The sequence below is a fragment of the Streptomyces sp. DF42 genome (genome assembly GCF_058267695.1).
Genome location: NZ_CM177859.1, coordinates 56,872 through 170,161, shown reverse-complemented (window position 1 = coordinate 170,161; position 113,290 = coordinate 56,872). Strand labels below are relative to the sequence as shown.

Sequence of the window (113,290 nt, the reverse complement as noted above, 5' to 3'; positions counted from 1 at the left end):
CGGCCGGCAGCAGACAGCGCAGCGTGCTGCCGACCAGGTTGCCGCCGACCGTCGCCGTGCGGCGCACGGCTCCCGTTCCGACCCCGGCGGCCGCACGGTGCAGCACCTCGGGCACGCGCTCGTCGATCCGGCTCAGCACCACCGCGGCGCCGAGCGCCCCGCGCGCGATGACATTGGCCTCCGGCACGTTGCGCAGCGACATGGCCCGCTCGGGGAATCCGTCACGTTGCCAGCCGGCCCAGATCAGCGTCGCCCCGCCGACGGCTACGGCTCCTTCGGCGATGCACTCCTGCGCTTCGGACACGGATTCGGGCAGACGTAGCAGCACAGGAGCCGACCTGCTTTCTTGACGAGTTGGAGCTGAGGCACAGGGCGTCCCGGTCAGGAGACCACCGACACGGCGCATTTTCCTCACCCGCCCGGCGGCGCGTACAGGGCTCACTGATCTCCTGCGTGCGCCCCTCGCGGCGACGCCCCGGGTCTTCGGGGGAGGATGAGGCCTTCGGAGTGGAGAGGTGCCGTACGCGTGAGGAATGGTGGGGTAGTGCAGCGGAACGAGTCCGCGCTGATCGTGCGCCACGCGCCGCCCGCGGCGGCGGCCGCGGCGATCATGACACTGCACGGAGGCCTGGAGCTGAGCCGCCGGACGGCGCGCCCCTGGCAACTCGCCGCGCTCCGCATGCGCCCGGTTCTGCGGGCCGCCGCCGCGGACTCACCCCCGGACACCCTGCTCGGGCAGGTCCGTTACCGGCACCGGGGCTGGAACACCGGTGACCCCGCTGACGACGCCCTGCGGGCGCTCGACGAACTGCGGCGGTTGGCGGGAGCCGTACCCACGGTCCTCGTCGGGCACTCGATGGGAGCCAGGGCGGCCCTGCGAGCCGCGGCCCACCCGCTCGTGCGCGGCGTGCTGGCGCTGGCGCCCTGGTGCCCGCCCGTGGACTCCGCCCGTCATCTCGGCGGCGTAGGGCTGGTGGTCGTGCACGGTGACCACGACCGTGTGACCCCTCCCGCCGAATCCGCCGACTACGTACGGCGGGCCCGGGAGGCCGGAGCCCAGGCGGGCATGGTGGTGGTCAGGGGCGGCGACCATGCGATGCTCCGCCGCAGCGCCGACTGGCACCGCGCGACGACCGCGATCGTCGCCCACCTGCTGCGGCCGGAACAGGGCGCCGAGGGGCTGGTCGCCCAGGCGTACGCCGCGGACGGCGCCGTCCACCTGTAGCAGGGCCGGCGCCGCGGGCGGGTCAGGGCAGGAGCGGCAGGCCGGAGCAGTTGGAGGTGGCGGGACGGGCGTTGAGCCGATCGGTGAGCCAGGAGATCGCGTCGCCCTGGTCGGTGAGCAGTGGGGCGAAGTGGTTGATCAGAGCGCGTCCCAGGTCGGGCAGGATCACGGGCTGGTAGGTGACGTCGGCGCCCTTCGCGCACCAGGCGACGGCGAGGCGGCGCGCCTGCGCGTGGGGCACGAGGTCGTCGCTGATGCCGGTGGCGACCCGCACCGGTGACGCGGGTTTCATCGTGCCGATCCGCTGCTCGTCCAGGAAGGCCTTCAGTGCCGGCTCGGACTGGATGATGTCGCTGACGGACCGCCCGTCCGTGGTCCAGCCGGTGCTGTGCACCGAGTTGTAGGCGAGCAGCGCGTCGCCCACGCACATCGTCGACAGGTCCTTGAGAGCAGCCCGCCCCGCCGCGTTGAGGTGGGCGTCCGCGATCGGCCGGAGGGCGGGGTCGGACTGCAGGAAACCGTTGACCGACCAGCCCAGCGCACCGGCCAGGTCGCTGCCGTCGATGGCCTTGGTGACCTCCGTCAGGTCGGCCGGCGGGGCGCCCGAGTACGTTCCGGCGAGGGTGACGTCGGGAGCGTAGGAGGGCTGCAGTTCGGCGGCCGCGGCGGTCGCGCCGCCGCCCTGGCTGTAGCCGAACAGAGCCACGCGCGAACCGGAGGTGATCGAGGTTCCTGGCAGGGAGCGTGCCGCACGGACGGCATCGAGGACGGCGTGGCCCTCGTCGACCCGGTTGACGTAGGTGTGCAGCCGGTCGGTCGCACCCAGGCCCGGGTAGTCGGTGACGACGACGGCGATTCCCTTGGCGAGCAGGCGGTAGACGGCCAGGTCCTCGTAACCGACCGAGACCGTCTGGCCGTTGAACCGGAGCGGGTGCTGCAGCCCGAGGGAGGCCGCGCACTGGTCGCCCTGACCCGTGGTGCCGGGCGCCACGGCGACCAGAGGCCGTGCTCCGCTGCCCTTCCACACGGCGGCCGGTTCGATGTAGGCGCCGGTGACCGCCACCGGACGGCCGCCCGAGTCGGTGGACTTGTACATCAGGCGGGTGGCCGTGCCGGGCAGCGGCCCGTCGATGCCCGGCAGGCTCAGCGCGAGGGGAAGGGGTTCGCTGCGCACCAGGGCGCCGTCGGCCGAGGGCAGGTCGGCGGGCGGGGTGTAGAACGCGGGGATCGTCACACCGCGGGAGACCACGGGACCGGCCGGCTGAGCTGCCGTGGCCGGCAGGGAGCTGACGCCGAGACACGCGGCGGTGCTGACGGCGACGGCCAGCAGACGGGTGGAGACAGGCACGGCGAACCCCCCGGACGGCACTCTTAGACGAAGTGTCAGGACCGTACCGACCGCGGTGTTACCCGCGGTAGTTCCCGGAAGGTTACGTTTCAGTAATATGGCGGCGCCGGCCATGGCCGGCGCCGCCCTGTGGCTGTCAGCAAGCCCCCTCGTCCTGCCAGGGCCCCCAGTCGGAGGCGGCCGGCGCCTCGTTCTGGGTCCACCACTTGGCCTTCCAGTTGTGCTTGTTGTACGAGGCCTCGTTTCCGGCGGTGTAGACCGCGCTCGAACTCCACGCCGTCCTGCACCCGTTGGGCGTCGGTGTGGGAGTGGGCGTGGGTGTGGGCGTCGAGGACGGCGGTGTGGCGCCCGCGAACTTCACCGAGTACTTGGCGAAGTCCCAGGAGTTCTGCGCCACGCTGGAGCAGGTGCCGGAGGTACGCCCGCCGTTGTCGACCGGAGAGCACTGGCGGTCACGGTTCAGGGACCAGAAGGTGAAGCGGTCCATGTGGTGACCGGTGGCGTAGTCCAGCACGGTCTGGAAGTCGGCCTGGCTGAACATCTCGCCGGTGTCACTGCGCCCGTTCATCCCGGAGAAGCCCTCATGGGCGTAGGCCGTGGCCTGGTCCCAGCCGAACGTCGACTGGAGGACGGAGTTGAAGTTGGTGAGCGCGCTCGTCTGCGACGCCGCGCCGTTGAAGCCGCCGTCGAAAGGCATGATGGAGAAGTTGTTCGGTGTGAAGCCCTGTGACTTCGCCTCCAGCAGCATCTGCTTGCCGAACCAGCCGGTTCCGTCGGCCGTGCCGGCCGTGGTCACGGAAACATACAGGCCGGGGTTGTTCTGCTGGAGTATCTTGGCCGCGCCGATCTCGTTCTTGATCGCCGCCGTGTTCTCGTACTCCGGTTCCTCCAGGTCGAAGTCGATCGCGTGGAGGCCGTACTTGGTGATGACCTGCTGGTACGCCGCTGCCGTCGCCGCCGCGTCCGAGCATGTCTGACCGAGCTTGGTGCCCCCGTATCCGCCGATGGAGACGGACACGTCACCGCCCCTGCCGCGGATGGTGTTGATGACGGACTGGACGGCGGTGTCCGAGGAGACCGGGGCGGTACCGCCCCAAGTGGGCGAGCATCCGCCGCCGTTGGGGGCGAGGACGAAGGCGAGCTGGAAGGCCTTGAGGCCCGTGGCGTCCATGATGGCGGCCGGGTCGGGCGGGTCGTTGTCGAGCGGCATCAGGTAGGGGGCCGCCGCGTACCAGCGGTTGTCGAGCGCGTTCGTCGCGCCCGAGGCGCTGCCTGCTACCAGGGCTGTGGTGCCCGCGGCGGTGAGTCCGACGGCGGCTGCTGCGCCCAGACATGCGCGAAGACGTGTCACGGTGTGCCTCCGGTGGGGTGGGGGAGTGCCTCAGCTTCCTGCGGTCCGGTGACGACGTCCATGCTTTGGACTAGACCAAATCCCTTCTTGGTCTAGACCATGCAATTCCTTTGCGTTGCGTCCGCTCGCGGCCGGGGGTGGGGTTGTGCGTTACGGTCGATGTGCGGTATTTCGTGATTGACGAACTACTACGACCTCGGCAGTCAGGGTCGGCGCGTGACGACATCGTCCTCCGAGGCGCAGCCGTGGTTCGACCGTGGACTGAACTGGACCTCCGCCTTCCGTCGCGAAGAGGCCGTTCGCTGTTTCGAGGCAGCCGCCGCGGCGGATCCTGACTGCGCCATGGCCGACTGGGGCGTGGCCTATGGAGACCGTCCCGAAGGTCGCCGCTCTCGACCCCTGCTACGACCGGGAGGAGTGAGCGCCGTGGAACACCTCCTGCGGGGCGCGTCCCGGTGCGCGGTGTGGGTGCCTGGGGGCTTTGTCGCGATGTGAGGGTGTTCGGTGTCGTGTGACTGATCCGCTCGCTCCGTGGCCCCGCAGCGCAGGACCCGCCGGGGGCGGCGGTGGGGGAGCTGCGGACACTGACGTCCGGGATCGGCACGACCGCTTCACCGGACCCCGCTGATCCCGACAGAGCGTTCAGCCCGCGTGCTGTGCCGTCACCGGGCCGGGGACGGGCCGTTTCGCCGTGAAACCGTCACCCGGCACATGGCCCCGCAGTCGCCGCCACAGCCAGGGGCCGACATGGTCCATGGCCCAGCGCACATCGGCCCCGAACGCCTGCCGGGCGGTGACGGGGGAGCGCGGAGGCAGCGGTTCGGTCCAGTCGTCGTAGCCGGGCAGGCCGAACGTGTGGGCCATGCCGGCGGCGATCCGTGCGTGCCCGATCGGGCCGGCGTGCAGCCGGTCGTCGCTCCACAGACGAGGGTCGGCGGTGAACGGGTGCGGGAAGACGTCCAGCACGGCGACGCCGTGTCGCGCCGCGATGACGCGCACCCGCTCGTTGAGGTCGAGGATCCGCGGCCGCACCCGTCGCGCGACCGGCGAGACCTTGCCCAGGTCCGGGAAGGTCATGGTGGCGACACGAGCACCCGCCGCGGTCAGCCGCGCGAACGTCTCCTCGATGTTGGCGGCGACCGACTCGGGGTCGTAGCGCGGCCGTACGACATCGTTCATGCCCGCCGTCACCGTCACCAGGTCCGGCCCCAGCGCGAGGGAGGGGCCGAGCTGATCGGTCCTGATCTGCGTGCTGGTCTTGCCGCGCACGGCGAGATTGCCGTAGCTGAGTCCCGGCTGCGCCTGCGCGAGGATCTCGGCGAACCGGTCGGCCCATCCGCGGTGCCCGCCCGCCGGGCCGGGGTCGCCTATGCCCTCCGTCAGACTGTCGCCGATCGCGACGTAGCGCAGATACGGGTGTGAGACGGTCATGCCGGGTGAGTCCATCTTCAGTTCAACCCGAGTTCAGAGCCGCACGGTCGACCCGCGCTCCCGCATGTGCGGTGCGCACAGCACCCGCTTCTTGCGCACCCGCTTGCCTTCGATCGCCGCGACGGTCAGCCGCGCCGCCTCCGCCGCGATCTCGCCGAGGCCCCAGTCCACCGTGGTCAGGGGAGGCGTGAGCACCCGCGACACCGGATGGTCGTCGAAGCCGACCACGGAGACGTCCCGGCCCACCTCCAGCGAGTCCTCGGCCGCGGCCGCGTACACCCCGTACGCCAGCGAGTCCGAGAAGCAGAAGACGGCCGTCGGCGAGTGCGCGCTCTGCAGGACGCGCCGCGCCACCGCCGTCGCCTCGCTCAACTCCTGTGGACAGGGCACCAGTTCGGCCCGCAGTCCGAGCCGGTCGGCCGCCTCGCCGACATAGACGTCGGCCGGCCGGTCCGGTGTGCTCGGCCGGGTCGGTGTCAGGACGGTCACCCGGCGGTGGCCGAGTCCGTGCAGATACTCCATCACGGCGTCGATGCCCGACCGGTTGTCGAAGATGACCTGGCCGGCCGTCCGGGCCCGGCTCAGCGAGTCGCCGACAGCCACCACCGGCAGTGCCTCGGCGATCGCCGCCCAGCCCTTCGCCGAGGGGTCCACGGGAGACACCAGCAGCGCGTCGACCCGCTGGTCGCGCAACTGCTTGGCGAGGACCAGCTCCCGGTCGGGGTCACCTCCCGCGTCCAGGATCAGCGCGTACCGGTCGCCGGCCAGCAACTCCCGGCCGATGGCCGCCATCAACTGCTGCTGCCACAGGTCCTGGAGGTCGCCCGCGAGGACGCCGACCATGCTGGTGCGGCCGCTGGCCAGCGCACGGGCGATGGGATCGGCCTCGTAACCGAGTTCGGCAGCGGCCCTGCGCACCCGCTCCTCCGTCTCCTTGGAGACGTGTGTGCCGCGCAGGGCATAGGAGACGGCTGCGGTGGAGAGGCCCGTGGCCTCGGCCACCTCCCGGAGGGTGGTGCGCTTGGTGGGCCTGGCCATGCCGCGAAGCCTACCGGGATGCGTGCGTGTCGGGGGCACACGGCCCGCCGCCCACGTCCCCGAGAGCCAGTCAGCAGCCGCGTGACGGCCTCGGACGCAGTATCCCCGCATCTCCGAACCCTTGACAGGCACTCTTGTTAAGCGGTTAAGTTAACCGCATAAGTGAAGCGCTTAACAAACCTTGACCAATCGTTCCACCCACGTGCCCGCCCAGAGGACCGCCCCGCGTGCCCACCGACGTTCACCAGCACATCTGGCCGCCTGCCCTCATCGAGCTGCTGCGCGCCCGCACGACACCCCCCTGCCTGGACGGCTGGACCCTGCACCTGACAGGCGAACCGCCGTACACCGTCGACCCGGCCGACCACGACATCGCGGCCCGTACCCGCCTCGCCGCCACCGACGGTCTCGACCTGGCCCTGGTGTCCCTCTCCAGCCCCCTCGGCATCGAACACCTGCCGGCCGCCGAAGCCGCCCCGCTGCTGGCCGCGTTCCACGACGGCGCCCTCGCCCTCCCCGCACCCTTCGCCGTGTGGGCCTCCTGCTGCCTGTCGGCACCGGACCACGGCACCGTGGAACGCGAACTGCGGCGCGGCTGCGTGGGCCTCCAACTACCCGCCACAGCACTCCTCGACGCCGAGGGCTGGGCCCGCTGCGCCCCCCTTCTCGACCTCCTCGCCCGCCACGACAAGCCCCTGTTCGTCCATCCCGGCGCGGCCCCGCCCGCCCCCGGGACCCCACCGTGGTGGCCCGCCCTGGTCCCGTACCTGCAGCAGATGCACGCCTCCTGGTACGCCTTCCGCGCCTTCGGCCGCGCTCGGCACCCGCGACTGCGCGTCTGCTTCGCCGCGCTCGCGGGCCTCGCACCCCTGCACGGCGAACGGCTCGCCGCCCGGGGCGGAGGACGCGGCGAGATCGACTTCGACGTGTTCTACGAGACCTCCTCCTACGGCACCCGGGCCGTCGACGCACTCGTCCGGACCGCCGGCATCGACGTGATCGTCAGCGGCAGCGACCGCCCCTACGCACCGCCCGCCCTCCCCGACCTCGGCGCGGACGCCGCCCTCCACGCGCTGCGCACCGCCAACCCCGCCCGCCTGCTGCACGGCCGCACCCGAATCCCGGCCCCCGTGCCCACGCAGCCCTGAAAGGAGCCACTCATGACGTACGAGTCCCTGCCCGAGCGAACCCTCCACAAGCGCGAACTCCAGGCGCTCGTGACGGACCTGGCGGCCCACCCGGACCTCTGGCGTGGGCACGTGGCCTTCTCCGACAGCCGGCGGCACTACGCGTCCCTGCACCGCGACGAATACGTCGACATCTGGCTGCTGTGCTGGACCCGCCAGAACGACACCGGCTGGCACGACCACGACACGTCCGGGGGCGCCGTCGCCGTCGTACAGGGCCAACTCAACGAGTCCACGCCACGTATCGGCGGCAGCCACCACCGCGTCACCTTCAAGACCGGCGAGTCCTTCTGCTTCGGCCCCGAACACATCCACCGGCTCACCGGCGCGACCGACGACGCCGTCTCGATCCACGCCTACTCGCCGCCACTGTGGCGCCTGGGCCAGTACGACATCTCCGAGGACGGCCTGATGCGCCGCCTCTCCGTCTCGTACGCGGACGAACTGCGGCCGCTGGACACCCCGGCCGCCTGACGGCGTGGCTAGCCGGAGAGAGCCAGGACCGCGCGCACCCGCTTGCCGCCCCCGGTGACCGACGTGACGTCCAGATGCTGTGCCAGGCACCGCACCATGGCCAGCCCCCGGCCGCTCTCACCGTCGGCGGTGAACGGCCGTACACGAGGCGGGAGCGGGCTTTCGTCGTAGACCTCGACGGTCACCCGCTCCTCGGACACCTGCAACCGCAGACGGCAGGCGCTGCGGCCGTGCCGGGTGGCGTTGGCGACCAGCTCCGAGACCACGAGTTTCACGTCGTCGATCTGCTCGGCCTCCACCTGCGCCGTCCGCAGCCGGGAGCACGCCAGAAACTTCGAAGCGAGCCCTCGTGCCCGACGTGCCGACGCAGCCTCGTCGAGCAGCAGGTACTCCACTCGCACGGAACGTCCATGGGTACGCCTGTGCGCACGCATGGCGGATCACTCCCCTCCTAGGACACCCGGCTTCCCCGCGGCCAGTCCGCCCACCGGGGCCGCGGCATCTCCTGCGCGGCCGGTCCTGCCCACTCGTGATGCCCGGTGCCCATGATCGGCAACCCTTGCGGCTCCACTCCGGGCGTGAACGGGTCCACCAGCCGCTCCAGTTCGGCGGCAGGTGCGGCCGAGTCCGGCACGACCGAGTAACTGATGCCGGTCGAGGCCCAGTTCTCCGTGTCGAACCCGCCGGCCGCACTGACGCGCACACCGTCGAGCACGATGCCCGAGCCGGCGGCCTCGCGGTACAGGTCGTTGCGCACACAGCCGGCGGCGGCCAGATGCAGCAGGTGCGCCCCGGTGAATTCGGCCTCGACGGTGACGCCCTCCGCGGTCCACGGATGAGGGAAGCGGACCGGGCGCCAGTCGTCGGAGCGCAGGCTGCGGGCACTGACCACGACGGCGAATCCGTCAGTCATCCCCGGTCCTTCCGTGGTGTTCGGGCGACGGCCGGATCGGCGCCCGCCGCCTGCGCAATTCAAGCAGAATCGGCTCGGCCCGTACCCGGCGGCGATGCGGCGATCGACCTGCTGAAGATCGAGGTCCACGGTGCGCTCCTGCGCCAAGTGGCCTCGGACCGCGAACTGAACGGTATTAACAACGGCACTAATGTCGTCCGCATGACCGAAGACTCCCTGCGCTCCGTCACCGTCGAGCGAACCAGCACCGGACACTTCGTCGCCACGAACGCCCGCGGCGGCACGATCGGCTTCGGGACCGCTTCCGATTCCGATCCGCAGGGGGAGAGCGAGTTCACCCCGGTCGAGCTGCTGCTGGCCGCGATCGGAGGCTGTACGGCGGTGGACGTGGACGTCGCCGTCAGTCGCCATGCCGAGCCCACCAGGTTCTCGCTCGGGGTGTCCGGCAACAAGATCAATGACGAGCTGGGCAACCGGATGACCGATCTGCACGTCACCTTCAGCGTCGTCCTCCCGGACGGCGAGGGCGCGGAGCGGGCGCGGGCGATCCTTCCCCGGGCGGTCAAGACGTCCCACGACCGCCTCTGCACGGTCAGCCGCACGGTTGAGATCGGCACACCGGTCACCGCGACGGTCGAGGACGCCTGACCTGACCTCGTCGCGCTCGACGACCGAGCAGGTCGTCGGTCATCCCTCCCGCATCCAGGCCCGGGTACCGAACGAGGTGCACGCCCGCGAGGCCACCGCCGCCGCGCCACGCAGCGCCTCGACGAAGCCCTCCGCCGTCAGCCGGCCCTGACCGGCGAGGTGATGAGCGAGTGCCCCGTGCAACACGTCACCCGCCCCCAGCGTGTCCGCCACACGGACCCCGGGCACCTCCACCGTGCCACCACCGTCGGGACCCGCCCACACGAGGGGCCGCCCTCCCCGGCTGACGGCCGACCAGGCGACGCCGTACTCCCGCAGGACCCGCAGGGTGTCCGCCGGGCTTCCCACGCCGGGCGGGTGGAAGTCGGCCGAGCAGACGGCCACGTCGACGAACGGCAGCAGCTTCTCGGTGCCGTCCTTCCAACTCCCCCCGTCCAGGACGGTCACCCGGCCGGCGGTACGGGCGGCTCGGGCTGCGGACAGCGCCAGTTCCATGTGGTGGCCGTCGAACTCGACGACGTCGCAGGCAGCCACCAACGCGTCGAGATCGTAGGGCGGGGTGAGCCGGTGGCCCGTGGCATTGGTGGAGGCGACGGCACGTTCTCCGCTGGAGGCGGTCACCAGAACGGAGGACACGGCGGGCGGCTCGACGGAGTCCGGCGCCAGGTCCGAAACGGTCACGCCCAGCCGGCTCAGGTCCGCGGTCGCCGCACGTCCCAGCGGATGGGACCCGACGGCGGTGAGCAGCCTCGCCGAGCCCCCCAGGTGGCTGAAGGCCGCTGCCGCGTTCGCCGCCGGGCCGCCCGCGGCGACGACCTGATCACGAGCCGTGAGTTTCTCGTCGGAGGCCGGCACATGGTCCACGAGCTGGATGACGTCCAGCGTGCACAGGCCGACGAACAGCCCTTCAGGACGTCCCCTCGTGGCCGCTTCCACCCACCAGCACCTCCTCCTGCCCGGGCCTGCGGTCAGTGTACGAACCGACGGAAACGACGCCACTCCCGTGCCGGAATGCCTTCGTTGGGCGGTACTTGACGTGCGGTCCGGCGCTCCTCGGGGTCAGATGGACTGCGTGCGAAGATCCATAATCTCCCAGTACGGCCGCTCGTGCCTGCGTCTCATCGCGGCACTGGCCGGCCTTTTCCTCACTCTGTCCGGACTGCAGGCCGCACCCGCGGCGGCCGAGCCCGTCCCCGTCCCCGGCCCTGTACGCGGCAGCGCCTACATGGGCATGGGCGTCAGAGCCCACGACACGGCCAGTGACCCGCCCGACGTCACGGCCCCGACCGTCACGGCCCCGTCCGTCATAGCGCCGACCGTCAAGGCCACTCAGACCGAGGGCGTGGACGTCGCCAGCTACCAGGGCGATGTCGCCTGGGCCACTCTGTGGAGCGGCGGCGTCAGATGGGCCTACAGCAAGGCCACGGAGGGCGCGTCCTACCGGAACCCCTACTTCGCCCAGCAGTACGACGGCGCCTACGACATCGGCATGATCCGCGGGGCGTACCACTTCGCGGCGCCGGACTCCGGCAGCGGCACCGCACAGGCCGACTACTTCGTCGACCACGGCGGGGGCTGGTCCGCCGACGGCCTGACACTGCCCGGCGTCCTCGACATCGAGTGGAACCCCTACGGTGACGCCTGCTACGGCAAGTCCACCAGCGCCATGGTCACCTGGATCCGCGACTTCCTGAAGCGCTACAAGGACCGCACGCATCGCGACGCCGTCATCTACACGGCCACGGCCTGGTGGGACAGTTGCACCGGCAGCTACAGCGGCTTCGGTGCCACCAACCCCCTCTGGGTCGCCCGGTACGCGTCGTCGGTGGGGGCGCTGCCGGCAGGCTGGAAGACGTACACGATGTGGCAGTACACCTCGTCCGGGGCGACTGTGGGCGACCGCGACAAGTTCAACGGCGCCTTGGACGTGTTGCGCAAGTTCGCCACCGGTTGAACCTTCCCGCCGCCGACCTGCGTGAACGCCGGTCCCGGCGTACTGGGATACTCCGGCTGTGGATGCTGAGTTGACGGGGAACGGCGGGGAGTCCGACGCGGCGTCGCCTGTACGGAGCGCGTCGGCACCCGCCGTGGGCTGGGCGCTGCGCCCTGCGGTGACGGCGGACATCGAGGTCGTCGCGGAGTTGCGGGCCACGGTCATGCGCGCCGACCTGGAACGCCTCGGGCGTTACGACGAGGACCGTGTACGGCAGCGGCTGCGGGACTCCTTCTCCCCGCGGCACACCTCGATCATCACGGTCGAGGGTGAACTCGCGGGATGCGTCACGGTCCGGCCTGCCCGAGGCCGCCGGTGGCTGGAGCACTTCTACCTCGCCCCGCACTGCCAGAACCGAGGCCTGGGTGCCGCCGTCCTGCGCACGGTGCTGGAGCGGACGGACGCGCAGGGCATGACCGTGGCCTTGAACGTCCTGCAGGGCAGCGCCGCCCGCCGCCTCTACGAGCGCCACGGCTTCGTCGTCGAAACCCAGGATCCGATCGACGTGTTCATGGTGCGCCCGCCGGACCGGTCGGACCGCGTGGCGTAGGACGACGCGGTCCGACCGGTCCGGCGGAGCGCGGGGCGGGTCAGAAGCAGTCCGGAAGATCAACAGCGCAGCGAACCTGGTGGCAGACCTGCCCATGCGCGTTTGAGTCGCGCTGAGGCGTGTACGCGTTATACATGGCCCACACGAAGATGGAGACAGAACGAAAGTACGAAGCCCCGCCGACCGGTGACACCTCGTGGCTGGCGGAGCTGACCGGTGTGGGCGGCATCGCGTCGGTTCAAGAAGAGGGCACTGACGAGCTGGACGCCGTCTACTACGACACCGAGGACCTGCGCCTGGCGGGCGCATCGGCCACACTGCGGCGAAGGACCGGCGGATCCGACGCCGGCTGGCACCTCAAACTTCCCGGGTCCGGTGACAGCCGGGAGGAGATCCAGGCCCCCCTGTCCGACACGATTCCGGACCCTCTGCGGGACCTGGCGCTTTCTCGTACCCGAGGGGCGGAGCTGAGGCCGGTCGTGCGGATCCACTCCACCCGCGGCACGCGGCACCTCGTCGATTCCGACGGCGCGGTCCTCGCGGAGCTGACCGTCGACAGGGTTCGAGCCGAGCCCTCGTCGGCCACGACCACCCTGGCCGAATGGACCGAGATGGAGGTCGAGCTCGCCGACGACGCCGACCCCTCACTCCTCGACGTCGTGGACAAGACCCTGAGCAAGAGCGGCATCGGCCGTGCGGCCGGCCCGTCCAAGCTGGCCCGCGCTCTGGAGGAGACGGGAGTCGGCGCGGCCCGCCTGCCGGACACACGCGCCGAGGCCGTCACCCCGGGTTCGGCCGGCGAGGAGTTCCTGACGTATGTGGACGAGCAGGTCCGCGCCCTCGTCGACCTCGATCCGGCGGTGCGCCGAGACCTGCCCGATGCCGTGCACAAGATGCGCGTCACGTGCCGTCGGCTGCGCAGCACGCTGCGGTCCTACCGCTCCGTACTGGACCGCGAGGTCACCGATCCGATCCGCGAGGAACTGAAGTGGCTCGGCGGCGAACTGGGCGCGGCGCGCGACCAGGAGGTCCTCATGGACCGGCTCGGCTCGCACATCGACGGCCTGCCTCCGGAACTGGTCCTGGGACCCGTCGACGCCCGCTTGCAGGTGTGGAACGTCGCCCGGACGGCGAAGGCCCGTGGGCGCACCCTCGATGCCCTGCACTCGCCCCGTCACCTGGCTCTCCTGGAGTCCCTGACGCTGCTCACCGAGCAGCCTCCGCTGCGTCGGAAGGCCGGCCGCGAGCCGCGCAAGGTGATGGCCAAGGCGGTCCTCAAGGAATACGAGCGGCTGTCCGGCCGGATCACGCACGCGCTGGAGCTGTCCCCGGGAACAGACCGCGACGCGGCCCTCCACCAGGCCCGCAAGGCCGCCAAGAAGACGCGGTACGCCACCGAACCGGCGCGCGCCTCACTCGGCAAGCCCGCCAAGCGGCTCGGCAAGCGGGTCAAGGGCGTTCAGAAGGTCCTCGGGGACCATCAGGACAGCGTCGTGGCACGGGACGCCCTGCGCGACCTGGCCGTTGCCGCGCACACGGCAGGAGAAGGAGGTTTCACCTGGGGCCTGCTGTACGGCCACGAGCAGGCCACGGCCGCCGGCCGCGAACGGGAACTGCCGAGCGCGTGGGCCGACGCGTCGAAGCCGAAGCTGCGCAAGAAGCTCGCCGACTGACCACGTGTTCCCGGACATGGCCGGCGTACGCGTTCGGGCTGAGCACCGTGCTGTCGTAGCGCGCCGTACGCCCGCGGCAACCGCAATACATCGGATGAGTCAAGTGCTGCGGTCCAGGTTGTTGATGTGGGCACGTTGTGCCAACTTGTGCGTCAAGTAGTCGAGTTCAGCTAGTTATGACTCGCTCTGGTAATTGTTGAGGTTGTTGACAGGTTCACGAAGCGTACCTACGTTCTTCAAGACACCCGATGTATCGGGGATCCATCAGGTCTGGAGGACGCCGATGACCTCGCAGCCGGGAAAGCACTCGCCGGTTCCGATCAGAGCCGCGGTCGCCGCGCTGTGCGCCGGACTGGCCGCCGCGCTCTGCACGACCGCGCCCGCCCGGGCCGACCAGGACGCCGGCGCCCAGCCGCACGTCTGGGCGGTGACGGGCCCCGCACACGCCGCGGCGGCGCACGAACCACGCGCGAAGGTGTCCCTGGACGCCACCACCGGCACGCTGAGCCTGTCCGTCTCCCGTGCCGGCAGGACGGTCATCGAGCCGTCGCCCGTGGGCATAGTCACCGAACAGACCGACTTCTCCCACGACTTGCACTTCCTGCACCGGGCGGACCGGCCGGTCAGCGAGCGGTACCGCACGAAGTCCGGCAAGCGGCTGGAACGCCGGGTCCTGATGAACGAGTCCCGCCTGTCCTTCGCCACCGCCACCGGCGCCCGCCTCGACCTCGTCGTCCGCGCCTCCGCCGACGGTGTCGCCTACCGCTACGTCCTGCCCGCCGCGCACGGCGACGTCCTCGGCGAGACGTCAGCTTTCCGCCTGCCACCGGACGCGAGCGCCTGGCTGAGCACCTACCGCGTGGACAACGAGGGCCCGTTCGCCCGGTACACCGCTGCGAGCGCCCCCACCGGCGACTACTCCGACCAGGCGCTCTTCGCGACCGACGGTGGCTACACCCTGCTCGCCGAATCCGACCTCACCGGCCGGTACTCCGGTGCCCGCCTCGCCCACGACCAGGGCACCGGCACCTACCGCATCAAGCTCGCCGACGACCGCGTCCACACCGACGGCCCCCTCACCACCCCCTGGCGGGCCATGGTCACCGGCGACCTCGCCACCGTCACCCGCTCCACCTTCACCGACGACCTCGCTCCCGCCTCCAACGTCGCCGACTCCTCCTGGATCAGGCCCGGCACGGTCCTGTGGACCTGGCTCGCCGGCGGCAAGGAGGCAGGCCAGAGCCTCGCCGCCCAGAAGGCCTACGTCGACTATGCCGCCGAGCGCCACTGGCCCTACGAGGCCGTCGACGCCGGCTGGTACTTCAAGACCGACGCGTGGGACACCACCGACCCGAACTGGCAGAGCGACAGCTGGATGCCCCAACTCGTCGACTACGCGCGGGCCAAGGGCGTCGGCATCGTCGTCTGGATCCACCAGCGCGACCTCGACACGCCCGAGGAACGCGCCCAGTGGCTGCCCACCCTGGAGCGCTGGGGCGTCAGGGGCGTCAAGATCGACTTCATGAACTCCGAGGCACAGTCCATGCTCCAGTGGTACGACGCCATCCTCCCGGAGACCGCCGCCCACCACCTGATGGTCGATTTCCACGGCTCCACGATCCCCAAGGGCATCCAGCGCACCTGGCCGCAGGTCATGAGCCTGGAGAGCGTCGGCGGCGAGGAGAAGCGCACCAACACCGCCGCCCACCTCACCACCCTGCCCTTCACCCGCAATGTCATCGGCTCGATGGACTTCACCCCCGGCGCCTTCCAGCGCGTCGGTCTGCGCCCCAACTCGGACGCGGCCGAGGTCGGGCTCACCGTCGCGTACGAATCGGGCCTGCAGATGTTCGCGGGCACCCCCGAGTCGTACGACGCGCGGCCGCTCGCCCGGGCCTACTTCGACCAGGTCCCCGCCGCCTGGGACGACACCCGGCTGCTCGCCGGACAACCGGGCCAGGAAGCGGTCCTTGCCCGCCGCAGCGGCGACCGCTGGTTCCTGGGCGGGGTGTATGCCGGCGCCGCCCGCACGGCCGAGGTACCGTTCGCCGTCGGATCCGGACGGTGGCTGGTCGAGACGATCCGGGACGGCGCGGACGGCCTCGTCCAGGTGCGGCAGGTGCTGCGCGGCGGCGACACGCTGGCCGTCGACGTCGTGGCCAACGGCGGTTTCGCAGGGATCGCCTGCCGCTGGCACCCGGGCGTGACGACCTGCTATCGGTGAGTCCTGCGCACGGACCGACGGTGATACAGGCGACGAGGGCGGTGGGCGCCACATCGGCCCACCGCCCTCGCTCCACAGAGACCTGCGCCGGGTACGACCCGCGTCGGTTCAGCTCCCGCCGTTGCGGGCGTGGAGCATGCGGCGGACCGAGTCCGAGCGTTCGAGGAGTGTGTTGCGGACCACCGGGGCCGCCTTGTCGGCCGTGAGCCGGGCGGTTTCGATGTAGGCAGGATCGATGGCGTACGGCGGGAAGAGATGGTTCGTGAAGACCATCGCCGGGATCATGCCGCCCTGGTGCAGGTGGGGGACCACGTCCAGGTAGTGCTGGGCGTAGGGGGCCAGGAGGACGTCCTGCGCGGGGCGCCAGAAGGCCTCCGCCACCTGGCCGACCGCGTGGAGCGGAACAGCGCGGTCGACAGCGAACCGCTGCCAGACCTCCGCCTTCGTGGCGGCATCGGGCAGAGCGGCTCGTACGGTGAGAGCGCGGACCCAGGCGTCCGGATCCGGGTCGCGTTCCAGCAGCAGGGCGGCCTCGGACGAGACGTCCCCTCCCAGTTCCGCCTCGCGGACCAGCGCACGCCAGTGCAGGTCCACGTCGTCGCCCGCCCGTTCACGCAGCCAGGCCAGGTCGTCCGCGGTCGTCGCGGTACGGGCCAGACCACGCAGCGCGACCTGACGGCGGCCGGGTTCCGACGCGAGGTCCCGACAGACTCGGGCCACCGCCGCTGTCAGGTCGCCGCGCTCGCCCGGCGCAGCCCACAGCTCGGCGACGGTCGCGGCGAGGGTCAGACACGGCTCGATCACGGCGTCGGACGTCTCGACCGCAAGGACCGCGGTGATGCACTGCCCGGCCTCCGCAGCCGTGGCCTCACCAGTCGTCAGCATGTCCCACACGGTGGCAACGGCCACGCCCCGGGAGATGGCCGTGGGCAGGCGCGGAGCCGCACGGAAGAAGGTGTCCCTCGCCGTGGGATCCGGGCGGGTCGTGGCGAAGGTGAGGTCGTCGTCGTTGATGAGCAGGAGGTCGGCCGCGGGCGGAAGTCCGGGAACGACGGTACGTGGCTGCGTCACCTCGACCCGCACCAGCTCCGTACGCTTCAGCGCCCCGCCCTCTTCGCCGTCCTTGCTGTACGCGCCCACCGCCAGCACCTGCGGGCGGGGGGCGCCGGCGGTGACCAGGGTGACGGTATCGCCGGCACGCTCCAGCGAGAATCGGTCGGTGCCGGCCGTTGCGAGCCAGGCCGTGCGCCAGGCGTCCAGGTCACGCCCGCAGGCCTCGGCCAGTGCGTCGATGAGGTCCTGCAGCGTGGTGTTGCCCCAGGCATGGCGGGCGAAGTAGCCGGCCATGCCCGCCCTGAAGTGCTCCTCACCGACGTAGGTCATGAGCTGCTGGAGGACGGAGGCGCCCTTGGGATAGGTGATGTTGTCGAAGATCGACGCGGCTTGGGCGACATCGTGGATGGGCTGGTGGATGGGGTGGGAGACCGGGCCCTGGTCGGCCACGTACGCCTTCAGTTTGTCGCCCACCAGGTGGCCGGCCCAGGCGTCGGTGTACCGCGTGGCGCGCTCCGCGGCCCAGTGGCAGGCGAACTCGGCGAACGCCTCGTTCAGCCACAGGTCGTCCCACCAGCGCATGGTGACGATGTTGCCGAACCACATGTGCGCCATCTCGTGCAGCAGCACCTTGGCGAACAACTCCCGCTCGGCGGGCGTCGGATCCGCCCGTCGCAGGAACCCGTCCGACCAGGACACACAGCCGTAGTTCTCCATCGCCCCGCCGAACTCGGGCATGAACACCTGGTCGTACTTGCGCTGCGGGAACGGCATCGCGAAGACCTCGCCGAAGAAGGCGAGACCCTGCCGGGTGAGGGTGAAGATCTCGTCGGCGTCGCGTTCGAGGACCTCGGCGAGGGAGCGACGGGCGAACAGCCCCAGGTCGTGGCCGTCGATCTCGTGGCGGATCTCGTGGAGTGGGCCCGCGTTGATGACGGTGTTGTACACGGACAGGGGAGGCGTGTCCGGGAAGACCCAGCGGCGGGCCTGCGCCAGTTCCTCGACCTTCGCCCCGCCCGAGTTGCTGGTGACGGTCCATGCGGCCGGGGCCGTGACGGTGAAGGCGTGCGGGGCCTTGAGGTCGGGCTGGTCGAAGCACGCCCACACGAACCGGGCCTCGTCCGGCTCGAAGCTCATCCACACGTACACCTCGCCGTCCGCGGGGTCGGTCGCCTTGTGCACGCCCTCACCCGTGGCCGTGTCGGCCTGGACGCTCTCCACGCGCAGCACATTATGCTCGGCCAGGCCGGACAGCGGGATACGGCCGTCATCGGTGGCAGCGACCGCGATGCCGTTCAGCGTGGCGGTGCGCACCTGCGCCGCGCAGTCCACGAAGGTCTGCGCGCCCGGCTCGCGGCAGGTGAAGGTCACAGTGGAGACGCAGCGGACCTCGGGCCCGTCCGGCAGGGCCGTGAGGTCGATGTCCACCTCGTACCGTTCGACGGTCAACAGCGCAGCCCGGCGCTCGGCTTCGATACGGGTCAGGCTCCGGATCCCCATGCATCCTCCCTCGGCAGACAGCGGACGCCAGCGTATGACGGGGTGCCGCGTCGAACGCAGTGGTTTTCGATCCCGAACGGGGGCGCCGGGCCTGGGAGTTGGCGCGAAGTCGGGCATACGCACACGTGGCGGGGCCCTGTTGGTCCGGCCCTGACGGCGCGCCCGCCTCCCACCGGACGCCTATGCTGCGGCGAGGCAACGGGAGGCAGGCATGCGTAAACCTGGTGCCCGGGCTCTGACTTGGGCTTGGGCGGGAATGCTGGCGTTTGTGACCATGGTGGCGTGCGGTCACCAGGACTCGGCGGCCCGAGCCCCCTCCGGAGGGGCCTCCCCGGGCTCCTCGGACTCCCCGAACTCCGGGGTGTACGCCTTCCCACTGCAGCAGAGCGACCTTCCCTGGAGCGGCAGTCCGAGCCCGTACAACGCCCAGGTCGAACTCGATGACGGCCGCCGGGTGGCCATGCACTACCGCCGGGGCAAGGGGCTCGTCGAGCAGCACTACAGTCCCCGGGCGAAGGCCTGGACGAAACCGACGGTCATCCGCCGCACCAGGACCGACGCGTGCCAGGGCATCGAACTGCGGACCAGCGCAGGAACCGTCGCGGCGATCGCGGACTTCGGCGCCTACTGCTACGACGGCGAGCCCCCGACCGAGTCCATCGCGGCCGTCGGCACCGGCAGCCTGACCACGTGGGACGTCAACATCAAGAAGGACTTCGACGGCTGGGAGCGGGTCTCCGTCTCCGACGACGGAAGTCGGGTCGTCTTCGCGCGGGACGCCACCCTCCACTGGAACCGGACCCGCGGGTTCGGGACGGAGTAGCCGGCTGCCGGTTTCATGACCTCAACGGCAGACTGGAACGGGCGATGCCGGGGAGACCCGCACAGACCTCCCGGCAAGGACGCTGCGGCGAGGATCCGGACATGACGGGCACTGCTCCGGGCATATGGATCACGCAGTGCGATGATGACTGTGCGATCCAGTGGTGACCGGGAAGTGACATTGAACGCGACCGGAACGACGAGTGAGACGGAGCCCGACGGCTCCGGCCGAGGTGTGGCTGCGGCGCGAGCGCTCGCGCGACTCGCCCTGCTCTGTGTTGCCGGAGCAGTCGCGGCGGTGGTGGCGGGCGCCGGCCAGTGGCTGATCCTTCTGCTCGGTCTCGCCGGACTCGCCGTGGCCGGCGCGGGCATCTGGTGGGCGCTGGCGCATCGCGGAACCGCCCGGCTCCTCGGCGCACTGCTCGCGATCGCCGCACCCGTCGGTGTCCTGGTGCTGTACGCGGCGTCGGGTCTGTGGGTGGTGGCCGTGACAGCGCTCGCGGCATGGACGACCGCGCTGGCCTGCGCCAGGAGTGCACTGCGCAGACTGCGTACGCCGCAGCACATGCGCTCCCACTCCGCCCGGCCGCCCCGCCACGCCGTACTGATCATGAATCCGCGATCGGGGGGCGGAAAGGTCGGCCGGTACGGGCTGGTGGAGCGGGCCGAGGAACTGGGCGCCCGGGTGATCCTGCTCGATCTGGACGCCCATCCCGACCCGGTGGCGCTGGCCCGGCAGGCCGTGGCCGAGGGCGCGGACCTGCTCGGTGTCGCCGGTGGCGACGGCACCCAGGCCCTGGTGGCGAAAGTGGCCGCCGAGCACGGACTGCCGTTCATGGTCGTGGCCGCCGGAACACGCAACCACTTCGCCATGGACCTCGGCCTCGACCGTGACGACCCGGCGAGCAGTCTCGACGCCCTCACGGACGGAGTGGAACTCCGCGTCGACCTGGGCGACGTGGGAGGCCTGCCCTTCGTCAACACGGCTTCGTTCGGGGCGTACGCGGAGATTGTGCAGAGCCCCGAATACCGCGACGCCAAAGCGGCAACGGCACTCGATCAGCTGCCGGGCCTGCTGGCGGGCGAGGCGGGCGCCCCCCTGAACGCACAGGCAGACGAGGAGCGTCTGGAGGCCCCGCAGACCCTGCTGGTGAGCAACAACCCCTACGCACGGGCCGATCCGCTGGGTGGCGGACGCAGGTCACGGCTCGACACGGGCACGCTCGGCGTGATCGCGGTCCGGGTCGTCGGCGCGGCACAGGCAGCCGAACTGGCACTGCTCGGGGAACGGGCGAGCGGCATCACCTCACTGACGTCCCGTCGCGTGGTGGTCGAGTCCGACGAGCAGCTCATTCCGGTGGCCGTCGACGGTGAGGCGCTCACCCTGCCCTCGCCCGTCGTCTGCACCGTGCGGCCGGGCGCCCTGCGGATGCGGGTCCCCAGACATCGTCCCGGCGCCCCGTACGTCGCACCGTCCGTCGACTGGCGGCGCATCGTCCGGCTCGCGTTCGCCCGCACCCCCGACCCACGCGAGAAGATCAGGGAGCAGAGCGATGACTGACCGCCCGCCACGGGAACAGCGGGAACTGCGGGGGCAGCAGGAACCGCGGGGACAGCGGCTTCCGCGGGGCCTGTTGCGTGATCTCGCCGCCCTCGACCAGGCGCTCTACGAGTCCGTGACGGTCACCAGCACACCCGCGCTGGATTCCGCCCTGCGTCGGCTGTCCGCGGCGGCGGACCACTCCAAGATCTCGTTCGCGGTCGCCGGAGCCCTCGCAGTGTGCCCCGGCCGATCACGCCGCGCCGCCGCTCTCGGCCTCGCGGCGATCGGCGTCGCCTCGGCGACGGCCAACCTGCTCGGCAAGCGCCTCGTCCGACGACGACGCCCGCACCGCGCCGAGGACTCGCCGTTCCCGGGACGGCACGTGCCCATGCCGAAATCCGCCTCGTTCCCCTCGGGCCACACGGCTTCGGCAGTCGCCTTCGCCGCGGCCGTGGGCCCCGCGTTCCCGGCCGCCACCGTGCCGCTCGGCCTGCTGGCCTGCGCCGTGGGCTACTCCCGCGTCCACACCGGGGTGCACTATCCGGGCGACGTGATCGCCGGCGCCGTACTCGGAACCGGCGCTGCGGCCGCGGTCCTCGCGGCAGCCCGCTGGGACGGCCTGAGCGGTACGGCATCTCGCATCTGCGGGCTGCCGGGTCGATGACGATGCGGTGACGACGTCCACGCAGGGCCGCCAGGCCCCGCCTCCCCGCGCTCAGCCACGGAGGCTGAGCCCGCAGCGTCGGCTCGCGCCGATGTGCGACCACCCGGTGCCCAGCCCTGGGCAGGCAGCACTCCCACGATGGCGTGTGATGCCCCTCGCCACGGGATGCGGTGACCATGGGGCCGAGCACGCCGACGCCACAGCCGGCGCCGTCGAGACCGCCTACCGGGCGGTGCGTCGGCACAACGTCGCCCGCCATCTGCTCACCCGCCTCAACCGTGAGGGCCGGGGGGACCCAGGGTCGAGTTCCACCCGCTCGACCAGTCCCAGGTCGACCGTCCCCGCCGGCGCGCAGTGGAGTACCGCACGCTCGACGTGCGCCACTGGGACCGCATCGTGCAGGCCTGGGCCGACGAGGACGAGCAGGCCCTGGACGATGCCTGGGTGAACGACGTCGCTGTCGACCTCGGCTCGCAGTGGGGCCAGTACGAGTACGTCACGAACATCGGTTTCGCCGCATAGGCCGCATAGGCCGCACAGGGAGTCGCGGGATCACCCCCACGGAACCGTGCGGGTGGCCGAACTGCCGACCTGCCGCGGTTGGGGGACCGCAGCCGTCGACGAAGGGTGATCAGGCGGACTGCTCGGGACTCTGCTCGTCCTGTGCGGCCGACTCGGCGTCGTCCGGGGTCGTGTAGAAGACGGACCTGCCCTGTTTGGTGCGCTGGGCATGGTTCTTGGCCACCAGGCCTTCGAGTGTGGTGCGCACGACGGTGGCCTTGATGGCGCGCTCGGGGTGCTGCTGTGCGAGCGCGGTGGTGATCTCGGCGGCGGAACGTGGCTCGGTCTGGCTCGCCAGGTGTTCGCCGACCAGCTCGACGAGCGTGGGGGCAGACCGTGCGGCCGTAGTCCTGGCGGCGCTCTTCTCCGCAGTTCGCTTCTTGGCGGGTGCCGTGGGCCTCTTGGCCTTGGTCTGCTTGCCCTCGCCCGTTGCGCGCGCAGCCTTCTTGCGGGGGGCGGGCACCGTTGCGACGGCTTCGGTGGCGGCGGGCGCCGCCGGGATGCCCAGAGCCTGCTGGATGTTCAGCAGAATGCTGTGATCGTGCTGAAGGGAGGCCAACTGCGCCTGCAGCGCCTGGATTTCAGCGTCAAGGCGTTCCTGCTCCTTGAGGTTGCGTTCAAGGTCGCCGGTGACCTGCGCACTGTACTGCGAAGTCAATCCGGTGATCCCGGTAGCGTTTTCGGACACGATGCTCACACCTCTTTCTGAATGCCGTGCTCGGTCGACAACGAGCCCACGGCGTATGCGAAATCTAACGTGTGTGTGCTGTTCCGCATGCTGCCGTGCGAGATGCAGACCTTGCTGCCACACATCCATGTCGTAGTGATGCTACGGAACACATGTCTGCGGGCCCGGAGCAATCCGTATGTCGGGGCTTCTGGGAAGTATGTGAACAGGCGACGAGGACTGGATTCGAACCTGAGTCTCCCCGGGACAAAAGCCGACCAGCTCTCCCTCGGGACGGCGACGGCATCGTCGCCCGGGGCCAGTACGTCGACGCGCGAGCAAGTGATGACCCACTCGTTCCAACCGCGGTCCCGTCCGCACAGCCTCTCCCCGTGCCCGCAGGGTGAGTCCCGCCCGGTGGTCTTCCGGCATCGCCCGCGCCACGCCGGGATTTCGCGTGGCCGCGCGCCACTCGGCGTAGTTCTCCTGCCCCATGCTCTGCGGATCGCCGTGGTACCAGCTGTCCGGGTCGGCGTTGATGACTCGTTCGGGTATCTCCGGCTGGGCGAAGAAGAACCAGTGCCGCCACTGCGCGGCGGGCCCTTGCAGCCGTAGCGGACGAACACCGGTGCCTCACCGACGTCGCTCTGCCTGGCCGCGAAGTTTCGAACAAGGGCGGGACCTCCTGCACTCACCTCGTGGTGGACATGGTTGCGGGCCGTGACGGCGCCATCACCCAGCGCACCGCGGACGTGACGGCGAGTCCCAGCGGCCTGACGCACCACTCGTCGACGACCGTCAGCCTGGGCAGGCCGAGTTCCCGGGCGGCCCAAGTGGGCAGAAGGGAGACGGCGTTGGCGGCCAGGACCCCGTAGGGAAGCCGAGCGGCCAGCGGGACGGGCGGATTCAGAAGCAGAAAGCGAGCGGCCTCCCGCGCCTGTGCGGTGGCCCGAAGCTCCGGGCGGTAGGCGGCGAGCAGCCGGGCGAGTTCCGCGCGGTCGCGCGGCGGATCGAGCACGCCCAACTCGCGGGCGATACGGGCGGTGTCGGCGATGTATCCGTCGCAACCTTCCTCGGACAGAGGATTCGTTCCGTAGAGCTGGTGCGCCCGGAGGAAGCTGTCGATCTCGGCGGCGTGCACCCAGCCGAGCAGATGCGGATCGGCGGCGTGGTACTCGTCGCCGTCGACGGTGAGCCCGCGAATGCGTTCGTGCACCGACCGGACCTGCTCACACGCCTGCTCCGCGTGCGCGGCGGTGCCGAAGGTGGTCGTGGCAAGGAACGTGCTCGTGCGGTGCAGCCGGCCCCAAGGATCTCCGCGGTAGCCGGAGTGCGCCGCAACGGCAGCCATGGCCTGCGGGTGCAGGGACTGCAGCAGCAACGCGGACAGTCCACCGATGAACATCGAGGCGTCCGCGTGTACCCGCCGGATGGGGCGCTCGGGCCCGAACCAACGCGGACCAGGGGTGCCATGGATACGGGCGCGATTGCGCCGTCCGTCCGGGCCGGCGACGCGGGCGAAAAGGCCACGGCTCAATTGCTCTCGCAGTCCGGACCCGCCGGATGGAATGAGTCTCACCACCGTGCGGCCCTCCTCCCGGTCGACTGCGGCGCGGCACGACACCGGCCGTAGAACTCCAGTGTCCCGTGGCGGTCGGAACAGGTGAACGGGCCAGGAGGCTTGGTGGTGGACGAGCGGGCCCCGCCGGCTCTGCGCCCGCGGGGCCCGCTCTCCTGTCGCCGCACCTACCAGCGATACCAGCGGCCCTTACGACCGCCGTGCCCCGCGGGCCGGACCAGGAATCCCAGCAGCCACAGCACCGAAACGATGACCGCGATCCACCAGAGCGCCTTGAGCGCGAAACCGGCACCGAAAAGAACCAGGGCGAGCAACAGAACCAGAAGCAAGGGAATCATTCTTTATGCACCTCCGCCGCTTCAAGTTCCCCGGGGAAAGCGCCTCACGCACCGAATTCCCCTTTGTTTGTCTCGGCCGCGACCGGGAATTCGGATTTGTTTCCGCGTGCCCGGCCGGACCGGGTCGGCCGGTTCGGGGCGATCGGTCCGGTGCAGTCGGCTCGGGCCCGCCCTCCACTTCCCAGGGGCAGGACTTCGCGGCCCTGGCCGCAGGGCGTCGGGTGCGTGTGCCGGTCGACGGGTGAACCGGTGGGTGGCAGGCTGCCGTGATCGGTGCGCCGGGACATGGAGTGCGAATGGCGAAGATCGTGACCGTATTCACGCTGGGCGGGACGATCTCCGCCGCTCAGGGAGGCGCCGGTCGGCTGACCGGTGCCCAGGTGCTGGCGGACCTGACCGTCGCCGCTGACGTCGACGTACGTCTGCGGGACTTCCGGCGGCTCCCCAGCTCGGCACTGACCGTGGACGACCTCGCGGAACTCGCCGAGCTGATCGACGCGGCCGGAGTCCTTGGATCAGGTGCAGTCGTCGTACAGGGCACGGACACGATCGAGGAATCCGCCTTCCTCCTCGACCTGTTGTGCACGCATCGCGAGCCCCTCGTGGTCACCGGTGCCATGCGGCGCCCCGACGCACCAGGGGCGGACGGTGCCGCGAACCTGGCCTCGGCCATCGCCGTGGCCGGCGATCCGAGGTTCCGTGACGCAGGTGCCGTCGTGGTGATGGCGGACGAGATCCACGCCGCACGATACGTCCGCAAGACACACACGACGTCGATCGCCACCTTCGCCTCGCCCGGCGCCGGTCCGCTCGGAACCGTGGTGGAGGGCCGACCCCGCATCCTGCTCCAACCCCCGGCGCCCACCGTCCCAAGCCCTCTGCGCATCAACCGGGCGGTGCGGGTCGCCCTGGTCACGCTGTCAATGGGCGATCAAGGAGAACTCCTCGACGCCGTGGACGACCGTTTCGACGGGCTTGTGGTGGCGGCCTTCGGGGCGGGACATGTGCCCGGGTGGCTCGTCCCGTCACTGGAGGACCTGGCCACGCGCATGCCGGTGGTCCTGGCCTCCCGCACCGGCGCCGGATCCATCCTGAGTACGACGTACCGAGGGCCTGGATCGGAGTTCGACCTTCTCGGTCGAGGCCTCATCTCGGCCGGTGCCCTCGACGCACCGAAGGCACGGTTGCTCCTGCATGCGCTGCTGGCCGACGGGGCGGATCGCGCACTCATCGGACTGACCTTTGCAGGTCTGACCGGGGAACGCTGAGGCCGCGGCCTTCCTGGAGCAGCCGTCTTTGTCGGGGCGTCTTCAGGGGCCCCTCCGCTCCCGGGACGCCGGACCGCTTCTTCGGTGCACCTTCCGGAGGCAGGCCTCGCGAACTGCGGAAATCGGGCAGGTGGCCGCCCACGGCAGCGTCGAGTTGCGGCTACCGCCGAACGCCGGTGCTCTCCCCGGAGTGACGCTGCCGACTGCGCGCGATGAGGTACTGGCGCCCCAGGAGCCGTACGGTCGCCGAAACGTCCGGACGCGCACCGTGCGCCAGCAGCGCGCTCCCTTTGCGCTCCACGTCCTGCAGGCGCAGGCGTTGCACCGCGACAAGGGTGTCGAGGAACGGCCGAAGCTCGGGCTCGACGAGATGCGGCAGGTCTCCGCAGGAATCCAGCGCCGTGCCGGCAAGGCGCGCCTGGGCGATGACCAGGCGGTCGACGGCCGGCAAGTGGTCGCCTGTGCCGCGCGCCAGGTCTTCGGTGCCAAGACCGAACCGGGCCAGTGCGTCACGGGGTATGCCGACACGTCCCTCAGCGGCGTCCTCGGCCAGGTCCGCCAGGAAATCGATGCGCTGCATCGCCTCGATCAAAGTCCGGCAGCCGTCCTGGAACTTCAACGCGTCCGCCTGGGACGGCGGTTCGAGCAGCGAAGCCGTGAGCATGAGGGCAGGCAACGAGTAACCGTCGACATACGCCTGGAAGTCGTTCTCCGTCTCGAAGCCGTTCCAGGCGACCTCAACCGACGCCCCGTCGAGGAAGTCCCGCACACGCGCCGCCATGAACGGATGCCGACGCGCGGTGTCCGCAAGGGCCCTCAGCATGGGCTGCTCCACGCTGCCGCGACACTCGACAGCGGCCGTGACCTTCCGATCCCAGGAGCGGAGAGCCGCCGGCCGAGCGTCGCTCTCCCCTGTGTCGATGCGGTTGTCCGTCTCGTGCATGAAGGCGACAGCCGCTACGACGGAGGGGTGGAGCCGTGCGGGGAGCAGCAGCCGAACCGCAAGGTACTCAGCCGGCGCGAACCGGCGAACCATCGTGCGTTGCGAGCTGTAGTCCCTGCGCAGAGACGGATCACTGATGCCGCACTGGTCCAGGGCGGCCGGCCACCTGCTCACGTGTCTCCTCGCTACGGGCACTGTCCGATGATCACGCAGACGTCAGCGTATCGGCACCACGTCGGCCGGAAGGCAGCCCGTGGCTTCACCGTGCGAGCTCGGCGAGAGCCTGTAGCGCTCGGCTCAGCACCAGCACACCCGTGACGATCGGCAGCGCACCCAGCATCATGGGCGCCAGCCACCAATCCGTGCGGATCTCCTCGTCGAGCAGGGCGATGCCCGGTGCCAGGCTCACCGTCGCCTCGCCGGTGGTCAGCGCGGGCTGAGATGCGGCCAGTGGGCCCACCTGGAGGGCGTTGCCCAGGAGGAGCACCGCGGTCACTCCGGCCAGGGCGAAGCCGTGGTTCTGCCAGGAGGCGAGGGAGGCCGCGAAGCCGTGGTCGGCGAACGTGCCGTCGCGGACTTCAGTGGGCGGCCGTCAGGGCGTTCCCGGCCGCGGCCGCGGCCCCGAGGAGAGCAGCCGCCGGGGACTTTCCGGGGCGGGCTGCCATACGTCAAGGACAGACGGGCGCTGGGCCGGCCGAAGCGCTCGGTCTGCAAGGCCATCGTCCTCCGTCAGGACGACACCGGGACGTCGGACAGGGCACCGATCGGGCCGTCCCACACCCCGCCGGGAATGGCGGTGCGGGCCGGACCGGTGGCCCACGCCGGCCCGCACCTCTGCTGTGTCTGATGTGTCAGTGGCTCAGCACTCGCCGCGCCAGACGACACGGGTGATGGTGAGTCCCGTCTCGGCGTCGGCCTTGTAGCGGCCGGGGCCGGGGTTGTAGTGGAAGCAGTCGGTCGACGGCTGCCCGCCGAGGTACGACGTCACGTCGACGTGGTCGGCGCCCGGAAAGGCGACACCGTTGTTGAAGATGGAGCCGACGCCCAGATTGCCGGACCAGTTGCCGGCGACCTTCAGGACGAGCCGGCCGCACTGGTGGTCGCCACAGCCGGCCGGCGGCGAGACCCGTACGACGCTCGAACAACTTCTCGGCCACGGGCGGGCCGCCGTACTCCGCGCCCTGGAGGACGGGTGCACCACCAGCGAGGCGGCCCGACGGGCCGGCGTGACCGCCGCGACAGCCAGTGAACACGTCAGGATCCTTCGGGAGGGGGAGCTGGCCGCTTCGGTCCGTGATCGGAACACCGTGCTGCACGTTCTCACTCCGCTGGGACTCACCCTGCTGAGGGCCAACCGGTCGGGGCAGCCCATCGCGTCGACCGACAGGATGAGGATGTGACACACACCGGAGGCTGACCGCCGCTGCGGGCGCCCACGGAGGACATGGCGACCGAGGCAGCCGGCGTTGCCGGTCGAGCGGCGAGTCGGGAGTCCAAGCTCCCACTGAGCGGGCCGGCGGCGGATCGCGGGGTGTGGAGCCGCTCCCGTGCCATCGGCCTTGTGGCAGGGCCCCGCGGAAGCTGTGACGATGACATACAGGCCGCAGGCCCGACGGCACCGTGGGAGATGACATGCCGATCAGCCGGTTGGGACTCGTCGTGCACGGAGGTCGTCCCGAGGCCGTCTCGGGAGCACAGACCGTGCGTGAGTGGTGCGCGCGGTACGGCATCGGCTGCGCGGACATCGACGTGTGGCAGGGCCAGGGAAGCCGGCGCAGCGGGCGAGACGAGGTGCGGGCCGCGGGCAGCCCCGACCTCATCGTGACCCTCGGCGGAGACGGCACCTTCCTTCGCGGCGCCCGCATCGCCGCGAAGGAGAACAGCAAGGTCCTCGGCGTCGACCTCGGCAAGGTCGGATTTCTGACGGAGACCGCGGTCACCGACGTCGAGCGGGCACTGGAGGCCGTGCACGCAGGGCAGTCCGAGTGCGAGGAACGCATGACCCTCACCGTGCGGGCGTCGAGACTGCTGGAGATGCCCACGGACCTGGAGCAGTTCCTCTGCTACGGCCGCGGGCCCGCCCTTCCGCCGCCACCACCGCAGTCGCACCCCGCGCTGGAGGAAGGCCGGGGCATCGCGCTGGACGTCACCGCCCTCAACGACGTCGTGGTGGAGAAACTGGCACGGGACCGCCAGGTCGGTCTGGGCGTCTACATCGCAGGCCGGCTGCTGGCTTCGTACTCGGCGGACGGCGTCATCATCGCGACCCCGACGGGTTCGACCGCCTACAGCTTCGCCGCCGGCGGACCGGTGCTGTCGCCCCGGATGCGAGCGGTGATCTTCACCCCCGTCGCCCCGCACATGACGTTCAACCGCACCGTGGTCGCGAGCGCCGACGAACCGGTCGTCCTTCGTGTGCTGCCCCACTCCGGGCGGGCCGCGATGAGTGTGGACGGGCAGCCGCGAGGCATCCTCGACCCCGGCGACTGGATCGGGGTGACGGCGGCGCCCGAGCCCTTGCGTCTGGTCAGGCTCAATCCCGCCAACTTCTACGGGCGCCTGCGGGAGCGCATGCGGTTGACCGACGCCCCCGCCACAGCCGCGGACGGTGAGGCGGCGCCGCAGTTCATGCCCAGCCGACCTGTTCGGGACGGCGGGCGCCCTCTCGACGCCCCACCGCTGCCCTGACGAGCCGGACTGCTCGGCCGGACCGGGCGACCTGCCGACAACCGATCCGCTCGAACCGGCCCCGCTGGTAAGCCACTTGTGCGAGAAGTGCGGCCTCCCGTACATGCCGGGCGCCGTCGATGATCCGTCGTCGGCGTGATCGCCGTGGCGTGCATGCGGGAGACGGCACGCCGGCCGCCGGCCTGCTCGCCGCCCTCCGTGGCCACCCCCGAGGAGGCCGCCCGCATGGTGGAGAGCCAGGCGCCGAGGTTCTGACGCGCACGCGTGGTGTGCCCTCCGCCGGGTGGGAACCCTGATGCAATCAGGTCCACGCACAGACGAAGGAGGAGCGGTGCCGACGCAGGCTGACGCCGACGGACCCGACCCACGGCGCTGGAAGGCGCTGTGGGTCACGCTGGTGGCCGGGTTCATGAGCCTGCTGGACGTGACGATCGTGGCGGTCGCGCTCCCGTCCATGCAGCGGGACCTGCACGCGTCGGCACCCGCCATCCAGTGGGTGGTCTCCGGCTACGCCCTCACCTTCGCCCTGGTCCTGGTGACCGCCGGCCGCGTCGGGGACGCGATCGGCAGGCGTCGCATCTTCCTGCTGGCCCTGGCGGCCTTCGTCCTGTGCAGCGCGGCGGCGGGCGCGGCACCCGGCATCACGTTCCTGATCGCCGCCCGCCTCGCCCAGGGCGTCGCAGCGGGCTGCCTCGCCCCGCAGAACTCCGCCCTCATCCAGCAGATGTTCCGCGGAGCCGAACGCGGGCGCGCCTTCGGTCTGTTCGGCGCCGTCGTGGGCGTTTCGAGCGCCGTGGGCCCCATCGTGGGCGGCCTCATCCTCGCACTCGCCGACGGTCCCCAGGGCTGGCGCTGGATCTTCTACGTCAACGTCCCGGTCGGCGCCGTCGCCCTGCTGCTGGGCATGCGGCTGCTGCCCAGGACTGCCCCAGGCCGCCGGGAACCACTCGACCTGGGCGGCGTCGCCCTCCTCGGGTGCGGAGTCCTGGCGCTGATGCTGCCGCTGGTCCTGGCCGAGGCGGGCGGCGTACGACGACTGTGGTGGCTCTTCCTGGTGGGTTCGGCCTTGCTGGCCGGCTTCGTGCGGTGGGAGCGGCGCGTCGCCGCCGGCCACGGCCAACCGCTGCTGGACCCCCGGCTGGTGACGACCACACGGGGCTATGCCGTCGGCGCGGCCATCGCCACGCTGTACTTCGTCGGCTTCAGCGGCGTGTGGCTGGTCTTCGCCCTCTACTTCCAGAACGGCCTGGACTACTCGCCCCTGCGCTCGGGACTCGCGGTGACGCCGTTCGCGATCGGATCGGCCTGCGCGGCGGCACTGGCAGGCCGCCTCGTGGACCGATGGGGCCGACTGCTGACCGTGTGCGGCCTGGTCGGCGTGACGCTGGGCCTGGGCGGCACCGCGCTGATCCTCCTCCTGGCACCCGCCCACGTGGCCGCCTGGCTCACCGTGCCCGTCCTGCTCGCCGGCGGCCTGGGCAGCGGCTGCGTCATCTCCCCGAACATCACCATGACCCTGCGTGACGTGCCGGTGCGCATGGCGGGCGCGGCCGGCGGCGCCCTGCAGACCGGGCAGCGGCTCGGCGGCTCGGTGGGCACGGCCGCGCTGCCCGGCCTCTTCTACGTCGTGCTGGGCGCCGGCGGCCACGACTACCGCACCGCCGTGGCGACGGCCGTCGGCGTCGGCATCCTCCCCGTCGTGTGCTCGCTCACCCTCGCAGTCCACGACTGGCGCCACGATCGCCGCGCCGACGGGCACCCGGGGCCACCGGACGTCTCGCACAGCCGCTCGCACGCGGGGCAGGGCTGAAGCCCGTATCGGCTGCGGGCGCCGTGTGCCGTGCGGCTGCCGGCGACGGCGAACATGGTGCGGCGAATGCCCAGGGCGTCCGCCGGCGACCGGCACATGTCGTCGCCGGCCGGGATCGCGGCTGACCGCACGTATCCAGGCCCGGCGCCGCCTCAGCCACCGGCGTGGCTCCGGTGAGACGTCTCTGTTCGTGGACGGTCCCACAGCCCTCGCGTGCGCGATCTACAGTGGATCCTCCGCCGGCGGAGAGGCCGGCTGCACAGGAAACGGTGTTGATCGGTGGTTACCGTCGCGTATCAGGGTGAGTTCGGCTCCAATTCGGCGGCGGCCACGCTGAGCTTGTTTCCCGACGGCACGCAGATGCCCTGCACGAGTTTCGAGCAGGCACTGGATGCGGTGACTCTCGGCAGCGCCGATCTGGCGGTGATCCCGGTGGACAACTCCGCCGCCGGCCGGGTGGCGGACGTGCACCACCTGCTGCCGGAGTCGGGTCTGTTCGTCATCGGCGAGTACTTCCTGGCCATCCACTTCGACCTGATGGGCGTACCGGGGACATCGTTGGCCGACGTCGAGTGCGTGCGCAGCCACGTGCATGCGTTGGGACAGTGCCGGAAGGTGCTGCGGGAGGGCGGCTGGCGCACGCTGGTTTCCGACGACACCGCGGGCGCCGCCCGCGAGGTGGCGGAGCTGGGCGACGTGCGGCACGCGGCACTCGCCCCGCCTGCCGCGGCCCGGCACCATGGCCTGACGGTGCTGCGCGAGGGCGTCGAGGACGATCCGGACAACACCACGCGGTTCGTGGTCCTGTCCCGCGAGGCGGCCTTCGCGCCGGTCACTGACGAGCCGACGATGACGAGCCTCTTCTTCGCCGTGCGCAACATTCCCAGCGCGCTCTACAAGGCCCTGGGCGGTTTCGCCAGCAGCGCGGTGAACCTCACGAAGATCGAGAGCTATCAGATGGCGGCCGGGTTCAACCCCAGTTGCTTCTACGTGGAGATCGAGGGTCACCCCGAACAGCCCCATGTCGCGCTGGCCCTGCAGGAGTTGCGCTTCTTCTCCAGCGAGGGCCGGATTCTGGGCGTGTATCCGGCACACCCTCACCGCGTACGGGAACGCATCGGCTGAGCGCGCCCCGCGGCTTGGGGCACGTCACTGCGCCTGCGCCGACTGCGAGTGACCATGCTCAGGCTGGCCTGCGTCCGCCGCAGGTGACGCGTTCGCGCTGCGGCGCCCTTGCCGGCCTGGCACCGTGGGTGCCGGGCCGTGCCGTTTCCCGGTCGTGCCCCGCCATCCCCGTCCGAGGAGCCGATGTCATGGGCAACGAACTGCAGGGCAGGACCGCCGTCGTCACCGGTGCGAGCAAGGGCATCGGGCTGGCGGTGACCGAGGCGCTGGCCGAGGCGGGAGCGGCCGTGGTCGCTGGGTCCCGCACCGCCTCGAAAGACCTGGACGCACTGGTCGAGCAGGGTTCGGTGACCTGGGTGCCCGTCGATCTGAGCGAGTCGGCCGCGGCCGAGCGGCTGATCGAGGCCGCCCAGGGACAGGTGGACATCCTCGTCAACAACGTCGGTACGGCGCCGCCCCGCATCGGCGGCTTCCTCACGGTGACCGACGAGGAGTGGCGACGCACGCTCGACTTGAACCTCCTCGCGGCCGTACGGGTCACGCGAGCGGCCCTGCCGGCGATGCTCGCGGCGGGCCGGGGCTCGGTCGTCACCATCGCCTCGGTCAACGCCACCCTGCCCGACCCGCTGGTGATCGACTACAGCGCGGGCAAGGCCGCCCTCGTCGTGTTCTCCAAGGCCCTGTCCAAGGAGTTCGGTCCCAAGGGCATCCGCCTCAACACCGTGAGCCCGGGGCCGGTGGAGACCGACCTGTGGCTCGGCGGGGGCGGCGTGGCCCACACCGTGTCGGCCGCGGTGGGAGGCACTCCCGAGGACATCGTGGCCGAGGCGAAGTCAGCCATGGTCACCGGTCGCTTCACCAAGCCCAGGGAAGTGGCCGAGCTGGCCGTGTTCCTGGCCGGGGACCGCTCGGCCAACATCACCGGCAGCGACTTCGTGATCGACGGCGGCATGATCCCCACCTGGTAGTCACTCGGCGAGATGTCGTGCCGCTCACAGGTTGGAGTTGTCCTTGAAGACGGTGCCGTAGGTGACAAGTGATGCTCCGTCAATTCCCGCACCCCAGCGGCATGGTCGGAGTCCCTCCCGCATCCCGCATCCCGTGTCACCTTCGTGATCATGTCATCGTTCTGCGACGGCGCTGTACTGGAACGAAGGCGCCGGGATCCCTTCGAGTCGCAACCCCCTCATAGTGATCAAGGAAGCACGAGAAGACCGAACCCGCTTCGGCCTCAACTACGCCACCATCAGGGGGATTTCATGTCCGGCCACCTTCGCAAGGCCATCCTCGTCTCCGCAGCCCTCGTGGGCGGCGCCATGCTGATGACCGCCTGCCAGGGCACGGACACGGCCACGGACACCGGCGCCACGCGGAGTCCCTCAGCCGTCGCTGGGACCGGTAACGCGGCCACCCCGTCCGGCACGTCGAGCACGGGGAGCGGCCAGAGCGCCGACAAGGGTTCCGGCACCACGGGCAAGGGAAGCAAGGACGGAGCCGGCTCGGGCGCCGACACCGGCAACGGCGAGCGGCAGCCGGTCGGGCAGAGCTGCGGCGCCAACGACATCTCCTGGAGCACCAAGCCCGAGACCCAGGCCGGCGGATACATCCTGATCATCGCGAAGGCGAAGTCGGGGATCACCTGCTACCTGCCCGCCGCGCTGCCGACCGTGGCGTTCGGATCCGACGGCACCCAGGCAGGTCCCGCGGAGCAGAGCGCCGCCAAGCAGATCAAGCTGGGCGGGAGCACCACCGCCTACGCCGGAGTGAACCCGAAGACCACCAACGGAGACGGCGGCAAGGAGCTGGACAGCATCATCGTCGGCGTCGGTGACAACGACCCCAACCCGGTCTCCCTGCCGGTCGGCGCCATCACCGTCGAGCACCCGATCGTCACGAACTGGCACACCGCCCCGGCGGACGCCGTTCCCTTCGGCTGAACAGAACCGTTGGACGTTCAGTGAACACGATGGCGCCGCCACGAGACCCGCACTCGTCGTCCCGGCTCAGCAGCCCGTGTGTTCCGTCCGGTTGGGGGCATTCGGAGGGCACACGGTATGCGCGCGACTCACCGAACGGACGGACATCATGCTGGCGATCTTCTCGGCGGTCCTGTTCTTCATCGCCTTCCTGATCAATGCTGCGGACATCTCCACCAACGACACCTTCACCTCGACGAATGTGATGCTTCTCGGCCTTGCCGCGTTGGCCCTGCATCTGGCGGGTATCGGCAGTGGATGGTCCTGGCGCAGACGCTGAAGACCGCGCGCCTGCTGTACCGGCGGCGAATCGACTCCTGATTCCTCACCCTTCTGTGTGCGGGGCTGTCGCGGGTAGTTCCACAGTGATGCGGAGGCCGCCGGTGGAGCGGGGGGCGAGGGTGAGTGTTCCGTCGTGTGCGTGGGTGATGGTCTTCACGATGGCCAGGCCGAGGCCGACGCCTGCGTGGTCGGTGTGTGTGCGCTCGGTGCCGCGCTGGAATGGTTCGGTGAGTGTCGAGACCAGCTCCGGGGTGAGTTTCTCGCCGGTGTTTTCGACAGTGAGCACCACGGTCTTGGGGCGAACGCTGGTATTGACCCAGACGGTGCCCTGTCGCGGCAGGTTGTGGATGATCGCGTTGTGCACGAGGTTCGTGGTCAGCTGCAGCAGGAGCGCTTGCGAGCCGAGCGCGGGGGCGATGTCGCCGGAGGTCTCGATGGTGACGCCGTGCTTTTCCGCGAGGGGGAGCAGCGTTTCGGTGGCTTCTTCCGCCATGAGAGACAGGTCGACTTGTTCTCGGGTGAAGGATCGCTGCTCAGCGCGACTGACGAGGAGCAGTGCCTCCGTAAGGCCGATGGCCCGTGTGTTGACGGAGCGGAGGCGGTCGATGAGTTCGTCGGTATCGCGGTTCGGATCGGTGCGGGCCACATCGAGAAGTGCCTTCGAGATCGCCAGCGGGGTGCGCAATTCGTGAGAGGCGTTGGCGGCGAATCTCTGCTGTTCGGCGACGTGTGCTTCGAGACGTGCGAGCATCGCGTCGAAGGCGTCGGCGAGTTCACGGAACTCGTCTCTGTGGCCCGGCAGCCGGATTCGGTGGGAGAGCGATCCGTTCGTGGCCATGCGTGTGGCGTCCGTGATGCGAGTCAGGGGTGCGAGCATCCGGCCGGCGAGCAACCACCCTCCCCCGAGACCGAATACCAGCAAGAACGCCAGCACGACGGCCGCGGTCGGAGCGAAGGCGCGCAGCACGGCGAGGCGGTAGCTGGGCACCATGACGAGCCCGACATGCGGCACACGGGTCAGGAACACCCACCCGGCCGCGAGCAGCACAACGCCCGCAAGCATGAGGAATCCGGCATAGCTGAGGGTGAGTTTGAGGCGAACGCTCAACCCGGGCGCCCTATCCACGGTCTCCTCCCTATCCACCCTGTCCACGGTCTCCGCCCTCACGTCCGGTGCCGGGCGCGGTGTCGATGCGGTAACCGACGCCCGGCACGGTGGCGATGATCCATGGTGCGCCGAGTCGCTTGCGCAGTGCCGAGACGGTGATGCGTACGGCGTTGGTGAGCGGGTCGGCGTTCTCGTCCCACGCGCCTTCCAGGAGTTCCTCCGCGCTGATGACACCGCCCTCGGCAGCGACGAGGACCTCGAGCACTGCGAACTGCTTCCTGGTCAGCGCGACGTAGCGGCCGTCCCTGTAGACCTCTCTGCGGAACGGGTCAAGGCGCAGACCTGCGATCTCTCGTACGGGAGGCCTGTTGTGGGCGCGTCTGCGGTCGAGTGCTCTCAGCCGGAGCGCGAGTTCCTGGAGTTCGAAGGGTTTCGTGAGGTAGTCGTCGGCTCCGAGTTCGAACCCGGAGGCCTTGTCGTCGAGACGGTCGGCCGCGGTGAGCATGAGGATCGGCATGCCGCTGCCTGAGTCGACGATGCGTTTGGCGACCTCGTCACCGGACGGTCCGGGGATGTCGCGGTCGAGTACGGCGATGTCGTACGTGTGGATGCTCAGCATTTCCAGAGCGGTGTGGCCGTCGCCTGCGATGTCCGCCGCGATCGCTTCCAGGCGTAGGCCGTCGCGGATGGCCTCTGCCATATAAAGTTCGTCCTCGACGATCAACACACGCATGCTCTCGATGCTACGAGCTGCCCCATATCGTCGGCGTATCGAAAACCACATACGGGCCGGCAACACGACGCTGCCTTGACTGGCAGCATGACTCCGATCCCACCGTCAGCACGAACAACGACGCGCCGGTTTCACCGGTCCCTTGTCGTCGGCCTGTCAGTGGTCATAGCAGCGATCACCGCAGCCCTCGGCCACCAGTTATGGAAGTCCCCGCCCCCTTCTTCCGCCTCGTCGTCCGCTGCCGCACCATCCTTGAATGCTCTTCCCAGTGAGCACTCCGGCGCCCTTGGCGAGGCTGACGGCGTCGTCCCCGACGGCGTGACGGTCTTCGATGACGGGATTCCGGCTGTGGCCAAGCTCGATCCCGATCTGCTCAAGGCCCTCCGCCAGGCTGCGACGAATGCCGCGGACGACGGAACGAAGTTCTACGTCAACAGCGGCTGGCGTTCCCCGGATTACCAGAACCAGCTTCTTCGCGAGGCGGTCTCCGAGTACGGGTCCGAAGACGAGGCCGCCCGATGGGTGGCCACCGCGGCGACGTCCCCCCATGTGTCGGGGGACGCGGTCGATCTCGGACGCTCCGATGCGACGGCGTGGCTGTCGAAGCACGGCGCCGAGTACGGGCTGTGCCAGATCTACCGGAACGAACCCTGGCACTACGAACTGCGCACCGATGCGATCGGTCGTGGTTGCCCGCGCATGTACGCCAACCCCACCCAGGACCCGAGGATGCAGCAGTGACCGGCAGTGAGCGAGGAGAGACGATGGCCCGGCTGGACACGGCGGAGACCGGACAGGGCGGCGCAGGCCGCCGGGACACCGGCGCCGGGGCCTGGCGCGCGGGTATCCGCCGGGCGATCCGTACCGGCTCCCGGCCGCAGCCCTGGAAGCGCGGCCCGGTGCTCGCGGCGCTGGCGCTGCTGCTCGGCCTGTTCATGCTGCTGCACGCGGAGATCCCGAACAGGATCGGGAACCTCGGCAGCCTGGTGGAGACCTTCCTACCGTGGTTCGGCGCGTTCATCCCGATGCTGCTGGCCGGGGCGCTGTGGCGCCGCTCAGCCTCCGCGGTGGCCGCGCTGCTGCTGCCGGTCACGGTGTGGCTGAACCTCTTCGGCGGGCTGCTCGGCGACAAGTCCCACCCGGGCAGTGACCTCACCGTGGTCAGCCACAACGTCGACGCCGACAACCCCGACCCGGCCGGCACCGCCCGTGAGCTTGCCGCTTCCGAGGCGGACGTGTTGGCACTGGAGGAGATCACCTCGCAGGCCCGGGGCACGTACGAGAAGGTGCTGGCGAAGGCATACCCGTACCACACGGTGCAGGGCACGGTCGGGCTGTGGAGCAAGCTGCCGCTGTCGCACACCCGGCCGGTCGACCTCGACGCGGACTACGGGCCGCTTGCGGACACCAAGCCGGTCGAGGTGAGGAGGGAGGACGACCGCGCGCTGCGCACGACGGTGGCCACGGAGCAGGGGCCGCTGGCGGTGTATGTGGCGCACCTCGGGTCTGTACGGGTGAATCCCAGCGCGGGCTTCTGGACGGGCTCGCGGGACAGAGGAGCGCAGGCGCTCGGCAAGGCCGTCGCCGCCGAGCGGAACGAGCGAGTGGTGCTGCTCGGCGACCTCAACGGCACCATGGACGACCGCGCGTTCGCCGGCATCACCTCGCAGCTGCGCTCGGCCCAGAACGCGGCCGGGGACGGCTTCGGGTTCAGCTGGCCGGCGAAGTTCCCGGTGGCCCGGATCGACCAGATCCTGGTGCGCGGTGTGAAGCCGCAGAGCTCTTGGTCGCTGCCGGCCACCGGCAGCGACCACCTGCCGGTGGCAGCCGGAATCAGCTGGTGAGCACGGCGTCATGGCCTGCCCCACCCGTGAACAACTCATGCTGTCGCTCGCCGCTCGGATCGAGCGAGCCTCAGAAGGGAAGTGGCACTGCCGGCACTGCTCACGGACGTCAGGCCCGATCGCAGAGGCATGTCAGTGACGCCTGTTATAACCGGGATGCGGGAGCTCAATTGGGGGTGTCCCGTACCAAGGAGGGGAATGTGACTGCGAACAGACGCGCAGGTTCACTGCGTTCGCTGCTGGGCGCGTTATTGAGTCTTGCCGTGGCGGCAGGTCTCAGCGTCGGCGTGGCCGGGGCGGCATCGGCGGCCACCGGCACACCAGTGGCCGTGACCAAGTACGGCTTCACCAGCCAGGCCGGTGACCACATCGGACAGGGCACCAGCGCCGCGTGCAGCATTGTGAGGGCGGTGGACCCGCACTGCACGGCACGATCCACTACTACGCCTGACGCTCCGGCGGCCCTGCCGGAGCGGGAGTTGGCCGGCGGGGCCGTACCAGGAGTCGGCTGATGCCGCCCACGGCGGCGACCGGAGGACGGCCCGCACTGTCACGCATCCGTATGCACCGGGTGCAGACCACGTCCGCGTCCGACCGCTCACGCTGACAGGGCACCAACAGGACACGTGTGGCCGATGGCCCTGGTAGGAAGGTCACTGTGGAAGATCACTTCGGTATGGCCGTCCGGCGGTTCCGGTCGCGTGCGGGGCTGACCCAGGAGGCGCTGGCCGAGCGTTCCGGCGTTTCGGTCAGCACGATCCGCGGCATGGAGACCGGTAAACGCCGCAATCCGCAGCTCGCGTCGGTGCGCCAACTGGCCGCCGCACTCGACCTGCAGCCGGCCGAACTGGACGGTCTGTTGGCCGCGGCGACGGGTTCAGTTGCGGGGACGGGGACGGGCGAGCATGTGGCGACGATCCCGGTACCGCGTCAACTGCCCGCGCCCCCGGCGCCGTTCGTGGGCCGAAACCACGAACTGGACCGCCTGGATGCTGCGTTGCGGTCCAGTTCGGGTGCGGCAAGCACCCTGGTCATCTCCACGATTGCGGGCGCCGGCGGGGTGGGCAAGTCGTGGCTTGCGTTGCATTGGGCTCACCGCAACGCCGACCGCTTCCCCGACGGGCAGCTCTTCGTCGACCTCCGGGGCTTCAGCCCCGACAGCGAGCCGATGGAACCTGCCGTGGCCGTTCGCGGATTCCTTGACGCGCTGGGTGTTGAGGCCGGCCAGATCCCGGTCGCGCCGCACGCGCAGGCGGCGTTGTTCCGCAGCCTGGTGGCGGACAAGCGGATGCTGCTGGTGCTCGACAACGCTGTCGACGCCGCCCAGGTGGCCCCCCTGCTGCCGGGCGGCGACACCTGCACGGTCGCGGTCACCAGCCGCAACCGATTGCTGGGCCTGATCACCGGCCACGGCGCCCACCACCTGTCCGTGGACACCCTCACCGACGCCGAGGCACGCAGACTCCTCGTCGCCCGACTCGGCTCCGCACGCATCGCGGCCGAACCCGCGGCGGTGGCCGACCTCGTCCGCCTGTGCGGTGGGTTCCCGCTCGCGCTGAGCATCATCGCCGGCCGCGCCCACGCCCACCTGCACCTCTCCCTGGCCGACCTCGCCGACGAACTGCGCGACGACGCACTCGACGTACTCGACGACGCCGACTCCGCAGCGAGCCTGCCCGCGGTGCTCTCGCTCTCCCGCCGTGCCTTGAGCGACGAAGAAGCCGAGGTGTTCGGACTGTTGGCGATCGCACCCGGACCCGACATCGGCCTCGCTGCCGCCGGCAGTCTCACCGGCCTCGGCCGCAGCCGGACCCGGAGCGTGCTGCGCAGGCTCGAACAGGCTTCGCTGATCGGGCAGGACGCCGCCGGCCGCTACCGCATGCACGACCTGATCCGCCGCTACGCCACCACCGCCCACGACCTGGCCGACAGCGCGCGAACGGCAGCGTTGCGGCGGGTGCTCGACTTCTACACCCACACCGCGTACGCCGCCGACCGCCTCCTCGACTCCCACCGCGACCCCATCGAGCTCGCCCCGCCGCCACCCGCCTGCCACCCCGAGGCACTGTCCGACATCCCGGCGGCGATGGACTGGTTCGACACCGAGCAGCGGAATCTGCTCGCCGCTCAGCGCACCGCCGCCGCACACGCCTTACACCGCACGGCATGGCAGCTGGCCTGGACGCTGTACAACTTCCACTACCGGCGAGGTCACCGCCACGATCAGCTCGCCGTGTGGCAGGTCGCCGTCGACTCCGCGCATCAGCTGCGCGACCCCGGTGCCCAGATCCTCACGCATCGGCTCCTGGGCCGCGCCCACGTCGTACTCGGGCACCATCAGGAGGCGATCACAGCTCTGAACGAGGCGCTCGCCCTGAGCGAGCAGCAAAACGACCGCGCCCTGCAGGCTCAGGCGCACTACACACTCGCGTCGATCTGGCCGGACGGCAGGCGGGCGCTGGAGCATGCCAGACGGGCACTCGATCTCTACCGCGGCCTCGACCAGCCGATCGCGGAAGCCAACGCGCTCAACGCCGTGGGCTGGTACGCCGCCCGCCTCGGCGACCACGACGACACAGCCCGAGAGCACTGCCAGGCCGCCCTCACCCTCTACCAGCACCACCACGATGTGAACGGCCAGGCGCAAACCCTGGACAGCCTCGGCTACATCGACCACCACAGTGGCCGCCACGACGACGCCATCGAGCACTACCGCCAGGCCATCAGCCTGTACCGCGACCTCGACAACACCTACGAAACCGCCGACACTCTCGACCGGCTCGGTCACTCCCATGCCGCACTCGGCCGCCACGACCACACCCGCGCGGCGTGGCGGGAAGCACGGGAGCTGTATCGACAGCAGGGACGGGACGAGGAAGCCGAGCAGGTGGAACGACAGCTCGACGAGCTCGACGGCCTCGGCGAACATCCCAACCCGGACGTCCGTGGGTCGTAGCGGCAGACAGCGCGAGCGCCACAGCGCCGCCCGTGACGACCCGCGGAACCGGTCGTACATGAACGGTTCGTGACCTGTTGGCCCGTCCGGCACGCCAGCACGATGGTGAGCGAACAGCACGTGTGCGGTTCAAGGCAGACCGATCCATTGCACGCGACACCGCCCCGACGCCGGTCGCGCCCCGTGCGACCTCCGCGTGCCCGGCACGTCCACACGGAGCGCAACCCGCACCCGTCGGCAGCAGGTCACCCCAAAACTCAAAGGTTGCCCCACCCACAGACCCGTCATCCACCCGTCCTCCGCCCCTCTTCCACCCGTCAACCGGCCGCCGCGACCTGTCGCGGGGAACGGAGCTTCATAGATGAGCACCACTGAGGGACGCGGCTCTGCCGAGTCCGAAGTTCGCTGGATGCTGGCCTTCGACGCGTCGTGCTCGACGTGCCGTGCCGTGTCCTCGATCGTGTTCAACGCCTGTGACGCACGCCTGGAGGTGGTCGCCCTCGGTCGTGCCGATGTCCGCGCCCGGCGCTCGCGAGCGTTGGGGCCCGACGCGCCCTGGGCACCGACGCTGCTGAAGGTCACCGCCGGCGAAGGGCACCATGCCGCCGCGCCGGACCGAACCGGTACCGATGGCGAGTCCGTTCGGGCCTGGACCGGGCCGTCGATGACGCTTCAGCTGGTGCGACGACTGGGCCCGCGAGCCACGGTTCGCGTCCTGCGGGCGCTGGGCGAGGCACGCGACGCGAACCGCTCCCAAGTCGGCACGGGATCGAGCCGCGCGCAGTTCCTGAGGGTCGCAGGAGGGCTCGCGGTCGCCTCGACCATCTTGTTCAAGGGGGGTACGCCCGCCTTCGCCGCGGGCCAGGACGCTGCGGCGGCCGGTGAGTGGGTCAAGGCGAACGCCGGGCGTCTGCCCACCACCTACTCCGATGTGACCGCCTTGCCACTGGCCCACCGCCGCGCCGTGCACGCGGCACTGCCGCCGGCCGCCCGCAGCCGCCTGTGGGTGGAGCACATCGACCGCTTCCGCGCCGAGCACCCCCATCTCACGCCTCGTCAGGGCACGGTCGTCGAACGGGCTCGCACGGCCGCGTCGGACCCCGCAACCTTCCAGCGACGCCCGCTCCCACGCCCCCAGCACAGCGACGACCTGACTGAGTCCGCGGTCGCCGCATTCGGCAAGGAGGGCGCGGCGCAACTGCTGGCCACGCTCGGACCGGTGGAAGCCCTGGCACAGGACTGCGCGTGCAGTTCGTTCTCGGACGCGTGCTTGTTCAGCGACTGCATCGGAGGCGGATGCACGATCTCCGACGGCGGGTGCGGCGAGTTCTGGATCTGGGACTGCGACGGGACGTGCCGCTGACGGGGGAGGGAGGGGGACAGTGACAGGCGCCATCGACTGACCCGGACCGGCTGCAGGGCCCCTCAGCCGGCATCGTGGGTCGCGGTCACCACGTCGGCGGTGACCGCGATCACTTACGATCCCGAGGAGTTGGCACCGGGCGAGGAGACCACAATTTCAGCCAATTTCCGGCCGGATGCGAAGTAGAGTGCTACAGCGGCGCCTTGACCACACTCTGCCGATTTGGGCAAGTTACGGCCACTTTGCGCCGTCAAGGTCCGCAGAGAAAGGGGCGTACTGTGGGCGCCTATCTGTGTCCTCCCGCCGTAGTACACGGCGAACAAGCTGTGAAAACCGGCGACATCCTGGCCGAAGTGCGTAGTCGACATCCGCAGGCCCCATGGCTGGCGCGGATTGACGGCATAGCCGAGAGCACGGGAATCGCCTCCCGTGGATGGATGCTGCCCTTGGAGGCAGCCGCCGCGCCCAGCAGGGAGAGCGGCTTGCGAACTCCGGGCCCCGGTCCGGCCCGTGAAGCTCTGGCCCGCGGTGGGTTCAGCGACCGGGAAGTGGACCGGGCGATCGCCGCGCTGGAGGGGATACCAGCGCCCCAGACCATCCAGGAGCGCACCGCGCCGGCCTGGGCGGCCGTGCAGACGTACGGAGAGCGCGCAGCCCGCGAAGCTCTCGAGATCGCCGGGCTGCACGCCGCAGACGTGGACTGTCTGATCACCAGTCACTCCACCACCCCCGCCCTGCCGGGGCTGGACCTCTCGTTGTTCAACCGCCTCCGGCTGCGTAACGACGTACTGCTGCTGCCGGCCAGCCAGTGGGCCTGCATCGCCGGAACCCGATCCTTGGCGCTGGCGGCCGACCTGGTCGCCGTGGACCCCGAGCGTGTGGTGCTGGTGGTGATATCGGAGGCGCTGAGCACCACCTACCAGCCCGCCGACGACACGCTGGAATCCCTCATTGTCCGGTTGCTGTTCGCGGACACCGCCGTTGCGGCAGTGGTCACCGGACGCCCCGGGCCGGAGTCGATCCTGCGTCTGGACGCGGCCTGGCACCACACCCTGCCCAACACCGCAGACCTGCACTGGCTGGACACTCGCGCCGACGGCACACATTTCGTCATGGACCGCCGGGGGCCGCGCGCCGTTCAGGAGACGGTCGCCGCGATGTGGAAGTGGCTGAGCGCGCGCCACCAGGACGACGGACACGCGTGGCATCCCGATCTGCTGCTCGCCCATCCCGGTGGGACCCGGGTGCTGGAGTACATGGAACAGACGATGCCCGACGGGTGGCCCGCGGGACTCCTGGCCTACAGCCGGGCCGGCTACACCACCGGCAACCGCGGTGGCGCGGCCGTACTCGACATACTGCGACGCGCGCACGACGCCGGCCAGAAAACAAGCAGCCGCACCGTGCTGTACGCGGCCGCGCCCGGGCTGACAGCCACGGCCCTGGAGGGGGAGTGGCTTTGACACCCGCTCCCTCAGCGGCGACGAGGACGAACGTTCTCCACATCCCCGGGCATCACAGGTCCAGTTCCGCCCAGACGGCTTTGCCGCCGTTGGTCCACCGCACCCCCCAGCGTGCGGTGAGTTTGTGGATGACCTGCAGGCCGCGTCCGCTGTCGTCGAGTACCTGGCTTCGGCGCAGGCGCGGTCGGCCATTGCCGGTGTCGCCGACCTCGCATATGAGGCGGCTCCCGGCCCTTACCAGCCGCACCGTGACCGGCCCGGAGCTGAACAGGACGGCGTTGGTGACCAGTTCGCTGATCACCAGCAGCGCACTGTCCCGGGCCTGATCGCTGGTGTGCCATCGCCGCAGGGCAGCAGAGACCAGGGTGCGGGCGCGGGCGGGGGCGTCGTCGCCGGCGGCCAGCTGCCAGGTCGCGGTGTCCCGGCCGCGACGGCCGGTCATACGGGCGAGCAGCAGGGTCACGTCGTCGCGCAGGCGTCCCTGCGGGGCCAGATCGGCGACCACGCGGCGCGCGGTCTGCTGCAGATCGTCCCAGGGATGCACCTCACGCACCACGTCTGTGAGCCTGCCGATGCCCTCGTCGAGGGAGGCCACCGGGTCTTCCACCAGGCCATCGGTGTAGAGGGCGAGGAGCGAGCCGGGTGGCGCGGCGAACTCCTGCACGTCGAACGGCTCCCGTACGGCGAACTCAGCTCCCAGGCCCGGGTGCGGCTGCCCGGTGATGGTTGTGGCGGACCCATCGGGACGGACGAGGACGGGAGGCAGGTGGCCGGCGTTGGACATCACGACCCGGTGGTCGACGGGATCGTAGACCGCGATGCAGCACGTCGAGCCCAGCGCGCTGTAGCCGGCCGCCAGGCCCGCGTCCGTGTCGTCCAGGAGCGTGACCGTCTCGTCCAGACGCTCCAGCACCTCTCCGGGGCCCAGCCCCGCTGACAACAGCGCGCGGGCCTCCATGCTCAGCTGGCCCATGGCCGCCGCGGCCCCCAGGCCATGCCCCACGACGTCGCCGACCACCAGCGCGGTCCGGTCGCCCGGCAGCGGAAAGCTGTTCACCCAGTCTCCGCCGACGCCCGCACTGTCAGGGGTGGTGGGGAGATAGACGCTGGCGACCTCGATGGTGTCGCTGCCGGCCCGCGGCAGCAGCCGGCGCTGGAGTGCCAGGACCTGGGCGTGCTCGCGCTGATGCTGGCGGGCCAGGTCCACGTGACGGGCGGTTTTGGCCACGAGTTCTTGCAGGTCGAGCAGTTCGCTGTCGCGGAAGGGACGCTCCGGCCGCCGCCAGACTTCCGTCACGCCCAGCACGATGGGCCCCGATGTGCCTTCGGGTCCCTCCACGACCAGCGGTATGCAGGCCACACTCGCCGGCAGGTTGCCGGGTACCAAAGCGCGCACCAGCCGGGGATCGCCGAGTACCCGCTCGATCGCCTCACGGTCGGGAATCACGATGGCCTGCGGCACGTCGTCGCGCGTGACCGCACCGACCAGCAGACGGCTCGCCTCGCGGGGAAGGTTGTCCCCGCACGTCAGATATCCCTCGGGCCAGGCCCGCTCCGGCACCAGGGCCGCCCGCCGCAGCCGGATGCGCTCGTGCGCCTGCTCGGTGACGGCTTCCCCCGTCCAGACGGCGAAGTCGAGGTCGACGGCCGCCACGTCCCCCCACGCCAGCAGGGACTGGGCCAGGGACTGCGCGGTCTCGCCGATGTCCAACGACGTCCCGATCGCGGTCGCGGAAGCGTACAGGTGCAGCCGTCTGGCCATGGCGATCAGGGAGACCGTCAGACCGTTCTGTGGAGCTGCGGCCGGCAGGATGCTCATCGAGACCACCAGCTCCGTGCCGTCGTCCCGCCGCAAGCGCTGGACCCGGGCGACGTGCGCCTCGCGCGTCTCGACAACGTTCCGCAGCCGCTGCGTGACCGTCGGCACGTCCCCGGGTGGCAGCAGTTCGGTGAAGGCGGCCCCCGGCTTGACGCTCACCCCGGTGAACGGAGCGGCGTCCAGATTGCAGCTGGTGATCCTCAGATCCCGGTCGAGGGTGACCGCCCCGAGGATCTGTTCCTGACCTCCGGCCTCCCGGCTGTCGCCTTCGGGCCGACCGGCAGGGTTGTCGCTCTGCGAAGCGACGGGACCCGTGGCGGCCGTGGTCCCGGCCCGGGGGATGTAGTCCGCCAGGGCACCGCTGACCATGTCGAACGGTGAAGCAGGCGAAGAGGAGGGTGTGGGGTCCATGCAGCTCACTCAGCTCGCTGACTCCGGCGCGCGCCGGAGAGGCATTCCCGAGTCCGTGCGATGGAGCCCCGAGATCCCTACCGCACACCTCCTGGATAGCACACACGCCGTCTTCCCCGAAGGGGCAAAGGTGAGCAAAGGATCAGGAACAGGAGCAGACAGTAACGGGCACACACCCTGCGTCGCGGAGTCCGCTGCGAGTTGTGTTCACCACCGCTACGGGCGATCGGGTGCGGATCGGGTTGTGGCTCCGGTGGCGTCAGCCGGGCGTCGGCGCCGGCCGGTGTGAGGGGCGAAAGTCTGTCATTCCCGCGGACGGCAAAAAGCCAAAAGGCAAGGAGACCTCTCCTTGCCTGTCTCAAGCTATAGCGCACCGGGGGGCTTGCGGCAAGGCCCCGGTCGGGGCGCAGAATCGTCGGCCGAGGCCACAACCTGCAGAAACGGGAGCACTACGTGCGTGTGATGTACGGGCCAGGCGGCGACGAACCAGTGGAGGGACTGGCAGTGCGGTTACGGGCGTTCGGGGCGGGGGAGCGCCCTGCCCGATCGTCGGAGGGAAGGCAGCCAGAGGTGAGGATGTGCACGGCAGGAGAGTCGGCAGAACCGGAGATGCCGGAGATTCGTTCGGCCCGTGCACTGCATCGGAGCACGACTGCCCGGGAGGTATCGCGATGATCGAGCAGTACGTGTTGGATCTCCAAGAGGTTGACGAGACGCAGGTTGCCGTCGTCGGCGGCAAGGGCGCGCACCTGGGCGGGCTGACGCGGATCGACGGCATCCGCGTGCCGGGTGGCTTCTGCGTGACCACGGACGCCTTCCGACGGGTCATGGCGCAAGCGCCGTCGATCGGGGATCTGCTCGATCAGCTGTCGCGTCTGAACCCGGACGACGGGGAGACGATCCGCATGCTCAGCGCGCAGATTCGCCGGGCCGTCGAGGAAACCGTCATCCCGGGCGATGTCGCGGCGGCGATCACCCGCGCACACGCCCGGTTCGGCGAGCAAGCCGCCTACGCCGTCCGGTCCAGCGCGACGGCAGAGGACCTGCCGACGGCCTCATTTGCCGGACAGCAGGACACGTACCTGAACGTCGTGGGGCCGGCGGCGGTTCTTCAGCACGTCAGCCGGTGCTGGGCCTCGCTGTTCACCGAGCGGGCCGTGACCTACCGCCGGCGGAACGGCATCGACCACCGTACGGTCCTCATGGCTGTGGTCGTGCAGCAGATGGTCTTCCCGCACGCGGCCGGCGTCCTGTTCACGGCCGACCCCGTCACGGGCAACCGAACGGTCGCCACCGTGGACGCCGGCTTCGGCCTCGGCGAGGCCCTGGTCTCCGGTCTGGTGAACCCGGACGTCTTCACGGTGCGACACGGCGAAGTCGTCGCGAAGACGATCGCCGCCAAACGGAGTGCCGTTCACGCCCTGCCGACAGGTGGCACACAGACAGTGGCCATCGACTCGCAGCAGCAGGAACAGGCGGCGCTGACGGATGCGCAGGCCGTTCAGCTCGTGCGGCTCGGGCGTCGGATCGAAGCGCACTTCGGCCGCCCGCAGGACATCGAATGGTGCCTGGTGGACGATGGCTTCCACGTCGTCCAGAGCCGGCCGATCACGACGCTGTTCCCCATCCCGGACAGCGGCGACCAGGAGAATCACGTCTACGTCTCCGTCGGCCACGGGCAGATGATGACCGACGCCATGAAGCCCCTGGGGCTCTCCGTGTGGCGGCTGACGGCCATGGTGCCGATGCACGAGGCCGGCGGGAGGTTGTTCGTCGACGTCACCCGGCGCCTGGCCTCGCCCGCGAGCCGCGCCGGCCTCCTGGACGTCATGGGGAAAGGCGATCCACTGATCAGGGACGCTCTGGAGACCGTCCTCGGCAGCGGCGATTTCGTCCCGTCGCTCCCGGACGCGGGTCCCGGCCGGCCGCCGGGCGGCAAGGCGCCTGCCCCGATCGAGACCGATCCGGCGATCGTCACCGAGCTGATCGAGCGCAGCCAGGTGTCCATCGCCTCGCTGGAGCGCGACATCCGGACCAAGAGGGGACCGGCGCTGTTCGACTTCCTGCTGGAGGCCGTCGAGGAGCACAAGCGGGTCCTCGGTGATCCGCTCAGCATTCAGGCGATCATGGCGGGGATGGACGCCACGTGGTGGCTCAACGACAAGCTGCAGGAGTGGCTGGGCGAGAAGAACGTGGCCGACACGCTCACGCTGTCGGCGCCCGACAACGTCACCTCGGAGATGGGACTGGCGCTGCTCGACGTCGCGGACGTGATCCGCCCGTATCCGGAGGTGGTCGAGTTCCTGCAGGGCGTCGAGGACGAGGGCTTCCTGGACGAGTTGGCCAAGCTCGCGGGCGGGGCGGAAGCGCGCGAAGCCATCGAGGCCTACCTCGACCGGTACGGCATGCGCTGTGTCGGCGAGATCGACATCACGCGACCGCGTTGGCGTGAGCGCCCCACCACCCTCGTGCCCGTGATCCTCGACAACGTCAGGAACTTCGAACCGGGCGCCGCCGAGCGGCGTTTCGAGCAGGGTCGGCAAAAGGCCCAGAAGAAGGAACAGGACGTGCTGTCGCGCTTGCGGGCCCTGCCGGACGGGGACCGGAAAGCGGACGGGACCAAGCGGATGATCGACCGGGTCCGAACCTTCATCGGGTACCGGGAGTACCCGAAGTACGGCATCATCAGCCGCTACTTCGTCTACAAGCAGGCCCTGCTGGAAGAGGCCGAGCGCCTCGTGCAGGACAACGTGCTTCCTGAGAAGGAGGACATCTTCTACCTCACGTTCCAGGAACTCCACGACGTCGTGCGCTCGAACCAGGTGGATGGCCGGCTCATCCAGCAGCGCAAGGACGAGTTCCGGTCGTACCGCGCGCTCACCCCGCCCCGGGTTCTCACCTCGGACGGTGAGGCCGTCACCGGGGCGTACCGGCGCGACGACGTGCCGGCCGGTGCCCTGATCGGGCTACCGGTTTCCGCCGGGACCATCGAGGGCAGGGCCCGCGTCATCCTTGACATGGCGGACGCCGATCTCGAAGCGGGCGACATCCTGGTCACCACCTTCACGGACCCCAGTTGGTCGCCGTTGTTCGTGGGAATCGCGGGCCTGGTGACGGAGGTGGGCGGCCTGATGACCCATGGCGCGGTGATCGCCCGTGAGTACGGCTTGCCGGCCGTCGTAGGGGTGGAGCAGGCCACCCGCCTGATCCGGGACGGGCAGCGGATCCGCGTGCACGGAACCGGCGGGTACGTCGAGATCCTGCCCTGACCGACCGCGCCAACGACGTCATCCGGCCCGGACAACAAGAGCAGCCTGTCCGGGCTGGTTGACCCGACCAGATCGGCGCAGGCCATCTGGTCGGCACGGTGGCCGACCAGATACCGGCCTCACCAGTAGTGTCGACGCCCGGCGACGGCGTGACCCATGGATCCCATGACCCACAGGAGTGCGCCGATCACCAGAAGAATGACCCCGATGGTCCACAGGATCGAAACGCCGGTGAGAAAGCCGACGATTAGAAGGATTACACCGAGAGCGATCATTGTGGCCTCCAACAGCTGGGACTGCTCGTGCCGTTCGGGTACCCGCAAAACGGTGTTCAACTACCGAGACGTCGGGCTCCCAGGAGGGGGCCCTGGCAGCCTTGCCGCAGACACTGGTCGATCATGGATCCTGAGGGCTGCTCGGTAGGTCTGCGCCAGGCAGGGCGCTCAAAGGGCCGGAAACATCGTCAGGTCTGCCGGTTCGACTTCTTCGGCGACGCCGTCACCCGGGCCGGATCGACCAGCCCGCGCGCGTGTGCCACCACCCCCGCCTGGAACCGGTCCGAGACTCCCAGGTCGTTGAACAGCCTGGTCAGATACCCCTGACACGTGCGCTCCGCGATGCCCAGCCGTTTGGAGATCGCCGCCACGGTGAGGCCGTCACCGAGCAGTTGCAGAAGCAGGTGCTGAGTCCCGTTCCATGTCTCCGTCTGGTCGGGCGCCTTCGCGGTGGTGAACGGAGACGCACCTTCCCAGGCGCGGCTGAACACCTCGTACAGGTAGCTGACGATCGAAGGTTCCTGCACGATCACGGCTGCGGCGTCGCCGGACCGATGAGTGAGCAACGCGGTGCGGCGGTCCACCATGATCATGCGAGGTGGCAGGGTGGTCGCCGTGCGGATCTCCGCGCCGGCGCGCATGGCCTTCGTCGCGTACTCGATCGTGGGGCCGTCGAACCGTGACGCGTGCTGGTACAGCGAATAGAGGCGAACGCCTCGTTCCAGCATCGCGATGTCCCTGGGCAGTGCGTCGTCGAGAACCTCCGGCGGACGGGGGCCGCCCGGCTGGCACGCGGCGACTTCCTCTCCGCATTCGCCGATCATGCGCTCCAGGAGAGCACGCACGGCAGCGCCGGACCGGACGACCTGGATACCGCACTCGCTGTGGGAGAGATGGGCCTCGTGGTAGGTCCCCGCCAGATCGTTGAACGTACCTCTGAGTGCCGTGATGTCCTGACGCCGCCTGTCGAGACCGGCCTGTTCCCGCAGTAGATCCCACTCCAGCGGGCGGACCAGCTTTTCGCCGGCGCTTGTCGGGTTCGCGACGACGAAGGTGTTCGTGGCGTCGTCCACGTACACGAGTCCCGCGCGAACGAGACGGTCCAGGCAGTCACCGAACTGATCGACCGTCATGTCCGCTGCCTCCGCGAGTACATGCCGGTCCAGGTGTATCGAGTCCCTCTGCGCCATCAGTCGGTAGACGTTGATCTCCTCGTCCGCCAGGCGCTCCGCCATTTGACCCTTCATGTCCCGATTCGCCCCCGTGCCGGATTCGGCATTGCCGTTCACGGCAGAGGTCAACTGCTGGCCCCGAGGTTGATCCGCGAAGAAGCTTGCACGTGACGGAGGGTGCTCGTTCATGCGGGAATCCTAACAACGGACTCGGGGACCGCCTTGTCTCAGTATTTCGTCGCGAGTTGCGCTGCCGTGCCGCCGATGCTCGCCATTTGTGACGCTGCGCCGCAAACGTCGGGCGGGCGGGGCGAATTCCGGCCAGGTTCCGTCGCAGTCGCCGATACCGGCTGGCCGCTCGGTCGGATCAACCGGAGTTGATATCCCGGGGTTCTGGGGCGCTTTCCAGCCATTCGGCTTTCCGTGCAACAGAGAGGAAGAATCATGCAGCAGTTCCGTGTGCAGCTCGACGGACGCAGCGACGTCTGCGCCCGTTCCAGCAAGAGCGGCTTCATCCCGGACGAGGGCACCACTGACCCCGAGTTCGCGTTCGAGGCCGAGCTGGCCGCAGCGCTCGCCGAGGTCCGCAGCGGGCTCGCGGCCGACGCCGAGCAGCAGCTCGAGGGTGCTGCGGCCTAAGCGTCTGCGGCGTCCTGTTCGACAGATGTTGTACGTGGGTGCCCGGCCAAGCGGGCGGGCACCCACCCCCTCGACTCGTAGAAACAGGATTTGAGTTGGAACTTCAGCGCAGCAGGTACGTGCACTTTCTTCCTGGTCGAAGCCAAGGAGTTTTGGCTTTCAACAGCCTTACTCTCAAGGCATTTCAGCTCACCCCCGAGGAGTACGACACGCTGGACGGCTTTGGGGCGCCGCGCGAGGTGCCCTTGCCGCTCACGTCATTTGTCCAGGACTTCGTCGACTCCCGATTGCTCGTCACTCCGGCCGAGGATGTCCCGGGTACCGCCGTGGCCCGTCTCAACCTGCGGCGACGTCGGCAGTACAAGCAAGGCGGCGGACATTACCGGACGCTGCGCATTGCACTGACCGAACGCTGCAATATGGCGTGTACCTATTGCTTCCAGCAGACGCTGTATCCCGATGACCAGCCACGTATGTCGACGGAACTCCTGCGCGAGACGATGCGCTGGTTCATCGACCAGGCCGAGGGCGACCAGGTGACGGTCCAGTACTTCGGCGGTGAGCCGCTGATGGAGTGGCCGCTCATCCTCAAGGCGAACGGCATGCTCGAAGCAGCGCAGGCGGACGGGACCATCTCCGGCTTCCGCCAGACCATCACGACCAACGGCACTCTGGTCACGCCGTCACGCGCACAGTGGATGGTGGAGCGCGACTTCGATCTCACGTTCAGCTTCGACGGTCCGCCCGAACAGAACGACTCCCAGCGGGTGTTCAAGAACGGCCGCGGCACTTACGACAAGGCCGCAGCCGGACTGCGCACCTGGGTCGAGGCCGGCGGGCAGAGCGCGATCCTCATGACCGCCACGGCCGAGAACATGAACTCGCTGCCCGCGACGGTGCGTTACTTCGTGGAGGAGTCGGGCCTCTCCCCGGAGGTGATCGGCCTGAACTCGCCGCAGCCGGTGATCGGCGGGTGGGAGACCGGCGGGTCCGAACTCGCCCGTATCGTGTTCGAGATCTGGACGTACTGCCTGGAAAAGGGCGTCGACTTCCACGGACCGGGCACCTATCTGCCGTCCCATCTCGCCTCCGGCAAGCCTCAGCACGACAACTGCGTCGACAGCCACGTCTTCGACGCGTCCGAAGGCCCGGGTGCCTGGCCGGTGTACGTCAGCGCCGACGGCCGCAGGTCGCGGTGTCTGGTGCATCACCGTGATCTGCGCGTCGAGATCCCCAGGGGCTCCGATCCGCAGGCATCCGGGCTGAAGTGGCATCGCGGCCATGACTCGATCCCCGACTGCGACGGATGCATCGCGAGCCAGATGTGCGGCGGCCCCTGCAGTCTTGAGCGAATCCTGTGGAAGGGACGCCTCAACCAGGATCGCTGCGGCTTCATGCGGGAGATGACGCGCCTGGTCCTGACGGAAGGGACCTGATGACGGCCACAGCCACCGCGGCCCAGGACCCACCCATGGAGGGACCGGGCGCGTCGCGCCCCGCCCCCGTGGTGATCGCCGCCCGCCACATAGCCGCTGCGGTGGCCGAACTGGCGGCGGGAACGGACGTACGAGATGTCGCCCTCGTCGCGCGAGGTACCGACGTGCTGTGGGATGAGGTGTCGGCACAGCTCGGCACGCTCGGCTTTCCGGTGAGCCGTCAGGCACTCGCGGACGACGACCAGCGCTGGGATCCGCCACGGGACGCGAAGGGCGTGCTCCTGTACCACGACCCCTTCAACGCGTCCGGCGTCGCGACCGGAGGCAGTGACGTCATCAGGGAACTGCTGGCCTTTGGCACGAGGCTCGTCTTCGTCGACTTTCCTCACGGGGTGCGGGACCGGACGCTGCGGCACGCGATCCGCGAGGTGTACCTGGGAGCCCTGAGCGAGGAGTTCCAGGCGATGCGTTCGAGAGCGGATCGCCTGATCTCCGCGCTGGAGAAGGCGCGTGCCGTGGAAGTCGTGGACACGGAGACCGGTTCGCCGGTGCTTCGGGCCGAGGTGCCGTGGCAGGTGCGGTCGGACTGGACCTCGGCACGACGTGACCACCCCGTGTTGCAGCTCCCGTTCGGTGAGGTCTGGCTCGCCTGCACCCCGGCCCTGGCCACCGCGGAGTGGTGCGTGGACGGAGCACCGCCGGTCGAGATCGGCATCGGCCTCAATTCCAGGGCGCCCTGGATCGAGCAGACAGCGCTCGCGGAGAAAGCCCTGGGATCGGTCCATCTGGGCTACGGCGACAACGAGCTACTGGGCGGGGAGATCCAGGCCGGCTGGCACACCGACAGGATGTTGCCGAGCCGGCTGCGACTGCGGTTGGAGGGACAGGATGGACGGCGTCTCAGCCTCGATCGAGTTCTCACCTGACGCTCCCGCATGGTCCGTGCTGGGGTCGGAGACATTCGGGGCCGCACGTCTGCGGCTGGACGGCACCGGAACCATCCTCGGCGGTGCGGGATTCGCACCGACGGCTCCGCCCACATTCGGGTCGGCCGAACCAGCGCGCGGGGCTGGTCCGGCGGCCGAACCGGGAGCAGGGCCCGCGGCCGGTCCGGCGGTCGAACCGCACGTGCCGCCGATGGACGCCGTCCTCTCCGTGCCCTGCGCGATGCGCGCCGAGCACTGGTCGTTCACCAATCTGCGCGGCCCTGCCGCCCTCCCGGACCTTCGCGTCGGCGAGTCGGTCGCGATCGCCACCGCGGACTCCCGGTTCGTCCCCTTCGGCACCGCCGGCTCCGACGGCGTAGTCCGGGTGGGCGGGTCCGTCGACACTCACCTCACCGCCATCTGGTCATGGCTCCTCGGCGAGTTCGGACCACTGCCGTGGGACCACGTGGACGTCATCGCCGTCGAAGGGCTGCGTCCCCTCGGTGTCTCCTTCCCGGGGATCGTCTGCCTCGAGAGCGACACGCTGGAGCGCTCGCTGACGGGCCGTTTCCTCTATGTGGTCCACGAACTCGTCCATCAGTGGTTCGGGAATGTCGTCCGCTTCACGGCCGGACCAGCGAGGTGGGAATCGTGGATCGATGCCCTCGCCTGGCACGCGGCACGCACCGTCCTGTCGCCCGCCGTCGATCCGGCCTTCGAACGCCTCAACGCGCGCTACGGCGCCAGCGGCTCGCCCGAACTGGTCGCCCGCGGTCTGGCCACCATCCGGTACCGGCGCGTCCTGGCCGACGACGCCGCCGCCCGAACGGCCTGGTCGCGGCTGTCGGCGTCCGGTGCGGCCGCGTTGCACGGCTTCGGCCGACGACTACAGGTCGGCCCCGACACCGCCACGACCGTACATGCCCTTCTGGAGCTTTAGGACACACCATGCTCGCGGAGCAAACGCTGATGATCGCCAACAGGTGCAATCTGAAATGCACTTATTGCTGGTACGAGACCGGTAGCGCGCACTATTCCGACGCCCGGGTGACGCCCGGCGAGTACGACACATGGCTCGACAGGTGCAACCGGCTGGCACCGGTCCGAAGCGTCAGCTTCACCGGCGGTGAGCCCCTGTTGCGCGACGACTTCCTCGACATTTTCGAAGTGGCCCACAAGCACGTCCAGAGCCTGGCGGTCTTCACCAACGGCCTGCGGCTCACCAGGTCGCTCGTGGACACCCTCGCGGCGGCCGACTGCGAGATCCACGTCAGCCTCGACCACGTCTCGGATCACATCGGTGACCGGGTGCGCGGCGGCACCGCCGCGACCCTGCGCGCGCTCGACACCCTGGCGGAGGCGGATCTGGGGGCACGCGCCCAGGTGTGCGTGGTGGTCACCAGCCACAACTGGCGGGATCTGGAGGCGGTCGTCGCACGCGTCACCGCCGGCGGGTTCCGCCTGGAACTGATCCCCGTCGCGGTGCCGGACGTCCACCCGCTGAGCCTGCTCTCGCTCTCGAAGGGCGAACGCGCGGAGCTCGGCGGGCTGCTGGCGAGTTGGCGCGGGCTGCTTGGCCGCCCGCTCTACTACCGGCGGCTGGAGAACTGGCTCGCCACCGGCGTGCTGCGGAGCGTACCGTCCTGCGCGGCCGCCGACTCAGGAGTCTTCGTGGACGTCTCCGGCTCCGTCCAGGTCTGTGCGCAGCGCCGCAAGGTCTCGCTGGGCAACATCAGGACCGACCGTCCCGAGTCGGTCCTGGCGCGCAAGGCAGACGAGGTGGCCCGCATGCGGCCCGGCCCGTGCGTCTCGCTCGACTGTCTGGTCGTCGCATGAGCGACCCGACGCTGACCGGGTACCGGCGAAGACTGTCGACGGCCGCCACCTTGGTCGCGTTCGTGGACTTCGTCTTCGGCGCGACATTCGTGGCGGTGATGAGCAGTCGCGGCATCGACGGCGCCGCCATCGGCGCGCTCCTCGCCGCGGCCCAGGTGGTCTCCACGCTGATCGAGGCGCCCAGTGGCGCCTGGGGAGACCGCTACGGGCAACGGCGGATAGCGGTGATCGGCCTGGCCTGCTGGGCAGCCGGTCTGATCCTCTTCGGACTGACCTGGACGATGGTCGGCTACGCCGTGGCACTCACCTTGTGGACCGTCGGTATGGCGGCCTACTCCGGTGCCCCGACCGCGCTCTTCATCAGCCTTCTGTCCCCCGGGCAGAAGGAGGACCTCATGACCGGCGTCCTGCGAGAACTGCAGATCGTCCGCTGGCTCGCCGCCGGCGCAGGAGCGCTGGCCGTTGCGGTGGTCGGGAACGTCGCGGCGCCGAGAAACCTGATCCTCGCGGCCGGCCTGGTGCTGGCGGGACTGACCGCCTGGACCCGGTGGGGCTGGCCCGAGAGCCCGGTCTCGTCCGAGCTGCCGCTCCGCTCGGCTCTGCGCACCGGCGTCCAACTGCTGCTGCGCGGAGACCTGTTGGGTGTCCTGCTGCTCACCTGCGTCGGAACGGCGTCTCTCGGACTGGTCATCTTCACCTGGCAGCCGATGGCGCTCACCTACTTCTCCGGCGGCCCCACGGTCCTCGGCCTCGTGCTGCTCGTGCTCACCTCTTTCGCGGCACTGGGTTCATGGGCCTCCAAGAAACTGACCGATCGACCGGCACTGCCATGGGCCCTTGCCACGCTGGCGCTCCTCCAGATCGTGGTGGCGACGACCGGCCACGGCGCCGTGTTCGCGGTGGTCGGATACCCGGCAGCCGAGTTCCTGGTGGGCGTCGCCATGACACTCGTCTTCACCCGGGCGCACCAGGTCTATCCCGACCACATCCGCAACACCCTTGCCTCACTCGTCGGCACGGCCGCCGGCCTGGCCATGGCAGCGGTCGACCTGATCGCGGGCCGACTGTGGCAGGACATCGGCATCAGGGCGGCCACCGGACGAGCCGCATTGGGACTCCTGGCCATCACCGCGGCGGTTGCCGTGTTCGAGGCCGTGCGCACATCCGCCGTCCGAGCCGTCGACCCCATCCCCCTCAACTCCACCGTCGGAGAAGAACAATGACCCATTCGCCCGGCCCTCCCGCTCGCGTCGTCGGCCGCTTCCACATCGACAAAGGGCTGCGATACCTCGTCACCGACCGCGGCTGGATCGCCCTCGACGGAGATACCCGGCACACCGTCCGCTCCGGGAACCTCGCACTGGTCCGCGGCACCTGGACCGCCGCCACCCGGATCGAAGCGGAGACGATCGAGGCCGCCCAGGCGGACGACAGCGCCACAGCGCACATGGCGCACTTCCACGTCAACCCGATCGCCGGGCCGCGTCTGGCGAGCAGGATGCGCGGCCTGGTCCACTCATGGGCGCGTGAACGGGACTTCACCGAGATCGTCTTCCCCACCGCCTGGGGCAGGTCGGAGGAGTACGGCGTCGAAGAGTTCGCGCTCACGCACTCCAGGCTCGACCCCGGGACCGACCTCAAGCTGCTCCAGTCGCCCGAATACGTCATCTGGGCCGCGATGGCCGAAGGGCTGGACAGCACATTCACCTTCGCCCGCTGTTACCGGCACGAGGACGCGCCGCCCCCGGACCGCCGTGGTGACTACCTCACCGAGTTCGAACAGCTGGTCTTCGTACGGTCCGCCACCGACGTGTACGAGATGGTCGACCTGGCGCAGAACCTGGTGATCGACCTGTGCTCGGCGGCGGGGCTGAAGGCCGATGACTCCGACTTCCGGCGTGTCTCGCCCCGCGGACTGGGCGGATCCGAGCTGCCCGGCACGGCCGGTCTGGAATCGTTCCGGCTGTTCAGCGTGCCCGCGAACTGGTCGGGCAAGGCGCGCGGGGTGCTGAGGGACCGTCTGCTCGCCGTCGGCGCGCGGGTGCACAGCCTCGACTCCGACGATGTTCTCGGTCGCCCCGGACACGACACGCGCTGGATCATCGCTCCCGGTGACGCGGCAGCCCCGGTCGAACAGGTCCTCAGCGTCGCGACGGCCTACGCCGAAGCCGTCGAGCGCACCGACGCCCAGGCACTGCAGTGGAACGCCACGTGGAACATCGCGCCTCCGCGCAGCTGGCGGGAGGACGAGGAGCACGACTCGACGTACGAGATCCGGTCCATCAATTCCGGGCTGCTGCGTTCCGCCGACGGCGAGGAGTGCATCACCGATGCCGAGCTCTACCTCGCGGGCCGGGAGGTCGTCCACGTCCGGCAGTACGCCGACGCCGATCAGTTCCTGGCCAACCTGCGCGACTCCGGCACCCCTGGGCTCGACGACCGCTTCGCCTATCTGGTGCCGAGCCTGCGCCGGGCACCCCGCGGCATCGTCGGCGTCTTCATCGGCTGGGAGCGCCTGATGTCCGTGCTCACCGGTGCCCCGTCGGCCGCGGCACTGCAGGTACTGCCGCGCGTGGGTGGCACGTCCGGTGCCGTTCTGCCCTGGGCCGCAGGAGAGGAAGAAGATCCCGTTCTGTCCCGTTCCGCAGGAGAGGGGGAAGGCTGATGCGAACCGTGCCCAGGCCCGGATCGGCCGAGCTGACCCGGCGCTGCCCGTTCTCCCCGCCCCAGGAGTTCGAGGCGCTGCGCGACTCCGGCGAGGCGGGTGTCCTGCACCGCGTCGGCGACCGGACGTACTGGCTGTTCACCTCGCACTCCGCCGTCACCACCATCCTGAGCGACCGCCGCTTCAGCTCGCGTGTCAACAAGGGCCCGAGCCTGCCGTCCGGTGGGCCGCTGCCCGCCTGGTTCTTCGGAATGGACGCGCCCGAGCACACCCGCTACCGACGGCTGCTGACCGGCTGTTTCACCCGGCGCTCGATGCGGGAGTTCGCCCCGCGCATCGAGGCCGTCGTGAACGAGCACCTGACGGCCATGCGTCACCAGGGCCCGCCCGCCGACCTGTTCACCGCGTTCGCCTGGCCGGTACCCGCCGCCGTGATCGGCGCGCTCATCGGACTGGACGAGCACGATCAGCAGGTACTGCGGAGCGGGCTCGACGCCTTCGAGGACGAAGCGCTGCCGGCTGCGGCACGCAAGGCGGCCTTCCAGGAGGTCTGGGAGATGCTGACCGCCCTCGTCCGGCAACGCCGCGAGACGCGGCGAGAAGATCTCCTCAGCTTCCTGGTGCAAGCGGATGCGGACCTGTCGACCGACGAGATCGCCTCCATGGCGCTCGCCGTCGCCATGGCGGGCCACGCACCCGTGGCGCACGTCCTCGCCATGGGCGCCTATCGGCTGCTGCAGGACGGCGGGACCCTGATCGCCGACGTCGACGCCGACGACCCCCGGTACGTCGACAAGGCGGTGGACGAAATCGTTCGCTACATGCCGACGAACAACCTGGGCGTCGTCCGGACGGTCACCGAGGACGTCGAACTGGAAAACGAGAAACTGCGCCAGGGCGACGTGGTGTTCGTCTCGCTGCCCACCGCGAACCGCGACCCCGAGAAGTTCGACCGGGCCCAGACCCTGGATCTGGGCCGCGGGTTCACGCCGCACGTCGCGTTCGGACACGGCACGCACCTGTGCGTGGGCCACAACCTCGCCCGGATACAGCTGGGCGTCGCGCTCACCGAACTGTTCCGGGCGTTTCCCACGCTGCGGACGGCGGACGGCGCATCGAGCGTGGTCATGCAGGAAGACGAAAGCTCCTACGGCGTCGCCAGGCTTTCGGTCACTTGGTGAGAGGGGAGCAGCAAGACGTGTTGACGATGCAAGAAGCCCTGGCCCGCCTGTCCACCTTCTGGGCCGACCGCGGCTGCCTGACGATCCAGCCCATGAACAGCGAGGTGGGCGCCGGCACCCTGAATCCCGCGACGGCACTGCGCGTGTTGGGTCCCGAGCCATGGCGGGCCGCATACGTGGAGCCGTCCGTGCGGCCCGACGACGCCCGCTACGGCAAGAACCCGAACCGCATGCAGTGCCACACCCAGTTCCAGGTGATCCTCAAGCCCGACCCCGGTGACGCGATCGACCAGTATCTGGCCTCGCTGGAAGCCCTCGGCGTGGACACCCGCGCGCACGACGTGCGCTTTGTGGAGGACAACTGGGCCTCGCCCGCGCTGGGCGCGTGGGGACTGGGCTGGGAGGTATGGCTGGACGGGCTGGAGATCACGCAGTTCACGTACTTCCAGCAGGCGGGAGGCCTCACGCTGCAGACACCTGCCGTGGAGATCACCTACGGCATCGAGCGGATCCTGATGGCTCTGCAGGGCGTCCGCCACTTCAAGGACATCGCCTATGCGCCCGGTGTCTCGTACGGGGAGATCGTCGGCCAGGCCGAGTACGAGATGTCGTGCTACTTCCTGGACGGCGCCGACGTCGAGACGACCCACGCGTTGCTGGAGCTATATGCGATCGAGGCTCGCCGGAGCATCGATGCCGGCCTCGCGATCCCCGCGCACGGGCTGGTGACGAAGATGTCGCACGCCTTCAACATCCTCGACTCGCGCGGTGCGGTGTCCACGGCGGATCGGCAGGTGGAGTTCGCGCGCATGCGACAGATGTCGAACGACGTCGCACGGCTGTGGCTCGCCAAGCGGGAGGAAGCGGGATTCCCGTTGGGCGCCTCGTCGCCGCCGTGCCCCTCTGCGATCGAAGCGGACGGCGCGACGTCGCCTGCACCGTCCGGGCCGGCCGACGTGGTGTTCGAGATCGGCGTCGAGGAGATGCCGCCCACTGAGGCGGCCGCCGCACGGGACCGCGTCCAGACGACGTTGACGCAGCGGCTGGCCGCAGGGCCCCTCGAGTACGGCACGGTCAGGGTGCACGCCACAGCGCGCCGGATCGTCGCGACCGTGACTGCCGTGGCCTCCCGTGAGGACGACCGAACACGCGAGGTCCGCGGTCCGCGCACCGATGCCGCGTTCGATGCCGCGGGTGCCGCGAGCGCGGCCGCCTCGGGATTCGCCAGAGCCCACGGCATCGAGGTGAGCGATCTGGGCCGTGCCACGGTCGACGGCGTCGAGCACGTCGTGGCGATCCGCCATGTGCAGGGACGGCCCGCCGTCCAGTCGTTGGCGGAAGTCCTCGCCGAGATCGTCGGTGGACTCCGCGGGGCGAAGAACATGCGCTGGAACAATCCGGGGCTTTCCTTCACCCGTCCCGTCCGATGGCTCCTGGCGCTGCACGGCCGTCAGGTCGTACCGGTGAGCATGGGCACGCTTGTCTCGGGGCGCACCACCTTCCTCAACCGCTGCGACGAGAACCCGATGGTGAGGGTCCCTTCAGCCGACGCCTTCCCCGGCGTTCTGACCGGCGCGGGCATCGTCGCCGACCCCGCGCAGAGGCGCGCGATCATCGCCACCGCCGCCCAGACACTCGCCGCCCATGCAGGTGGAAGGCTTCACACGAACGGGCTGGAGCTGCTGATCGACCAACTGACCTTCCTGGTGGAGCGGCCGGTGGCGATCCTCGGATCGTTCGATCACCGATACCTGAAACTGCCGGCAGCGGTCCTCAGCACGGTCATGCGCAAGCACCAGCGCTACCTGCCGATCGTCGACGCGCAGGGGCGGCTGCTGCCGCACTTCGTGGTCATCGCGAACGGGCCGGTCGACGAACAGGTCGTGCGTACGGGTAACGAGGCCGTCCTCAGGGCCAGGTTCGAGGATGCCGCGTACTTCCACACCGTGGATTCCAAGACCTCGGTCCTGGAGATGCGCGAGCGACTGACGCGATTGTCCTTCACCGACAGGCTGGGCTCGATGGCGGACCGGGCGGAGCGCATCGGGGCGGTGGCCCTGACGCTGTCGGGGGAGGCCGGGCTGGATGGCGCGCAGGAGCGGGCGCTGCGACGCGCCGCCGAACTGGTGAAGTTCGATCTCGGATCCCACATGGTCGTCGAACTGACCAGTCTGGTCGGCACGATGGCCCACCACTACGCCCTCGCCTCCGGAGAGTCCACCGCGGTCGCCCAGGCGCTGCTGGAGACGGAACTGCCGCGCACCGGCGCGGGCGTTCCCCCGGACACGCCCGCCGGCGCTCTGCTGGCTCTCGCCGACCGGCTCGATCTGCTCGTAGGCCTCGCTGCGACCGTCGGCTTCCCCGCGGGCAGCAGTGACCCGTTCGCCCTGCGGCGCGCTGCGCTCGGTGTAGTGGCAATCCTGCGATCACCAGTACTGCCCCTTCATCTGGACCTGCGCAACGCCGTTCGCACAGCCGCGGGGGCACAACCTGTCGCTGCTGGTGAGGACGTGTGTACTGCCGTGGTGGACTTCGTCGTCAAGCGCTTTGAGCACATACAACTGGAGGCCGGCCACCCAGCCGATCGCGTCCGAGCGACGAGACCTCACTCCACCCGTCCGCAGATCGCGGACCGGCTGCTTGCACAACTTGACACTACGCACCGCCGAGGCGAATTGGCGGGCGTGGTCGCCGTGCTGCAGCGGGTGCGCCGCATTGTGCCCGCTGACACGGAGGCAGGTTGCCGCGAAGAAGAATTGACCGAAGACGTCGAGCTGCGGTTGCACAAGGCGCTGACGCGAGCTGTCGCCAACACCGGCGACGTGGTTGATGTCAACGTGTTCATCGGCGAAATGACACCGTTGATCGGTCTCGTCAACGACTTCTTTGACCAAGTGATGGTCAACCACGAAAACCTGGCGCTGCGTGCCGCCCGCTTGGGACTACTCGCGTCCATTCGCGACTTCGGCGCACGGCAGCTCGACTGGGCTGCACTACACGCTTGATGGAGCGAGGCCTCCGCCGGCGACCGACGCGATCCTGCGAATCCCGGATTCGCGTCGGTCGCCCAGGTCGCAGCGCCCTGAACTCGCCGATCACGAGTAGGCCGCCGTATAGGAGAGTTGACTACTCGGCCCGACCAATAATGGCTGATGAGCCGATCAGTAACTTACGTCACATTCCTCACGAAGAACCCTCTGTTGAGTCCACCTCCAATTGGGCCGTTGGTAGGCAATCTCAAAACCGCAGTTCAGCAGGTTTTCGTAGGCAGGATTGGGTAGCCCGTAGCGGAAAGGGCTGCTTTCTGCTGTGAGCCATTCGCATCCGTCATCCTGTGCTGCCAAGGCGCAGCTGCGGATGAGCACTGCTTGGGCGTCGGAGCCGAGCTTGTCAGGCAGAGCGGAGCCGCCGAGCAGGGCGGCGACACGGCCACGAGTCCATAGGTGAACCTTGCCGACGAAAGTGCCGCGACGGACTCTGAGGCTCAAGGAGTGGCCAGACGGAATCGAATCACGTTCGAAGTCGGCCCCAGTCCAAATGGATGGCGTCCGGTCTTGCGCCTCGTCGGATGCAACAGCTTCGACCGATTGGTTCTCTTCGATCCTTCTGTCTTCCGTAGCGGCAATGACGGTCCCGACGGGAGCCACGAACTTGATGACGCCAGGCCGACGTTCGAACGAAAATGCTTCAGCGATCTTGAACCAATCGACTGGAATGATAGAGGGGGCGAGCTGGATGGTGAAGGACGGAGCACCCATGGCTGAATAGAAGTCGATCACTTCCGATAACAGTCGGTAATCCACTGAAGAATCGAAGCCGAATCCAAGCGCCCGATTCAAACAATCCTCGCCCCTCTTGCTCGCCACGCAAAGGCCCCCGCCAATGCGCGCCGCAGTGACGTCGCCACCGGCCAGGTTGCTGAATTCCGGACGAGTCACCAGTTGGTAGAAACCTTCTGCTTCCGCCAGTTCGAGAAGCGGGGTGACACTGGCGGGCACTTTCATGCGTTTCATTGTGATACTCCAGCTTCTGAGTTTCGGCCACAGCGGTGTGGAGGATTGGCGACGTCATTGCGCCAAATTTGAGACATTGAAGGGGGAGCTGATGAATCCACCGGTCAACTCATGAAGCGAGGAGATTCAGGGCATGGCTGATCGCCTCGTCAATAAGTGACATAAGCAATGAGCTGTGAGCTATGAGCAACTAAACGCATGTGCGTCTATGCCTGGAACAGGCGGCGTGTCTTCCCGGCGAGCCGGGTCAGCACTTTCCGTGAGAGCCCACACCGCGGGAATGCGCGGCCACAACAAGGCACCGTTCGGTACCGCCCGCGCGCTCGAACGGTCCTTGACTGCCTGCAGCGGCCACAACGAGCAGGACCTGTACCAGCGGGTCGGCGCAGTCGTACACCACGGGCGGAGCCGGCACCATCAGGGCCGCAGCGGCAGCCGGAGCAGCGCAGATGAGCGTTCCGCGGAGCCTCCACCAGTTCTGCTTCGCCAGCCGTGTCGACCGACTTGGCATCGGCAGAGCTCACCCGTCCCCTGAACCGGCCACCCACTCACGTCTGGGGAACCTCCGCCACGCCCTCGATTCCGACGAGGCGGAGAGGGTCCTGGCCGGCGGAGTCCGGATCCGCGCCGATGGTGCAGCGACTGCCGCCTGGCGACTGACTGACCTTCGGCAACCAGGCCGCACGTGGAACGGTCGTCGCCAGGCCGCGTTTGCGGCGAGCCCAGTCAAGTAGGGCCCCTCGGTCGCTCGAACGCCGCTGTCGCGGTGGTGGCGGATCCCCGAGGGGCAGCACCACCACGCAGCCCGGCTGGAATTTACGGGTGGGAGCTGATGACACCGCCCGCGCTGAGCACGATGTATATGCCGTTGGCGTCGAGCCCGGCGTCATGCTGGTTCGCGTTCAGCGTGGCGTCCACTGCTCCGTCGTTGCCGAGGATCTGCGCGCGGTAGCGCAGTGCGCCGATCTTGGTGACCTTGGCCTTCCAGCCGCCGGCGAGCTTGAACGTGCCCGGCCCGGAGTGTCCACCGCCCATCCAGGAATGGACCTCGCCGCCCAGCGTGAGCACCACGAACATGTCGTTGGCGTCGAGCCCGGCATCCTGCTCGTCCGTCTCCAGCGTGGCCGCAACTGAACCGCGGCTGACGATCTCGGCACGATAGCGCTGGGCACCGAGCTCGTAGATCTTGGCCGTGCTGCCGTCTGCCAGGGTCTGGGTGCGGACCTGGGATGTGCGGCTGGCAGGAGCGGCCTGCGCGGTGGTGTGGTGCGAGGCGGGTGGCTCGGTCCCCGGGCTGGTCCGGGTGATGCCCGCGCCGGTCCTGGAGCCGCCTCCCGGGCCGCTGTTGCCGGCGGAGTGGGAGGCGGAGTCCTGCTTCCGCGAAGTGGCGCCGGTATCGTGGCCCCCGCTCTGACAGGCGGTCAGCGAGAACGACGCAACGGCGGCCACGGCAGCCACCAGGCCGACGGAACGGGCGGTAAGGCGAGCGGTCATGATCGAAGTCCCCCATGGATCACCAGGATCCGGCATCCGCGCCTGCTACCGCGCGGCGACCGGCCGGATCTGCCGTTAGCTACACCTCGTCAGATGACACCAGGGCACGAGTTGTTCACCGAGGTTCTGTCCGCATTCGGTAACAAGGGAACTCGATGTCGGTCGGGCGTCCGACCATCCCGAACGAAGTCCCTCCCTGACCCCCTAACCCTTGACCCCTGACCGCCGCCACACCCACCGGATCATCCAGATCCGCGAAAGCCCACGGAGCCGTCCCGTGGGTGACGACACCTCTCAGACGCCCGCGTTTCCGCGGCCGATGACGTTTCGCCCCGGGTGGCCCGTGGTGCTCAGGGGCCGACCGGGGATCGTGCACCGGTCGGCCCGAGCCCGCCGTACACCGTCCTGTCGGAATGTGTTTGCCGTTGACGCGAGCGGTAACGCGAAGTCCATGAATCAATCGAACAGCGGCACGAATCAAGATTCCGTATCCAAGCGGAGCGCATCCTCCAAGGCCCGGCGGGCCACAGCGAAGGCGACTGCTCCCGCATCGCAGGCGGCAGACAAGGCAGCCGAGAAGTCCGACGACGTGACGTCAGCAGCAGTGGACACGGCCGAGCGCACGGCCGGGGCGACCAACGCCGTCGTGCACGGCGCGGCCGAGCGTGTCCAAGCCGGCCGCCAGGCCGTCATCGCCGCCTCGGGACAGGCCCTGGCCTTCGCCAAGACGGCATGGACCTTGATCGCCAACCGAAAGCTCCTCGCCGCCGGCGTGGGGGCGGGCGTGTCAGTTTTGGGTGCCACGTCATATCTGGCGGGGCGTCGTGCGGGCCGCCGCACGCACGGCCCCCTCACCCGTCTGACCGGCGGGCGGATCTGAGGTGAGGCGGACCCCGCCACCCGTGGCGGGGTCGCCGGCCGGGACCACAACTCGCGTGACCGACGCCCGACATCGGGAGACCACGAGCGCGCCCCCGTCCCCAGGTACCCACCTGCCGACCGGCTCTGTGTCTCCGCCTCGCCAGCGGTGCCGGTGGAGCGATCAGCCGCACAACGCCAGGCCGTCACCTGTGTTAGCCTCACACGTTTGCGTGCTCGCGGCGGCTGGCGACTCTGCCGTTTGTTCCATTGCTTCGTTTCGTCGGCTGCTCATTCCTACCGGGCCTTCCTCGGTACGTTCCCCATGCGGAAGGCTCTTCATGACCCACCCCGACTTGCCCGGCACCTCGCACGGCGACTTCGCCCAGCAGGTGACCACGGCCCCAAAGGTGCCTGGGACAGTCTCCTTCGCCGACCTGGACCTGCCGGCCGAGGTGCTGCGTACGCTCACCGAACTCGACGTGCACGAGCCCTTCCCGATCCAGGCGGCCACGCTGCCCAATGCCCTCGCGGGACGCGACGTCCTGGGGCGCGGGCGCACCGGGTCGGGCAAGACGCTCGCCTTCGGCCTGCCGCTGCTCACACGGACGGCCGGGCGGCGCGCGGAACCGAAGCAGCCCCTCGCTCTGATCCTGGTGCCCACCCGGGAGCTGGCCCAGCAGGTCACCGAGGCGCTTTCGCCCTACGCCGACGCATTGCGCCTGCGGATGGCCACAGTCGTCGGCGGCATGTCGATCGGCCGGCAAACGGCTGCTTTGCGCGACGGAGCCGAGGTCGTCGTCGCCACCCCGGGCCGTCTGCACGACCTCATCGAGCGCGGTGCCTGCCGCCTGGGACGAGTACGGATCACGGTCCTGGACGAGGCCGACCAGATGTGCGACATGGGCTTCCTGCCGCAGGTGACCGAGGCGCTCGACCAGGTGCACCTCGACGGTCAGCGGATGCTGTTCTCGGCCACCCTGGACCGCGACGTCGACGACCTGGTCGACCGCTACCTCCACGACCCCGTCGTCCACTCGGTCGACCCGTCGGCGGGCGCGGTCTCGACGATGGACCACCATGTCCTCCTCGTGCATGGCCCCGACCGGTACGCCGTCACCACGGAGATCGCCGCCCGCGACGGCCGCGTACTGCTGTTCATGGACACCAAGCACGCCGTCGACCAACTGACCAAGCACCTGCGGGCCAGCGGAGTGCACGCCGCGGCCCTGCACAGCGGCAAGTCCCAGCCGCAGCGCACACGGACCCTGGCGCAGTTCAAGACCGGTCAGATCACCGTCCTGGTGGCGACCAATGTCGCGGCCCGTGGCCTGCATGTCGACGATCTCGATCTCGTGGTCAACGTCGACCCGCCCACCGACCCCAAGGACTATCTGCACCGCGCGGGCCGCACCGCCCGCGCCGGTGAGTCCGGCAGCGTCGTCACTCTGGTGCTTTCGGGCCAGCGCCGCGAGATGAGTCATCTGATGGCCGGAGCCGGCATCAAGCCGACCATCACCAGGGTGCGCTCGGGCGAGGCGGAACTGAGCCGGATCACCGGCGCCAAGGCCCCCTCCGGCACCCCGCTCGACGGCGGGTCGGCCTCACCCCGGCCGAAGAACACCAACGCACCCTTCCGCGGCATGGGCACCAGCAAGGACACCGCCCGCGCCTCCGGCGGCAAGTCGCGGAGGGCCGGCGAGGCCCAGAAGCTCGCCGAGGCCCGCAAGGCGGCCGCAGTGCGTCGCGGCGGCTGAGAGCCGAAGCCCATGGGCCGGGCTGGTCCGTCGCAACGCCAACCCGGCATCGCGAGAAGCCCCCGGCTTCAGCCGGGGGAGGAGTCACGTAGCCGCACTCGAGGGCGCGTGCTCGGTCACCGGCCCGCTGCTCGCCCACCTGGGCAGCTCGGCGGTCCGCGGCCATGGCCGCCTTGGACAGGACCGGACGCAGGACGTTGTCAGGTGGACCGGTACAGCTGCGCGCCCGGGCCGTCCTCGGCGAAATCCTGGTAGATGGCGGGCAGTTGGGCCCGGCCCGTCACGTTCAGCTTGCGGTAGATCCGGGTCAAATGCTGTTCGACCGTGCTGACGGTGACACACAGCTGGTCGGCGATCTCCCGGTTGGAGTGCCCCCACGAAGCCAACGACGCGACCCTGCGTTCTGCGGCGCTCAGCGGATCCTCGGCGTCCTCGGCGGGAGCTTCCGGCGCGGCTTCCGCGTCGTTGGTCAACAGGGAGCGGTGCAGGGGCGCGGCGCCGCACTGCACGGCCAGCCGCAGCGCCTGGTGCAGAGCGTGCCGGGCGGGGCGGGTCTCGCCGACGGCCCGCTGGGCAGAGCCGAGGGCCGCGAGCGACCGGGCCAGTTCGAACCGGTCTCCGGTCAGTCGCTGAAGCGTCACGGCGTTGTTGAGGATCGCCACCCTGCGCCGCGGCTCGGCGAGGTCGGCGAGCAGGCGCAGCGCTACGCCCCGAGGGCTGGACTTCGCCGGACCCGGCCGGGCCAGTTCCTCCTCGAGGAGTCTGCGTGCCTCCTCCCCTCGCCCCAGGCTCAGATGGACGGTGGCGGCGGCGCTGCGCCACGCCACGAACATGGGCAGGTCCATGTTCCAGGCGCTTGCCTTTTCCCCGCAGGCCACGAAGTCCCCCAGGGCGGCGTCCAGCCGTTCCGCGGCATGATGATGATGGCCGCGGGCGTACAGGTAGTGGATCCCGTACCAGGATCCGAACATCTCCTCCGGCACGGGGAACTGCAGATGCTCCTCGGCGACGTCGTACGCACCCATCGCGGTCGCGGCCAGAACGAGCATGCTCACCGGCAGGCCCACCGGGAGTCCCCAACTGCGCGGCGGGACAAGGGTCACGGCGGAGCGCGCGTGACGCAGCGCCGTCGTCAGGTCGCCCTGGCGCAGGGCGACCTCCGCCTGTACGGCGGCGAGTCTGGCCTGCCACGCCGGTGCGGGTCGGGCGGCCACGGCTGCCGCACACCTGGCGGACCAGTGGGCGGCGCGGTCCTGCCGGCCGGTGTAGAGCAGAGTGAGGAGCGCCGACTCCACGCTGTCGACGTTGTCCGTGGTCTCCAGGCGGCACGTGCCCAGCATCTGCTCCGCGCGGCGGGCGACGGATTCCCCGCCTCCGCCCCGCAGCGTGCGGGACAGCAGGCCGTCGGCCGAAACGGCGGCCGCGTCCGGCGCTGCCTCCTGGACCGCAGAGACGGGCTCGGGGCCGGGATCGGGGGACGGGCGCAGAAGTGCGGACGGATACCCTATGCGCAGCCAGGCACGCAGTTGCCCGAGAAGGATCGGGCACGTCGCGTCGGGGGCCCTGAGCAGGCCGAGCAGGGAAAGGGCCTCCCCGCGACGGCCGAACCAGAGCAGCGACTTGACGAGCGCCACAGCGGAACCCTGCGGCACCCGGCCGTCGAGGGCCGCCTCGACCAGCGAGTCGAGACGCCGTTCGACGGCCGCGGGGTTGATCCGCCACTCCAGCTGGATCAGCTGCGCCGCGGTGACGGCTCGGGCGGCGGGATCGTCCGTGCTGTCGAGGGCGAGCTGCAGACAGGTGACGGCGAACGGCAGGTCTTCGCGAAGACACGCCGCCTCGGCCGCGTCGGACAACGTCGAGCGGACCCAGCCGTCGTGGACGGGTCCCGCGGCCGCCAGATGCCGGGCCACCAGGAGAGATGAAGCCCCCTCCTGGTGCAGGAGTCGTGCCGCGCGGGCGTGAGCATCGGAGATGACCTCCGGGGAGGTGTCCTCAAGGATCCCGGTCGGTGACCTGTTTGGTCAGCCGCTCCTGCACCTGCGGGCGGTAGGAGAAGTGCTCGAGGGCGCGGGCCGGTTTCGACAGCCCAGGATCCGGCCACCGGGCAGGTAGCCGACGTGGGCGGTCTCCGGGGCGGTGCCGGAGAGTATGGAATTCGCCAAGCTTTCTCAAAATCGACCCACAGATATCTATTAGGTAAGGCTTGCCTCATCTAGGTTCGGGGGTACTTCTCCGCTCTTCCAACTGGAGTCCCCCTCATGTCCGGTTCCCAGGTAGTCCTGCTCGGCGCCATCGCAGGGTTCACCATCTACCTCGGCCTGCCCCTAGGCCGTCTGCGCAACCCGAGTCCCCGGCTGCGCGCAGGTCTGAACGCCGTGGCCATCGGCATCCTGATCTTCCTGGTCTGGGACGTCCTGACACACGCCTGGGAGCCGGTCGATGGCGCGTTGGGCAAGCACGACTGGGGAACCGTGGCCTCTGGGGGTCTCACCCTGGCCGTGGGCCTCGGAGTCGGGCTGATGAGCCTGGTCTACTACGACGGCTGGATCGCCCGCCGTGCGGCCTCGGCTGCGCGGCCCGCGGGCCCCGGTGCAGCCGCATCCGCCGAGCTGGCCCCCAGGGTCCGCAGCCAGGCCGGCTCGCTCGCGCTGATGATCGCGACCGGCATCGGACTGCACAACTTCGCCGAGGGCCTGGCCATCGGCAACTCCGCCGCCCAGGGCGAACTCTCCCTCGCCGTACTCCTCATCATCGGCTTCGGTCTGCACAACGCCACCGAAGGGTTCGGCATCGTCGCCCCGCTGGCCGCCGAGGGCGAACGCCCCTCATGGGCCACGCTGCTGCTGCTCGGTTTGATCGGCGGCGGCCCGACCTTCCTCGGCACCGTGGTCGGCCAGCACGTCGTCAACGACACCGTGTCGATCGCCTTCCTGGGTCTGGCCGCGGGGTCGATCCTCTACGTGGTCATCGAGCTGCTGGCCGTTGCCCGCAAGGCCGCGCTGAAGACCCTGACCACCTGGTGCGTCCTGCTCGGCCTCGTCCTCGGCTTCGCCACCGACGCCATCGTCACCGCCGCCGGGGCCTGAAGCTCCCGCACCGTCTGCCGACAGCTGCCCCCGAGAAGAGTCGCGGGCAGCTGACGTGCGTGTTCCCTGTGAAGTTCTGCGCGTAGAACTGACAGCCGGCGGATGCGGCACTGGTATGTACGCGCGGCGCGCCCGCGACGGTGACGCACGGTTGTGAACCAGGCCTGCTGCTTCTGCGTGACCTGGGCGCACTGCACGTGAGCGCCGCGGAGAATTCCTTGAACGGGGAGATGATCGCGCAGATCGCACAGGCCACCAAGGACGAAGCGTTGCTCGCCGTGGTGGCCGAGTGCCACCCGCAGACCCTGCGCCAGATGCGCTGGACCAACACCATGATCAAGAATCTCGCCCCCCAGGTCCTGACAAGCCTGTGACAAGCCGTCTACGCCACAGTCGGCCCGGCGGATCCGGCCGGCCCATGGGGGTGGCGACCACGGTCCGCGGTTTCGCGTTCGTGTTCATCGACACCTCACGCAACGCGACCCGGTCATCGGACGTGATGCCGCCCAGCGCGCCTGGCCGGCCGACGCGCCCGTCATGCCAGGCGCTTGTCGCTCTGGCGGCCGCCGTTTCACGACCCGAGGCGGCGGCGGTCCTCCTCGTCCCAAGCGCGGGTGTCGCGCGGCTCGACGTACGGCTCCTCCTCGGCCGGGTGGCCGCCCGCCACGGCGCGCTGGCGGGCCAGCTCCGCGTCGAACTCCAGGCCCAGCAGGATCGCGAGATTCGTGATCCACAGCCACACCAGAAAAATGATCACGCCGGCGAAGGTGCCGTAGGTCTTGTTGTACGAGGCGAAGTTGGCCACGTACAGCGCGAACCCGGCGGAGGCGATCATCCAGATCACCAGCGCCAGGAAGCTGCCCGGCGTGATCCAGCGGAAGCCGCGGACCCTCGCGTTGGGCGTCGCCCAGTACAGGATCGCGATCATGATCGTGACCAGGACCACCAGCACCGGCCACTTTGCGATCGACCACACCGTGAGCGCCGTGTCGCCCACACCGAGCGTGGCGCCGAGCTGGCGGGCGAGGCCGCCGGTGAACACGACGATCACCGCGCTGATCACGGCCATGATCATCAGCGCCAGGGTCACGCCGACCCGCACTGGGAGTACTTTCCACACCGGACGGCCCTCGGGAACGTCGTAGACCGCGTTGGCGCTGCGGATGAACGCGGCCACGTAACCGGACGCCGACCACACAGCCAGCATCAGGCCGACGATCGCCATGAGCGAACCGAGCCCGCCGTGGCCCTGCATCTGGCTCACCGCACTGCGCAGGATGTCCTGCGCGGGACCAGGAGCGAGCTTCTGGACGTTGTCCAGCACGGCCTGGGTGGCCGACTGCCCGACGATGCCCAGCAGCGACACCAGCGCCAGAAGCGCGGGGAACAACGCCAGGATGCTGTAGTACGTCAGCGCCGCGCCCCGGTCTGCGAGTTCGTCCTTCTTGAACTCCTTGAGGGTGCCTTTCAGCACCGCAGTCCAAGAGCGTTTGGGCAGGTCCGTCAACTTGTCCGGAGCCCGCTCCGCCACCTGCTCGTCCGGCCCGTCATCAGCCGCCCGCACGTCCTCGTCGTGCCGGTCGGCCTCGGGGGGCCTGCCGTGCCTTCCATGCCGTCCCAGTGTCCGTACCATTCCGCACGGGTATCCGGGCCTCCGCCACCTATGCGCACATTCATCACATATCGGACTCTCTTCGTGTTCTCAGCCTTCCACTCCGGTGGCGTCGTGGGCCGCTCCCACCGGCTTCGACTCCGGGGAGCCACGCTGCCGCAGGTAGACCGAGAGCACGGCCATTGAGGCGACGGCGAGCAGTTCGGACTGCCAGTTCTGCAGGGTGCGGCTCCAGAAGTCCGCCGCGCCGAGGTAGTCGGCCCAACTCAGCGGCGCCTGCAGCTGTCGGAGCCGTTGTTCGTTGTAGGCGGCCGTGCCGGTGATCGACTGGACGAGCCAGGACAGCAGGAAGATCGTGCCCATGACCAGCAGCAGCGAGTGAGAGTAGAGCGCGCGCCGCCATCCGCCGGCCTTGGCCCACTTCGGCGAGTTATCCCTGGCATGCTCACCGACCAGCTGGTCCTCGTCGGACTCGGTGCCGGCCTTGTGCAGTTGCTTGGACTCGGGGGAGCCGCGCTGCAGCAGCCAGACGGTCACGCCGATGTACAGGAAGAACTGCAGGTACTCCGACTGCCAGTTCTCCGAGACATCGACCGCGAAGTCGGACGTGGTGATGTACTCGGCGAACGAGACCTGCGGGAGCTGATCCACGGCCAGCTGGTTGTTGAAATCGGCGTGGCCTGCGATCGCCTGCCCGACCAGGGCGAGCAGGAACGCGACGGTGAAGGCCAGCCCGAGCCCGTTGTCCCGCACAAAGCCCCGCACGCCTCCGCGCCCGCTCATCGGTGCATCATCCCCGGGCCGCCAGGTAGACGAGACCGACCGCGATGATGCCGACGACGACGGTGAACATGACCTTCACGCCTCACCCGCCCTTGATCCGGCACTGATACGGCTCCCGCGGCTGCGGCTCGCAGCCGGCGGCCACGACCTTCCAGCCGGAGGTGACGTGGGAGAGGAACAGGGTGTCGGAGGAGAGCACCGTCCGGGCCTGGCTCCCGTAGACGTCTGTCCGTTCCACAGCCCCTCCTGCCGGCAGCGACTCCCCGCCCAGCGCCTCGGCACACGGACGGCCGGCCGACTGCTCCAGCTCCTGCACGGTCGCGGGCGCGAGAAGGGCGCACACCCGCTCGTACGCGCCGTCACCGAGATCCTGCTCGAACAGGGCGGTCGTGCCGCGTACCTCGTCCCGTCGTTCCGCCACCGTGCCGCACCCGCCGACGGCCAGCAGAACGAGAGCGGTCACACCGCACGCACGCCTCACCATCCGCCCACCTCCGTCGGCAGTACATCGCGCCGTATCGCCGGCGGGCGGCTACCGCGCCCCGGCCTTCCCCCGCTCGGCCGATCGATGAGCGAAGCCGCCGTCGGCAGATGCGCCTCGTCCCTGCTGCGGCACCGGCACCTGGCGGACGTGGAGGGCGCGGGTGCAGGGTGACGAGCTGGTTGGCCAGGCGGTGCGCTTGGATCAACAGCACGCCGTAGGTGGCGACTTCGTGGGATCGTCCGGCCGCGAGTGGGCCGGCCGGTCACGCAGCACGTCGAGCGCGCAGCGCCGCCTTGGCCGCCTGGATGGCGAGGTCCCTGTCCCGGACCCCATGCGAGTGCGGGTGCCACCGGTTCGTGCGCCCGCACGCGCTACGTCCTTGCTGCGCTCGCAGAGCTGTGTCACGTGACGGCAGGAGGATCTCGCGCGCGCCTTGGGGCAGCGGATGGGTTCAGGACGGTGTGAGTGCGTCGAGTTGTGCGGCGAGGTCGGGGTGGGTGGCGGTCAGGTGGAGGCGGGTGGCGTTGAGGGGGCGGATGAGTTCGGCGGGGTCGTCGTGGGCGAGGGCCGCGTGGAGCCGGCTGAGCGGGAGGCGGGCCGTGGGGGGCAGGTCGGTGAGGGCGATGATCTGGCCGGCGATGCGGCGCAGGTCGGCTGCGTGGTGGCGGGCCCAGGTGGCGGTGGTGCGGTCGGCGGCGCGGCGTTCGCGGGTGGCCTGGACGCGTTGTTCGCCGGTGGTTCCGGCGGCGCCGGGGCGGCCGCGCAGGTAGCGGCGTTCGGCGGCCTGGCGGCTGGCGACGCCGAGGGGGTGGGCGAGGTCGGCCCAGCTGGCTCCCGCGTCGCGGGCGGTCTCGATCAGGCCGGTCTCCCATCCGGCGAGCTGCTCGCGCACCTGTCGCAGCAGCAGCAACGAGGCCAGCGCCTGCTCCGCGCCGGGGCCGGGCGCATCCGGGGTGTCCGGGGACTCTCGCCTGGCGTCGTGCAGGGCGTCGTCTATGGCGTTCAGGGCCGCCGCGGCGGCCAGGAACGATGCCGGGCTGTGCGCATTCGTGCTGGTCGTGGGCGGCTGGTCGGCTGCGGTCACGGGCACCTCCTCCTGCTGTCATCACATGGACGACATAGCGTTTGTCATCCATTGGATGACATGTTACAACGGTGTCAGTGAAGCGCATTGGCAGCAACTGCCTGAACCTGCTGGAGGTGTATTCACGATGTTGATGCGCACTGACCCCTTCCGTGAGCTGGACCGGCTGACACAGCAGCTGATGGGCCCGGGCACCTGGTCCCGCCCGTCGGCGATGCCGATGGACGCCTACCGCGAGGGCGATGAGTACGTGGTGGCCTTCGACCTGCCGGGCGTCGCAGCGGACGCGATCGACATCGACGTCGAGCGGAACATGCTCACCGTCAAGGCCGAGCGGCGGCCGGTGGCGAAGACCGACGACGTTCAGATGGAACTGTCCGAGCGGCCGCTGGGCGTCTTCTCCCGCCAGATCGTGCTCGCCGACACCCTCGACACCGAGCGCATCCAGGCCGACTACGACGCCGGCGTGCTCACCCTGCGCATCCCGATCGCCGAGCGCGCCAAGCCCCGCAAGATCTCCATCGGCGTCGGATCCGGCCACAAGGAGATCTCCGGCTGACACCTGCCGGACGGGTGCGGAGGGCGGGCACCTGATCTCCCCCTCGTCCCGCTCTCCGCACCCCCCTGGGGCAGTCCGAAGAAGAAAAGGGGTGGCTGCCGAAATGACTCTGCGACGCGAAGCGTTCCTCGGCCACGTGAAGGAACGCGGCGAGTACGGCACGGCGGATGAAGCCGAGCGCGCCGCCCGTGTGGTACTCGCCCTCCTCGGCGCGCACCTGGTCGGCGACGTCCGCGCCCATCTGGCGGCACGCCTTCCCGAGGGCTTCGCCCTGATCCTGCTCAACCCTCTGACGAGCGCCGAGCCGCTCTCTCCCGAGCGGTTCGTCCGCGCAACCGCCGCGTGGATCGAGGGCGCCACCGAGCAGACCGCGGCCTGGGACGTCAGCGCCGTGCTGTCCACCGTCGCCGACGCCGCCGGTGAGGACCTGATGGGCCAGATCCTGCTCCAGCTCCCCGTCGGCTACGACCTGCTCTTCGGCCGCCCCCGGCCCACCTGACATCCCGCACGCCGGTGCCCGGACACCGGCCACAGCAAGAAAGGCAACCACCCCCGTGATCTCCGACCGGCACGCACCGTCCCAGCAGCCGTACGGGACGGCATACGAGCAGATGCTGGAGAAGGTCCGCTACGAGGGCGCCTACCCCACCCGCGAGAAGGCCGACGAAGCCGTCCGCCTGGTTCTTGCCGGACTGGGGCGCCAGCTGACCGGCGACGAACGCGTCGATCTGGCCGCCTGCCTGCCACTGGAAGCCGCACGAATGCTGACCGCGCAGATCCCGGACACCCAGCCGCTGACCGGCTGGGCCTTCGTCAAGGACCTCGCCGCCCGCACCGGCGCCTCCCCGGCCACCGTCCGCTGGGACACCGGCTCCGTCTTCTCCGCCGTCGCCGCCCACGCCGGCCCGGCCCTGATCACCCGCGTCCTCCACCAACTCCCAACCGGCTACGCCCTGCTGTTCGGCCGTGCCGAACTCACCCCGGCCGCATAGGCGGCGACGTGCGTCCTCGGCGGCGTGGAGGAATGGCTCGACTTCGACGCGGGCCAGCTCCGGGCCGTCCGTGCGGCGGAAGGCGGCCTCCACGGACTTCACCGCGGTGAGGTTGCTGTAGACGATCACCGCGTTCATCAGCAGCACCAGCGAGGAGAACATCCAGGTCAGCAGCTGGGCCAGGTCGGCGCCCGCGAAGTTCACGGCGGCGGTGGCGGTCATCACGGCGGCCACGGCCACCGGGGCCTCGGTCCCGTGTCCGCCGACGTCGAAACGGAGCTTGTGCAAGTGCTGCGTACGGTGAGGCCATGGCACGCGACACCCTCACCCCGGACCAGATCGTCCGCACCGCCGTCGAGCTCCTGGACGCCGAGGGCCTCGAGGGGCTCAACATGCGCGCCTCGGGCAACCGGCTCAACTCCGCCGCCACGGCCATGTACTGGCACGTCAAGAACAAGGGCAACCTCGTCCTGCTCGCCACCGACCAGGTGTGGAGCGAGCTCACGCTGCCCGTGCCGGCCGTTGCGGACCACCAGCCGGCGACCGGCCTCGTCACGCTGCCCGGCGAGCTCGGCTATGTACTGGTCCACCTCCGCCTCCAGAGCGGCGGCCGGCATCCGCCGAGCACCCTCGCGGACGATCTCGTCGATCAGGGAACCGGCCTCAAGGCCGAGATCCGATGGCACCGAAGCATCGATCGACACCTTCACCGATCCACAGACATCTGAGCTGGGTAAGTCGTCAGGCCGCAGCGGCGAACGCCCTGCTCGGATCTAATGACTGACCGGTCTGCAGGCGGTGGTACAGGCAGCCCAGAAGGCGGTTGGACAGGTTCCGTATGGCCGCGGTGTGCCGGTCGCCAGCTGCTCGTTGCCTGTCGTAGTGCTCCTTGATGAGAGGTGAGGGAAGTCTGCGGCATCGGTCATGGGGGAGCCGCGCCTCTCAGCCCTCGTCGAAGAGCAGGTCTTCGACCGGGTGCGTCATACGGATGGTGTGGCCGTTGGTGACGTTGACGACGTGGTGCAGGCCCACGAGCCGCTCACCGGTGGACAGGACGGTCAGCTTGTCTTCCTTGCCGGCGAGGTACGCGGGGAAGCAGGAGACCGACATGCCGAGGTGGAGGTGGTCCATCAGCCGCCGGAACAGCTTGGGCAGGATGACGACGTCGTCGGTGATGGAGGACAGTCCGGTGACCTTGAAGCCGGAGTTGGTCACGTCATGCGGCCACAGACCCTGGCCGGCTGTCCGGACGCCTTGCGCGACGGAGGTGAGTTCCGCCCGCAGATCGCGGAACAGACTGGTGTAGAAGGTCGGGTAGACCAGGCCCAGCGAGGTCAGGTGGTGGTTGGCGGTCTGCCGCAGTAGCGGCACGTCGACGTTCACGGCCGTACCGCTGGCCGCGGGAGGAGCACCCCGGCCGACGAGGGACACGACGCGGCTGTACATGTCGGCGCCCCCGGTGAGGATGTAGCCGGGTGTGGTCTCGGGTGTCGAGGCGGCGACCTTCTCCCCCTTGCGCTGCACGGTGTTGAAGCCGAGCCAGGTGAGGAGTTCCTCCGCGGCGGCGTGGCCGAACTGAAGCGGTTGGTGTTCTCCCGCGTAGTGGGTCTCCAGCGCGTCGATGGCCTCCAGGCGGAGGGGGGCCTCACCGGCGGTGGCATGCACCGGATTCTTGCCCCGGACAAGCTTCCAGTCGTCCGGGTTGTCGGCGACGAAGTGGACGGTGTCTCCGTCCGGCTCGGTGTCCTTCAGACGGAACTTGCCCTGGATGAGCAGCATGGGCATGGCGACTCCAGTTGGGCTAGGGGTGGGCTAGGGGGTAACCAGCGTCCATCGAACGTTCGGGCGGTAGGTGGTTGATTGCCCAGTCCTGGACGCTACGGGGAGCATGTCGCATATGCCTGTTTTGCAGCCAAATAGGTTAACCGATTGCCGGGCAGGCGTAGGACGGTACGCCGCACACGTACGATCCCGGCTCATCTCGCCGACGGGGTTCGTGCCGAGCTTGGCGTTGGCTCGCCCGGCTGGGCGAGACACCGAGGGCCAGGAGCCGCAGGAAGTCGGCGCGCACGGTCCGGCCCGCTTCGTCGGGGCCATCGGGATCGCGGCCGGCGAGTGCGATCGTCAGGCGCGTATCGGTGCGCGCACTGGCCCACACCGTGGCCTGGGTCGGTCTCGGAACGGCCTTCCGGATACTGGCCACCGAAGCCTCCGCCTCCTTCGGGCGGGAGACGGCGGCCGCCCTGCTCGGCTGCTCGACGGACGGAGCCGAGGACGTCCTGGACGCGCTGGTGGACGCCAACCTGCTGCGCGAACGCGACCACGGGTGCTATCTCATGGACCGGCTCGCCCGGACCTACGCCCGGGAGCGGACCACCGTCGAGGGCTCCGGTGCCGGGATGGCCCGGGCCGGGGGAGGGCCGTACGGCCTGCCCGCCGCCGATCTCGACGCCACGACCTGGTCGGCGGCGCACGCGGGAGGCTCCCGATAGGGGCCGGCCGCACACCGTGCGCCGCCCGCCCGCCCGGCCATGCAACGACGACCGGCGCTCGAAGCCCTCGGTGTGACTCCTCCCCCTCATGAATGAGGGGGCTTCTCGCTATGCCGGGCTGGCGTCGCGACGGACCAGCCCGGCCCATGGCGCTCGCGGACCGGGAGTTCTACGCCCCGCGGGCAACCACCAGCGACACCGGGCAGCGGTTCACGTGCGGCGGATGGCCGGCTGTGCACCGACTGGGACATCTGGACGGTCTGGAGCCCCCGGACGTGCGACGGGCCATTCAGCAGGACTGGAAGATCCACGTGTCCGCGCGCCTCGACCGCGCTCAGGAGATCCTCGATGCGGTGGCGGACACGTACTTCGCTGAACGGGTGCCGTTCAAGCACGTCGCTGACCGGAAGTTCTTCCTGGCTCTGCATCACACACACGCCGATCGGGCACAAGCAGGCGATTCTGCGCCGTCTATCCACACGGCACCGAGGGGGCACGCCGACTCCTCGATGCTCTGTCCACCACACCGGCCGGCGAGGGAGGCCCCTACATCCTGTCCGACCGCCGCTACCGGGGCTCACGGACCGTCCACTACCGCTACGGCGCGTTCAGCCACCGGAGTCGGCTCCTCCCCGACGGCACCAGAGAACCGGTCCTCCGGGACGGCTTCGGACGTGACGTGCCGGACCTGCGCCGGCCCGCCTTCGACCTTCCCGACGGCGTCACCGACCCCTTCGTCGCCGAGGAGCCCGCACCGCACGCCGGGCCGGTCGTCATCCGGCACCACGAGTCGCCAAAGTGCTGCAGCCCAGCAACGCCGGAGGGGCATATCAGGCGGTGGACAACCGCACCGGACGCACTGTCTTCATCAAGGAAGCACGTGCCCACGACGGCTCACCTGGGACGGCGTCAGCGCACAGCAAAGACTACGCCGCGAGTACGAGGGGGATCGCCGAGGTAAGCCCAAAAGGGGCCACGGGATGATCTTGGTTACTGACCGAGGTTGCTGACGCGGTTCGCGTACTCGCGGCGTGCCTTGCGCTGGGCCGGGATCGCTGCGGCGTTATCGAGCGGCTGGCAGCGGTCGAGGAGTTGGCGGTGGACCTCCGGTACGGCGCTGACGCGCAGGGTGTAGCCCTGTCCGCGCCGTACGCTCACGCCCTGGTCGAGCACGGCGCGCTCGGCGGGCTCCAAGTCGGCCGCGTGGAGGAAGTCCGCGACCTTGCCCGGCATGTCGAGGACGACCGGCAGCTCCGGAGCTGGGACGTCCTGGTCGGCGACGTGCTCGGGCAGGAGATCGGCGACGGCCGTACGGATGGCGCCGCGGCTGACGTGGTGATCGCGGGCCAGGCCGGCGATGGACTGGCCGCCCAGGTACGCGGCGCGTACGGCGGCGGCCTTCGCCGCCGTGACGACGGGGCGGCGCCCGCCCTTGTGGCCCTTCGCCTCGGCGGCCCGCAGTCCGTCGTACGTCAGCTCGCGCTGGAGGTCGCGCTGGAGTTCGCCGGCGGCGGCGAGGGTCTGCACCATGAACTTCACGGTGGACAGCAGCTCTCCGGTGCGCGGGTGGCGGGCGGTGAGGTCCATCGCGGAGAACGCGTTGTCGTGGATGCGCAGGGCGAGGCGGTCGCGGTGCAGGACGTCGAGCACGTCGAGGATGTGCCCGGTGCCGCGTACGAGGCGGAACATCTCGGAGATGTGCACGGTGTCGCCCGGCCGCGCGTAGGTGAGCAGCTCGCCGAGGCTGGCCGAAGGGGATGCGGCTGATCGTCCGGAAGGAACGGCCGCATCCGGGAGCTCAGTTGAGGCTGACCGACGCGGACGGCCTGCGGCTCACCTGCTTCGCCACCAACACCACCGGTCAGCCGATCGCCGAACTCGAGCTCCGTCACCGGCTGCGGGCCCGCGCGGAGGACCGGATCCGGGCCGCCCGGTCCACCGGCCTGCGGAATCTGCCCCTGAAGCACACCGCCCAGAACCGCATCTGGCTGGAGATCGTGCAGATCGCGCTGGACCTGCTGGCCTGGATGCCGATGCTCGCGCTGACCGGCAAGGCCAGGCTCTGGGAGCCCCGACGTCTGCGGCTTCGCCTGTTCACCACGGCGGGACAGATCGTCACCACCGGCCGCCGGCGGATCCTCCGCCTGACCCGGCACTGGCCCTGGACCCACCACATCACCGACGCCTTCCACCGGATCGCCCAACTACCCGATCCCGGCTGACCAGTAGATGCCCCGTCCCGACGGCAGCACGACCGGCCCGGAGCAGTGGAACCCGGCGCCCACCCGAGACGACACTCGGGCCGCTGGTCTGCCCACGCTCAGCCGCAGAACGCCTGATGGTCCGCCGACTTCGTCGGCGGACCATCACGAAAGTTCGAGGCTAGCGACGGATCACCGAGCTTCCAGCCCTCACCTGACAGCCGGCTCCCCGCCTCGAGGGCACCCAGAAAGGCCAGGACCGCACCACCCCAGTCCCGTGGGACCCGGCGCAGGCCGCAGCGGCACGCGACGCCCCGCCCTCGAACTGCAGAGGACGTGCTGGGGCTGCGAGCCATTTGATCAAGGGTTGCTATGGGGCACCACGTTGGCCAGCATTGCGCGTAGGTGAAGCCTCTCAACGAACCAAATTTTGTATCCAAGCCAATATCGCGTGAGGATGTCTTTTTCTGTCTCTATACGTCCGGCCATGGCGGCGTCGTAGGATTCCACCATGTCTGCGTGTGTTCCTGCGAAGGAATTAGTCTCCCCTTCGAGGTATTTCACCAGACGGGAGAGTTTGCTGGGCGAACGGCTGTACCTGATTGCCGCCTCTTTCACCGCCTCATCGCACTCTGCTACACCGAATCCGTGCGCGAGCCAGGACAGCACAGTGGCTTTCGCGTCAGGCTGCAGTTCCCTCGTGAGTTGGCCCTCGCGTGCGTCCTCGACCACGTAGTGCCGTCCGTTCAGGCATCCCCATGTCATCGACCCGACCATCGTCAACACTGCACGATCACCGTGCTTCGTCGTGAACAGGTTGGCGATCAGAGCATCCATCGTTTCCAGCAGTGTGGCGAGGCGACCACCGCTGCACTCGTAGAGCAGGCCGAACCCGTTCGACCAAGTGCCGGTGGACAAATCGTGTTCTACATCCCCCATCGCGCCAATCGCCTGCTGGATCGCTACTGCCTCAGAGGTCTCGGCCGTCGCACCCGCCAGGTAAGTGAACGGCATCTCTGCCTCCAAGTTCAGCAGTCATCCGAGACCTGCACTGTCGTCACCGATTCGCGAAGGGGACACCGGCATGGTTGTGTCGCTGTAATTAATCCACCACAGCTCTCCTGTGACCCACTCGCGCGCGAAGCTTTCCTCCCTCGCCCCGTGAACCGTCGAACTCAACACTTGACGTGCTCGGCGGCCACCCATTCCCGGCTTCCTGCCACAACCTACGTCCACAAAATACGGAACCATCGCCACACGCTCCAGCCATATTCCGCAGTTATTGCATGTGTCGAATTCGAGAGCGGGTCTCATCACCAGATAGGCGCAGGCCACCCTCGGATCGCTGTCCCATGCCTCTAGGCCATACTTCTCGCACAGTGAACTCCATTCCGAGCGAGCTGTAACGCTGTGCGGCTTGGCCGAATTATGACGTCGAGACTGGTCGCGGGAGTAGTTTCGGGTACTCCGGCCCAGCGTACTCGCATCTCTTCCTATACGCGACAGCAGATCACCGCACTCGTCCGCCACGCTCACATTTCTGAGAGGCGTGTCGCCTTCGAATGTTTTCGGCGCCGCTTCAGGCGCCGTGTCCTCCTCCTGGCCTCGCTGCATCATCGTTAGGACCCTGTGACAGTCGGCATGGAAAACCGTTACGCTGCCCGGCCCCCAATCGCATTGCCCTTCTTCGCATTGAGGCGCAGCGGTTGTGCGCGATGTGAAACGCGGTTTCCTCAGATCGAAGTCGATGTTGGCGAGCAACTCACGCCGGTATTGTGGCTCGTTAATTGCTTTCAGCAGTCGATCCAGCGCTACTGCTCCACCCGTCCCGCCCATCCGTGCGACTGCATTTGCACCGATCTGCGATGTGGGGCGCCACCGGCTCACCTCTTCCTCAAGCCAGGTGCTAACGCCGGCCGTAGGTGCTGGTTCCCGCTCGCCCAACCATTTAGGCTGCCGCTGTAATGTCGTGAACCCTGGCCAGAAATGCTGTTCCTCTGTAGCCTCTGGTCGCCTGACAGACATTTACGCTCTCCTTCGGTGCGGTTTTCGAGCCGACCGCGACTACAGGGCCGGATACGAAACCCGTCTAATCCTGCCGGCGGTACTGCGTGGCGCAGCAGATGTCCTGGCTCGGGCGACACGGTAGCGGGGACTGGGCCTTCTCAAGGCTCGCCGCCACTCGATCATCGGATCGTTCAAACGGACCTCGTCCGGATCCAGGCCCGCCCGGCGCGTACCGGTCCTCTGCCGGCAGGCGCCACCACGCGGGCGAGACCAGCACGGCGGCCCATGCGCAGGCCTTGGGGACCAGGTCATCGAGGCCGGTGGTCGTTGGGTCACCGCTGGTGCTCGATCGGTGTGCCGTCGGCGGTCCGGGCCTTGGTCTCGGAGTCGCGGAAGGCGTACGGGGTGCGGCCGGGAAAGCCGTGCCCGTTCGGACAGGTGTGCCAGGTCTGCTTGAAGCCGGGCTCGTCCTCGACCTCCGTCTCCCACGCGGTCTCGTCGAACCACTGGGCATCGGTCGGGCAATACCACTGCTCAGGGCCGCTGTTGGCGGTGCTCACCGGTTCTCCCCTTGACCGGCTGCAGCAGAACCGTGTGCCCTACGCCCCGCCGACCTCGCCCGCGTGGCTCATCCACCCGGAGACCATCCACCCCGACCTGCGAGCCGCCAGGTCAGTCACCGGCCTTCTTGTCGAACCATCCGGACGACCGGGCGACGGTTGAGCCGGTAGTGAGGATGCCGAGAGGAACGATCGTGAACCAGATGGCACCGGCTTTCATGGCCGCGAGCAGGGCGATGGCGCCGATGGCCAGCGCCAGGAGCACGAGCATGCCCACAAGGACACGAATCTTGGAAACCAAGGAGGACTCTCCAACGTTCAACTGGGCTCTACCGACTGGACAGCGTTCGCTCCCCGTTGGACCGCCGGCGACGGTTGCCCAGCAGGGAGGCAGCAAGCTCCCTGGCGTGACACCACGGCTCCGTCAGAAAGCTCATGGGGCGAGTCTCCCAACGCTGCTTTCCAGAGGGGCCAGTAGAACTACGTAATCGCATACGTAGCTTCACCGGCCGGAACGGGGCAAAGCCGCGACCGGCCACTGTGAGCCCTCCCCAACCTCATCTGTCGGATGGGCAGTTGGACTGAGGGATGGGCGCGGCAGTTGCGCCGGGCGCGGGCCATCTATGTGGCGGGCGTTGCGCCGTGGGCTGCTTCCGGTGCCTTTGCGGGATGGGGGTCTCCCGGAAGTCGGAGGCCGCAAAGCCCGTGCTGATCATCAACCGGGCCGCGCCCCGGGGTGATTGACGCGCCGTCGCTCAGATCGAGCCCGAACTGGGACCAGCGCTCACCGCGGTGGCCGACAGGCTGGGCATCCCCGTGGACGAGGCGGCGATCGGGGTGTGAGCGAGCCCCGGTGGCCAACCGTGGCGCTGGGCGGATGAACATGGTCATACCGGGACCGGGCGGCGCTTCTTCACCGGCGGGCCGGATGACACGTGCAGTCCCCCCCCGGTTGAGCAGCCGGGAGCGGTGCAGGCTGTCGCGCAGGCGGACCTGTGTCCACAACCGCGCGACGTGCCTCCTGGAGCCGAAGAATCCGCTGAGGAGGATGCTCGCCTCGAGGTTGACGACTTCGTGCCACCAGCGGGCCGGCACGTAGAGCACATCACCCGGTTCCAGTTCGACGAAGAAGAAGTCCTCGTCGAGCGTCCCGGATTCCCTGTCGGCGGCGAGTTCCTCGATACCCACTCGGGCCAGCCGCGCCCAGGCGTCGTACTTGGTGGAGAGCGCACCGGCGCGTTCGACGGCGCCGGGGCGTGCGAGGAGGAAGCGTTTCGTCCCGGCGATCTGGACGGCGCAGTTGTCCAGCAGGTCCTGGTGGAGGCCGGTCCGGGCCCGTACCGGACCGATCCAGACGCTGCTGGAGGTGACGGTGCCGCGCGGGAGGAACGGGATGTCCTTCAGGTCGTCCCGCAGCGCCGGGAACTGTCTGAGCAGGTCGAACTCCTTCAGGTAGAGCAGATCGCCGTCCGCCGGGGTCGGTTCGGACAGGCGTTGCAGGTACGTTCCCAGTTCTGACCAGGTGAACGCGGTCGGGGTGTTCTCCCGGTTGCCCCGTACCAGCCGCACCGGCAGCGACGGGTCGAGGGAAGCGATATAGGGAAGGGTCCAGGTGCTGACGGCCGGCCAGTGCGCGGCCATCCCGCGGAAGACCGCGGGTGTGCGACGCCTCAGGTGTTCTGCCGGGCTTCTGTCCGAGGGCGGCAGAGGTCGGAAGTCGGTGTCGTACGTCACTGGGTTCGTTCCCTTCCGGCTGCCGACCCGGCGTTCCGGGCGACGCGGGTGTGTCGGTCGGCGTCGCTGACGCGCTGGCGGGCGGCTTCGCGTCGCTGCGGGAAGCGGTGACGCCGCCCGCGGAGTGAGGGCGGCGCTCATCACCGCGCGCGGCAAGAGCTTCAGCGTCGGACAGGACCTCACGGAACACGCCCGGCTGCTGAAGACCTCGCCCACCCGGGCGTTCGCGAACCTTCCCAACGACTACAACCCGCTGGTGAAGGAGCTGAACGCGCTGCCGATCCCGCTCGTCGCGGCCGTCGAGGGCAACTGTGTCGGGGCCGGACTCGGCATCGCGCTCTGCGCCGACCTGCGTGTCGCCGCCGAGAGCGCACGCTTCGCCACCGCTTTCACCGGCCTCGCACTCGCCTCCGACTCCGGGGTCGCCCGCGCCCTCGCCCGCCAGCTCGGCCCGTCACGCACCGCCGCGCTCATGCTCCTGGGCGAGCCCTTCTCCGCCTGGGACGCCCAACGCTGGGGTCTGGTCCAGCGCGTCGTGCCGGACGGCTCGGCCACGGCCGAGGGGCTGGCCGTGGCGCGCTCCCTGGCCGGCGGGCCCACCGCCGCCCACCGGGAGATCAAGGCACTGCTGAGGGGCGCGGCCGCCACCCCGCTGCCGGCGGCACTGGAACGCGAGGCCGTGATCCAGCGGCGCCTCGGCGCCACCGAGGACCACCAGGAAGCCGTCGCGGCCTTCCTCGAACGGCGCGGACCCGTCTTCCGCGGCCACTGACCCACCACCTACCGAGTACGACGGGACAGACCCACCATGAACAACCCCACAGTCACGCCTCCCGGGGCCCAAAGCCCCGAATCGGCCTTCGAGGACACCATCGGCCGGGATCAACGCATCGAACCCCGCGACTGGATGCCCGACGGCTACCGCGCCACGCTCATCCGGCAGATCGCCCAGCACGCCCACTCAGAGATCATCGGCATGCAGCCCGAGGGCGAGTGGATCACCAGGGCCCCCTCGCTGCGCCGCAAGGCGATCCTGTTCGCCAAGGTGCAGGACGAGGCCGGGCACGGGCTGTACCTCTACTCGGCGGCCGAGACCCTCGGCCGCCGAGGCACCGAGCTGACCGAGCGACTGGTCCAAGGCCGTCACAAGTACTCCTCCATCTTCAACTACCCCACCCGCACCTTCGCGGACATCGGAGTGATCGGCTGGTTCGTGGACGGCGCGGCCATCTGCAATCAGGTACCGCTGTGCCGCACCTCCTACGGCCCCTACGGCCGCGCGATGGTGCGCATCTGCAAGGAGGAGTCCTTCCACCAGCGGCAGGGTTACGAACTGCTGCTGACCATGACGCGGGGCACCGACGAGCAGCGGGCCATGGTGCAGGACGCCCTCGACCGCTGGTGGTGGCCGTCCCTGATGATGTTCGGGCGCGTCGCGGACCGTCTGATCGACGAGCACTCCTCGCCCGAGGCGTTGCGTTGACCACTTGAACCCGCACCGATGAGAGGGTGCAAGCGTCCTGCGAGCAACCGCGCGGTCCGGCCAGGGACTGAGAGTCCGGTGTTTATACCTTACTCGCGACCACCATGTAGTTCTCGGCCTCAAGATCGAACGTGCTCAGTTCCGTTTGGAGTCCGACCCGGTGCAGCTCGACTTCGAGTTCCTCGTACCGGTAGGGCCAGCAGGACAGCAGTTCCGAGCGGACAAGAACCAACCCGGTCGCATCAACTTGCGCGATCGCAATCTCGATGTGGTGCTCCTCCTCCCAATGCGGCGCAATCTCCCAGCGGTAGACCACGACGGCATCGCGACCGTTCCGGCGGACGAGTCGGTCACTGATCTCCAGCCGGGAACCTCTGGCCCTCACGAGTTCCCAAGTGCGGGATGTGAGTACCAAGTGCCCGCCGGGGCGCAGAAGCCGTGACATCGACTCCAGAGCAGCACCCCTGCCTGTCGCGCCCGCGGCATGGTGAAGCGAGTTGCCAACGCAGAACACCATGTCGAACGTGTTGTCCTGGAAATGGTCGGGCAACTCTTCCCAGTTCGCCCGTACGGCCCGGACGGATGCCGCGAACTCCTCAGACAACTCTGCAGTCCGACGAACCATCGCCTCGCTGGCGTCAGTTGCGACAACCTGCATGCCACGACCGGCGAGGCCAACCGCCAACTGTCCGGTTCCGCACGAACAGTCGAGGACGTGAGCGTTCGACGGCAGGAGATTGAGGACGTCGTCGAACGACGCAGCGAACTCGGCTGGAGGCAACTTTGCATCCGAGATGAGCCATTCGTACACCTCGGCAAGCACGTCATAGCCTGTCACAACCACTACCTCCGTCACGCGGCAGAGTCACGGTAGGACGTCAGTCCATCAGCGGAGCAAGCCGGGCACCAATGGTTTTCGCAAGGATGGCTCTGACGGTGTTTGTGGGTTGTCAGTTGTCCGTCTGAGTGGATGTCACCGGCTGGTTAGCTGGGAAGTTGTTCGTGAGAAGTAGTGTCACTCGCGGGGTTGCGGTGGCAAGGTGAATGTGCTCAGTGAAGGAGCACCGCCGATGCCGCCTGGGCAGTCGAAGGTCGAGTTGTATGCCGCGCTGCGGCGTGACGCTCGCGAGGGCATGTCGAACCGGTCGCTGGAGCGCAAGTACCGGGTGGGCTGGCGGACTGTTCAGAAGGCGCTGAGTTCGGCGTGGCCGCAACCTCGGGAACCGTACGCGCCTCGCCGTTCCAAGCTGGATCCGTTCAAGCCGGTGATCGACCAGATGCTGCTGGCTGAACTGGATGCGCCGAGGAAGCAGCGTCACACGGTGGTCCGGATCTATCGCCGGGTGATCAACGAGCACGCGATGGACGACGTGTCCTACCAGGTCGTGCGCGCCTACGTCGCCAAGCGGAAGCCGGAGATTCGGGTCGAGGCCGGCCGCGGCCCGGCGCAGGTGTTCATCGAGCAGTCGCACCTGGCCGGCGCCGAAGCCGAGGTCGACTTCGGCGAGGTCGCGGTCCGTTTGCGGGGCGAGCTGGTGAAGTGCCATTTGTTCTGCCTGCGGTTGTCGTTCTCCGGGAAGGCGGTGCACCGAGTGTTCGCCTCCGGCGGTCAGGAGGCGTTCTTCGAGGGCCACGAGCACGCTTTCAGAGTGCTGGGCGGCGTGCCGTTCGGCAAGATCCGGTATGACAACCTGAAGGCCGCGGTCGCGTCGGTGCTCGGCTTCACGCGGCGCCGGGTCGAGACCGACCGGTGGACCGCATTTCGGTCCCACCACGGCATCGAGCCGTTCTACTGCACGCCGGGAATCGAGGGCGCCCACGAGAGAGGCGGCGTCGAGGGCCAGATCGGCTGGTTTCGCCGCAACCCGGATGTTGGCGACCACGGTCGGCTGGTCCTCGCCCCAGGGGCTGCGCCCGAGGACCAGCCGGGCCACAAGGGTGAACGATCTTGCGGTGGCCGCGTCCGGCCGTGCGAACCAACCCCCGTTCCTGGCCTCCCGGCTGACAGCATTGACTTTCCTGTCTGGAAAGCCAACACTGAGCTTTCCAGACAGGAAAGTGAGGCGTCATGGACGAGCTGACACCTGAGCAGGCACGAGCCGCGCTGGACACCGTGGAACGCTCCCGCCGCCGGGTGATCGACGAGATCGACGTGCCGCGCTGGTACTGGGCGGGCCTGGCCACAGGCTGGCTCGCGCTCGGCGTGATCGCCGACCTGCATCATCCGCTGGCGACCACCCTGGCCACGCTCGCCTTCGGGGCCGCGCACTCCTCGATCGCGCCCCGGGTGGTCAACGGACGGCACCGCAACAGCCGGATGAGCGTGCGCGCTGACATCGCCGGCCCGCGGCTGGCAGTCTGGGTGCTGGGCAGTCTGGTCGCCCTGGTCGGGGTCACCATCGCCGCAGCGCTCATCCTGAACGCCGACGACGCGCGTCACCCGGTCACCGGGGCGGCCGTCCTGGCCGCGGTCATGCTCGTGCTGGGCGGGCCGCTGCTGCTGGCCGCGGCACGCCGCCGCGCCGTACGGACCGGCGCGGCATCATGACCACGCCACGGTTCGACGAGCTGATCCATCCCAGCACCCGGCTGTCCATCGTCTCCCTGCTTGCAGCCGCCGACTGGGCCGACTTCGGCTACATCCGCGACCAGCTCGGTCTGTCCGACTCCGCACTGTCCAAACAGCTATCGACGCTGGAGCAGGCGGGCTACGTCACCGTCGACCGCTCCATCAGACGCCGCGTACGCGCCCGCCTGACCACCGACGGTCGAGCCGCCTTCCAAGGCCACGTAGCCGCACTGCAGGCCATCGTGGCCACCGCGAACGCCCCGTCCACCGACTCCGTCGGCGACAGGCGACGCAACTGACCGCGGATGGTGTCCCGGACGCCACCCGCCTACAGCTCGGCAGGCTTGATCAGTCGAACACGGTTCCTGTTCGGGTGATCTCTCGGTCGTCGGGGCATAACGGCAGGGCCTCCTGGTATCTCGGGGCTGCGATCCCAACCGAGCGGTGCTCGACGCCGTACGGTGTGTGCCCGGCAGCGCAGCAGCCGGGCGCATCCGTTCCGGGGAGAGTCTGGCGGTCCACACCCAGATGCTGCGCGGCGAGGCCGATGAAGTTCTCGACCGCGTCGTGGAAGGACGTGATCGCCCGGGTGCGCAGTGGCGAGGGCTGCCCACTCTGCTCGACCCCCTCGCGGTACAGGTACCGGACACACGCGAGCCGCTGAACTGTCAGCGGATCAAGAGGCTGCGCCATTACAACTCCAGGGGATCGTCAGGTGCTTGAGGGTGTGACGGCGTGCGGAGCCCTGCCGTACGAGGCACGCGGGCACTCCTACGGCGGCCGCCGCTGCGCCCGTCGCGCTCGGGGCGGTCTCGGCATGCGGCGCCGGTGACACGGATGACACGGATGACACGGGTGAGGGGGCGAGGGACTCGGCGCGGCCGGGCCGGCAAGCCGCGGCCGTATCGGCCGTGCAGTCCGCGTCGGGCAGGCTCAACTTCGTCGTGATCCTCGCCGGCGACCTGGCTACGGCGAACTCGGCTCCTGTGGCCAGAAGTTGATGCACACCCGGCGCCTGGACGCGCTCGCCGCCGACCCTACGGCCTGCGCTTCGCCGACGCCTACGCCGCCGCCCCCGTGTGCGCGCCCTCGCGCTGCTCACTGCTGACCGGACTGCCCGGCGGGCACGCCACGGTACGGACCAACCCGTGGGGGCCGGCGGCCAAGGTGCCCTGACCGAACGGGACTTCACCTTCACCGAGGCGCTGCGGGCGCTCGGCTACCGGACCGGCGTCATCGGCAAGTGGCGCTCACCACTCGGAGGGGCGAGGTCGCCTACACGGCCGCCGCGACGCGCGAGCCAAGTGAGCCCACCGCCTGCGCAGGCCGTGCTGAGGCGCCGCCGTCCGGATCGTCGTCCGCGTCACAAATCGGGACTGCACCCGGTCAACAGTTCCACGGAGTGGTGAGCACTCCCCGGTGCACCAGCCAGGATGGCCTCGACGCAAGGACGACGAACGATGGCTTCCCACGGAGATCTCCCCGTACCTGAAGACGGTCTCCTCCTCGCGCACTTCCTGACCGTGGGCGACGTCGCGGTCTCGCGGCGGTTCTACGCCGACGTCTTCGGCGGCAAGGTGGTGATGGAGGAGAACCCGGCGATCGTAAAGGTCGCCAACAGCTGGATCATCATGAATCCCGGCGGCGGGCCCACCCCCGACAAGCCTGGCGTCACCTTGGAGGTGCCCCAGGACAGCGAGCGGGTGTCCAGCTTTCTGAACGTGCGCGTGGCCGACATGGCCACCTTCTACGCCCACGCCGTCGCCGCGGGCGCGTCCTTCCTCACCGCACCCGTCGGCCGCGCGTCCGAGTTGCGCTGCTATCTGCGTGACCCCGACGGCTACCTCATCGAGGTGGGCCAGTCCACCGGCCTACTCAGGGGGGTCCTGGCCGATCCGCCCGCGAACTCCTGACTCGGCGGATGTCACAGATCGTGGGGCCGTCCTGTCTTACCTGTTGATCGGACAGCATCGCGTACCCCGGCAGGCGGAGAGGCGCGTCGTGAAGACCGTGAGAGCCGGCGTACCCGTCCCGGCTCTCCGAGTCGGACCGAGCTCGCTCCGTGACCCCCCGAGAGCTCGTCCACCCCTTGACGACAGCGGAAATGAGCACACCCATGGAACAAGCTCAACAGGTCGACGTCGCCGCGGCGTCCGTGACCGCACGGATCGACACGCTCGACAGTCTTCGCGAGCACCTTCAGTGGGCGATAGAACTCGAACACGCCACTCTGCCGCCCTATCTCTGCGCCCTGTACTCCCTCGACCCGCACCGAAATCCGGACGCCGCCCAGGCGGTGAGCAGTGTCTTCGTCGAGGAGATGATCCATCTCGCCCTGGCGGCCAACCTCCTGAACGCGGTCGGCGGGCAGCCACGCCTGGACCCGTCGACCATGCTGCCGGGCCACCCCCGGACCCTGCCTCACGGCGACCGCTCCCTGACGCTGTCACTGGTCCCGTTCGGGGCGCAGGCTCTCGGCATGTTCCTCCGCCTGGAGAAGCCGGCTCCACCCGCCGCTCCGGCGGAAGGCGACGACTACGAGACGATCGGGCAGTTCTACGACGCCATCGAACAAGGGCTGCACCATCTGTGCGCCGAACTCGGCGAGCAAAAGGTCTTCGGCGGCGATCCGGCCCGTCAGATCACGGCCGGCCCCTTCTCCCACACCGGCGGGCAGTTGAAGCCGGTCACCGACCTCGCCTCGGCCCTCGCGACGATCGAGGAGATCGTCGAGCAGGGCGAGGGCACCGCGCGAGGCGAAGTCTGGGACGGCGACCAGGACATCTTCCACCCCGACCGAGACGAGGTCGCTCACTACTACCGGTTCGAGGAACTCGAACTGGGCCGGCGGTACCGGCGCGGCGACACCCCTGCATCCGGCCCCACCGGTGAGGCGATCGCGATCGACCCCGACGGCATCCTCCCGATGCGCCCCAACCCCCGTATGACAGAGCACCCTTCGGGTGACCCGATCCGAACCGCGCAGGAAAAGTTCAACCAGACGTACTGCACCCTGCTCGATCAACTGGAGCAGGCGTTCAACGGCAGCCCGCAGATGCTCGGGGCAGGGATGGGCACGATGTACGCGCTCAAGGCACAGGCGCAGAGCCTGCTGCAGATGCCCGACGGAGACGAGACGACGGCTGGACCGACCTTCGAGTACGTGGCACCCGACTCCCGGAGCTGAACGCCGTTCGTAGTGGCCTCGGAGTCCTTCAAGCCTCGCCGTGACCTGGACCTGTGGCTTCTCGCCCGCCGGTCGATGGCGTTGGCGAACTGCCGCAGCACCTCGCGGCGTTCGGCCACCAGGTGGTCGCCGCACAGCCACGCCGACCAGACCCGGTCCGGGGGGATGTGTCGGCCGGCCTCCGGCCCGTAGAACTCCGCGTCGATCGACGACGCGGGCAGTTCCTTCTCCGCCTTGCCCATGGTCTCGTCATCGGTCTCGGTGACGTGCAGCTCGCTGCGGTCCTGGGCAACGCTTCCGCGAACGCCGCGGCCTCTTCCACCTTCTGGTGGAAGGTCATGACCGTACGCAGGTGGTACGCCGCGGTGTGCTCGAGGAGGGCGGTCTGCAGCAGTGCCTGGACCTGACATCCATCAAGAGGCGGCAAGGTTCAACGCCCAGGGTCAGACCACCGGAGTAAGGACGCCGTCCTCATCCAGGAAGAAGCTGCCTTTGGCCAGGTCTTCCACGGTGCCGTTGTTGAGCCACTGTCGAGACATGTTGTGTACCACCTTGGCCTTGCGTTCCCAGACGATCTGATGGCTCGCGCAGGCGATGCGGAACATCAGCTTCTGATCCCCGGGAATGGCCTGGTAGAGCGCAGGCACCGAGAAGTACAGCAGGCCGAGGTCGGCTGATGTGTTCACCGTGGAATCGAGGTCCCCGTAAATGATGAGCACGGGGACGTCGGAGCCGAGGGTGCCGTCCAGCGGCACGGTGGTGGAGTTCCAGCCCCACCAGTACTGGTTCTTGACCCGCATGACGCCCTCGGGCGCCCCCGCCACGTCGGGGCCCCACGTGGCGCCGAGGGCGTCATTCTCCATGATCGCCTTCCAGACCACGTCGACCATCCCGTCCTCACGCTGCTTGTGGCAGTCCACGTCCCTGTCCCACGCGGTGGCGAAACCCGACTTGGTGGTGAGAGCCATGGGAAAACCGAATACGGAAGGGGGCGCGCTCACCGGCAGCGACACCGGTGGGTCCCATCGGGTACTGGGCTTGCTCTGCCTGCCGTTGGGCGGAAAGATCGGCGCGAGCAGGAGCAGGCTCCTGACGTTCTCCTTGTGCTGGATGGCGTACGGGCCGAGCTGCTGAGAGGCGGCTGACCAGCCGATGAGGTCGACCTTGGGCGCGCCCGTAAGGCCCTTGATGTAGGTGACGACCTTGTGCACCTCGTCCCAGTTGCTCTGGGAATTGTCCAGCTGGGAGGTGTACTGCACGGGCGTCAACGCGCCTCCTGGATGGTCTACCAAGAGGGACTTCTGGGCGGGGTTCACGTTGCGCGGGTCGTCCATCACGGGACGTGTGGATCGGCCGGATCCCTGAAGGTCCATGACGAACACGTCGTAGCCCGCGTCAGCCAGGAATTGCGCCCAGCTGTACTTGTCGTAGTCGAGATCGAAGCCGGCCAGCCCTGGCACACTGCGTCCATGGAGCATCAGGACAGGCTGGCGTGTGTGGCTTGGCTTGGTGCCGTTGCGTTCCCGCACGAAGAGCGTGGCGGGCTTGTCCTTGTTCGCCGGGATGGTCGATGTCCACGGGATATTGTGGTCGGTCAGGACTGGTGATGCCATGGCTGCGCTCCAACTGTGTCTGCCGATGGGGTGTGGGGGTGGCGGTCTGTCGGGACTGCTCGGAATCGGTCGTAAGAATCTGCGGCCTCGGCGGCCGGCGGTTTTCTGACGGCGCGTGGCACAGACCGCCGAACACGGCCGATCGCAAGATCATGTCCCGCCCGGGACGAGGCTGACATGGATGGCGGTACGGACGTGCCTCGTGCGCACCGGCGACGAGACTGCGGCGCCGGCCGCCCTTAGCCTGCGACCAACCACGCGAGGTTGTTCGCACCTACAGGAGGCGACTGCCGCGGCCGAGCCGTTCCCGCCTAATACGGTGTCAGACAACGACGACTTGCTCGACATTGTCCAGGACAGTGATGTTGACCATGACATCGAGGGGTGCGTCCCAGTCGACGTGAAGGTGGAATTCCACTCTACCGTCCCCGCCCTCGGGGTCGTGCGGACCGACATTCGTCACGTAGACGTTCGCCTCACCGAGGATGGGCCTTCCGGCTGCCCCGAACACTCCTCCGGAAAACCCCCATTGTGCTGCCTGGATAATGACCGCAGAATCTTTGTTGATGGGACCCCAGTTGAAATTCTGACGGGACCTTCCTTTACGTCCCGGTACAGAACGCGGATCGAACGAGCCATCACACACTCCCCAATCCAGTCAGAAGATGGAGACGCGCCGGTACCAGCAACCAGCTGCTTCGGATTCGCAGACCGCACCGATGCTCGGGCGCCGACCTACTTCATGGCATGGTCACCAATGACGTTGCCCGGCCTTACAGGAGACAAAGAACTCTCCGGCGTGTCCAGTGTGCGCTTGTGCACCACTTCCAGGCTCGAACAAGTGGCCGCAGGCCGCAACTTGAGGTATCTCGATCGCCTCAAGGTCGTCCTGGTGCGTGACCCAGGTTCGCCAGCGCCCAGGCTCGGATTCGGGGAGTGGACGCCACCAGGCCCGGGGGGTGCTGACGACAGACGTTGCGGCACCCCCGATCAGTCCTCCGGGCTGGTCAACGTGCGGACTCGGATGCTTCCCGCTTCCCTGGAGGGGTCCCTTGCATGCCCGTCCCCAGGGGCATGGTCGAGTTGGTCGGCCAGGCCGGCCAGATCGTCGGCGTGCAGGTCGAACCCGTCTGAGGAGGTGGGCGGGTCGCCGACGGGACGGGCGACGTAGGCGGTGCGCAGGCCGAGCCTCTGTGCTCCGCGCAGGTCCCAGGCGTGGGCGGCGACCATCAAAAGCCGATCCGGCGGTCGTCCGGAAACGGTGACGGCCAGCTGGTAGACCGCTGGGTCCGGCTTGTAGGTCCGGGCGTCTTCGGCGGACAGGGCCTGGTGCCAGCGCAGTCCGGCGTGGGCGTTGAGTCCCAACAGCGCCGTCCGGCTCGCGTTGGAGAGTCCGATCAGCGGGAACCGTTCGGCGAGTCGGGCGAGCCCTGCCACGGTGTCAGGCCACGGCGGGAGCCTGCGACCTGACAGGGCCAGCGCCGCTACGGCGGCCGGGTCGTCGACTCCGGCGGCATCGGCGACGAGCCGGGCGGCTTCCAGGTCGAGGACGTCGCTCGTGAGGTAGGGCCGGACGCCGTCGAGCATGCGACGTTGCTCGTGGTCGATGTGCTGCTGCCACAGCGCCAAAAGCTCCTCGACCCTGGGATCGTCGAGCGATGGGTCGAGTTCACGAATGCCGGCGCCGATACCGGCGGGTTCGTCGACGAGCGTGCCGAGCACGTCGAACACGACGGCATCGATCTCTGGCTCTGACATGGGAGAGGTCTCCTGGACGAAGCAGGGGCGTGAGAGTGGCCGCTAGCCGAACGCAGCGGGAAGTCACGCTGATTCCCGAACCGCACGGCCTGTGCGGCAACCGCATCAACGTCGCCAACCACCGCGCCCGCCAAGCCACAACGCACGACCGGCGCACCACCTCCGAGTAGCCTCGGAGCAGGCGACCGGCAGACGCGGCGTGGCTCCGTGTATGTCGGCCGGGCCAGGGCCGCTTGCCGATGCTTGGGGCGGAGACGGCGTCACGGTGTGGACGAACGACCGCGGCGCCGTGGTGCTGGCGCCTCCCGCACACGAGTAGGCGCTGCGCGAGGCAGTGGTATTGGCCGTGGGAGCCGCCGGCGGTCTGGTGTGGGCAGGTGGGCGTGGCGTGCGTCGGCGGCTGATGAAGCGACGCATGGCGGCATGGGGCGAAGAGCGCCTGCTCGCTGAGGATCTGGTCCGGATGCGGCTGCCGCGCCGTCTGCTCGCCTTGTGCCTACCCGGCCCGCCGACTGTCACAAGGGGCGGTCGGACGGAACTGGCGGACGCTGCGCGAGTGCGTGAGAGGCGCGAGCAGGGCGGCGCCTCGCGACCAGAAGAGGGCGCGGCGCGCCGGATACCCTGAGGGGATGATCGAGAATCCTCCATCCTGTCCGACATGCTCGTGCGAGTACACCTATGAGATGAACGCCCTGGTGGCCTGCCCCGAGTGCGGCCACGAATGGGTGCCCGCCCAAGCCGCTGCCGACGGCGCGGACACCGTCGGGGAGCGGGTCGTCAAGGACGCCGTGGGCAACGTGCTGCACGACGGCGACAGCGTGGTCGTCGTGAAGGCGCTCAAGGTCAAGGGCAGTCCCTCGGGGATCAAGGCCGGCACCAAGGTACGCGGCATCCGGTTGGTCGACGGGGTCGACGGTCATGACATCGACTGCAAGGTCGACGGATTCGGGGCGATGCAGCTGAAGTCCAGCGTGGTCAAGAAAGTCTGATCCCGCAGGGACCCCCAGGGATGGGTCATCCAAGGCGCAGCGGGATGCTGAATTGCAAAATTTCGCAATTGGTTAGATGCTGTGTTGGCTTTGCTCGCAGGTAGCCGCGGGCACAGTCTTTCGCTTCTGCCCCTCCAGGGGCGGCGGCTAGTAGGGAAGCCGAGGGACCGTGTCCGTTCCGCTGTACCAGGCCAAGGCCGAGTTCTTCCGGATGCTGGGGCATCCCGTCCGGATCCGGGTGCTGGAGCTGCTGCAGGACGGGCCGACGCCGGTGCGGGACCTGCTGGCTGCCATCGAGGTGGAGCCCTCCGGCCTGTCCCAGCAGCTGGCGGTGCTGCGCCGCTCGGGGATCGTGACCGCGGTGCGGGAGGGCTCGACCGTTGTCTACGCACTGGCCGGCGGGGACGTGGCCGACCTGATGAGGGCGGCGCGGCGGATCCTGACCGAGATGCTGGCCGGGCGGAACGAGCTGCTGGCCGAGCTGCGTGAAGACGAGGTCGCCGCGCGATGACTACGGGGTTCAGCCGGGCGCGGGCCCGGATCGTGTCGTTGCTGCCCGGCCGTGCCGATCTCGCCGAGGTGCGGCGCGATCCGCGCCGGGACCTGCTGGCCGGCCTTACCGTCGCCATCGTGGCGCTGCCGCTCGCGCTCGGCTTCGGCGTCTCCTCCGGGCTCGGCGCGGAGGCGGGCCTGGCGACCGCGGTGGTCGCGGGCGCGCTAGCCGCGATCTTCGGTGGATCGAACCTGCAGGTGTCCGGGCCGACAGGTGCCATGACGGTCGTCCTGGTGCCGATCGTCGGCCAGTACGGGCCGAGTGGCGTGCTCACCGTCGGGGTGATGGCGGGTGTCATGCTCGTCGGCCTGGCGGTGCTGCGGGCCGGGAAGTACATGCAGTACGTGCCCGCGCCGGTCGTCGAAGGCTTCACGCTGGGCATCGCCTGCGTGATCGGCCTGCAGCAGGTCCCGAACGCGCTCGGCGTGCCCAAGCCCGACGGCGACCGGGTGCTGGTGGTGACCTGGCGGGCCCTTGAGGAGTTCGTGAAGAACCCGAACTGGACGGCGGCCGGCTTCGCGGTCACGGTGGCCGCGGTCATGCTGGCCGGCGCCCGCTGGCGGCCGACCATCCCCTTCTCCATCCTCACGGTCATCGCGGCCACGGTCGTGGCCCAGGCCGCCGGGCTCGATGCGGCCCAGCCGATCGGCGACCTGCCGTCCGGGCTGCCCGCGCCCTCCCTGTCCTTCCTCGAGCTCGGCTCACTGGGCTCCCTGCTCGCTCCCGCCGTGGCGGTCGCGGCGCTCGCAGCCCTTGAGTCGCTGCTGTCGGCCTCGGTCGCCGACGGTATGACGGTCGGCCAGAAGCACGACCCGGACCGGGAGCTGTTCGGCCAGGGCCTGGCCAACATCGCCGCCCCGCTGTTCGGCGGCGTCCCGGCGACCGGCGCGATCGCCCGCACCGCAGTCAATGTCCGCACCGGTGCGGGCTCCCGGCTTGCCGCGCTCACGCATGCCGCGGTCCTCGCCGTGATCGTTTTCGCCGCCGCACCGCTGGTGTCGAAGATCCCGCTGGCCGCGCTCGCCGGGGTGCTGCTGGCCACCGCGATCCGCATGGTCGAGGTCGGCTCACTGAAGGCGATGGCGAAGGCCACCCGCTCCGACGCGCTGATCCTGGTCCTGACTGCTGCGGCGACCCTCGCACTCGACCTCGTGTACGCGGTCATCATCGGCCTGGCCGTGGCGGGCGCCCTCGCCCTGCGCGCCGTCGCCAAACAGGCCCGCTTCGACCAGGTGCCCCTCGACCGGGGCGATCACAGCGCGGAGGAGCATGCCCTGCTGGCCGAGCACATCGTCGCCTACCGCATCGACGGCCCGCTGTTCTTCGCCGCCGCCCACCGCTTCCTCCTGGAGCTGACCGAGGTCGCCGACGTCCGCGTCGTCATCCTGCGCATGTCGCGGGTGTCGACCATGGACGCCACCGGCGCCCTGGTCCTCAAGGACGCGGTTCAGAAGCTGAAGCGGCGCGGCATCGTCGTCATGACGTCCGGGATACGTCCCGGCCAGCGCCAGGTCCTCGACTCGGTGGGCGCCCTCGACCTCCTCCGGCTGGACAGCCGGGAGTACGCCACGACCCCCGAGGCGATCTGTGCCGCCCGCGACCATCTGGAGATGGCCGGCGTCCTGCCCGCCGTCCCCGCACAGAAGGCACCGAAGACGAGCCCGAAGACGACAGACGCCAGCGAGGAACCAGTCCGATGACCACCACTCCCGCACGCTCCGCATGGTCGAGGTCTCCGGCGCGGACGCGCTGTGGCTGGTGGAGGGCAGCAGCTTGTAGGGCTTCTCGAACGTGCCCGGCATGATGGCGGCTGGCGAAGCGGTTTCCGCAGCGCGGCGCACAGCCGGGTGAGGATGCGAGTTCGTAGGAGTTCGAACGAGGCTCGGCCGTACATGGCTCGCCTGAGCGTTTTTGCCCGATTCGCACGCCTTTCGACGACCCCTGAACTTCAGGGCAGAGTCAGGCCGGGCACGCGTAGGGGAGGCCTTCCTACGATGGCGGGGCGTCGCCAGCGCTGCAGCCGGGCTGCCCGCGGCCCGTCGGCTCTTGCTCCGGGCTGTGAGAGCTGCACCTGCCAGGCCCTGAGTCAGGAGCCGTCGCGCAGTTCGCGCAGACGCTCGCGGGTGAAATGGATGTCGTCGAAGGTGACCACGCAGCCGTCGCCGGTCGGCGATTGCGCCTCGAAGCCGATGGAGGCGGGCGTGGACATGTCGTCGAGAGCGAAGAAGCGGATCATCCGCCAGGTCTTGCCGTCGAGGGATGCGTGGTAGGCGAAGGCGTGATCAATCCGGGAGACGCGCAGCCATACCGTCCGGCCGTCGACAGCGAAGGCGTTGGCATCGTCCGCGACGCCGCGGGCGACTACAGAGACGATCATGGGCTGGCGGTCTGGGGAGTATTCGAAGCAGAGCTTTCCCCAGTGGCGGTCATCGATCCACAAGAGCAGCACGCCGGCGTCGAAGGTGGACTCGAAGTTGACGGTGACCCGTGCGCTGAACTGGAAATCACAGTCCGGGGGGACGCCGAGCAGGGTCGCGGCGTTGAGCATGGACTCTGCGTTGAGCTGAGAGTCCGCTCCCGGATCGATGAAGATGTCGCTATGGGCGCTCGCTGCGGCGGTCACCGTGGCGGTCGCCTCGTCGATGGTCCACGCCTCGCCGGACGACGGCGAGAGAGAGAAGGGCAGCCCGGGAACCTTGACGGAGATGGTCATGTGGTCTCCTCCTGCGGTCTGATCATTGACGATCCGTAACGCTGGTACGCAGCGTGCCTGGGGCAAGGTGTGCGGACCCTGTGTGCATCGGAGATGAGGTCGTGGAGCGTACCGCGGGAGCAATGGTCACGAGCAGTGGGTGGGCTGAGTTCAGCTTTCGCTGCGGTGGTTGAGGCTGGTCTTGGCGGTGTTGCGGATCCGCTTGGTGCGGCCCGCTTCGGCGAGGATCTTGTTCGCCTCGGTGTGCGTCGTGGCGGCGGTCGTGAGCTGCAGCCAGTTGGACGACGCGAGCAGGTCATCCGGCGGCCAGGGCAGTCCGAACGTGACGGCGCGGAAGAGTGGCCACTCCCGCAGGCGCTGAGCAAGGAAGGGGTGGTCGATTGTGGCTTGGGTCATCGGCTGCGCCCACTCCTCGTAGGCGGGACCGGGATGGAGGTCGGCGGCCTGACAGTCCAGGTGCCGCAGCACGGCGGACTGGGCCATCGTCTGGTCCGGATCGGTGAGCACGCGGCTGACCAGGTCGACGTCGTCCGCGTCGGCGGCCTGCTGCAGATGTTCGAGGCAGGCCGCGAAACGGACGTGTTCGTCCGGCTTCTGCAGGATGTCGTCGAGGTTCATGCGGCCTGCTCCCCGCGCTCGACCAGGACACCGTTCTCGAACCGCGCACCGGCGCGGACCAGGTCGGTGTCAACGCCGACGGCCACCGCGAGATCCTCGGCCTGGACGTGGCCACTGCCGAGGACGGCTCCGGCCGGCTCGCCTTCCTGCGCTCACTGATCGCCCGCGGCCTGTCCGGCGTCCAACTGGTCATCTCCGACGCCCACATGGGCCTGGTCAACGCGATCGGCGCCACCCTGCCCGGCGCCGGCTGGCAGCGATGCCGCACCCACTACGCCCGCGCACTGCTCAGCCAGGTCCCCAAGTCCGCCCAGCCGTGGGTGGCCACCTTGCTGCGGACCGTCTTCGAACAGCCCGACACCGACGCCGTCCAGGCCCAGATGCGACACGTCCTCGACGCCCTGGAGGCCAAGTTCCCCCAAGCCGCAGCCCACTTGGATGACGCCCAGGGCGACGTGCCGGCGTTCACCGCGTTCCCACGCGAGATCTGGCGGCAGATCTGGTCGAACAACCCGCAGGAACGACTCGACAAGGAGATCCGCCGCCGCACCGACGTCGTCGGCATCTTCCCCGACCGCCCCGCCCTGATCCGACTGGTCGGCGCGCTGCCGGCCGAGCAGAACGACGAGTGGACCGAGGCCGAGGCCCGCCGCTACATGGGCCTCGACCTGCTGGCCAAGGCCCGCCTCCACCCGATCGAGTCGAAAACGACGAGACCGTCCTCCCGACCGAACTCACCGCATAGCCTCAAAACGAGATCACCGAGTCGCCGTTGATACATCACTCCCACGGACGTGACCGCCTGGGCCGCGCAGCTTCCTCCACGAGTGGTGGACATACCTCATCCACGCCCCGGCGGAAAACGAGAGGCAAGCCTCATCGAGGAAGGCCCCCAGGTGCTTGTTCTCCAATCAGTGCCGTTACCTGCCGAAACCGGAATACAGCCGGACCCTCAGCGGCAGGACCGAAAGACGCTCACCGTGTTCTGGAAGCTTCGGGTTCGATGCCGAGGTCCCTGCGGCGGCGGGCATGCGTGTTGCGGAATACGTTCAGGGCTTCCGCCTGTCGCCCGCACCGGTACAAGGCCAGCGTGAGCAGTTCATGGAAGCGCGCGTCGTCCCTGGCCAGTGCCGGGTCGACGGATGCGAGCGGACCTGGATCGACTCCCGCATGCAGCCGCTGTGCCGGTCGCACTGGTAGTGGTGCGTTCCCGTGCCCCTGCTGGTGGCGCTCCTGGACTCGGCGGCCGCGTTCACCGGGAGCCCTGGGACCTCAGGTCTCCCGCGCGGGAGCGGCTGTGCGTGGCGTCAGCGTGCGAACTTTTCGATGGCCGCCGGGGTGACGGGGGTGAAGAAGTTGATGAGGTTGCCGTCGGGATCACGGAACAGCAGCGACCGGTTGCCCCAGGGCATCGTGGTGGGCTCGGTGACGAAGTCGGTGACGTAGCCGGTCAGGTTCTGGTGAACGCGGTCCACGTCGTCGACGAGGAACTCGGTGATCACGCTGTGGTTGTCCGCCGGGCGGGCAGAGCCCGGGGCGAACAGTGGGACGGTGCGGGTGCCGGCGATCGCGAGGGTGGCGCCCGCGGTGTTGAGTTCGGCGAAGTCCTCGGTGGCCCACGTCGCCCGCGCCCCTGTGGCTCGCTCATAGAACTCGACGAGGCGTGCTACGTCGCTGGTGATGATGCGGATCGAGACGAACTTCATGGGGATCTCCTTGGCTGTGCCGGCGGCGTGCACTGCGCAGGCTAGGAGAAATAGTGGACAGAATCGGTCCTGTATTCGCGTTAGGTTGTGCACATGCCCCGACCTACTGCCCGCGTGCTGACACTCCTGGAGCTGCTGCAGTCGGGCGGCACACGGACGGTGGCCGAACTGGCCGACCGGCTCGGCGTCGAAGGGCGCACCGTACGGCGGTATGTGGACCAGCTGATCGACCTGGATGTGCCCGTGGAATCGGTGCGCGGCCGCTACGGCGGGTACCGGCTCGCTCCCGGGTACCGCTTGCCTCCGCTCATGCTCAGTGACGACGAGGCGCTGGCCGTGCTGCTCGGCCTGGTCGCCGGCCGCCGAGCGGGGCTGGCGACGACGGAGCACACGGCAAGCGAGACGGCATCGGCGAAGATCCGGCGGGTGCTGCCCAAGCACATCGCCCGTCGGCTCGACACGCTCCTGGAATCCCTCGCCTTCACGGAACAGCCCGGAGAGTTCGACACGCCGGACGCCGGGGTCCTGCTCACCATCGCCGATGCGGTGCGCCACCGCCGACCGGTCTCGATCCGCTACACCGACCGCGACGGACGGCGCAGCGAACGCACACTGCACGCGTACGGGATCGTCGCCCATGCGGGCAGGTGGTACGTCACGGGCAAGGACGCCCAGATCGGCGAGGACCGAACCTTCCGGCTCGATCGCATCGCGGACGCGCGGGCCCTGCCCGGCTCATTCGAGGCGCCCGTGGGTCCCGGTCCGGCACAGCGCGTGTTGTCAGCGTTCGCGACGGCCGAGTACCGGCATGAGGTGACCTTGCGGATCCACGGCACAGTTGAGCAGATCCGCGCCCACCTTCCCGCCAGCGTCGCGAGCCTGGAGGAGCACGAGCCCGCGGCAGGTCAGGACCGGGTAACCGAGCGCTGGCTGCGCGTCGAGCTGCGGGCGGAGCGGCTCGACTGGTTGCCTCCAGTACTCGCCTCACTCGACCGGCCGTTCGTCATCGAGCGCCCCGATGAACTGCGAGAACTCGTCATAGCGCTCGCCGGTCGCCTTGCGTCCTACGCTCGCCACGCCTGACCGTGAGAAGCCAATGTCATGAGATGGCACAGATAGTCACAGGGGCGGGCCCGTCTGGAGATGGTTGCCTGATACTTCGTCATCGATGCGCGGCTGCAGTGTCGGTGGCTCGCCGGGTCGGCAGAAGTCTGGGACTGGTCGCCGCCGGGGCGGCTGCGTTGACGATGGTGCTCCTGCTGTCACCTCTCGCCCCGGAAGATATCTCCTGCGCCAAGAGCGTGGACTGGAACAGGCTCAGCGATATCGGCGCGGCATACGGCTTCACGTCGGCGATCGTCTCGGCACCGGCGTTGGCCGGCGTGGCCGTTTCGCCTATCGTGGCCCAGCTCGCCGGCGAGGACCTCCTCGGCCGTATCCTCGCTCAACTCCCCTCCGGCTACGCCCTGCTGTTCGGCCGCGCCGAACTCACCCAGGCGGCCTGACGCGGAGCAAGGCGGTGTATGGCTGCGGAAGGAGTACGCCGTCGGTGTCCTATCGAGCCGTCCGTTCGGGGATTGTCGGGAGAATCTTCTCAGCTATGCGGAGGATGGCGCTGTCGTCCGGGAGGGCTCCGGACGAGCTCCACACGGTGATTTCGCAGTAGCCGCCCCGGTCGTTTCGATCGAGGGCGACAGACAGTGTCCTGGCCAGGGGGCCTTGTTCGACCGGTCCGCCGGATCCGCCGTTTTGGAGATCGATCTCGAACTTCATGGTGTGGTCCGAGGAGAGGACCGCCGGCCGGTTGAGAACCGTCAGGGTCTTGATGTCTTGCTCACTGCCGAACTTCATCAGCTTCACGTACTGCTCGGTCGACAGCTCGTTGTACGTGGTCGAGACATTCACGGTGTAGGTGTCGAACGCGACCTCGGCCTCCGGCTGGGCGACCTTTCCGTCGGTCAGGGGAGCGGTGTTGCTGGTGCCGGACGCAGAGGTCGCGGTCTCTGCGGGTGTGCCAAGGAGTTCGGCGAGGTCGGGCCGGTTGAGCGCCTTGCACAGCTCGCTTCCGGTCACAGGACGGGGCGCCTTCTTGTAGGCCTTGGGCAGCGCCTCCTGTTCCCCGCCCGGGCATGAGGAGGGCCGCGGGGTGCTGTCGTCGGACGGCATCACGTGGGGGGCCACCCACAGCGCGGCCGCGAGTGCCCCGAACAGGGCCACGGCCGCCAGGGCCTGTCCCCACGCGTTGGGCTCCTTCTCCGGGGTGTGCCGCGGACGGGGCCCGGCTCCGGCGTGGACCGGGGTCTGCACGCCGGCGTCAGCTTGGGGGACTGCATCGACTGCCGTCCGGTCTGTCGTGGTCTGCGGACTCGGGTTCCCGCGTGCGCGCAGGGCCCGGACCACCACGTAGGTGCGTATCGCGGTGAACACGAGGAACAGCACGCCGAGACCGGCCGCGACCCCATCGTGATCGCGGACGGCGAGATACATGATGCGTATGCCGAGAACGGACCCGAGCGCGATGAGCAGGGGCTCACGGACCCAGAATGGAAGGAGGCGGAGGAGGAAGCCGAGCACTCGGTGATCTCACCAGGACAAGACCATATTCGCCGTGGTGGAAGCCACAATTCCGGGGACGCGCACTGCCCGCCGAAGCAAAAGCCACCACACCGGCGATCCCGAGATCGCTCTCGGACGCCGGTGGCGCGGGCGCTGATGCCCTCGGCGAGGAGCGCCGGGCCTTCTCGCTGGGCTGACCGTTGCGCGGGGTGAGCCGCTTCGGCGGCTGTTGTGCGTGCGGCCTGGGGCGTGGTGTCACTGGTGCTGCCCGCGCCCAGGGCACCTGTGCGTCAGATGCGGATGTTTACTCTGGTTCAACTTTGTGTGTTCACTTAGGGATTTGGGGTAGTTGATTGACGGGTTGTGTTGGCTCATGGTTGGGTCACGCATTGTGAACGGAGTGTGACACGCCCGGTCGCACCGCTCTGAGTGACCCCTGTCGTCAGAAAGGCAAGCGATGAACGCGTTACCGCGCATGCGTCTGATCGTCCGGCTCGAGTCGGGTGAGCAAAGGGAGTTGGGTCCTTTCCCGCTCGGCGAAGCGGCCGACGCCACCCAGGGCGACATCGCTGTCAGCGTCGGCGAGACGGCCCCCTTCGAGGTGACCGTGCGCCCGCCGGCCGGTGAGCGGATCGTCTCGCTCGAGTACCTGCTGCGCGCCCCGATGGGAAACTTCGACGAGGTGGTCCCGCCGGACAGCGGCCGGTGGTTCATGAACCTCATGCACGTCACGGGCTTCTGGAAGTACGGCAGGCTGGCCCAGTCGAAGATCAACGACGTGAAGGTCCCGCTCTACATGTTCACCGGCCCGGACGGCAACGTGGACCTGGCCCTGGGCGTCGTCGGCGCCCTCGTCGAGACCGACCTCCGCCTTCTGGAGCCCGTCTCCAACCGTGCGTTGAACGTGCACACCAGGGGCGTCGAGGTGAGTATCCGCCGCGGCACGGAGGAGTATCCCCTGCCACGATCCGTCCCCTCCGCCGACGGATCGGTGACCGAGCACGTCTACGTCCTGAATCGGCCGGAGGGCGACGACAGAGAGCCGTGGATGAACGTCCTCAGGGCCTTCTCCGAGCACACCCGGTCCGTCTTCGGGCTGCGGGACCGCATCGTGGAGTCGTCCTTCGAACCGTTCTGGTGCAGCTGGACCGACTGGGCCAGCGACGACATCGGCGCGGACATGGTCCTGGAGAACGCCAAGATCGGCCTGGACGTCGGCGTCCGCAATTTCATCATCGACGACGGTTGGTTCGGCCCCGGCCTCGACACCGCATACGACACGCCGCTCAACATCGGTGACTGGCAGGCCGATCCCGGCAAGTTCCCCGACATGCAAGGGCTCGTACGGCGTCTGGACGCCATGGGAGCGCGGGCCGTCATCTGGTGCGCCCCGCACGCCGTGGGACCCGCGGCCGACTGTTTCACCGACCGCCGGCACCTGCTCATCGCCCCCGGTTCCGGCGAACCCGTGCTGGGCGAGACGCAGTTCTACTCGCTGTGCTTCATGAACGCCGAGGCGCGCAGGGTGATGGCCGACGTCTGCGTACGTCTCGTCGAGGAGTACGGCTTCCACGGAGCCAAGTACGACCTGTTCAACTGGATACCCGACCTGCGGTGCGAAAGCCCGCATCACGAGCACGACCTGGACTCGATGCTCCTCGGGCTGCAACTCATGCTGGAGGACGCGGACCGACGCACACGCGCGGTGTCCCCGGACTACATCGTCGAGCTCAAGCAGAATTACGGAACGGCGTTCCTCACCCCGTACGGCACCTGTATGCGCGCTGGCGACGCGCCCTTCGACCCGCGGACGAACTTCCTGCGCACGCTGCATGTGCAGGCGTACACGCCCGCCTCGATCAACGACTACCAGACGTTCGGCCCGGGTGACACACCCCAGGACGTCGCCGTCGCGGTCATCGCCATGCTGGCCGCCGGGATCCCCGCCTACGGCTCGGACTTCGCGCGGCTCTCCGACGAGAGCAGGGGCGTGCTGCGCCGGTACCACCAGCTCTATGCCGACAACCTGAGCGGATTCCTGAGGCACCGCACCGCCGACAACGCCTCGCACAGTGTCCTGCGCGCCATGGCCGACGAGCGTGACGTCGTCTTCGTCCTCCAGCCCGCCACATCGTGCCGGGTCCAGCGGCCGGCGGTCGTTCTGAACGGGGGCTACGCGACGGCGCTGACGGTGGACGCGCAGGAGACCGGACTCTCCTACACCGTCCTGTCACCGACCGGACAACGGCTCACCGCCGGACGTCAGCACCCGGGAGGCCCGCTGACCATCGACGTCCCGCCGGGTGGCGCCATCCACGTCGAATCGGCGGCCGGAAGCGGGGTCCGGCATTGATGGCGCCCGTCTCCGAAGCGCCGACGCGTGAACGGGCGATCGCCGCTGTCCGCCGCACGCTGGCGGACCTGCCCGGAACCGCGCCCGGGCAGCCGGACACCGAAGCGGACCTGTCCCATGTCGCGGACGTCGTGGCCATCGTCGCCTCCTCGCGGGGTGGCAGCAGCCTCCTCCACCAGATCCTCTGCGATCAGCCGCACGTGCTCTCCATCGCCGGCGAGCACACCGCGCTGTACAAACTGAACCGGCTCGACCGGGGCCGCGACGGCTCCGACGCCCTGGAGCCGGACACCGAGTTCGACTGGGTCGCCCTGTCAGGGGACTTCATGTCCCTGCTCGGCTCGGGCCCGGCCCGACCCCCCGTCGGCGCCGCCGACCGGGACAGGTACGCGGCCATCGCGACCCGCCGCCTCGCCCTGCAGTGGCCGCTGGAGGAGATCGCGTTCGCGACCGTGCGGGACGCGGTCGACGAGGCCGTCCGGACCGGCGTACGACTCGACGAGCCCGACACCCTGTTCGCGGCGGTCCTGAGCCGCCTCCGCGCCACCCATCCCCGTATCGACCCGTGCTTCTACGACCTGCCGACCAACCTGCGAGGCGAGGCGCCCGACACGGACCTGCGGCCGCCCCACGACGGCTACTGCATCGAGGAACCACCGTTCGTCGTGCCCTGCGCCCGCACCGCCGCCGATCGCGTCGCGCTGAACCGGCACCCCCTGGTCATCAAGTCCTCGGTCGACGCCTACCGGCTTCCGCTACTGCGACGGCTGATGCCGAACGCCCGCATACGGATCATCCACCTCACCCGCAACCCCGCCGCGAGCGTGAACGGGCTCTACGACGGCTGGCGCGACCGGGGGTTCTTCTCCTACGACGTCTCCGACCAGCACACACTGTCGATCGACGGCTACTCGGAACTCGGCGCCGCCGCCCGCGACTGGTGGAACTTCGACATCCCGCCCGGCTGGGACAAGCTCGTCGACCAGCCGCTGGAGTGGGTGTGCGCGCACCAGTGGGCGGGGGCCCACCGGGCCGCTCTCGGCAAGCTGAGCCCGGGCACCGCGGACGCGATCCTGCGCGTGCCCTTCGAGCGGCTCCTCGACCCGGCGACCCGGGAGCGAACCCTCCGGTCCGTCTTCGCCTTCGCCGGGATCGCGCAACCGTCCCATCCGGTGCGGTTCCCGGTCGTGATGGCAACGGCCCGGCCCAGGCCCGCGCGCTGGAGACAACGTGCCGAACTCGTACTCCCGGTTGTCGACCAGCCGGCCGTCCGAGAGGTCGCGGACGAACTCGGCTACCGCAAGGGGGAGGAGGACCAATGGCTGTGACCGCCGCCGCCTACCACGGGCCCGGCTGGCGGGCCCGTGGCGGCCGGCACGAGAGCGACATCGAAGTCGGCGCGAACTGGGCGCCCCTGCGCGTGTGCCGCGACTTCGACCATCTCACCGACGTCGTCCTGCACTGCCCGCCGCCCGCACTCCTCACCGCCGGCGAACCCGACGAACTCCAGCACCTCGAACGACTGGACCACACGGCGCTCCGCCGCGACCTGGACGCGCTGGCCGAGGCGTACCTTGCGCTGGGCGTCACCGTCCACCAACTGCCCGCCCCGCAGCCGCCCGGCGCGAATCCCCACCGCGGCGCCAACGCCATGTACGCGCGCGACCTGCTGTGGATGACCAAGGCGGGCGCCGTGATCCCCCGGATGGCCAGCTCCGTCCGCGCGGGCGAGGAACTGCAGACCCTCAGGCTCTGCGCCGGGCTCGGCATCCCCGTGGCCCGGACCATCGGGGCGGACGGTGTGTTCGAGGGCGCCGACGCCCAGTGGCTGCGCTCCGACCTCGTGGCCGTCGGGCTCGGCGCACGCACGAACGACGCGGGTGCACGGCAGATCGCTGAGGAGGCCGCACAGCAGGAGGCGCGCGTCCTGCGGCTGTCCGTGCCCACCGGGGTACAGCACCTGCTCGGGGTGCTCCAGGTGCTCGATGCGGACCTGCTCGCCGCGCGCACCTCGATCATGGACTCCGCTCAGGTCCGTCGGCTGCGCGAGCTGGGCTTCACGGTCATCGACGTCCCGGAGTCCGAAGAGACCCGCACCCATCTTGCGTTCAACTTCGTCACGGTGGCGCCACGAGCGATCGTCATGCCGAGCGGTTCCCGTGCCACGAGTGAGCTGCTGTCCCGGCACGGAGTCGAGTGCGTCGCCCGCGTCCCGATACCGGAACTCGTCAAGGGCGCAGGGGGAATCGCCTGCGCCACAGGAATCCTCGCCCGCACCCTCCAGGACTGAGGTAGCCCCACATGCCGACTCTCAGCGTCGTCGTGCCCTTCTACAACGTCGCCCCGTACTTCCCCGAACTCCTGGAGTCCCTGGCCGCCCAGGAACTCCAGGACATCGAGGTGATCCTGGTCGACGACGGCTCGACCGACAGCAGCCCCCAGATCGCCTCCTCATGGGTGGCCAAGGACGACCGGTTCTCCCTCCTCACCCAGGCCAACCTCGGTCTCAGCGCCGCCCGCAACGCGGGCGCCGAGAGCGCGACGGGCGCCTACCTCGCCTTCGCCGACTCCGACGACGTCGTACCGTCGACGGCCTACCGCGCGCTCGTGGACTCCCTGGAGTCCACCGGCTCCGACTTCGCCTCCGGCGACGTACGCCGCCTCGACTCATCGGGGACGCACCGCCATCCGCGCTACGCCGACGTCTTCGCCGGCCCCCGCCGCCGTACCCACATCACGCGCGACCAGGACCTCATCCTCGACCGGATGATCTGGAACAAGGTGTTTCGCCGAACGTTCTGGGACGACCACGAACTCACCTTCTCGCTCGCCCAGTACGAGGACGCGCCGGTGACCGTCCGGGCCCACATCGAGGCCCGGTCGGTGGACGTTGTCGGGCAGGTCGTCTACCACTGGCGCATCCGCGAAGCCGGGGAACGCTCCATCACACAGCGCTTGTACGAGCCCGACAACATCGCGGCCCGCATGCGCATGATGGTGGTCACCGGGGACATCCTCCGCGAGCGTGCCCCCGAACTGCTGCCCGTCTACGAGCGCGACATGTGCCTCGGCGACCTGCGCATCGCAACGCTCGCCATGGTGGAGAACACCGATGACGCGATGGCGACTGCGCTGGACCTCGGCCGCGGCTTCCTCGCCCGGGTGGACGAGCAGGTGATCGACCAACTGCCCGAGCCCAACCGGCAGCGCCTCGCCCTCCTCCTCGCGGGCAGGACCGACGAACTGCGCGAGGCGCTGCGTGCTGACGGGCAGTAGCGCCACCGACAACGCACCGGCCGCACCGGCACCGCCGAGATCGGCCGGGCAACTGCTGCGACAGGAAGCCGACTTCCGGCGCGTCCACCTCTCCCAGCTGGTCAGCCTCGGCGGTGACTGGTTCGCGATGATCCCGCTGCTCACCCTGCTGCAGCAGCTGACCGGCACCCCCCTGTGGGGGGCGCTGGTCCTCGCGGCCGACACGCTGGTCATCGCCGTGCTCTCGCCGTACGCAGGAGTCGTCGTCGACCGGGTCGACCGCCGCCGGCTGATGATCGTCTGTGATCTGCTCTCCGCCGGGTTCATCGCCACCCTGTTCCTCGTGCGGTCGGAGTCGACCGCCTGGATCGCTTTGATCGCGTTGGGCGGAGTCGCGGGTGTCAAGGCCTTCTACGGCCCCGCGGCGAACGCCGCCCTCCCCAACCTGGTACCGAGAAGTGATCTGTTGACCGCCAACGCGCTGAGTGGCGGAGCCTGGGGCGTCATGCTCGCTGTGGGCGCCACGCTCGGCGCACTGCTCGCCTCGGCCATCGGCACCGACTGGTGTTTCGCCCTCGACGTGGTCTCCTTCTGCGTCTCCGCCATGCTGGTCCGGCGGGTACGGCGGCCCTTCGGCGACAGCCGGGACCGTAGGGCGCGCGGCAGGGTGCGCGACGACCTGCGCGATACGGCGTCGTTCGCGCGCCGTGACCGGCGTATCGCCCCACTGCTGCTGGCCAAGCCGGGAACCGCGCTGGGCAACGGGGCCCTCGCGCTCTTCCCCGCCCTGGGCGCCGCGGTGTTCCACGTGGGCGCCGTCGGCGTGGGCCTGTTGTACGCCGCCAGAGGAGTGGGCGCGCTGATCGGCCCCATGCTGGGGCGGCGGCTTCTGTCGGGACGGGAGGACAGGATCCGCCTCCTCACTCTGGCCGCGACCCTCACCTTCGGCCTCGCCTACGCCGGCTTCGCCGCCGTCACCTGGTTCCCGCTGGCCGTCCTGCTGGTCGTGACGGCCCACGTCGGCGGCAGCATGAACTCCACCCTGTCGTCCTTCGCCCTCCAGTCGGCCACCCCGGACGGCATCCGCGGGCGCGTCCTCAGCGTCGACTTCATGTTCTCCACCCTCTCCCTCGGCGCGAGCCAGCTCGTCGCCGGCGGGCTCGCGACGACCATGAGCGCCCCGCGGGCCACCCTGTGCATCGCCGGCATCGTGATCGGCTACGGCGCGCTCTGGTGGGCGATGGCCCGCAACCTCGGCGCGGGAGATCCCGACTCACCTATCCTGAAACGGGGTTGACCCATCATGCGAGTTCGTAAACAGTGCGGCTGCGGCGTGACCGTATGGATCACCGGACCACCGGAGGCGGACACATCGGCCCTCGCCCACGCACTGGCCGACCGGTTGCGCGGCAAGGGGCGCCGGGTCGCCGTGCTCGATGCCGTCCGAGCACCGCGGGTGGGCCTGACGGCCGAAGTCCTCGCCCGCAACGGTGTGATCACTCTGGTCCTCGCAGCCGCGCCCGACTCGGACGGCAGCACCGCCGTGCGCCAACGGCACATCCGCAGCGGCACGCACTTCCTGGCCGTGCGCATCGCGGCGCCGTCGGCGGCCGACGAGAACCAGACGCCGATCACCTCGGATCTCGTCATCCCGGCGCACGCGCACACAACTGGCCTCGCCGCATTCGTACTGATGGACCTACTGGCCGAAAGGCGCTTCGTCGAAGCCGGCACTTGAGACGGCGCCCGGCCGTGGTCGCGCGCATGCCGGGCGACCAGCCCTGCGTACGACGGACATGCAGCCTTGCCTTTCTCATCCGCCTTTCCCGACCCATTGTGTTGAGTCCTGTGCGGCCCTGATGCTCGATGTCCTTGCGTCGAGGCCATCCGGGCTGGTGCACCGGGGAGTGCTCACTTGCGGTGCGGCTCGGACGCACGTCGGAGACCACCGCCTGCCGCCACGACAAGCTCACCGCCAAGCTGCGGGCGGCCGGCCTCGGCGCCATCGCCGACCTGGTGTTCGTCGGCCTCGACGACTGGCCCTCCTGACGCCGATCCGGCGGTGATCACCGGCTGCAGGATGATCTATGCCATGGTCATCGGCCGCCGAACGGCACGAGGCCCAACTCGCCATTCACACCAGACCCGTGACCTGCACCTCACGATCCACACCGCTCATTGAGATGTCCCCACGTACGGCCACCTTCGCCGTCACTCTCCGTCGATGTCCCAGAGCCGAGTTGGACGC

Annotated in this window: 103 protein-coding genes and 12 pseudogenes (1 of these 115 cut by a window edge); 68 read left to right on the top strand and 47 right to left on the bottom strand. The window is 69.3% G+C overall.

Annotation, left to right across the window (positions count from 1 at the left end):
* On the bottom strand, positions 1-328 hold the start of the coding sequence (locus ACYUED_RS00860) for an FAD binding domain-containing protein (RefSeq protein ID WP_491290406.1). The gene continues 401 nt to the left of window position 1, outside the view; only the first 328 of its 729 coding nucleotides appear in the window; its start codon is at positions 326-328; its stop codon lies beyond the left edge, outside the window.
* Positions 329-544: 216 nt separating this feature from the next.
* Between ACYUED_RS00860 and ACYUED_RS00855 the strand changes: the two genes are divergently transcribed.
* A complete protein-coding gene (locus ACYUED_RS00855; RefSeq protein ID WP_491290405.1) occupies positions 545-1,225 on the top strand; it encodes an alpha/beta hydrolase family protein in 681 nt (226 codons plus the stop codon).
* Positions 1,226-1,247: 22 nt separating this feature from the next.
* Here ACYUED_RS00855 and ACYUED_RS00850 read toward each other — a convergent pair whose 3' ends face one another.
* Together ACYUED_RS00850 and ACYUED_RS00845 are read right to left on the bottom strand one after the other, a co-directional pair.
* Positions 1,248-2,573, bottom strand: a complete 1,326-nt coding sequence (locus ACYUED_RS00850) for a lipase family protein (protein ID WP_491290404.1) — start codon at positions 2,571-2,573, stop codon at positions 1,248-1,250.
* Positions 2,574-2,709: 136 nt separating this feature from the next.
* The gene (locus ACYUED_RS00845) at positions 2,710-3,924 is read right to left on the bottom strand and encodes a carbohydrate-binding protein (RefSeq protein ID WP_491290403.1); all 1,215 of its coding nucleotides are present in this window, start codon (positions 3,922-3,924) and stop codon (positions 2,710-2,712) included.
* Positions 3,925-4,101: 177 nt separating this feature from the next.
* On the opposite strand from ACYUED_RS00845, the pseudogene ACYUED_RS00840 reads away from it, so the two are divergent.
* Positions 4,102-4,302: pseudogene (locus ACYUED_RS00840) on the top strand (hypothetical protein); the annotation flags it as partial.
* Positions 4,303-4,566: 264 nt separating this feature from the next.
* Here ACYUED_RS00840 and ACYUED_RS00835 read toward each other — a convergent pair.
* Entirely contained in the window at positions 4,567-5,355 is a 789-nt protein-coding gene (locus ACYUED_RS00835; RefSeq protein WP_491290402.1) for an SGNH/GDSL hydrolase family protein, read from the bottom strand.
* 33 nt (positions 5,356-5,388) lie between these two features.
* A complete protein-coding gene (locus ACYUED_RS00830) occupies positions 5,389-6,393 on the bottom strand; it encodes a LacI family DNA-binding transcriptional regulator (RefSeq protein ID WP_491290401.1) in 1,005 nt (334 codons plus the stop codon).
* Positions 6,394-6,620: 227 nt separating this feature from the next.
* On the opposite strand from ACYUED_RS00830, the gene ACYUED_RS00825 reads away from it, so the two are divergent.
* Both ACYUED_RS00825 and ACYUED_RS00820 read left to right on the top strand, forming a co-directional pair.
* Complete coding sequence (locus ACYUED_RS00825) at positions 6,621-7,541, top strand: amidohydrolase family protein (RefSeq protein ID WP_491290400.1); 921 nt, start codon at positions 6,621-6,623, stop codon at positions 7,539-7,541.
* Positions 7,542-7,553: 12 nt separating this feature from the next.
* Complete coding sequence (locus tag ACYUED_RS00820) at positions 7,554-8,054, top strand: cysteine dioxygenase (protein WP_491290399.1); 501 nt, start codon at positions 7,554-7,556, stop codon at positions 8,052-8,054.
* Between the two features lie 8 nt (positions 8,055-8,062).
* Here ACYUED_RS00820 and ACYUED_RS00815 read toward each other — a convergent pair whose 3' ends face one another.
* Together ACYUED_RS00815 and ACYUED_RS00810 are read right to left on the bottom strand one after the other, a co-directional pair.
* Positions 8,063-8,455 (bottom strand): ATP-binding protein, encoded by a 393-nt coding sequence (locus tag ACYUED_RS00815; protein WP_491290398.1) that lies wholly within the window; start codon positions 8,453-8,455, stop codon positions 8,063-8,065.
* A 50-nt stretch (positions 8,456-8,505) separates the two neighbouring features.
* Entirely contained in the window at positions 8,506-8,967 is a 462-nt protein-coding gene (locus ACYUED_RS00810) for a hypothetical protein (RefSeq protein ID WP_491290397.1), read from the bottom strand.
* 201 nt (positions 8,968-9,168) lie between these two features.
* Here ACYUED_RS00810 and ACYUED_RS00805 point away from each other — a divergent pair, with 201 nt between their 5' ends.
* A complete protein-coding gene (locus tag ACYUED_RS00805) occupies positions 9,169-9,615 on the top strand; it encodes an OsmC family protein (protein WP_491290396.1) in 447 nt (148 codons plus the stop codon).
* A 39-nt stretch (positions 9,616-9,654) separates the two neighbouring features.
* Here the strand turns inward: ACYUED_RS00805 and ACYUED_RS00800 are convergent, their stop codons facing one another.
* The gene (locus ACYUED_RS00800; protein ID WP_491290395.1) at positions 9,655-10,551 is read right to left on the bottom strand and encodes a PfkB family carbohydrate kinase; all 897 of its coding nucleotides are present in this window, start codon (positions 10,549-10,551) and stop codon (positions 9,655-9,657) included.
* Positions 10,552-10,678: 127 nt separating this feature from the next.
* On the opposite strand from ACYUED_RS00800, the gene ACYUED_RS00795 reads away from it, so the two are divergent.
* The 4 genes from ACYUED_RS00795 to ACYUED_RS00780 all read left to right on the top strand — a co-directional run bounded on the left by ACYUED_RS00795 (position 10,679) and on the right by ACYUED_RS00780 (position 16,055).
* The gene (locus ACYUED_RS00795) at positions 10,679-11,569 is read left to right on the top strand and encodes a lysozyme (protein WP_491290394.1); all 891 of its coding nucleotides are present in this window, start codon (positions 10,679-10,681) and stop codon (positions 11,567-11,569) included.
* Between the two features lie 133 nt (positions 11,570-11,702).
* Positions 11,703-12,158 (top strand): GNAT family N-acetyltransferase, encoded by a 456-nt coding sequence (locus ACYUED_RS00790; protein WP_491294764.1) that lies wholly within the window; start codon positions 11,703-11,705, stop codon positions 12,156-12,158.
* Positions 12,159-12,292: 134 nt separating this feature from the next.
* Positions 12,293-13,831, top strand: coding sequence for a CYTH and CHAD domain-containing protein (locus tag ACYUED_RS00785; RefSeq protein ID WP_491290393.1), 1,539 nt, complete (start codon positions 12,293-12,295; stop codon positions 13,829-13,831).
* A gap of 283 nt (positions 13,832-14,114) precedes the next feature.
* Positions 14,115-16,055, top strand: coding sequence for a glycoside hydrolase family 97 protein (locus tag ACYUED_RS00780; protein ID WP_491290392.1), 1,941 nt, complete (start codon positions 14,115-14,117; stop codon positions 16,053-16,055).
* Positions 16,056-16,163: 108 nt separating this feature from the next.
* Here ACYUED_RS00780 and pepN read toward each other — a convergent pair whose 3' ends face one another.
* Positions 16,164-18,608: an aminopeptidase N gene (pepN, locus tag ACYUED_RS00775; RefSeq protein ID WP_491290391.1), complete on the bottom strand. Its 2,445-nt coding sequence runs from the start codon at positions 18,606-18,608 to the stop codon at positions 16,164-16,166.
* A gap of 274 nt (positions 18,609-18,882) precedes the next feature.
* Between pepN and ACYUED_RS00770 the strand changes: the two genes are divergently transcribed.
* The 4 genes and pseudogenes from ACYUED_RS00770 to ACYUED_RS00755 form a co-directional block, all read left to right on the top strand.
* Positions 18,883-19,431, top strand: a complete 549-nt coding sequence (locus tag ACYUED_RS00770; RefSeq protein ID WP_491294762.1) for a hypothetical protein — start codon at positions 18,883-18,885, stop codon at positions 19,429-19,431.
* A gap of 180 nt (positions 19,432-19,611) precedes the next feature.
* A complete protein-coding gene (locus ACYUED_RS00765; protein WP_491294760.1) occupies positions 19,612-20,991 on the top strand; it encodes a diacylglycerol/lipid kinase family protein in 1,380 nt (459 codons plus the stop codon).
* Positions 20,984-21,637 carry a phosphatase PAP2 family protein gene (locus tag ACYUED_RS00760; protein ID WP_491290390.1) on the top strand — a complete coding sequence of 218 codons (654 nt, stop codon included), beginning with the start codon at positions 20,984-20,986 and terminating at the stop codon, positions 21,635-21,637. Before ACYUED_RS00765 ends, ACYUED_RS00760 begins: the two co-directional genes overlap by 8 nt.
* A gap of 211 nt (positions 21,638-21,848) precedes the next feature.
* Positions 21,849-22,159, top strand: a pseudogene (locus tag ACYUED_RS00755) (transcriptional regulator); the annotation flags it as partial.
* Between the two features lie 109 nt (positions 22,160-22,268).
* Here ACYUED_RS00755 and ACYUED_RS00750 read toward each other — a convergent pair.
* From ACYUED_RS00750 to ACYUED_RS00735, 4 genes and pseudogenes are all read right to left on the bottom strand, one after another.
* Entirely contained in the window at positions 22,269-22,886 is a 618-nt protein-coding gene (locus tag ACYUED_RS00750; RefSeq protein ID WP_491290389.1) for a hypothetical protein, read from the bottom strand.
* Positions 22,887-23,249: 363 nt separating this feature from the next.
* A pseudogene (locus ACYUED_RS00745) lies at positions 23,250-23,462 on the bottom strand (alpha/beta hydrolase); the annotation flags it as partial.
* 94 nt (positions 23,463-23,556) lie between these two features.
* A complete protein-coding gene (locus ACYUED_RS00740) occupies positions 23,557-24,444 on the bottom strand; it encodes an oxygenase MpaB family protein (RefSeq protein ID WP_491290388.1) in 888 nt (295 codons plus the stop codon).
* Between the two features lie 167 nt (positions 24,445-24,611).
* Positions 24,612-24,782, bottom strand: a complete 171-nt coding sequence (locus tag ACYUED_RS00735; RefSeq protein WP_491290387.1) for a hydrophobic protein — start codon at positions 24,780-24,782, stop codon at positions 24,612-24,614.
* Between the two features lie 296 nt (positions 24,783-25,078).
* Here ACYUED_RS00735 and ACYUED_RS00730 point away from each other — a divergent pair, with 296 nt between their 5' ends.
* Positions 25,079-26,050, top strand: coding sequence for an asparaginase (locus tag ACYUED_RS00730; RefSeq protein ID WP_491290386.1), 972 nt, complete (start codon positions 25,079-25,081; stop codon positions 26,048-26,050).
* A 160-nt stretch (positions 26,051-26,210) separates the two neighbouring features.
* Here ACYUED_RS00730 and ACYUED_RS00725 read toward each other — a convergent pair whose 3' ends face one another.
* The 3 genes from ACYUED_RS00725 to ACYUED_RS00715 all read right to left on the bottom strand — a co-directional run bounded on the left by ACYUED_RS00725 (position 26,211) and on the right by ACYUED_RS00715 (position 28,191).
* A complete protein-coding gene (locus ACYUED_RS00725) occupies positions 26,211-27,167 on the bottom strand; it encodes a phytoene/squalene synthase family protein (RefSeq protein ID WP_491290385.1) in 957 nt (318 codons plus the stop codon).
* Positions 27,168-27,252: 85 nt separating this feature from the next.
* A complete protein-coding gene (locus ACYUED_RS00720) occupies positions 27,253-27,489 on the bottom strand; it encodes a hypothetical protein (RefSeq protein ID WP_491290384.1) in 237 nt (78 codons plus the stop codon).
* Positions 27,490-27,852: 363 nt separating this feature from the next.
* Positions 27,853-28,191: a hypothetical protein gene (locus ACYUED_RS00715; RefSeq protein WP_491290383.1), complete on the bottom strand. Its 339-nt coding sequence runs from the start codon at positions 28,189-28,191 to the stop codon at positions 27,853-27,855.
* On the opposite strand from ACYUED_RS00715, the gene ACYUED_RS00710 reads away from it, so the two are divergent.
* From ACYUED_RS00710 to ACYUED_RS00680, 7 genes are all read left to right on the top strand, one after another.
* Positions 28,175-28,393 (top strand): winged helix-turn-helix domain-containing protein, encoded by a 219-nt coding sequence (locus ACYUED_RS00710; protein ID WP_491294758.1) that lies wholly within the window; start codon positions 28,175-28,177, stop codon positions 28,391-28,393. The genes ACYUED_RS00715 and ACYUED_RS00710 overlap by 17 nt on opposite strands.
* Before the next feature lie 232 nt (positions 28,394-28,625).
* The gene (locus tag ACYUED_RS00705) at positions 28,626-29,681 is read left to right on the top strand and encodes an NAD(+)/NADH kinase (RefSeq protein WP_491290382.1); all 1,056 of its coding nucleotides are present in this window, start codon (positions 28,626-28,628) and stop codon (positions 29,679-29,681) included.
* Between the two features lie 295 nt (positions 29,682-29,976).
* Entirely contained in the window at positions 29,977-31,491 is a 1,515-nt protein-coding gene (locus ACYUED_RS00700) for an MFS transporter (protein ID WP_491290381.1), read from the top strand.
* A 279-nt stretch (positions 31,492-31,770) separates the two neighbouring features.
* On the top strand, positions 31,771-32,616 hold the full coding sequence (locus tag ACYUED_RS00695) for a prephenate dehydratase (protein WP_491290380.1): 846 nt from the start codon (positions 31,771-31,773) through the stop codon (positions 32,614-32,616).
* Between the two features lie 188 nt (positions 32,617-32,804).
* Positions 32,805-33,584, top strand: coding sequence for an oxidoreductase (locus ACYUED_RS00690; RefSeq protein ID WP_491290379.1), 780 nt, complete (start codon positions 32,805-32,807; stop codon positions 33,582-33,584).
* Positions 33,585-33,875: 291 nt separating this feature from the next.
* On the top strand, positions 33,876-34,553 hold the full coding sequence (locus ACYUED_RS00685; RefSeq protein WP_491290378.1) for a DUF4232 domain-containing protein: 678 nt from the start codon (positions 33,876-33,878) through the stop codon (positions 34,551-34,553).
* 148 nt (positions 34,554-34,701) lie between these two features.
* Positions 34,702-34,872, top strand: a complete 171-nt coding sequence (locus tag ACYUED_RS00680) for a hypothetical protein (protein ID WP_491290377.1) — start codon at positions 34,702-34,704, stop codon at positions 34,870-34,872.
* A gap of 45 nt (positions 34,873-34,917) precedes the next feature.
* On the opposite strand, the gene ACYUED_RS00675 is transcribed toward ACYUED_RS00680, so the two are convergent.
* Entirely contained in the window at positions 34,918-36,000 is a 1,083-nt protein-coding gene (locus ACYUED_RS00675) for a sensor histidine kinase (protein WP_491290376.1), read from the bottom strand.
* A 10-nt stretch (positions 36,001-36,010) separates the two neighbouring features.
* On the bottom strand, positions 36,011-36,715 hold the full coding sequence (locus ACYUED_RS00670) for a response regulator transcription factor (RefSeq protein ID WP_491290375.1): 705 nt from the start codon (positions 36,713-36,715) through the stop codon (positions 36,011-36,013).
* 87 nt (positions 36,716-36,802) lie between these two features.
* On the opposite strand from ACYUED_RS00670, the gene ACYUED_RS00665 reads away from it, so the two are divergent.
* The 6 genes from ACYUED_RS00665 to ACYUED_RS00640 all read left to right on the top strand — a co-directional run bounded on the left by ACYUED_RS00665 (position 36,803) and on the right by ACYUED_RS00640 (position 44,341).
* Positions 36,803-37,456: a M15 family metallopeptidase gene (locus ACYUED_RS00665; protein ID WP_491290374.1), complete on the top strand. Its 654-nt coding sequence runs from the start codon at positions 36,803-36,805 to the stop codon at positions 37,454-37,456.
* Between the two features lie 23 nt (positions 37,457-37,479).
* The gene (locus ACYUED_RS00660; protein WP_491290373.1) at positions 37,480-38,559 is read left to right on the top strand and encodes an endonuclease/exonuclease/phosphatase family protein; all 1,080 of its coding nucleotides are present in this window, start codon (positions 37,480-37,482) and stop codon (positions 38,557-38,559) included.
* 200 nt (positions 38,560-38,759) lie between these two features.
* On the top strand, positions 38,760-39,071 hold the full coding sequence (locus ACYUED_RS00655) for a hypothetical protein (protein ID WP_491290372.1): 312 nt from the start codon (positions 38,760-38,762) through the stop codon (positions 39,069-39,071).
* 146 nt (positions 39,072-39,217) lie between these two features.
* The gene (locus tag ACYUED_RS00650) at positions 39,218-41,515 is read left to right on the top strand and encodes an ATP-binding protein (RefSeq protein ID WP_491290371.1); all 2,298 of its coding nucleotides are present in this window, start codon (positions 39,218-39,220) and stop codon (positions 41,513-41,515) included.
* A 361-nt stretch (positions 41,516-41,876) separates the two neighbouring features.
* Complete coding sequence (locus tag ACYUED_RS00645) at positions 41,877-42,878, top strand: bacteriocin fulvocin C-related protein (RefSeq protein ID WP_491290370.1); 1,002 nt, start codon at positions 41,877-41,879, stop codon at positions 42,876-42,878.
* Positions 42,879-43,156: 278 nt separating this feature from the next.
* Complete coding sequence (locus tag ACYUED_RS00640) at positions 43,157-44,341, top strand: beta-ketoacyl-[acyl-carrier-protein] synthase family protein (RefSeq protein WP_491290369.1); 1,185 nt, start codon at positions 43,157-43,159, stop codon at positions 44,339-44,341.
* Positions 44,342-44,393: 52 nt separating this feature from the next.
* Here the strand turns inward: ACYUED_RS00640 and ACYUED_RS00635 are convergent, their stop codons facing one another.
* The gene (locus ACYUED_RS00635) at positions 44,394-46,571 is read right to left on the bottom strand and encodes an ATP-binding SpoIIE family protein phosphatase (RefSeq protein ID WP_491290368.1); all 2,178 of its coding nucleotides are present in this window, start codon (positions 46,569-46,571) and stop codon (positions 44,394-44,396) included.
* A gap of 671 nt (positions 46,572-47,242) precedes the next feature.
* Here ACYUED_RS00635 and rph point away from each other — a divergent pair.
* Positions 47,243-49,840 carry a rifamycin-inactivating phosphotransferase gene (gene rph / locus ACYUED_RS00630; RefSeq protein ID WP_491290367.1) on the top strand — a complete coding sequence of 866 codons (2,598 nt, stop codon included), beginning with the start codon at positions 47,243-47,245 and terminating at the stop codon, positions 49,838-49,840.
* A gap of 119 nt (positions 49,841-49,959) precedes the next feature.
* Here rph and ACYUED_RS00625 read toward each other — a convergent pair whose 3' ends face one another.
* Together ACYUED_RS00625 and ACYUED_RS00620 are read right to left on the bottom strand one after the other, a co-directional pair.
* A complete protein-coding gene (locus ACYUED_RS00625; RefSeq protein WP_491290366.1) occupies positions 49,960-50,115 on the bottom strand; it encodes a DUF6131 family protein in 156 nt (51 codons plus the stop codon).
* A gap of 188 nt (positions 50,116-50,303) precedes the next feature.
* Positions 50,304-51,350, bottom strand: a complete 1,047-nt coding sequence (locus tag ACYUED_RS00620; protein WP_491290365.1) for a LuxR C-terminal-related transcriptional regulator — start codon at positions 51,348-51,350, stop codon at positions 50,304-50,306.
* A gap of 381 nt (positions 51,351-51,731) precedes the next feature.
* On the opposite strand from ACYUED_RS00620, the gene ACYUED_RS00615 reads away from it, so the two are divergent.
* The 9 genes from ACYUED_RS00615 to ACYUED_RS00575 all read left to right on the top strand — a co-directional run bounded on the left by ACYUED_RS00615 (position 51,732) and on the right by ACYUED_RS00575 (position 62,975).
* Complete coding sequence (locus tag ACYUED_RS00615) at positions 51,732-51,926, top strand: hypothetical protein (protein ID WP_491290364.1); 195 nt, start codon at positions 51,732-51,734, stop codon at positions 51,924-51,926.
* A 152-nt stretch (positions 51,927-52,078) separates the two neighbouring features.
* Positions 52,079-53,362: a radical SAM protein gene (locus tag ACYUED_RS00610; RefSeq protein ID WP_491290363.1), complete on the top strand. Its 1,284-nt coding sequence runs from the start codon at positions 52,079-52,081 to the stop codon at positions 53,360-53,362.
* Complete coding sequence (locus ACYUED_RS00605; protein ID WP_491290362.1) at positions 53,362-54,288, top strand: hypothetical protein; 927 nt, start codon at positions 53,362-53,364, stop codon at positions 54,286-54,288. The genes ACYUED_RS00610 and ACYUED_RS00605 overlap by 1 nt, the downstream gene beginning before the upstream one ends.
* Positions 54,251-55,228 (top strand): hypothetical protein, encoded by a 978-nt coding sequence (locus tag ACYUED_RS00600; protein WP_491290361.1) that lies wholly within the window; start codon positions 54,251-54,253, stop codon positions 55,226-55,228. The genes ACYUED_RS00605 and ACYUED_RS00600 overlap by 38 nt, the downstream gene beginning before the upstream one ends.
* An 8-nt stretch (positions 55,229-55,236) precedes the next feature.
* A complete protein-coding gene (locus ACYUED_RS00595; RefSeq protein ID WP_491290360.1) occupies positions 55,237-56,124 on the top strand; it encodes a radical SAM protein in 888 nt (295 codons plus the stop codon).
* Positions 56,121-57,347 (top strand): MFS transporter, encoded by a 1,227-nt coding sequence (locus ACYUED_RS00590; protein ID WP_491290359.1) that lies wholly within the window; start codon positions 56,121-56,123, stop codon positions 57,345-57,347. Before ACYUED_RS00595 ends, ACYUED_RS00590 begins: the two co-directional genes overlap by 4 nt.
* Positions 57,344-58,789 carry an amino acid--tRNA ligase-related protein gene (locus ACYUED_RS00585; RefSeq protein WP_491290358.1) on the top strand — a complete coding sequence of 482 codons (1,446 nt, stop codon included), beginning with the start codon at positions 57,344-57,346 and terminating at the stop codon, positions 58,787-58,789. The genes ACYUED_RS00590 and ACYUED_RS00585 overlap by 4 nt, the downstream gene beginning before the upstream one ends.
* Positions 58,789-59,970 (top strand): cytochrome P450, encoded by a 1,182-nt coding sequence (locus tag ACYUED_RS00580; RefSeq protein WP_491290357.1) that lies wholly within the window; start codon positions 58,789-58,791, stop codon positions 59,968-59,970. The genes ACYUED_RS00585 and ACYUED_RS00580 overlap by 1 nt, the downstream gene beginning before the upstream one ends.
* Positions 59,967-62,975, top strand: a complete 3,009-nt coding sequence (locus tag ACYUED_RS00575; protein WP_491290356.1) for a glycine--tRNA ligase — start codon at positions 59,967-59,969, stop codon at positions 62,973-62,975. The genes ACYUED_RS00580 and ACYUED_RS00575 overlap by 4 nt, the downstream gene beginning before the upstream one ends.
* A gap of 156 nt (positions 62,976-63,131) precedes the next feature.
* Here the strand turns inward: ACYUED_RS00575 and ACYUED_RS00570 are convergent, their stop codons facing one another.
* Complete coding sequence (locus ACYUED_RS00570) at positions 63,132-63,974, bottom strand: hypothetical protein (protein ID WP_491290355.1); 843 nt, start codon at positions 63,972-63,974, stop codon at positions 63,132-63,134.
* Between the two features lie 825 nt (positions 63,975-64,799).
* The gene (locus ACYUED_RS00565) at positions 64,800-65,477 is read right to left on the bottom strand and encodes a hypothetical protein (protein WP_491290354.1); all 678 of its coding nucleotides are present in this window, start codon (positions 65,475-65,477) and stop codon (positions 64,800-64,802) included.
* 589 nt (positions 65,478-66,066) lie between these two features.
* On the opposite strand from ACYUED_RS00565, the gene ACYUED_RS00560 reads away from it, so the two are divergent.
* Positions 66,067-66,357, top strand: a complete 291-nt coding sequence (locus ACYUED_RS00560; RefSeq protein ID WP_491290353.1) for a hypothetical protein — start codon at positions 66,067-66,069, stop codon at positions 66,355-66,357.
* A 319-nt stretch (positions 66,358-66,676) separates the two neighbouring features.
* Positions 66,677-68,092 carry a DEAD/DEAH box helicase gene (locus ACYUED_RS00555; RefSeq protein ID WP_491290352.1) on the top strand — a complete coding sequence of 472 codons (1,416 nt, stop codon included), beginning with the start codon at positions 66,677-66,679 and terminating at the stop codon, positions 68,090-68,092.
* A gap of 200 nt (positions 68,093-68,292) precedes the next feature.
* Here ACYUED_RS00555 and ACYUED_RS00550 read toward each other — a convergent pair whose 3' ends face one another.
* Complete coding sequence (locus ACYUED_RS00550) at positions 68,293-70,005, bottom strand: helix-turn-helix transcriptional regulator (RefSeq protein ID WP_491290351.1); 1,713 nt, start codon at positions 70,003-70,005, stop codon at positions 68,293-68,295.
* A 94-nt stretch (positions 70,006-70,099) separates the two neighbouring features.
* A pseudogene (locus ACYUED_RS00545) lies at positions 70,100-70,221 on the bottom strand (GTP cyclohydrolase I); the annotation flags it as partial.
* Between the two features lie 132 nt (positions 70,222-70,353).
* Between ACYUED_RS00545 and ACYUED_RS00540 the strand changes: the two are divergent.
* A complete protein-coding gene (locus ACYUED_RS00540) occupies positions 70,354-71,181 on the top strand; it encodes a ZIP family metal transporter (RefSeq protein WP_491290350.1) in 828 nt (275 codons plus the stop codon).
* Positions 71,182-71,309: 128 nt separating this feature from the next.
* Positions 71,310-71,555 (top strand): annotated as a pseudogene (locus ACYUED_RS00535) (hypothetical protein); the annotation flags it as partial.
* Between the two features lie 197 nt (positions 71,556-71,752).
* Here the strand turns inward: ACYUED_RS00535 and ACYUED_RS00530 are convergent.
* The 4 genes from ACYUED_RS00530 to ACYUED_RS00515 form a co-directional block, all read right to left on the bottom strand.
* Positions 71,753-72,814, bottom strand: coding sequence for a YihY/virulence factor BrkB family protein (locus ACYUED_RS00530; protein ID WP_491290349.1), 1,062 nt, complete (start codon positions 72,812-72,814; stop codon positions 71,753-71,755).
* A 69-nt stretch (positions 72,815-72,883) separates the two neighbouring features.
* Entirely contained in the window at positions 72,884-73,576 is a 693-nt protein-coding gene (locus tag ACYUED_RS00525) for a DUF6766 family protein (RefSeq protein WP_491290348.1), read from the bottom strand.
* 82 nt (positions 73,577-73,658) lie between these two features.
* A complete protein-coding gene (locus ACYUED_RS00520) occupies positions 73,659-74,039 on the bottom strand; it encodes a hypothetical protein (protein ID WP_491290347.1) in 381 nt (126 codons plus the stop codon).
* Between the two features lie 472 nt (positions 74,040-74,511).
* Positions 74,512-75,144, bottom strand: a complete 633-nt coding sequence (locus ACYUED_RS00515) for a type III effector protein (RefSeq protein WP_491290346.1) — start codon at positions 75,142-75,144, stop codon at positions 74,512-74,514.
* 127 nt (positions 75,145-75,271) lie between these two features.
* On the opposite strand from ACYUED_RS00515, the gene ACYUED_RS00510 reads away from it, so the two are divergent.
* The 3 genes from ACYUED_RS00510 (at position 75,272) to ACYUED_RS00500 (ending at position 76,695) form a co-directional block, all read left to right on the top strand.
* Positions 75,272-75,703 (top strand): Hsp20/alpha crystallin family protein, encoded by a 432-nt coding sequence (locus ACYUED_RS00510; RefSeq protein WP_491290345.1) that lies wholly within the window; start codon positions 75,272-75,274, stop codon positions 75,701-75,703.
* Between the two features lie 103 nt (positions 75,704-75,806).
* A complete protein-coding gene (locus tag ACYUED_RS00505; RefSeq protein ID WP_491290344.1) occupies positions 75,807-76,202 on the top strand; it encodes a DUF2267 domain-containing protein in 396 nt (131 codons plus the stop codon).
* 55 nt (positions 76,203-76,257) lie between these two features.
* Positions 76,258-76,695 (top strand): DUF2267 domain-containing protein, encoded by a 438-nt coding sequence (locus ACYUED_RS00500; protein ID WP_491290343.1) that lies wholly within the window; start codon positions 76,258-76,260, stop codon positions 76,693-76,695.
* 497 nt (positions 76,696-77,192) lie between these two features.
* Here the strand turns inward: ACYUED_RS00500 and ACYUED_RS00495 are convergent.
* Together ACYUED_RS00495 and ACYUED_RS00490 are read right to left on the bottom strand one after the other, a co-directional pair.
* Positions 77,193-77,393, bottom strand: a pseudogene (locus ACYUED_RS00495) (IS256 family transposase); the annotation flags it as partial.
* Positions 77,394-77,637: 244 nt separating this feature from the next.
* On the bottom strand, positions 77,638-78,480 hold the full coding sequence (locus ACYUED_RS00490; protein WP_491290342.1) for a nuclease: 843 nt from the start codon (positions 78,478-78,480) through the stop codon (positions 77,638-77,640).
* A 353-nt stretch (positions 78,481-78,833) separates the two neighbouring features.
* Here ACYUED_RS00490 and ACYUED_RS00485 point away from each other — a divergent pair, with 353 nt between their 5' ends.
* On the top strand, positions 78,834-79,187 hold the full coding sequence (locus tag ACYUED_RS00485) for a hypothetical protein (protein WP_491290341.1): 354 nt from the start codon (positions 78,834-78,836) through the stop codon (positions 79,185-79,187).
* Positions 79,188-79,279: 92 nt separating this feature from the next.
* A pseudogene (locus ACYUED_RS00480) lies at positions 79,280-80,148 on the top strand (class III lanthionine synthetase LanKC N-terminal domain-containing protein).
* 29 nt (positions 80,149-80,177) lie between these two features.
* Here ACYUED_RS00480 and ACYUED_RS00475 read toward each other — a convergent pair.
* Positions 80,178-80,921 (bottom strand): recombinase family protein, encoded by a 744-nt coding sequence (locus ACYUED_RS00475; RefSeq protein ID WP_491294757.1) that lies wholly within the window; start codon positions 80,919-80,921, stop codon positions 80,178-80,180.
* A gap of 8 nt (positions 80,922-80,929) precedes the next feature.
* On the opposite strand from ACYUED_RS00475, the pseudogene ACYUED_RS00470 reads away from it, so the two are divergent.
* Positions 80,930-81,409, top strand: a pseudogene (locus ACYUED_RS00470) (transposase); the annotation flags it as partial.
* A 339-nt stretch (positions 81,410-81,748) separates the two neighbouring features.
* Here the strand turns inward: ACYUED_RS00470 and ACYUED_RS00465 are convergent.
* The 4 genes from ACYUED_RS00465 to ACYUED_RS00450 form a co-directional block, all read right to left on the bottom strand.
* Positions 81,749-82,402 (bottom strand): hypothetical protein, encoded by a 654-nt coding sequence (locus tag ACYUED_RS00465; protein WP_491290340.1) that lies wholly within the window; start codon positions 82,400-82,402, stop codon positions 81,749-81,751.
* Positions 82,403-83,727: 1,325 nt separating this feature from the next.
* The gene (locus ACYUED_RS00460) at positions 83,728-83,955 is read right to left on the bottom strand and encodes a hypothetical protein (protein ID WP_491290339.1); all 228 of its coding nucleotides are present in this window, start codon (positions 83,953-83,955) and stop codon (positions 83,728-83,730) included.
* Positions 83,956-84,067: 112 nt separating this feature from the next.
* The gene (locus tag ACYUED_RS00455) at positions 84,068-84,226 is read right to left on the bottom strand and encodes a hypothetical protein (RefSeq protein ID WP_491290338.1); all 159 of its coding nucleotides are present in this window, start codon (positions 84,224-84,226) and stop codon (positions 84,068-84,070) included.
* Between the two features lie 350 nt (positions 84,227-84,576).
* Complete coding sequence (locus ACYUED_RS00450) at positions 84,577-85,689, bottom strand: cupin-like domain-containing protein (protein ID WP_491290337.1); 1,113 nt, start codon at positions 85,687-85,689, stop codon at positions 84,577-84,579.
* 124 nt (positions 85,690-85,813) lie between these two features.
* Here ACYUED_RS00450 and ACYUED_RS00445 point away from each other — a divergent pair, with 124 nt between their 5' ends.
* Positions 85,814-86,461: an enoyl-CoA hydratase/isomerase family protein gene (locus ACYUED_RS00445; protein ID WP_491290336.1), complete on the top strand. Its 648-nt coding sequence runs from the start codon at positions 85,814-85,816 to the stop codon at positions 86,459-86,461.
* Positions 86,462-86,497: 36 nt separating this feature from the next.
* Positions 86,498-87,118, top strand: a pseudogene (gene paaA / locus ACYUED_RS00440) (1,2-phenylacetyl-CoA epoxidase subunit PaaA); the annotation flags it as partial.
* Between the two features lie 136 nt (positions 87,119-87,254).
* On the opposite strand, the gene ACYUED_RS00435 reads toward paaA, so the two are convergent.
* Positions 87,255-88,010 (bottom strand): class I SAM-dependent methyltransferase, encoded by a 756-nt coding sequence (locus ACYUED_RS00435; RefSeq protein ID WP_491294755.1) that lies wholly within the window; start codon positions 88,008-88,010, stop codon positions 87,255-87,257.
* Between the two features lie 232 nt (positions 88,011-88,242).
* Here ACYUED_RS00435 and istA point away from each other — a divergent pair, with 232 nt between their 5' ends.
* Genes istA through ACYUED_RS00420 form a run of 3 tightly spaced genes read left to right on the top strand, consistent with a single transcriptional unit; the run spans position 88,243 to position 90,040 of the window.
* Entirely contained in the window at positions 88,243-89,253 is a 1,011-nt protein-coding gene (gene istA, locus ACYUED_RS00430; protein WP_491290335.1) for an IS21 family transposase, read from the top strand.
* Positions 89,241-89,720, top strand: coding sequence for a hypothetical protein (locus ACYUED_RS00425; protein ID WP_491290334.1), 480 nt, complete (start codon positions 89,241-89,243; stop codon positions 89,718-89,720). The genes istA and ACYUED_RS00425 overlap by 13 nt, the downstream gene beginning before the upstream one ends.
* Positions 89,717-90,040 carry a transcriptional regulator gene (locus ACYUED_RS00420; RefSeq protein ID WP_491290333.1) on the top strand — a complete coding sequence of 108 codons (324 nt, stop codon included), beginning with the start codon at positions 89,717-89,719 and terminating at the stop codon, positions 90,038-90,040. The genes ACYUED_RS00425 and ACYUED_RS00420 overlap by 4 nt, the downstream gene beginning before the upstream one ends.
* Before the next feature lie 49 nt (positions 90,041-90,089).
* On the opposite strand, the gene ACYUED_RS00415 is transcribed toward ACYUED_RS00420, so the two are convergent.
* Positions 90,090-90,434, bottom strand: coding sequence for a hypothetical protein (locus ACYUED_RS00415; protein WP_491290332.1), 345 nt, complete (start codon positions 90,432-90,434; stop codon positions 90,090-90,092).
* A 767-nt stretch (positions 90,435-91,201) separates the two neighbouring features.
* Here ACYUED_RS00415 and ACYUED_RS00410 point away from each other — a divergent pair.
* Positions 91,202-91,654, top strand: coding sequence for a VOC family protein (locus ACYUED_RS00410; RefSeq protein WP_491290331.1), 453 nt, complete (start codon positions 91,202-91,204; stop codon positions 91,652-91,654).
* A gap of 203 nt (positions 91,655-91,857) precedes the next feature.
* Complete coding sequence (locus ACYUED_RS00405; RefSeq protein WP_491290330.1) at positions 91,858-92,928, top strand: ferritin-like domain-containing protein; 1,071 nt, start codon at positions 91,858-91,860, stop codon at positions 92,926-92,928.
* A gap of 47 nt (positions 92,929-92,975) precedes the next feature.
* Here the strand turns inward: ACYUED_RS00405 and ACYUED_RS00400 are convergent.
* From ACYUED_RS00400 to ACYUED_RS00385, 4 genes and pseudogenes are all read right to left on the bottom strand, one after another.
* Positions 92,976-93,325: pseudogene (locus tag ACYUED_RS00400) on the bottom strand (DEAD/DEAH box helicase); the annotation flags it as partial.
* A 46-nt stretch (positions 93,326-93,371) separates the two neighbouring features.
* A complete protein-coding gene (locus tag ACYUED_RS00395) occupies positions 93,372-94,541 on the bottom strand; it encodes an alpha/beta fold hydrolase (RefSeq protein ID WP_491290329.1) in 1,170 nt (389 codons plus the stop codon).
* 322 nt (positions 94,542-94,863) lie between these two features.
* On the bottom strand, positions 94,864-95,004 hold the full coding sequence (locus tag ACYUED_RS00390) for a hypothetical protein (RefSeq protein ID WP_491290328.1): 141 nt from the start codon (positions 95,002-95,004) through the stop codon (positions 94,864-94,866).
* Between the two features lie 527 nt (positions 95,005-95,531).
* Positions 95,532-96,299: a haloacid dehalogenase type II gene (locus tag ACYUED_RS00385; RefSeq protein WP_491290327.1), complete on the bottom strand. Its 768-nt coding sequence runs from the start codon at positions 96,297-96,299 to the stop codon at positions 95,532-95,534.
* Between the two features lie 35 nt (positions 96,300-96,334).
* Here ACYUED_RS00385 and ACYUED_RS00380 point away from each other — a divergent pair, with 35 nt between their 5' ends.
* From ACYUED_RS00380 to ACYUED_RS00365, 4 genes are all read left to right on the top strand, one after another.
* Complete coding sequence (locus tag ACYUED_RS00380; protein WP_491290326.1) at positions 96,335-96,469, top strand: hypothetical protein; 135 nt, start codon at positions 96,335-96,337, stop codon at positions 96,467-96,469.
* 459 nt (positions 96,470-96,928) lie between these two features.
* Complete coding sequence (locus tag ACYUED_RS00375) at positions 96,929-97,288, top strand: zinc ribbon domain-containing protein YjdM (protein WP_491290325.1); 360 nt, start codon at positions 96,929-96,931, stop codon at positions 97,286-97,288.
* A gap of 169 nt (positions 97,289-97,457) precedes the next feature.
* A complete protein-coding gene (locus tag ACYUED_RS00370) occupies positions 97,458-97,799 on the top strand; it encodes an ArsR/SmtB family transcription factor (protein WP_491290324.1) in 342 nt (113 codons plus the stop codon).
* Positions 97,796-99,541 carry a SulP family inorganic anion transporter gene (locus ACYUED_RS00365; RefSeq protein WP_491290323.1) on the top strand — a complete coding sequence of 582 codons (1,746 nt, stop codon included), beginning with the start codon at positions 97,796-97,798 and terminating at the stop codon, positions 99,539-99,541. Before ACYUED_RS00370 ends, ACYUED_RS00365 begins: the two co-directional genes overlap by 4 nt.
* 386 nt (positions 99,542-99,927) lie before the next feature.
* Here ACYUED_RS00365 and ACYUED_RS00360 read toward each other — a convergent pair whose 3' ends face one another.
* Together ACYUED_RS00360 and ACYUED_RS00355 are read right to left on the bottom strand one after the other, a co-directional pair.
* Positions 99,928-100,554, bottom strand: coding sequence for a DUF1349 domain-containing protein (locus tag ACYUED_RS00360; RefSeq protein WP_491290322.1), 627 nt, complete (start codon positions 100,552-100,554; stop codon positions 99,928-99,930).
* 150 nt (positions 100,555-100,704) lie between these two features.
* Positions 100,705-101,172 (bottom strand): hypothetical protein, encoded by a 468-nt coding sequence (locus ACYUED_RS00355; protein WP_491290321.1) that lies wholly within the window; start codon positions 101,170-101,172, stop codon positions 100,705-100,707.
* 65 nt (positions 101,173-101,237) lie between these two features.
* Here ACYUED_RS00355 and ACYUED_RS00350 point away from each other — a divergent pair.
* A pseudogene (locus ACYUED_RS00350) lies at positions 101,238-101,948 on the top strand (IS256 family transposase); the annotation flags it as partial.
* Between the two features lie 199 nt (positions 101,949-102,147).
* Here ACYUED_RS00350 and ACYUED_RS00345 read toward each other — a convergent pair.
* Together ACYUED_RS00345 and ACYUED_RS00340 are read right to left on the bottom strand one after the other, a co-directional pair.
* Positions 102,148-102,366 carry a BTAD domain-containing putative transcriptional regulator gene (locus tag ACYUED_RS00345; protein WP_491290320.1) on the bottom strand — a complete coding sequence of 73 codons (219 nt, stop codon included), beginning with the start codon at positions 102,364-102,366 and terminating at the stop codon, positions 102,148-102,150.
* Positions 102,367-102,479: 113 nt separating this feature from the next.
* Complete coding sequence (locus tag ACYUED_RS00340; protein WP_491290319.1) at positions 102,480-102,878, bottom strand: VOC family protein; 399 nt, start codon at positions 102,876-102,878, stop codon at positions 102,480-102,482.
* Positions 102,879-102,971: 93 nt separating this feature from the next.
* On the opposite strand from ACYUED_RS00340, the gene ACYUED_RS00335 reads away from it, so the two are divergent.
* Positions 102,972-103,961, top strand: a complete 990-nt coding sequence (locus ACYUED_RS00335; protein WP_491290318.1) for a helix-turn-helix transcriptional regulator — start codon at positions 102,972-102,974, stop codon at positions 103,959-103,961.
* A 317-nt stretch (positions 103,962-104,278) separates the two neighbouring features.
* Positions 104,279-104,383: pseudogene (locus ACYUED_RS00330) on the top strand (DUF2267 domain-containing protein); the annotation flags it as partial.
* A 49-nt stretch (positions 104,384-104,432) separates the two neighbouring features.
* Here the strand turns inward: ACYUED_RS00330 and ACYUED_RS00325 are convergent.
* Positions 104,433-105,452, bottom strand: coding sequence for a DUF6215 domain-containing protein (locus ACYUED_RS00325; RefSeq protein WP_491290317.1), 1,020 nt, complete (start codon positions 105,450-105,452; stop codon positions 104,433-104,435).
* 457 nt (positions 105,453-105,909) lie between these two features.
* On the opposite strand from ACYUED_RS00325, the gene ACYUED_RS00320 reads away from it, so the two are divergent.
* From ACYUED_RS00320 to ACYUED_RS00290, 7 genes are all read left to right on the top strand, one after another.
* Positions 105,910-107,787, top strand: a complete 1,878-nt coding sequence (locus ACYUED_RS00320) for an alpha-galactosidase (RefSeq protein ID WP_491290316.1) — start codon at positions 105,910-105,912, stop codon at positions 107,785-107,787.
* Complete coding sequence (locus ACYUED_RS00315; protein WP_491290315.1) at positions 107,787-109,115, top strand: hypothetical protein; 1,329 nt, start codon at positions 107,787-107,789, stop codon at positions 109,113-109,115. The genes ACYUED_RS00320 and ACYUED_RS00315 overlap by 1 nt, the downstream gene beginning before the upstream one ends.
* Positions 109,106-110,077, top strand: coding sequence for a dimethylarginine dimethylaminohydrolase family protein (locus tag ACYUED_RS00310; RefSeq protein WP_491290314.1), 972 nt, complete (start codon positions 109,106-109,108; stop codon positions 110,075-110,077). Before ACYUED_RS00315 ends, ACYUED_RS00310 begins: the two co-directional genes overlap by 10 nt.
* An 11-nt stretch (positions 110,078-110,088) precedes the next feature.
* Positions 110,089-111,063, top strand: a complete 975-nt coding sequence (locus ACYUED_RS00305) for a glycosyltransferase (RefSeq protein ID WP_491290313.1) — start codon at positions 110,089-110,091, stop codon at positions 111,061-111,063.
* Complete coding sequence (locus tag ACYUED_RS00300; protein WP_491290312.1) at positions 111,047-112,339, top strand: MFS transporter; 1,293 nt, start codon at positions 111,047-111,049, stop codon at positions 112,337-112,339. The genes ACYUED_RS00305 and ACYUED_RS00300 overlap by 17 nt, the downstream gene beginning before the upstream one ends.
* Positions 112,340-112,375: 36 nt before the next feature.
* Positions 112,376-112,780: a P-loop NTPase family protein gene (locus tag ACYUED_RS00295; RefSeq protein ID WP_491290311.1), complete on the top strand. Its 405-nt coding sequence runs from the start codon at positions 112,376-112,378 to the stop codon at positions 112,778-112,780.
* Between the two features lie 182 nt (positions 112,781-112,962).
* On the top strand, positions 112,963-113,091 hold the full coding sequence (locus ACYUED_RS00290; protein WP_491290310.1) for a hypothetical protein: 129 nt from the start codon (positions 112,963-112,965) through the stop codon (positions 113,089-113,091).
* Positions 113,092-113,290 lie beyond the last annotated feature (199 nt).

Excerpts from the sequence above, each read along its gene's own strand:
- ACYUED_RS00830 (WP_491290401.1), bottom strand. The coding sequence starts at position 6,393 with ATGGCCAGGCCCACCAAGCGCACCACCCTCCGGGAGGTGGCCGAGGCC.
- ACYUED_RS00770 (WP_491294762.1), top strand. The coding sequence starts at position 18,883 with ATGGTGGCGTGCGGTCACCAGGACTCGGCGGCCCGAGCCCCCTCCGGA.
- ACYUED_RS00530 (WP_491290349.1), bottom strand. The coding sequence starts at position 72,814 with ATGGTACGGACACTGGGACGGCATGGAAGGCACGGCAGGCCCCCCGAG.
- ACYUED_RS00615 (WP_491290364.1), top strand. The coding sequence starts at position 51,732 with ATGCAGCAGTTCCGTGTGCAGCTCGACGGACGCAGCGACGTCTGCGCC.
- ACYUED_RS00585 (WP_491290358.1), top strand. The coding sequence starts at position 57,344 with ATGACCCATTCGCCCGGCCCTCCCGCTCGCGTCGTCGGCCGCTTCCAC.
- ACYUED_RS00505 (WP_491290344.1), top strand. The coding sequence starts at position 75,807 with ATGACTCTGCGACGCGAAGCGTTCCTCGGCCACGTGAAGGAACGCGGC.
- ACYUED_RS00700 (WP_491290381.1), top strand. The coding sequence starts at position 29,977 with ATGCAATCAGGTCCACGCACAGACGAAGGAGGAGCGGTGCCGACGCAG.
- ACYUED_RS00355 (WP_491290321.1), bottom strand. The coding sequence starts at position 101,172 with ATGAACCTCGACGACATCCTGCAGAAGCCGGACGAACACGTCCGTTTC.
- ACYUED_RS00395 (WP_491290329.1), bottom strand. The coding sequence starts at position 94,541 with ATGGCATCACCAGTCCTGACCGACCACAATATCCCGTGGACATCGACC.
- ACYUED_RS00600 (WP_491290361.1), top strand. The coding sequence starts at position 54,251 with ATGGACGGCGTCTCAGCCTCGATCGAGTTCTCACCTGACGCTCCCGCA.
- ACYUED_RS00375 (WP_491290325.1), top strand. The coding sequence starts at position 96,929 with ATGATCGAGAATCCTCCATCCTGTCCGACATGCTCGTGCGAGTACACC.
- ACYUED_RS00310 (WP_491290314.1), top strand. The coding sequence starts at position 109,106 with ATGGCTGTGACCGCCGCCGCCTACCACGGGCCCGGCTGGCGGGCCCGT.
- ACYUED_RS00570 (WP_491290355.1), bottom strand. The coding sequence starts at position 63,974 with ATGAAAGTGCCCGCCAGTGTCACCCCGCTTCTCGAACTGGCGGAAGCA.
- ACYUED_RS00735 (WP_491290387.1), bottom strand. The coding sequence starts at position 24,782 with ATGATTCCCTTGCTTCTGGTTCTGTTGCTCGCCCTGGTTCTTTTCGGT.
- ACYUED_RS00685 (WP_491290378.1), top strand. The coding sequence starts at position 33,876 with ATGTCCGGCCACCTTCGCAAGGCCATCCTCGTCTCCGCAGCCCTCGTG.
- ACYUED_RS00305 (WP_491290313.1), top strand. The coding sequence starts at position 110,089 with ATGCCGACTCTCAGCGTCGTCGTGCCCTTCTACAACGTCGCCCCGTAC.
- ACYUED_RS00565 (WP_491290354.1), bottom strand. The coding sequence starts at position 65,477 with ATGACCGCTCGCCTTACCGCCCGTTCCGTCGGCCTGGTGGCTGCCGTG.
- ACYUED_RS00635 (WP_491290368.1), bottom strand. The coding sequence starts at position 46,571 with ATGGACCCCACACCCTCCTCTTCGCCTGCTTCACCGTTCGACATGGTC.
- ACYUED_RS00340 (WP_491290319.1), bottom strand. The coding sequence starts at position 102,878 with ATGAAGTTCGTCTCGATCCGCATCATCACCAGCGACGTAGCACGCCTC.
- ACYUED_RS00690 (WP_491290379.1), top strand. The coding sequence starts at position 32,805 with ATGGGCAACGAACTGCAGGGCAGGACCGCCGTCGTCACCGGTGCGAGC.
- ACYUED_RS00620 (WP_491290365.1), bottom strand. The coding sequence starts at position 51,350 with ATGGCGGAGCGCCTGGCGGACGAGGAGATCAACGTCTACCGACTGATG.
- ACYUED_RS00360 (WP_491290322.1), bottom strand. The coding sequence starts at position 100,554 with ATGACCATCTCCGTCAAGGTTCCCGGGCTGCCCTTCTCTCTCTCGCCG.
- ACYUED_RS00465 (WP_491290340.1), bottom strand. The coding sequence starts at position 82,402 with ATGCCGTTCACTTACCTGGCGGGTGCGACGGCCGAGACCTCTGAGGCA.
- ACYUED_RS00555 (WP_491290352.1), top strand. The coding sequence starts at position 66,677 with ATGACCCACCCCGACTTGCCCGGCACCTCGCACGGCGACTTCGCCCAG.
- ACYUED_RS00785 (WP_491290393.1), top strand. The coding sequence starts at position 12,293 with ATGGCCCACACGAAGATGGAGACAGAACGAAAGTACGAAGCCCCGCCG.
- ACYUED_RS00540 (WP_491290350.1), top strand. The coding sequence starts at position 70,354 with ATGTCCGGTTCCCAGGTAGTCCTGCTCGGCGCCATCGCAGGGTTCACC.
- ACYUED_RS00595 (WP_491290360.1), top strand. The coding sequence starts at position 55,237 with ATGCTCGCGGAGCAAACGCTGATGATCGCCAACAGGTGCAATCTGAAA.
- ACYUED_RS00605 (WP_491290362.1), top strand. The coding sequence starts at position 53,362 with ATGACGGCCACAGCCACCGCGGCCCAGGACCCACCCATGGAGGGACCG.
- ACYUED_RS00335 (WP_491290318.1), top strand. The coding sequence starts at position 102,972 with ATGCCCCGACCTACTGCCCGCGTGCTGACACTCCTGGAGCTGCTGCAG.
- ACYUED_RS00805 (WP_491290396.1), top strand. The coding sequence starts at position 9,169 with ATGACCGAAGACTCCCTGCGCTCCGTCACCGTCGAGCGAACCAGCACC.
- pepN (WP_491290391.1), bottom strand. The coding sequence starts at position 18,608 with ATGGGGATCCGGAGCCTGACCCGTATCGAAGCCGAGCGCCGGGCTGCG.
- ACYUED_RS00510 (WP_491290345.1), top strand. The coding sequence starts at position 75,272 with ATGTTGATGCGCACTGACCCCTTCCGTGAGCTGGACCGGCTGACACAG.
- ACYUED_RS00315 (WP_491290315.1), top strand. The coding sequence starts at position 107,787 with ATGGCGCCCGTCTCCGAAGCGCCGACGCGTGAACGGGCGATCGCCGCT.
- ACYUED_RS00410 (WP_491290331.1), top strand. The coding sequence starts at position 91,202 with ATGGCTTCCCACGGAGATCTCCCCGTACCTGAAGACGGTCTCCTCCTC.
- ACYUED_RS00645 (WP_491290370.1), top strand. The coding sequence starts at position 41,877 with ATGAGCACCACTGAGGGACGCGGCTCTGCCGAGTCCGAAGTTCGCTGG.
- ACYUED_RS00385 (WP_491290327.1), bottom strand. The coding sequence starts at position 96,299 with ATGTCAGAGCCAGAGATCGATGCCGTCGTGTTCGACGTGCTCGGCACG.
- ACYUED_RS00795 (WP_491290394.1), top strand. The coding sequence starts at position 10,679 with ATGGACTGCGTGCGAAGATCCATAATCTCCCAGTACGGCCGCTCGTGC.
- ACYUED_RS00705 (WP_491290382.1), top strand. The coding sequence starts at position 28,626 with ATGCCGATCAGCCGGTTGGGACTCGTCGTGCACGGAGGTCGTCCCGAG.
- ACYUED_RS00490 (WP_491290342.1), bottom strand. The coding sequence starts at position 78,480 with ATGCCCATGCTGCTCATCCAGGGCAAGTTCCGTCTGAAGGACACCGAG.
- ACYUED_RS00835 (WP_491290402.1), bottom strand. The coding sequence starts at position 5,355 with ATGACCGTCTCACACCCGTATCTGCGCTACGTCGCGATCGGCGACAGT.
- ACYUED_RS00420 (WP_491290333.1), top strand. The coding sequence starts at position 89,717 with ATGACCACGCCACGGTTCGACGAGCTGATCCATCCCAGCACCCGGCTG.
- ACYUED_RS00760 (WP_491290390.1), top strand. The coding sequence starts at position 20,984 with ATGACTGACCGCCCGCCACGGGAACAGCGGGAACTGCGGGGGCAGCAG.
- ACYUED_RS00660 (WP_491290373.1), top strand. The coding sequence starts at position 37,480 with ATGGCCCGGCTGGACACGGCGGAGACCGGACAGGGCGGCGCAGGCCGC.
- ACYUED_RS00680 (WP_491290377.1), top strand. The coding sequence starts at position 34,702 with ATGCTGGCGATCTTCTCGGCGGTCCTGTTCTTCATCGCCTTCCTGATC.
- ACYUED_RS00320 (WP_491290316.1), top strand. The coding sequence starts at position 105,910 with ATGCGTCTGATCGTCCGGCTCGAGTCGGGTGAGCAAAGGGAGTTGGGT.
- ACYUED_RS00365 (WP_491290323.1), top strand. The coding sequence starts at position 97,796 with ATGACTACGGGGTTCAGCCGGGCGCGGGCCCGGATCGTGTCGTTGCTG.
- ACYUED_RS00415 (WP_491290332.1), bottom strand. The coding sequence starts at position 90,434 with ATGGCGCAGCCTCTTGATCCGCTGACAGTTCAGCGGCTCGCGTGTGTC.
- rph (WP_491290367.1), top strand. The coding sequence starts at position 47,243 with ATGATCGAGCAGTACGTGTTGGATCTCCAAGAGGTTGACGAGACGCAG.
- ACYUED_RS00405 (WP_491290330.1), top strand. The coding sequence starts at position 91,858 with ATGGAACAAGCTCAACAGGTCGACGTCGCCGCGGCGTCCGTGACCGCA.
- istA (WP_491290335.1), top strand. The coding sequence starts at position 88,243 with ATGCCGCCTGGGCAGTCGAAGGTCGAGTTGTATGCCGCGCTGCGGCGT.
- ACYUED_RS00580 (WP_491290357.1), top strand. The coding sequence starts at position 58,789 with ATGCGAACCGTGCCCAGGCCCGGATCGGCCGAGCTGACCCGGCGCTGC.
- ACYUED_RS00670 (WP_491290375.1), bottom strand. The coding sequence starts at position 36,715 with ATGCGTGTGTTGATCGTCGAGGACGAACTTTATATGGCAGAGGCCATC.
- ACYUED_RS00590 (WP_491290359.1), top strand. The coding sequence starts at position 56,121 with ATGAGCGACCCGACGCTGACCGGGTACCGGCGAAGACTGTCGACGGCC.
- ACYUED_RS00810 (WP_491290397.1), bottom strand. The coding sequence starts at position 8,967 with ATGACTGACGGATTCGCCGTCGTGGTCAGTGCCCGCAGCCTGCGCTCC.
- ACYUED_RS00455 (WP_491290338.1), bottom strand. The coding sequence starts at position 84,226 with ATGCTCGTGCTCCTGGCGCTGGCCATCGGCGCCATCGCCCTGCTCGCG.
- ACYUED_RS00780 (WP_491290392.1), top strand. The coding sequence starts at position 14,115 with ATGACCTCGCAGCCGGGAAAGCACTCGCCGGTTCCGATCAGAGCCGCG.
- ACYUED_RS00730 (WP_491290386.1), top strand. The coding sequence starts at position 25,079 with ATGGCGAAGATCGTGACCGTATTCACGCTGGGCGGGACGATCTCCGCC.
- ACYUED_RS00820 (WP_491290399.1), top strand. The coding sequence starts at position 7,554 with ATGACGTACGAGTCCCTGCCCGAGCGAACCCTCCACAAGCGCGAACTC.
- ACYUED_RS00525 (WP_491290348.1), bottom strand. The coding sequence starts at position 73,576 with ATGAGCGGGCGCGGAGGCGTGCGGGGCTTTGTGCGGGACAACGGGCTC.
- ACYUED_RS00665 (WP_491290374.1), top strand. The coding sequence starts at position 36,803 with ATGACTCCGATCCCACCGTCAGCACGAACAACGACGCGCCGGTTTCAC.
- ACYUED_RS00625 (WP_491290366.1), bottom strand. The coding sequence starts at position 50,115 with ATGATCGCTCTCGGTGTAATCCTTCTAATCGTCGGCTTTCTCACCGGC.
- ACYUED_RS00425 (WP_491290334.1), top strand. The coding sequence starts at position 89,241 with ATGGACGAGCTGACACCTGAGCAGGCACGAGCCGCGCTGGACACCGTG.